110 protein-coding genes and 3 pseudogenes are annotated in these 110,618 nt (G+C 61.4%); 52 read left to right on the top strand and 61 right to left on the bottom strand.

The features are described 5' to 3' along the window. Positions 1 to 23: 23 nt before the first annotated feature. The 12 genes from TU80_RS11705 to arcD (TU80_RS11650) all read right to left on the bottom strand — a co-directional run bounded on the left by TU80_RS11705 (position 24) and on the right by arcD (TU80_RS11650) (position 14,489). The gene (locus TU80_RS11705; RefSeq protein WP_017847138.1) at positions 24 to 512 is read right to left on the bottom strand and encodes an RDD family protein; all 489 of its coding nucleotides are present in this window, start codon (positions 510 to 512) and stop codon (positions 24 to 26) included. Between the two features lie 105 nt (positions 513 to 617). Continuing rightward, on the bottom strand, positions 618 to 833 hold the full coding sequence (locus TU80_RS11700) for a cold-shock protein (protein ID WP_017847139.1): 216 nt from the start codon (positions 831 to 833) through the stop codon (positions 618 to 620). Between the two features lie 389 nt (positions 834 to 1,222). After that, a complete protein-coding gene (gcvT, locus tag TU80_RS11695; protein ID WP_017847140.1) occupies positions 1,223 to 2,347 on the bottom strand; it encodes a glycine cleavage system aminomethyltransferase GcvT in 1,125 nt (374 codons plus the stop codon). 39 nt (positions 2,348 to 2,386) lie between these two features. Continuing rightward, on the bottom strand, positions 2,387 to 3,763 hold the full coding sequence (locus tag TU80_RS11690; protein ID WP_057004524.1) for an L-serine ammonia-lyase: 1,377 nt from the start codon (positions 3,761 to 3,763) through the stop codon (positions 2,387 to 2,389). 165 nt (positions 3,764 to 3,928) lie between these two features. Next, positions 3,929 to 6,769 (bottom strand): aminomethyl-transferring glycine dehydrogenase, encoded by a 2,841-nt coding sequence (gene gcvP, locus TU80_RS11685; protein ID WP_057004523.1) that lies wholly within the window; start codon positions 6,767 to 6,769, stop codon positions 3,929 to 3,931. A 10-nt stretch (positions 6,770 to 6,779) separates the two neighbouring features. Continuing rightward, positions 6,780 to 7,163: a glycine cleavage system protein GcvH gene (gene gcvH, locus TU80_RS11680; RefSeq protein ID WP_046490087.1), complete on the bottom strand. Its 384-nt coding sequence runs from the start codon at positions 7,161 to 7,163 to the stop codon at positions 6,780 to 6,782. A 413-nt stretch (positions 7,164 to 7,576) separates the two neighbouring features. Continuing rightward, on the bottom strand, positions 7,577 to 9,085 hold the full coding sequence (locus TU80_RS11675) for a sigma-54-dependent transcriptional regulator (RefSeq protein ID WP_017847144.1): 1,509 nt from the start codon (positions 9,083 to 9,085) through the stop codon (positions 7,577 to 7,579). Between the two features lie 119 nt (positions 9,086 to 9,204). Further along, complete coding sequence (locus tag TU80_RS11670) at positions 9,205 to 9,567, bottom strand: DUF5064 family protein (RefSeq protein WP_046382264.1); 363 nt, start codon at positions 9,565 to 9,567, stop codon at positions 9,205 to 9,207. An 18-nt stretch (positions 9,568 to 9,585) separates the two neighbouring features. Further along, the gene (gene arcC, locus TU80_RS11665) at positions 9,586 to 10,515 is read right to left on the bottom strand and encodes a carbamate kinase (RefSeq protein ID WP_017847146.1); all 930 of its coding nucleotides are present in this window, start codon (positions 10,513 to 10,515) and stop codon (positions 9,586 to 9,588) included. A gap of 185 nt (positions 10,516 to 10,700) precedes the next feature. Next, positions 10,701 to 11,711 (bottom strand): ornithine carbamoyltransferase, encoded by a 1,011-nt coding sequence (locus tag TU80_RS11660; protein WP_017847147.1) that lies wholly within the window; start codon positions 11,709 to 11,711, stop codon positions 10,701 to 10,703. A gap of 69 nt (positions 11,712 to 11,780) precedes the next feature. Next, positions 11,781 to 13,037, bottom strand: coding sequence for an arginine deiminase (gene arcA / locus TU80_RS11655; RefSeq protein ID WP_017847148.1), 1,257 nt, complete (start codon positions 13,035 to 13,037; stop codon positions 11,781 to 11,783). 24 nt (positions 13,038 to 13,061) lie between these two features. Then, positions 13,062 to 14,489, bottom strand: a complete 1,428-nt coding sequence (arcD, locus tag TU80_RS11650) for an arginine-ornithine antiporter (RefSeq protein ID WP_026140052.1) — start codon at positions 14,487 to 14,489, stop codon at positions 13,062 to 13,064. Positions 14,490 to 14,929: 440 nt separating this feature from the next. Here arcD (TU80_RS11650) and arcD (TU80_RS11645) point away from each other — a divergent pair, with 440 nt between their 5' ends. Continuing rightward, a complete protein-coding gene (arcD, locus tag TU80_RS11645) occupies positions 14,930 to 16,357 on the top strand; it encodes an arginine-ornithine antiporter (RefSeq protein WP_046382266.1) in 1,428 nt (475 codons plus the stop codon). 59 nt (positions 16,358 to 16,416) lie between these two features. On the opposite strand, the gene TU80_RS11640 is transcribed toward arcD (TU80_RS11645), so the two are convergent. The 7 genes from TU80_RS11640 to TU80_RS11610 form a co-directional block, all read right to left on the bottom strand. After that, a complete protein-coding gene (locus TU80_RS11640; protein ID WP_057004522.1) occupies positions 16,417 to 17,766 on the bottom strand; it encodes a CoA transferase in 1,350 nt (449 codons plus the stop codon). Positions 17,767 to 17,806: 40 nt separating this feature from the next. Beyond that, complete coding sequence (locus TU80_RS11635; protein WP_057004521.1) at positions 17,807 to 19,150, bottom strand: sensor histidine kinase; 1,344 nt, start codon at positions 19,148 to 19,150, stop codon at positions 17,807 to 17,809. Positions 19,151 to 19,217: 67 nt separating this feature from the next. Continuing rightward, on the bottom strand, positions 19,218 to 19,685 hold the full coding sequence (locus TU80_RS11630; RefSeq protein ID WP_046382269.1) for an LTXXQ domain protein: 468 nt from the start codon (positions 19,683 to 19,685) through the stop codon (positions 19,218 to 19,220). A gap of 169 nt (positions 19,686 to 19,854) precedes the next feature. After that, the gene (locus TU80_RS11625) at positions 19,855 to 20,532 is read right to left on the bottom strand and encodes a response regulator transcription factor (protein WP_046382270.1); all 678 of its coding nucleotides are present in this window, start codon (positions 20,530 to 20,532) and stop codon (positions 19,855 to 19,857) included. Between the two features lie 7 nt (positions 20,533 to 20,539). Further along, positions 20,540 to 20,947: an SH3 domain-containing protein gene (locus TU80_RS11620; protein WP_057004520.1), complete on the bottom strand. Its 408-nt coding sequence runs from the start codon at positions 20,945 to 20,947 to the stop codon at positions 20,540 to 20,542. Positions 20,948 to 21,053: 106 nt separating this feature from the next. After that, positions 21,054 to 21,353, bottom strand: coding sequence for a YciI family protein (locus TU80_RS11615; RefSeq protein ID WP_046382272.1), 300 nt, complete (start codon positions 21,351 to 21,353; stop codon positions 21,054 to 21,056). A gap of 1 nt (position 21,354) precedes the next feature. Next, on the bottom strand, positions 21,355 to 21,951 hold the full coding sequence (locus TU80_RS11610) for a septation protein A (RefSeq protein ID WP_046382273.1): 597 nt from the start codon (positions 21,949 to 21,951) through the stop codon (positions 21,355 to 21,357). Between the two features lie 87 nt (positions 21,952 to 22,038). Here TU80_RS11610 and TU80_RS11605 point away from each other — a divergent pair, with 87 nt between their 5' ends. From TU80_RS11605 to rluB, 5 genes are all read left to right on the top strand, one after another. Then, the gene (locus tag TU80_RS11605; RefSeq protein WP_046382274.1) at positions 22,039 to 22,902 is read left to right on the top strand and encodes a PHP domain-containing protein; all 864 of its coding nucleotides are present in this window, start codon (positions 22,039 to 22,041) and stop codon (positions 22,900 to 22,902) included. Between the two features lie 13 nt (positions 22,903 to 22,915). Next, entirely contained in the window at positions 22,916 to 23,545 is a 630-nt protein-coding gene (locus tag TU80_RS11600; RefSeq protein ID WP_017847159.1) for an L-threonylcarbamoyladenylate synthase, read from the top strand. After that, positions 23,546 to 24,364 (top strand): segregation and condensation protein A, encoded by an 819-nt coding sequence (locus TU80_RS11595; protein ID WP_017847160.1) that lies wholly within the window; start codon positions 23,546 to 23,548, stop codon positions 24,362 to 24,364. It begins immediately after the preceding gene. 12 nt (positions 24,365 to 24,376) lie between these two features. Next, a complete protein-coding gene (gene scpB / locus TU80_RS11590; protein WP_046382275.1) occupies positions 24,377 to 25,303 on the top strand; it encodes an SMC-Scp complex subunit ScpB in 927 nt (308 codons plus the stop codon). A 290-nt stretch (positions 25,304 to 25,593) separates the two neighbouring features. After that, on the top strand, positions 25,594 to 26,838 hold the full coding sequence (gene rluB, locus TU80_RS11585; RefSeq protein ID WP_057004519.1) for a 23S rRNA pseudouridine(2605) synthase RluB: 1,245 nt from the start codon (positions 25,594 to 25,596) through the stop codon (positions 26,836 to 26,838). A 111-nt stretch (positions 26,839 to 26,949) separates the two neighbouring features. Here rluB and TU80_RS11580 read toward each other — a convergent pair whose 3' ends face one another. Next, the gene (locus TU80_RS11580; RefSeq protein WP_017847163.1) at positions 26,950 to 27,909 is read right to left on the bottom strand and encodes a CgnE/CgnB domain-containing protein; all 960 of its coding nucleotides are present in this window, start codon (positions 27,907 to 27,909) and stop codon (positions 26,950 to 26,952) included. A gap of 73 nt (positions 27,910 to 27,982) precedes the next feature. Further along, positions 27,983 to 28,120, bottom strand: coding sequence for a hypothetical protein (locus tag TU80_RS33035; protein WP_003175756.1), 138 nt, complete (start codon positions 28,118 to 28,120; stop codon positions 27,983 to 27,985). A gap of 648 nt (positions 28,121 to 28,768) precedes the next feature. Here TU80_RS33035 and TU80_RS11570 point away from each other — a divergent pair. Together TU80_RS11570 and arfB are read left to right on the top strand one after the other, a co-directional pair. Then, on the top strand, positions 28,769 to 30,184 hold the full coding sequence (locus TU80_RS11570) for an amino acid permease (protein WP_057004518.1): 1,416 nt from the start codon (positions 28,769 to 28,771) through the stop codon (positions 30,182 to 30,184). A 110-nt stretch (positions 30,185 to 30,294) separates the two neighbouring features. Continuing rightward, the gene (gene arfB, locus TU80_RS11565) at positions 30,295 to 30,708 is read left to right on the top strand and encodes an alternative ribosome rescue aminoacyl-tRNA hydrolase ArfB (RefSeq protein WP_017847165.1); all 414 of its coding nucleotides are present in this window, start codon (positions 30,295 to 30,297) and stop codon (positions 30,706 to 30,708) included. Here the strand turns inward: arfB and TU80_RS11560 are convergent. From TU80_RS11560 to TU80_RS11550, 4 genes are all read right to left on the bottom strand, one after another. Next, complete coding sequence (locus TU80_RS11560; RefSeq protein WP_017847166.1) at positions 30,705 to 31,901, bottom strand: MFS transporter; 1,197 nt, start codon at positions 31,899 to 31,901, stop codon at positions 30,705 to 30,707. The two genes, arfB and TU80_RS11560, sit on opposite strands and share 4 nt — an antisense overlap. A gap of 103 nt (positions 31,902 to 32,004) precedes the next feature. After that, entirely contained in the window at positions 32,005 to 32,187 is a 183-nt protein-coding gene (locus TU80_RS11555; protein WP_046382277.1) for a hypothetical protein, read from the bottom strand. 74 nt (positions 32,188 to 32,261) lie between these two features. Further along, on the bottom strand, positions 32,262 to 32,390 hold the full coding sequence (locus TU80_RS33690) for a hypothetical protein (RefSeq protein WP_017847168.1): 129 nt from the start codon (positions 32,388 to 32,390) through the stop codon (positions 32,262 to 32,264). A 160-nt stretch (positions 32,391 to 32,550) separates the two neighbouring features. Next, positions 32,551 to 32,862 (bottom strand): Mpo1-like protein, encoded by a 312-nt coding sequence (locus tag TU80_RS11550; protein ID WP_017847169.1) that lies wholly within the window; start codon positions 32,860 to 32,862, stop codon positions 32,551 to 32,553. Between the two features lie 160 nt (positions 32,863 to 33,022). On the opposite strand from TU80_RS11550, the gene TU80_RS11545 reads away from it, so the two are divergent. Continuing rightward, positions 33,023 to 34,081 carry an AraC family transcriptional regulator gene (locus tag TU80_RS11545; RefSeq protein ID WP_046382278.1) on the top strand — a complete coding sequence of 353 codons (1,059 nt, stop codon included), beginning with the start codon at positions 33,023 to 33,025 and terminating at the stop codon, positions 34,079 to 34,081. Here the strand turns inward: TU80_RS11545 and TU80_RS11540 are convergent. Beyond that, positions 34,038 to 35,492, bottom strand: coding sequence for a TrkH family potassium uptake protein (locus TU80_RS11540; protein WP_057004517.1), 1,455 nt, complete (start codon positions 35,490 to 35,492; stop codon positions 34,038 to 34,040). The genes TU80_RS11545 and TU80_RS11540 overlap by 44 nt on opposite strands. Before the next feature lie 157 nt (positions 35,493 to 35,649). Between TU80_RS11540 and TU80_RS33400 the strand changes: the two genes are divergently transcribed. Together TU80_RS33400 and TU80_RS33395 are read left to right on the top strand one after the other, a co-directional pair. Next, entirely contained in the window at positions 35,650 to 37,374 is a 1,725-nt protein-coding gene (locus TU80_RS33400) for a dermonecrotic toxin domain-containing protein (protein ID WP_234427182.1), read from the top strand. Continuing rightward, positions 37,328 to 39,886: a dermonecrotic toxin domain-containing protein gene (locus TU80_RS33395; protein ID WP_234427183.1), complete on the top strand. Its 2,559-nt coding sequence runs from the start codon at positions 37,328 to 37,330 to the stop codon at positions 39,884 to 39,886. The genes TU80_RS33400 and TU80_RS33395 overlap by 47 nt, the downstream gene beginning before the upstream one ends. Positions 39,887 to 39,964: 78 nt before the next feature. Here the strand turns inward: TU80_RS33395 and TU80_RS11530 are convergent, their stop codons facing one another. The 5 genes from TU80_RS11530 to TU80_RS11510 all read right to left on the bottom strand — a co-directional run bounded on the left by TU80_RS11530 (position 39,965) and on the right by TU80_RS11510 (position 45,404). Further along, positions 39,965 to 41,308 carry an imelysin family protein gene (locus TU80_RS11530; RefSeq protein ID WP_057004516.1) on the bottom strand — a complete coding sequence of 448 codons (1,344 nt, stop codon included), beginning with the start codon at positions 41,306 to 41,308 and terminating at the stop codon, positions 39,965 to 39,967. A 127-nt stretch (positions 41,309 to 41,435) separates the two neighbouring features. Continuing rightward, positions 41,436 to 43,487, bottom strand: coding sequence for a putative bifunctional diguanylate cyclase/phosphodiesterase (locus TU80_RS11525; protein ID WP_017847174.1), 2,052 nt, complete (start codon positions 43,485 to 43,487; stop codon positions 41,436 to 41,438). Between the two features lie 203 nt (positions 43,488 to 43,690). Next, positions 43,691 to 43,873 (bottom strand): hypothetical protein, encoded by a 183-nt coding sequence (locus tag TU80_RS11520; RefSeq protein ID WP_017847175.1) that lies wholly within the window; start codon positions 43,871 to 43,873, stop codon positions 43,691 to 43,693. 156 nt (positions 43,874 to 44,029) lie between these two features. Next, positions 44,030 to 44,626 carry a superoxide dismutase gene (locus tag TU80_RS11515; RefSeq protein WP_017847176.1) on the bottom strand — a complete coding sequence of 199 codons (597 nt, stop codon included), beginning with the start codon at positions 44,624 to 44,626 and terminating at the stop codon, positions 44,030 to 44,032. Positions 44,627 to 44,804: 178 nt separating this feature from the next. Then, positions 44,805 to 45,404, bottom strand: a complete 600-nt coding sequence (locus TU80_RS11510; protein ID WP_057004515.1) for a LysE/ArgO family amino acid transporter — start codon at positions 45,402 to 45,404, stop codon at positions 44,805 to 44,807. A 100-nt stretch (positions 45,405 to 45,504) separates the two neighbouring features. On the opposite strand from TU80_RS11510, the gene TU80_RS11505 reads away from it, so the two are divergent. From TU80_RS11505 to TU80_RS11460, 10 genes are all read left to right on the top strand, one after another. Further along, entirely contained in the window at positions 45,505 to 46,398 is an 894-nt protein-coding gene (locus TU80_RS11505) for a LysR family transcriptional regulator ArgP (protein WP_017847178.1), read from the top strand. Positions 46,399 to 46,450: 52 nt separating this feature from the next. Continuing rightward, complete coding sequence (locus TU80_RS11500; RefSeq protein WP_046382282.1) at positions 46,451 to 47,449, top strand: NAD-dependent epimerase/dehydratase family protein; 999 nt, start codon at positions 46,451 to 46,453, stop codon at positions 47,447 to 47,449. A gap of 127 nt (positions 47,450 to 47,576) precedes the next feature. Beyond that, on the top strand, positions 47,577 to 48,422 hold the full coding sequence (locus TU80_RS11495) for a hypothetical protein (RefSeq protein ID WP_057004514.1): 846 nt from the start codon (positions 47,577 to 47,579) through the stop codon (positions 48,420 to 48,422). Between the two features lie 115 nt (positions 48,423 to 48,537). Then, a complete protein-coding gene (locus TU80_RS11490; protein WP_057004513.1) occupies positions 48,538 to 49,797 on the top strand; it encodes a D-mannose isomerase in 1,260 nt (419 codons plus the stop codon). A 104-nt stretch (positions 49,798 to 49,901) separates the two neighbouring features. Beyond that, a complete protein-coding gene (locus TU80_RS11485; protein WP_057004512.1) occupies positions 49,902 to 51,188 on the top strand; it encodes an ABC transporter substrate-binding protein in 1,287 nt (428 codons plus the stop codon). Positions 51,189 to 51,264: 76 nt separating this feature from the next. Continuing rightward, on the top strand, positions 51,265 to 52,173 hold the full coding sequence (locus TU80_RS11480; RefSeq protein WP_003175732.1) for a carbohydrate ABC transporter permease: 909 nt from the start codon (positions 51,265 to 51,267) through the stop codon (positions 52,171 to 52,173). After that, entirely contained in the window at positions 52,166 to 53,011 is an 846-nt protein-coding gene (locus TU80_RS11475; RefSeq protein WP_046382285.1) for a carbohydrate ABC transporter permease, read from the top strand. Before TU80_RS11480 ends, TU80_RS11475 begins: the two co-directional genes overlap by 8 nt. 2 nt (positions 53,012 to 53,013) lie before the next feature. After that, positions 53,014 to 54,174, top strand: coding sequence for an ABC transporter ATP-binding protein (locus TU80_RS11470; RefSeq protein ID WP_017847185.1), 1,161 nt, complete (start codon positions 53,014 to 53,016; stop codon positions 54,172 to 54,174). 86 nt (positions 54,175 to 54,260) lie between these two features. Next, positions 54,261 to 55,607, top strand: coding sequence for a carbohydrate porin (locus TU80_RS11465; RefSeq protein WP_017847186.1), 1,347 nt, complete (start codon positions 54,261 to 54,263; stop codon positions 55,605 to 55,607). Positions 55,608 to 55,709: 102 nt separating this feature from the next. Then, a complete protein-coding gene (locus TU80_RS11460) occupies positions 55,710 to 56,555 on the top strand; it encodes a D-hexose-6-phosphate mutarotase (RefSeq protein WP_057004511.1) in 846 nt (281 codons plus the stop codon). Between the two features lie 132 nt (positions 56,556 to 56,687). Here TU80_RS11460 and TU80_RS11455 read toward each other — a convergent pair whose 3' ends face one another. Then, a complete protein-coding gene (locus TU80_RS11455) occupies positions 56,688 to 57,548 on the bottom strand; it encodes a MurR/RpiR family transcriptional regulator (RefSeq protein ID WP_169850571.1) in 861 nt (286 codons plus the stop codon). A gap of 219 nt (positions 57,549 to 57,767) precedes the next feature. Between TU80_RS11455 and zwf the strand changes: the two genes are divergently transcribed. Genes zwf through TU80_RS11440 form a run of 3 tightly spaced genes read left to right on the top strand, consistent with a single transcriptional unit; the run spans position 57,768 to position 60,617 of the window. After that, positions 57,768 to 59,234 (top strand): glucose-6-phosphate dehydrogenase, encoded by a 1,467-nt coding sequence (gene zwf, locus TU80_RS11450; RefSeq protein WP_017847189.1) that lies wholly within the window; start codon positions 57,768 to 57,770, stop codon positions 59,232 to 59,234. Beyond that, entirely contained in the window at positions 59,221 to 59,934 is a 714-nt protein-coding gene (pgl, locus tag TU80_RS11445; protein WP_046382287.1) for a 6-phosphogluconolactonase, read from the top strand. Before zwf ends, pgl begins: the two co-directional genes overlap by 14 nt. Positions 59,935 to 59,951: 17 nt before the next feature. Continuing rightward, positions 59,952 to 60,617: a bifunctional 4-hydroxy-2-oxoglutarate aldolase/2-dehydro-3-deoxy-phosphogluconate aldolase gene (locus tag TU80_RS11440; RefSeq protein WP_057004510.1), complete on the top strand. Its 666-nt coding sequence runs from the start codon at positions 59,952 to 59,954 to the stop codon at positions 60,615 to 60,617. Positions 60,618 to 60,762: 145 nt separating this feature from the next. Here the strand turns inward: TU80_RS11440 and TU80_RS11435 are convergent, their stop codons facing one another. Next, a complete protein-coding gene (locus TU80_RS11435) occupies positions 60,763 to 61,938 on the bottom strand; it encodes an aminotransferase class V-fold PLP-dependent enzyme (RefSeq protein ID WP_046382288.1) in 1,176 nt (391 codons plus the stop codon). An 11-nt stretch (positions 61,939 to 61,949) separates the two neighbouring features. Further along, positions 61,950 to 62,186: a DUF3820 family protein gene (locus tag TU80_RS11430; protein WP_003213031.1), complete on the bottom strand. Its 237-nt coding sequence runs from the start codon at positions 62,184 to 62,186 to the stop codon at positions 61,950 to 61,952. A gap of 207 nt (positions 62,187 to 62,393) precedes the next feature. Here TU80_RS11430 and TU80_RS11425 point away from each other — a divergent pair, with 207 nt between their 5' ends. Beyond that, positions 62,394 to 62,861 carry a ferritin-like domain-containing protein gene (locus tag TU80_RS11425; RefSeq protein WP_017847193.1) on the top strand — a complete coding sequence of 156 codons (468 nt, stop codon included), beginning with the start codon at positions 62,394 to 62,396 and terminating at the stop codon, positions 62,859 to 62,861. Positions 62,862 to 62,915: 54 nt separating this feature from the next. Here the strand turns inward: TU80_RS11425 and TU80_RS11420 are convergent, their stop codons facing one another. Both TU80_RS11420 and TU80_RS11415 read right to left on the bottom strand, forming a co-directional pair. After that, positions 62,916 to 63,386, bottom strand: coding sequence for a MaoC family dehydratase (locus tag TU80_RS11420; RefSeq protein WP_017847194.1), 471 nt, complete (start codon positions 63,384 to 63,386; stop codon positions 62,916 to 62,918). A gap of 57 nt (positions 63,387 to 63,443) precedes the next feature. After that, on the bottom strand, positions 63,444 to 64,388 hold the full coding sequence (locus tag TU80_RS11415; protein ID WP_057004509.1) for an alpha/beta hydrolase: 945 nt from the start codon (positions 64,386 to 64,388) through the stop codon (positions 63,444 to 63,446). Positions 64,389 to 64,598: 210 nt separating this feature from the next. On the opposite strand from TU80_RS11415, the gene fadD2 reads away from it, so the two are divergent. Next, positions 64,599 to 66,287 carry a long-chain-fatty-acid--CoA ligase FadD2 gene (gene fadD2, locus TU80_RS11410; protein ID WP_057004508.1) on the top strand — a complete coding sequence of 563 codons (1,689 nt, stop codon included), beginning with the start codon at positions 64,599 to 64,601 and terminating at the stop codon, positions 66,285 to 66,287. A 383-nt stretch (positions 66,288 to 66,670) separates the two neighbouring features. Beyond that, complete coding sequence (gene fadD1 / locus TU80_RS11405; RefSeq protein WP_057004507.1) at positions 66,671 to 68,362, top strand: long-chain-fatty-acid--CoA ligase FadD1; 1,692 nt, start codon at positions 66,671 to 66,673, stop codon at positions 68,360 to 68,362. 116 nt (positions 68,363 to 68,478) lie between these two features. On the opposite strand, the gene TU80_RS11400 is transcribed toward fadD1, so the two are convergent. Then, on the bottom strand, positions 68,479 to 68,856 hold the full coding sequence (locus TU80_RS11400; protein WP_017847198.1) for a hypothetical protein: 378 nt from the start codon (positions 68,854 to 68,856) through the stop codon (positions 68,479 to 68,481). A 199-nt stretch (positions 68,857 to 69,055) separates the two neighbouring features. Between TU80_RS11400 and TU80_RS11395 the strand changes: the two genes are divergently transcribed. From TU80_RS11395 to def, 3 genes are all read left to right on the top strand, one after another. After that, on the top strand, positions 69,056 to 69,241 hold the full coding sequence (locus TU80_RS11395; RefSeq protein ID WP_046382290.1) for a CsbD family protein: 186 nt from the start codon (positions 69,056 to 69,058) through the stop codon (positions 69,239 to 69,241). 179 nt (positions 69,242 to 69,420) lie between these two features. Next, entirely contained in the window at positions 69,421 to 70,371 is a 951-nt protein-coding gene (locus TU80_RS11390) for a YihY/virulence factor BrkB family protein (RefSeq protein ID WP_046382291.1), read from the top strand. Between the two features lie 3 nt (positions 70,372 to 70,374). Further along, positions 70,375 to 70,914, top strand: a complete 540-nt coding sequence (gene def, locus TU80_RS11385) for a peptide deformylase (RefSeq protein WP_026140057.1) — start codon at positions 70,375 to 70,377, stop codon at positions 70,912 to 70,914. A 43-nt stretch (positions 70,915 to 70,957) separates the two neighbouring features. Here the strand turns inward: def and TU80_RS11380 are convergent, their stop codons facing one another. The 5 genes from TU80_RS11380 to gntR form a co-directional block, all read right to left on the bottom strand. Beyond that, a complete protein-coding gene (locus TU80_RS11380; RefSeq protein ID WP_057004506.1) occupies positions 70,958 to 71,374 on the bottom strand; it encodes a GNAT family N-acetyltransferase in 417 nt (138 codons plus the stop codon). Positions 71,375 to 71,771: 397 nt separating this feature from the next. Next, entirely contained in the window at positions 71,772 to 72,284 is a 513-nt protein-coding gene (locus tag TU80_RS11375; protein WP_057004505.1) for a hypothetical protein, read from the bottom strand. A gap of 223 nt (positions 72,285 to 72,507) precedes the next feature. Then, positions 72,508 to 72,936: a hypothetical protein gene (locus tag TU80_RS11370; RefSeq protein ID WP_057004504.1), complete on the bottom strand. Its 429-nt coding sequence runs from the start codon at positions 72,934 to 72,936 to the stop codon at positions 72,508 to 72,510. A gap of 204 nt (positions 72,937 to 73,140) precedes the next feature. Beyond that, positions 73,141 to 73,773, bottom strand: coding sequence for a glutathione S-transferase family protein (locus TU80_RS11365; RefSeq protein WP_017847205.1), 633 nt, complete (start codon positions 73,771 to 73,773; stop codon positions 73,141 to 73,143). Between the two features lie 175 nt (positions 73,774 to 73,948). Then, entirely contained in the window at positions 73,949 to 74,980 is a 1,032-nt protein-coding gene (gene gntR / locus TU80_RS11360) for an HTH-type transcriptional regulator GntR (RefSeq protein ID WP_162231529.1), read from the bottom strand. Between the two features lie 213 nt (positions 74,981 to 75,193). On the opposite strand from gntR, the gene TU80_RS11355 reads away from it, so the two are divergent. The 3 genes from TU80_RS11355 (at position 75,194) to TU80_RS11345 (ending at position 77,554) form a co-directional block, all read left to right on the top strand. Continuing rightward, positions 75,194 to 75,727 carry a gluconokinase gene (locus tag TU80_RS11355; RefSeq protein WP_046382296.1) on the top strand — a complete coding sequence of 178 codons (534 nt, stop codon included), beginning with the start codon at positions 75,194 to 75,196 and terminating at the stop codon, positions 75,725 to 75,727. 84 nt (positions 75,728 to 75,811) lie between these two features. Further along, a complete protein-coding gene (locus tag TU80_RS11350) occupies positions 75,812 to 77,164 on the top strand; it encodes a GntP family permease (RefSeq protein ID WP_057004503.1) in 1,353 nt (450 codons plus the stop codon). Between the two features lie 108 nt (positions 77,165 to 77,272). Next, on the top strand, positions 77,273 to 77,554 hold the full coding sequence (locus tag TU80_RS11345; RefSeq protein ID WP_046382298.1) for a hypothetical protein: 282 nt from the start codon (positions 77,273 to 77,275) through the stop codon (positions 77,552 to 77,554). Positions 77,555 to 77,598: 44 nt separating this feature from the next. On the opposite strand, the gene alaC is transcribed toward TU80_RS11345, so the two are convergent. Continuing rightward, positions 77,599 to 78,816 carry an alanine transaminase gene (alaC, locus tag TU80_RS11340; protein WP_057004502.1) on the bottom strand — a complete coding sequence of 406 codons (1,218 nt, stop codon included), beginning with the start codon at positions 78,814 to 78,816 and terminating at the stop codon, positions 77,599 to 77,601. 196 nt (positions 78,817 to 79,012) lie between these two features. Here alaC and TU80_RS11335 point away from each other — a divergent pair, with 196 nt between their 5' ends. After that, on the top strand, positions 79,013 to 79,495 hold the full coding sequence (locus TU80_RS11335) for a GyrI-like domain-containing protein (RefSeq protein WP_017847210.1): 483 nt from the start codon (positions 79,013 to 79,015) through the stop codon (positions 79,493 to 79,495). Positions 79,496 to 79,602: 107 nt separating this feature from the next. On the opposite strand, the gene TU80_RS11330 is transcribed toward TU80_RS11335, so the two are convergent. Then, complete coding sequence (locus tag TU80_RS11330; protein ID WP_017847211.1) at positions 79,603 to 80,097, bottom strand: GNAT family N-acetyltransferase; 495 nt, start codon at positions 80,095 to 80,097, stop codon at positions 79,603 to 79,605. Between the two features lie 144 nt (positions 80,098 to 80,241). Here TU80_RS11330 and TU80_RS11325 point away from each other — a divergent pair, with 144 nt between their 5' ends. From TU80_RS11325 to TU80_RS11315, 3 genes are all read left to right on the top strand, one after another. Beyond that, positions 80,242 to 80,661, top strand: a complete 420-nt coding sequence (locus TU80_RS11325) for a YybH family protein (protein ID WP_046382301.1) — start codon at positions 80,242 to 80,244, stop codon at positions 80,659 to 80,661. A gap of 42 nt (positions 80,662 to 80,703) precedes the next feature. Beyond that, positions 80,704 to 81,048 carry a YciI family protein gene (locus TU80_RS11320; protein ID WP_017847213.1) on the top strand — a complete coding sequence of 115 codons (345 nt, stop codon included), beginning with the start codon at positions 80,704 to 80,706 and terminating at the stop codon, positions 81,046 to 81,048. Positions 81,049 to 81,166: 118 nt separating this feature from the next. After that, on the top strand, positions 81,167 to 82,384 hold the full coding sequence (locus TU80_RS11315; protein WP_057004501.1) for an RNA polymerase sigma factor: 1,218 nt from the start codon (positions 81,167 to 81,169) through the stop codon (positions 82,382 to 82,384). A 54-nt stretch (positions 82,385 to 82,438) separates the two neighbouring features. Here the strand turns inward: TU80_RS11315 and TU80_RS11310 are convergent, their stop codons facing one another. Then, entirely contained in the window at positions 82,439 to 83,293 is an 855-nt protein-coding gene (locus TU80_RS11310) for a LysR family transcriptional regulator (protein WP_017847215.1), read from the bottom strand. 87 nt (positions 83,294 to 83,380) lie between these two features. On the opposite strand from TU80_RS11310, the gene TU80_RS11305 reads away from it, so the two are divergent. Continuing rightward, positions 83,381 to 83,893 carry a multidrug/biocide efflux PACE transporter gene (locus TU80_RS11305; RefSeq protein WP_046382304.1) on the top strand — a complete coding sequence of 171 codons (513 nt, stop codon included), beginning with the start codon at positions 83,381 to 83,383 and terminating at the stop codon, positions 83,891 to 83,893. Here TU80_RS11305 and TU80_RS11300 read toward each other — a convergent pair. After that, on the bottom strand, positions 83,792 to 84,550 hold the full coding sequence (locus tag TU80_RS11300) for an SDR family NAD(P)-dependent oxidoreductase (protein ID WP_046382305.1): 759 nt from the start codon (positions 84,548 to 84,550) through the stop codon (positions 83,792 to 83,794). The two genes, TU80_RS11305 and TU80_RS11300, sit on opposite strands and share 102 nt — an antisense overlap. Positions 84,551 to 84,655: 105 nt before the next feature. Between TU80_RS11300 and TU80_RS11295 the strand changes: the two genes are divergently transcribed. Next, the gene (locus tag TU80_RS11295) at positions 84,656 to 85,552 is read left to right on the top strand and encodes a LysR family transcriptional regulator (RefSeq protein ID WP_017847218.1); all 897 of its coding nucleotides are present in this window, start codon (positions 84,656 to 84,658) and stop codon (positions 85,550 to 85,552) included. Here TU80_RS11295 and TU80_RS11290 read toward each other — a convergent pair. Further along, positions 85,549 to 86,466, bottom strand: a complete 918-nt coding sequence (locus tag TU80_RS11290; RefSeq protein WP_017847219.1) for a LysR family transcriptional regulator — start codon at positions 86,464 to 86,466, stop codon at positions 85,549 to 85,551. The two genes, TU80_RS11295 and TU80_RS11290, sit on opposite strands and share 4 nt — an antisense overlap. Positions 86,467 to 86,570: 104 nt before the next feature. Between TU80_RS11290 and TU80_RS11285 the strand changes: the two genes are divergently transcribed. The 3 genes from TU80_RS11285 to TU80_RS11275 are packed head-to-tail and all read left to right on the top strand — an operon-like array spanning position 86,571 to position 89,235. Then, positions 86,571 to 87,329 (top strand): 5-oxoprolinase subunit PxpA, encoded by a 759-nt coding sequence (locus TU80_RS11285; RefSeq protein WP_057004500.1) that lies wholly within the window; start codon positions 86,571 to 86,573, stop codon positions 87,327 to 87,329. Between the two features lie 56 nt (positions 87,330 to 87,385). Then, positions 87,386 to 88,264, top strand: a complete 879-nt coding sequence (locus TU80_RS11280; RefSeq protein ID WP_017847221.1) for a 5-oxoprolinase subunit B family protein — start codon at positions 87,386 to 87,388, stop codon at positions 88,262 to 88,264. Next, complete coding sequence (locus TU80_RS11275; protein WP_057004499.1) at positions 88,261 to 89,235, top strand: 5-oxoprolinase subunit C family protein; 975 nt, start codon at positions 88,261 to 88,263, stop codon at positions 89,233 to 89,235. The genes TU80_RS11280 and TU80_RS11275 overlap by 4 nt, the downstream gene beginning before the upstream one ends. Before the next feature lie 141 nt (positions 89,236 to 89,376). Here TU80_RS11275 and TU80_RS11270 read toward each other — a convergent pair whose 3' ends face one another. Both TU80_RS11270 and TU80_RS11265 read right to left on the bottom strand, forming a co-directional pair. After that, positions 89,377 to 90,993 (bottom strand): inorganic phosphate transporter, encoded by a 1,617-nt coding sequence (locus TU80_RS11270; protein ID WP_046382307.1) that lies wholly within the window; start codon positions 90,991 to 90,993, stop codon positions 89,377 to 89,379. A gap of 140 nt (positions 90,994 to 91,133) precedes the next feature. Next, complete coding sequence (locus TU80_RS11265) at positions 91,134 to 92,156, bottom strand: transporter (protein WP_017847224.1); 1,023 nt, start codon at positions 92,154 to 92,156, stop codon at positions 91,134 to 91,136. Between the two features lie 65 nt (positions 92,157 to 92,221). Between TU80_RS11265 and TU80_RS33930 the strand changes: the two are divergent. Continuing rightward, positions 92,222 to 93,112: pseudogene (locus TU80_RS33930) on the top strand (hypothetical protein); the annotation flags it as partial. A 165-nt stretch (positions 93,113 to 93,277) separates the two neighbouring features. Next, a complete protein-coding gene (locus TU80_RS33925; RefSeq protein ID WP_370737557.1) occupies positions 93,278 to 94,045 on the top strand; it encodes a methyl-accepting chemotaxis protein in 768 nt (255 codons plus the stop codon). A gap of 59 nt (positions 94,046 to 94,104) precedes the next feature. On the opposite strand, the gene TU80_RS11255 is transcribed toward TU80_RS33925, so the two are convergent. Together TU80_RS11255 and TU80_RS11250 are read right to left on the bottom strand one after the other, a co-directional pair. Next, a complete protein-coding gene (locus TU80_RS11255; protein ID WP_017847226.1) occupies positions 94,105 to 94,413 on the bottom strand; it encodes a PepSY domain-containing protein in 309 nt (102 codons plus the stop codon). An 87-nt stretch (positions 94,414 to 94,500) separates the two neighbouring features. After that, positions 94,501 to 95,628, bottom strand: coding sequence for a glycerophosphodiester phosphodiesterase family protein (locus TU80_RS11250; RefSeq protein ID WP_017847227.1), 1,128 nt, complete (start codon positions 95,626 to 95,628; stop codon positions 94,501 to 94,503). A gap of 233 nt (positions 95,629 to 95,861) precedes the next feature. Between TU80_RS11250 and TU80_RS11245 the strand changes: the two genes are divergently transcribed. Beyond that, positions 95,862 to 96,185, top strand: a complete 324-nt coding sequence (locus TU80_RS11245; RefSeq protein ID WP_017847228.1) for a DUF2025 family protein — start codon at positions 95,862 to 95,864, stop codon at positions 96,183 to 96,185. A 58-nt stretch (positions 96,186 to 96,243) separates the two neighbouring features. Here the strand turns inward: TU80_RS11245 and TU80_RS11240 are convergent, their stop codons facing one another. Together TU80_RS11240 and TU80_RS11235 are read right to left on the bottom strand one after the other, a co-directional pair. Then, the gene (locus TU80_RS11240) at positions 96,244 to 96,564 is read right to left on the bottom strand and encodes an antibiotic biosynthesis monooxygenase family protein (RefSeq protein WP_017847229.1); all 321 of its coding nucleotides are present in this window, start codon (positions 96,562 to 96,564) and stop codon (positions 96,244 to 96,246) included. Next, a complete protein-coding gene (locus tag TU80_RS11235; RefSeq protein WP_057004497.1) occupies positions 96,561 to 97,268 on the bottom strand; it encodes a CTP synthase C-terminal region-related (seleno)protein in 708 nt (235 codons plus the stop codon). The genes TU80_RS11240 and TU80_RS11235 overlap by 4 nt, the downstream gene beginning before the upstream one ends. Before the next feature lie 80 nt (positions 97,269 to 97,348). Between TU80_RS11235 and TU80_RS11230 the strand changes: the two genes are divergently transcribed. After that, the gene (locus TU80_RS11230) at positions 97,349 to 98,230 is read left to right on the top strand and encodes a LysR family transcriptional regulator (protein WP_057004496.1); all 882 of its coding nucleotides are present in this window, start codon (positions 97,349 to 97,351) and stop codon (positions 98,228 to 98,230) included. 20 nt (positions 98,231 to 98,250) lie between these two features. Here TU80_RS11230 and TU80_RS11225 read toward each other — a convergent pair whose 3' ends face one another. From TU80_RS11225 to TU80_RS11215, 3 genes are all read right to left on the bottom strand, one after another. Next, on the bottom strand, positions 98,251 to 98,775 hold the full coding sequence (locus tag TU80_RS11225) for a DUF1003 domain-containing protein (protein ID WP_046382313.1): 525 nt from the start codon (positions 98,773 to 98,775) through the stop codon (positions 98,251 to 98,253). Positions 98,776 to 98,892: 117 nt separating this feature from the next. Next, positions 98,893 to 99,951, bottom strand: coding sequence for a diguanylate cyclase (locus TU80_RS11220; RefSeq protein WP_046382314.1), 1,059 nt, complete (start codon positions 99,949 to 99,951; stop codon positions 98,893 to 98,895). Positions 99,952 to 100,142: 191 nt separating this feature from the next. Next, the gene (locus tag TU80_RS11215) at positions 100,143 to 100,769 is read right to left on the bottom strand and encodes a TetR/AcrR family transcriptional regulator (protein WP_046382315.1); all 627 of its coding nucleotides are present in this window, start codon (positions 100,767 to 100,769) and stop codon (positions 100,143 to 100,145) included. A 124-nt stretch (positions 100,770 to 100,893) separates the two neighbouring features. Here TU80_RS11215 and TU80_RS11210 point away from each other — a divergent pair, with 124 nt between their 5' ends. The 3 genes from TU80_RS11210 to TU80_RS11200 all read left to right on the top strand — a co-directional run bounded on the left by TU80_RS11210 (position 100,894) and on the right by TU80_RS11200 (position 104,450). Beyond that, on the top strand, positions 100,894 to 101,952 hold the full coding sequence (locus tag TU80_RS11210) for an MBL fold metallo-hydrolase (protein ID WP_046382316.1): 1,059 nt from the start codon (positions 100,894 to 100,896) through the stop codon (positions 101,950 to 101,952). Between the two features lie 198 nt (positions 101,953 to 102,150). Further along, on the top strand, positions 102,151 to 102,804 hold the full coding sequence (locus tag TU80_RS11205) for a hypothetical protein (RefSeq protein WP_057004495.1): 654 nt from the start codon (positions 102,151 to 102,153) through the stop codon (positions 102,802 to 102,804). A 140-nt stretch (positions 102,805 to 102,944) separates the two neighbouring features. Continuing rightward, positions 102,945 to 104,450 (top strand): amidase family protein, encoded by a 1,506-nt coding sequence (locus TU80_RS11200; protein WP_052735760.1) that lies wholly within the window; start codon positions 102,945 to 102,947, stop codon positions 104,448 to 104,450. A gap of 58 nt (positions 104,451 to 104,508) precedes the next feature. Here TU80_RS11200 and TU80_RS11195 read toward each other — a convergent pair whose 3' ends face one another. From TU80_RS11195 to TU80_RS11180, 4 genes are all read right to left on the bottom strand, one after another. Next, on the bottom strand, positions 104,509 to 104,883 hold the full coding sequence (locus TU80_RS11195; RefSeq protein WP_057004494.1) for a helix-turn-helix domain-containing protein: 375 nt from the start codon (positions 104,881 to 104,883) through the stop codon (positions 104,509 to 104,511). A gap of 157 nt (positions 104,884 to 105,040) precedes the next feature. Then, a complete protein-coding gene (locus TU80_RS11190) occupies positions 105,041 to 105,994 on the bottom strand; it encodes a hypothetical protein (protein ID WP_046382318.1) in 954 nt (317 codons plus the stop codon). Positions 105,995 to 106,111: 117 nt separating this feature from the next. Beyond that, positions 106,112 to 106,756, bottom strand: a complete 645-nt coding sequence (locus TU80_RS11185; protein ID WP_017847240.1) for an HAD-IB family hydrolase — start codon at positions 106,754 to 106,756, stop codon at positions 106,112 to 106,114. 364 nt (positions 106,757 to 107,120) lie between these two features. Further along, complete coding sequence (locus TU80_RS11180; RefSeq protein WP_046382319.1) at positions 107,121 to 108,047, bottom strand: LysR family transcriptional regulator; 927 nt, start codon at positions 108,045 to 108,047, stop codon at positions 107,121 to 107,123. A 305-nt stretch (positions 108,048 to 108,352) separates the two neighbouring features. On the opposite strand from TU80_RS11180, the gene TU80_RS11175 reads away from it, so the two are divergent. The 3 genes and pseudogenes from TU80_RS11175 to TU80_RS31500 all read left to right on the top strand — a co-directional run. Further along, a complete protein-coding gene (locus TU80_RS11175; protein WP_057004493.1) occupies positions 108,353 to 109,789 on the top strand; it encodes an NAD-dependent succinate-semialdehyde dehydrogenase in 1,437 nt (478 codons plus the stop codon). 12 nt (positions 109,790 to 109,801) lie between these two features. Next, positions 109,802 to 110,134 carry a carboxymuconolactone decarboxylase family protein gene (locus tag TU80_RS11170; RefSeq protein WP_017847243.1) on the top strand — a complete coding sequence of 111 codons (333 nt, stop codon included), beginning with the start codon at positions 109,802 to 109,804 and terminating at the stop codon, positions 110,132 to 110,134. A gap of 29 nt (positions 110,135 to 110,163) precedes the next feature. Next, positions 110,164 to 110,304, top strand: a pseudogene (locus TU80_RS31500) (zinc-binding dehydrogenase); the annotation flags it as partial. Between the two features lie 189 nt (positions 110,305 to 110,493). On the opposite strand, the pseudogene TU80_RS33205 reads toward TU80_RS31500, so the two are convergent. Continuing rightward, positions 110,494 to 110,618, bottom strand: a pseudogene (locus tag TU80_RS33205) (ribonucleotide-diphosphate reductase subunit beta); the annotation flags it as partial.

Below are 110,618 nucleotides of genomic sequence, written 5' to 3'. Positions count from 1 at the left end.
TGTTGATCCGCACCAGCAGGGCGTTATTTTTTCCGCTTCGGAACCTGCACCAACTGCGTGTCAGAATAAATGTCGTGCCAGCTGCGTTTCTGCTTGTCGAACAGTGACCAGATAAACCCCAGCCCCACGCACAACCACGATGCAATCGACACCACAAAGCGCAACAGCGCCTGCCACAGGCTGATCCGCGAGCCGTCGGCGTTCTGTACGCGCACGCCCCACACCTGCATGCCCAGGGTCTGCCCGGAATGGGTCCAGAACTTGGCGAAGAAGCCAAACAGCACGAAGAACAGAATCGTCGACAGCAGCGGGTCGCCGTCCAGCGCGCCGGATTCGGTGAGAGTACGCATTTTGGCTTCGCCCACGAATGCGATCCACACCAGCTTGTAGAGAAAGGCCGTGACAATCAGTAGCGCCGTGCAGAGGAGGAAGTCATAGAACATCGCTGCCAGACGACGGCCCAGGCCAACGGCGGGGAAGTCGCCTTGGGGGCTCAGCAGGGGTTTGGACATGGCCGGCTCTCTGAAGAAAAAAAGCATTTTACGGCGCAATGCCCTTACCGCGCCCATAAAAAAGCCCCTGATGTCACCATCAGGGGCTTTTTGTCGCAGGAGGGATCAGCCTTCGGCGATCACTTCGTCAGCCTGCATGCCTTTCTGGCCTTGCACGGCGACGAAAGACACTTTCTGGCCTTCTTTCAGGCTCTTGAAGCCGTTGCCCTGAATAGCGCGGAAATGCACGAACAGATCCGGACCGCTTTCTGGAGTGATAAAACCAAACCCTTTCTCGTCGTTAAACCACTTGACGGTACCGCTCTGACGTTTATCCGACATTTTCTTATTTCCTTGACGCTAAAAATGAATGACAGCCCCTTTCGCATGAAAGAGTACTGGGCTGGGTTGCAGGAAAGTAAGAGACGTCGAACGGGTTGTAGCAAACTTTGGCTACTGCCCAGGTCCAGGTTCCAAGCGACCCATGCAAACACAGTGAGCAAACTCTACGTCAACTAATGGAGAAAAAACAAGCCCTGCGCAAAGCCCAGCTTTTGCTCGGCTTTGTGGCACTTGGGGGAACAATGGGCGGACGACTTATTCGATAGAAATGGTCACTTGTTATAGGTTGACCCCTATAACAATGACTATCGTCAATGCACTGTTTTATGGCGGTTGCGTTACAGATTAGTGCGCGTTAACGCAACCGCGTTACTTATAGAAACAATCAATCAGCCACGGTAGTACCGTTGCGGCACAAATGGCATTTTACTTACACGAAGTGGCACCTTTTTCCCACGCACCAGTGCAGAAACTTCGGTATCCAACGCAGTGAACGCGCTGTCCAGGTAGGCCATCGCCAACGGGCCGCCGAGGCTCGGGCCAAAGCCGCCGCTGCAGACGCTGCCGACCACGGTGCCGTGTTCGTCGACGATTTCCGCACCTTCACGCACGGGTGTGCGCTCCTGAGTCAGCAGGCCGACACGTTTGCGGCTCACACCGGCTTGCTGCTGGGTAAAGATCCGGTCGGCGCCGGGAAAGCCACCGGCACGAGCGCCGTCGGCGCGACGGGCCTTGGAGATCGCCCAGAGCAGGCTGGCTTCGATCGGGGTGGTGTCGGTGTTCATGTCGTGGCCATACAGGCACAGGCCGGCTTCCAGGCGTAGCGAGTCGCGGGCGCCCAGGCCGATGGCCTGGACTTCGGTCTCGGCCAGCAGGCTGCGGGCCAGGCTTTCGGCGTGGGCGGCGGGCACCGAGATTTCAAAGCCGTCTTCACCGGTGTAGCCGGAGCGGCTGACGTAGCAGTCCACGCCCAGCAGGCGCAGGGACGTGAATTGCATGAAGGTCATCTTGGTCACTTCAGGGGCCAGGCGTGCCAGCACTTTTACCGCTGCCGGGCCTTGCAGGGCGAGCAGGGCGCGTTCTTCGAACAGCGGCTCGATGCTGCACTGGTCGCCAATCCTGGCGCGCAGGTGCGCCAGGTCCTGGTCCTTGCAGGCCGCGTTGACCACCAGGAACAGCTCGTCGTTCCCCAGGTTGGCCACCATCAGGTCGTCGAGAATACCGCCTTGTTCGTTGGTGAACATGGCATAGCGCTGCATGCCTACGGGCAGGTCGATGATATCCACCGGCACCAGGGTTTCCAGGGCCTTGGCGGCATTGGCGCCGGTCAGGCGGATCTGGCCCATGTGAGACACGTCGAACAGCCCGGCCTGATCACGGGTGTGCAGGTGTTCTTTCATCACGCCCAATGGGTATTGCACCGGCATGTCGTAGCCGGCGAAGGGCACCATGCGCGCGCCGAGTTCGATGTGCAGCGCGTGCAACGGGGTTTTCAACAGGGTTTCGGTGGACATATTCAGCTCCTGAAAAACGTGCGGACGCGCTTCTAAGCGTCAGCACTCGATAATGTTGACCGCCAAACCGCCACGGGCGGTTTCCTTGTATTTGCTTTTCATGTCGGCGCCGGTCTGGCGCATGGTGCGGATGACCTTGTCGAGGGACACAAAATGCTGCCCATCGCCGCGCAAGGCCATACGCACTGCGTTGATGGCTTTGACCGAGCCCATGGCATTGCGCTCGATGCAGGGCACTTGCACCAGGCCGCCGATCGGGTCGCACGTCAGGCCGAGGTTGTGTTCCATGCCGATCTCGGCGGCGTTTTCGACCTGGGACACGCTGCCGCCCAACACTTCGCACAGCGCACCGGCGGCCATCGAGCAGGCCACGCCGACTTCACCCTGGCAGCCAACCTCGGCACCGGAGATCGACGCGTTTTCCTTGTACAGAATCCCGATCGCGGCGGCGGTGAGCAGAAAGCGCACTACGCCGTCTTCACTCGCGCCGGGGATAAAGCGCATGTAGTAATGCAGCACCGCCGGCACAATCCCGGCCGCACCGTTGGTGGGCGCGGTGACCACACGCCCGCCGTTGGCGTTTTCTTCGTTGACCGCCAGCGCGTACAGGTTGACCCAATCGAGTACCGACAACGGGTCGCGCAGGGCCGACTCCGGGTTCTTGCACAGCTGGCGATGCAGGGCGGCGGCACGACGCTTGACCTTCAAGCCTCCCGGCAAGATCCCTTCATTGCGACAGCCAGCGTCCACACAGTCCTGCATCACCTGCCAGATCTTCAGCAGGCCGTTGCGGGTTTCGGCTTCGGGGCGCCAGGCACTTTCATTGGTCAGCATCACCTGGCTGATGGACAGCCCGTAGGTGGCGCAATGACCGAGCAAGTCCTTGGCGCTCTTGAACGGGAAGGTCAGCGGCGTGGCGTCTTCGACGATCCGGTCGGCGCCGGCAGCGTCTTCATCTACCACAAAGCCACCGCCCACCGAGTAGTACTCGCGGCTGCGGATCTGGATGCCGGCGGCGTCGAAGGCACGGAAGATCATGCCGTTGGGGTGATAGGCGAGGGGTTTGCGAATCATCGCCAGGTGTTCTTTCTCGTTGAACGCAATGCTGTGTTCGCCGAGCAGGTTCAAACGGCCGGCGCTGCGCATCTGTGCCAGGCGCGTGGCGACGGTTTCTGTGTTCACGGTGTCCGGGTGTTCGCCTTCCAGGCCGAGCAACACGGCCTTGTCGCTGCCGTGGCCTTTGCCGGTGGCGCCGAGTGAGCCGTAGAGTTCCACCTTGACGCAGGTGGTGGCGCTCAGCAGGTCGTCACGGCGCAAGCCCTCGACAAAGCGCGCGGCGGCGCGCATCGGGCCGACGGTGTGGGAGCTGGAGGGGCCGATGCCAATCTTGAACAGGTCGAACACGCTTAACGACATGAGTTGTTCTCCAGGTTCTTATTATTCTTGAGGTCATACGCGGTCAAGTGCGGGAGGGGCGGTGCGACGATTCGACTTGCCCCCGATGAGGGGGTGTCAGTCACCAGATCTATCAACTGACACTCTGCCATCGGGAGCAAGCCCCCTCCCACATTCTTGACCAGGTTATGCGTAGCTCTCGATCGAAGGGCAGGCGCACACGAGGTTGCGATCGCCGAACACGTTGTCGACCCGGCCGACCGGCGGCCAGTACTTGCCGTCGATCAACGACGCCAGCGGGTACACCGCTTGTTCACGGCTGTAAGGGTGGCTCCATTCGCCCACCAGTTCCGCCGCGGTGTGCGGGGCGTTTTTCAGCGGGTTGTCGTCCTTGTCCAAGGTGCCGTTTTCCACCGTGCGGATTTCTTCGCGGATGGCGATCATCGCGTCGCAGAAGCGGTCCAGTTCTTCCCTGGATTCGCTTTCGGTCGGCTCGATCATCAAGGTGCCGGCCACCGGGAACGACATGGTCGGCGCGTGGAAGCCGAAGTCGATCAGGCGCTTGGCCACGTCATCCACGCTGATGCCGCTGCTGTCTTTCAACGGGCGCAAGTCCAGGATGCATTCATGCGCCACCAGGCCGTTGCTGCCGGTGTAGAGCACTGGGTAGTGCTCTTCCAGGCGACGGGAAATGTAGTTGGCGTTCAGGATCGCCAGCTGCGAAGCGCGCTTGAGGCCCGCGCCGCCCATCATGCTGATGTACATCCAGGTGATCGGCAGGATGCTCGCGCTGCCGAACGGCGCCGCGCACACCGCGCCTTCCTTGCGTGCCATGGCCGCGTGGCCGGGCAGGAATGGGGCCAGGTGGGATTTGACGCCGATCGGGCCAACGCCCGGGCCGCCGCCGCCGTGGGGGATGCAGAAGGTCTTGTGCAGGTTCAGGTGCGAGACGTCGCCGCCGAACTTGCCCGGCGCGCACAGGCCGACCATGGCGTTCATGTTGGCGCCGTCGATGTACACCTGGCCGCCGTTGTCGTGAATGATCCCGCAGATTTCGCGGATACCTTCTTCGAACACGCCGTGGGTCGACGGGTAGGTGATCATCAGCGCGGCGAGGTGGTCGCGGTGCTCGATGGCTTTGGCGCGCAGGTCTTCGATGTCGACGTTGCCGCGCGCGTCGCAAGCGGTCACCACCACGCGCATGCCGGCCATGTGGGCGGTGGCGGGGTTGGTGCCGTGGGCCGACGACGGGATCAGGCAGATATCGCGGTGCTGATCGCCACGGCTCTGGTGATAGGCGCGAATCGCCAACAGGCCCGCGTATTCGCCCTGGGAACCGGCGTTCGGTTGCAGCGAGATGGCGTCGTAGCCGGTGGCCGCGCAGAGCATGGCTTCCAGGTCGGAGGTCAATTGCAGGTAGCCGGCGCTTTGTTCGGCCGGGGCGAATGGGTGCAGGGCACCGAATTCGGCCCAGGTCACCGGGATCATTTCGCTGGCGGCGTTGAGCTTCATGGTGCAGGAGCCCAGCGGGATCATGGTGCGGTCCAGCGCCAGGTCCTTGTCGGCCAGCTTGCGCAGGTAGCGCATCAGCTCGGTTTCCGAGTGATAACGGTTGAACACCGGATGGGTCAGGATCGGCGACTGACGCAGCAGCGCGGCCGGCAGGCTGCCTTCGACCTTGGCGGCGAAGTCCGGCAGAGCTTTACCGTCGGCAAACAGTGCCCACAAGGTTTCGATATCGGCCTGGGTGGTGGTTTCGTCGACCGACAGGCCCAGACGTTCGGCGTCGACCACACGCAGGTTGATGCGCTGGGCGCGGGCCTGGTCGTGCAGGGCGGCGGTGCGGGCGCCGGTGTTGAGGGTCAGCGTGTCGAAGAAGTGTTCTTGCTCGACTTTCAGGCCCAGGGCGCGCAGGCCGTTGGCCAGGATCGCGGTCAACTGGTGAATGCGCTGGGCGATCTGGGTCAGGCCTTTGGGGCCGTGGTACACGGCGTACATGCTGGCGATGTTGGCGAGCAGGACCTGGGCGGTGCAGATGTTGCTGGTGGCTTTCTCGCGGCGGATATGTTGCTCGCGGGTCTGCATGGCCAGGCGCAAGGCCGGCTTGCCGAAGCGGTCGACCGAAACACCGACCAGGCGGCCCGGCATGTCGCGCTTGAACGCATCCCTGGTGGAGAAGTACGCCGCGTGCGGGCCGCCGAAGCCCAGCGGGACGCCGAAGCGTTGCGCGCTGCCGATGGCCACGTCGGCGCCGAACTCACCCGGCGGGGTCAGCACGGTCAGGGCCAGCAGGTCGGCGGCCACGGCCACCAGGGCGTTGGCGGCGTGGAAGCGTTCGGTCAGCTCGCGATAGTCGAACACGTCGCCGTTGCTGGCCGGGTATTGCAGCAGGGCGCCGAAGAACGGGCTGACATCGCTCAGTTCGCGTTCATCGCCCACCACCACGTCGATGCCCAGCGGCTCGGCACGGGTGCGCAGCACGTCGAGGGTTTGCGGGTGGCTGTGGATCGAGGCGAAGAAGGCATTACTGGCCTTGTTCTTGCTCAGGCGCTTGCAGAAGGTCATGGCTTCGGCGGCAGCGGTGGCTTCGTCGAGCAGCGAGGCGTTGGCGATCGGCAGGCCGGTGAGGTCGCTGATCAGGGTCTGGAAATTCAGCAGCGCTTCCAGGCGGCCCTGGGAAATTTCCGGTTGGTACGGGGTGTAGGCGGTGTACCAGGCCGGGTTTTCGAGGAGGTTGCGCAGGATCGGCGACGGCGTGTGGCAGTTGTAGTAGCCCTGGCCGATGTAGGTCTTGAACAGTTGGTTCTGGCTGGCGATGGCTTTGATCCTGGCCAGGGCCTCGGCTTCGCTCAAGCCATCTTCCAGGCCGAGCACGCTAGTGCCCTTGATGCTTTCCGGGATCACACTGGCGCTCAGGGCTTCCAGGGAGTCGAAGCCCAGGCTGGCGAGCATCTGCTGCTCATCTTCCTGGCGCGGGCCGATGTGGCGGGCGATGAATTCGTTGGCGGTGCTCAAGTTGATCGTCATGGCGCGCTCCTCAGGCTTCGGCGGTGGCTTTGATCAGGCGGTCATACGCATCCTGATCCAACAGCGTAGTCACTGCGTCGGCATCGGCGGGTTTAAAGCGGAAGAACCAGCCTTCGCCCATCGGGTCTTCGTTGACCAGTTCCGGGCGGCCCTCCAGCTCGGCGTTCACTTCGAGCACTTCACCGTCCAGGGGCATGTACACGCCGCTGGCGGCTTTGACTGACTCGACGGTGGACGCCTCGGCGCCTTTTTCGTAAGCCTGCAACTCTGGCAGTTGCACGAAAACCACATCACCCAGCGCATTTTGCGCGAATGCGGTGATACCCACGGTGACGCTGCCGTCAGCTTCGGCGCGCAGCCATTCGTGATCTTCAGTGAAACGCAACTCGCTCATGGAAACTCCTCGGGGCCAGATTCGTCTGGTGGACGGGATTGGAATAATGGGGAGTTGCTTAGCAATATCGCGGCCAATGTCATTAAGTGTTTATAAATCAATGACTTGATAAAAATGACGAATGCGTTGCCGGCTGAGGCTGTAGCGATTTCGCTACAGTTCGGCGCTGGAAAAAAAGCCTATGTGGATCAAAGCCTTGCATGGCGCGCAAAAAGCAGGGTTGTAGCGATATCGTTACGCTGTAGCGCTTTCAGTACAGTTGATGTCGTTCTCAGACCCAATTTGGAATGCGAGCCCTGTAGGCGCGAGCTTGCTCGCGAAGATCGTCAACGATGATGTGGGAAGCCTGGATGAACGCGGTGCGCTCGGGTTTTTCGCGAGCAAGCTCGCTCCTACAGTGGACAGCGCGCTGCTCAGGGTTTGTTGGGGATGCCGTATTTGCGCAGGCGATGGGCGATAGCGGTGTGGGAGGTTTGCAGGCGGCTTGCCAACTGGCGGGTCGAGGGGTAGCTGGCGTAGAGCTTCTCCAGCAGGCTGCGTTCGAAGTCTTCCACGGCCTGTTCCAGGCTGGTGATTTCGCTGTCGCTCTGACGTGCGACCGAGGTGCCGGCGATGTCCAGGTCGCCGATGTCCACCAGGCTGCTTTCGCAGATGGCGGCGGCGCGGAAGATCACGTTCTGCAACTGCCGCACGTTGCCCGGCCAGCGGTTGCCGAGCAAGGCCGGGTAAGTGCCGGGGGCCAGGCGGCAGACCGGGCGCTGGATCTGCGCGCAGGCCTGCTGCATGAAGTAGCGCGCCAGCAGCAAGATGTCCTGGCCGCGCTCGCGCAGGGGCGGCACTTCGACATTGAGGACGTTGAGGCGATAGAACAGGTCTTCGCGAAAGGTGCCCTCGGCGACCATCTTCTCCAGGTCGCGGTGGGTGGCGCTGAGGATACGCACGTTCACCTTCACTTCGCGGTCGCCGCCTACCCGGCGAAAGCTGCCGTCGTTGAGAAAGCGCAGCAGCTTGGCCTGCAGGTACGGCGACATTTCGCCGATCTCATCGAGGAACACCGTGCCCTGGTTGGCCAGTTCCATCAGCCCCGGCTTACCGCCGCGCTGGGCCCCGGTAAAGGCGCCGGGGGCGTAGCCGAACAGTTCGCTTTCGGCGAGGTTTTCCGGCAGCGCCGCGCAGTTCAGCGCCAGGAACGGCGCACTGCAGCGTGCGCTGATGGCGTGGCAAGCCCGCGCCACCAGCTCTTTGCCGGTGCCTGTCTCGCCCTGGATCAACAGCGGCGCATCGAGTACCGCGACACGCTGCGCGCGCGCCTTGAGGGTGCGGATCGCCGGCGACTCGCCGAGCAGCGCATCGAAACCTTCGGCATGGTCGTGGTGCAGCGCCGATAATTGTTCGCCGATGCGGTTGGGCTGGTAGAGGCTGAGCAGGGCACCGGCATCGGTGATCGGCGTCGCCTCCAGCAGCAGGGTCTGGCCGTTGACGCTGATCTCGCGCAGAGGCAAGCGAAAGCCTTGCTCCAGCAAGGTGTCGAGCAAGGCCGGATCGTTGAACAGTTCGCTGATGCTTTCGCCGGCCGGTTCGCGACCGTACAAGGCAATCAACGCCGGGTTGGCCAGCAGGATCTTGCCCGCGCTGTCCAGGGCGAGCACCGGGTCGGTCATGGCCGCCAGCAGGGCGTCGAGTTGCAGGTGGCGGCGTTGGCCGGGGAGGATGTCCACCACGGTCACTGCCTGCACGCCGTTGACGCTGAACAGCGCGTCCCGCAGCTCTTCGAGGACTTCGGCGCTCAGGGTCGGCGCGTCGATGTAGACGTTGGGCGGCACCATCTCGACCGCGTCCAGGTTGAGATTGCGCCCACCGAGCAAGGCCAGGACTTCCTGGGTAATGCCGACGCGGTCGATGAAGCTGACGTGGATACGCATGGGGCGGCTGACAATTCTGGGGAGCGAGAGGCGGCAAGTATGCCAGACAGGGGGGGAGATCAAAAATGGGGGAGGGGCGGTGCGACGATTCGACTTGCCCCTCCCACATTTGGACCGAGTTATGCGAGGTGTTCGGGTTTGACGGGGTCGCCGGGCTTCACATTCAACTGATGCCGCACATCTTCGAACATCGAGTCGTACTGCTTGTGCATCTCGCCATTGAGTGTCGCGATCTTCGGCATCCCGTACTTCTGCGCGATATTCATCGCGTGCCGGGCAAAGTCGAAGGCCTGGTCCTTGGGCAGGAAGAATTCTTCCTTGAGGTCCTTGCCCTGCACCGACCCATGCAGCGTGAACAGCATCCCCTGGCCTTCCTTGGGATGCTGGCTGATTTCATAGTCGATGCACAGGTTGTAGCTGTAGTCGTCTTTGTTCAGCGCGTGACGTTCGATGTGCAAGTGCCCGGGTTCAAAGGTAGCCATAGGCATTTCTCCTCAACTTCACAGATAACGGATGCCAGGGGTCGCTGTGCTGACACGGGTGCCGGCGGTGCCCTGGACGATGGCTTCGATGTCCGAGAGTGAACCGATCACCGCGGTTTTGCCAGTCTGGCGGGCGAACTCGCAGGCCGCTTGGACTTTGGGCCCCATGGAGCCGGCGGCGAAACCGAGTTTTTCCATGTCGTCCGGGTGGGCCTGGCTGATAGCCTTCTGGGTGGGTTTGCCGTAGTCGATGAACGCCGCGTTGACGTCGGTGGCGATCACCAGCAAATCGGCTTCCAGTTGCGAAGCCAGCAGCGATGAGCACAGGTCTTTGTCGATGACCGCTTCAATGCCGCGCAGTTTGCCGTCTTCGCCATACATCGTCGGGATACCGCCACCGCCGGCGCAGATCACGATGCTGCCTTTCTCCAGCAGCCATTGGATCGGGCGAATTTCAAAGATGCGTTTCGGCCGCGGGCTGGCCACCACGCGGCGGTATTTATCGCCATCCGGGGCAATGGTCCAGCCTTTCTCCGCGGCGAGTTTCTCGGCTTCGGCCTGGGAGTACACCGGGCCGATCGGTTTGCTGGGTTTTTTGAAGGCCGGGTCGTTGGCGTCCACTTCAACCTGGGTGAGCAGGGTGGCAAACGGGACTTCGAAGTCCAGCAGGTTGCCCAGTTCCTGTTCGATGATGTAACCGATCATGCCTTCGGTTTCGGCACCGAGCACGTCCAGCGGGTACGGCGAGACGCTGGTGTAGGCCGCTGCCTGCAACGACAGCAGGCCGACTTGCGGGCCATTGCCGTGGGCGATCACCAGCTCGTTGCCGGAATGGATCTTGGCAATCTGTTCGGTAGCGATTCGGATATTGGCGCGTTGGTTGTCCGCTGTCATGGGTTCACCACGGCGGAGCAGGGCGTTACCGCCCAGTGCAACGACGATACGCATAATGCAATCCTTCTAGAGTTCAGCGTGTGAACACAGGACTAAGTGTGGGAGGGAGCGTGCTCCCGATGGCGGGCTAACATTCAATACTTGTGTCGACTGATACACCGCTATCGGGGGCAAGTCGAATCGTCGCACCGCCCCTCCCACATTTTGACCGTGTTCCTACAGTAGACGTTGTGTCGAAATCAGATATCCGCCAACGCCGACACCAGGATCGCCTTGATGGTATGCATGCGGTTTTCCGCCTGTTCAAAGGCAATGTTGGCCGGGGATTCAAACACCTCTTCGGTCACTTCCACGCCATTGGCCAGGTTCGGATAACGCGTGGCGATGTCCTTGCCGACCTTGGTTTCGCTGTTATGGAACGCCGGCAGGCAGTGCATGAACTTCACCCGGGGGTTGCCCGAGGCTTTCATCATCTTGGCGTTGACCTGGTACGGCAGCAGTTGCTCGATACGCTCGTCCCACGCTTCCACCGGCTCACCCATGGACACCCAAATATCGGTGTGGATGAAGTCCACGCCCTTCACCGCTTCAAGAGGGTCTTCGGTGATGGTGATGCGCGCGCCGCTTTCTTCGGCAAAGGCCTGGCACTGTTTGATGAAGTCTTCGTGGGGCCACAGGGCTTTCGGCGCGCCGATACGCACGTCCATGCCCAGCTTGGCGCCGATCATCAGCAGCGAGTTGCCCATGTTGTAGCGTGCGTCGCCCAGGTAGGCGTAGCTGATGTCATGCAGCGGCTTGTCGCTGTGTTCGCGCATGGTCAGGGTGTCGGCGATCATTTGGGTCGGGTGGAATTCGGCGGTCAGGCCGTTGAACACCGGCACACCGGCGAACTTGGCCAGTTCTTCGACGATTTCCTGCTCGAAGCCACGGTATTCAATGGCATCGAACATCCGACCGAGGACGCGGGCGGTGTCTTTCATGCTTTCTTTGTGGCCGATCTGCGACGACACCGGGTCGATGTAGGTGACGTGGGCACCCTGGTCGTGGGCCGCGACTTCGAAGGCGCAGCGGGTGCGGGTCGAGGTTTTTTCGAAGATCAGCGCGATGTTCTTGCCCTTGAGGTGCGCGCGCTCGGTGCCGGTGTATTTGGCGCGTTTGAGGTCGCGGGACAGGTCCAGCAGGTAGTGCAGCTCGCGATTGGTGTGGTGCATCAGCGACAGCAGGCTGCGGTTGCGCATGTTGAAAGCCATGGTGGATCTCCTTGTGTTCAGGTTATCCCCTTGGCCGACGCCTTGTGGGCGGCGGCCAAGGCCTGGAAATTAATAGTCGATAGGGTCGCGGATGATCGGACAGGTCATGCAGTGGCCGCCGCCACGGCCACGACCGAGTTCACCGGCACTGATGGTGATGACTTCCACGCCGGACTTGCGCAGCAGGGTGTTGGTGTAGGTGTTGCGGTCGTAGCCGATCACCACGCCAGGCTCCAGGGCCACGACGTTGTTGCCGTCGTCCCACTGCTCGCGCTCGGCGGCGAAGCTGTTGCCGCCGGTTTCGACCACGCGCAGGGTTTTGAGCTTGAGGGCGGTGGCGACCACGTCGAGGAAGCTTGCGTCTTCACGGCGCACATCGATGCCACCGGGCTTGCTGTCGTCCGGGCGCAGGCTGAAGGCGACGATCTGGCTGACCACTTCGGGGAAGATGGTGACCAGGTCGCGGTCGCAGAAGCTGAACACGGTATCCAAGTGCATCGCCGCGCGGGATTTCGGCAGGCCGGCGACGATGACGCGCTCGACGGCTTTGTGCTTGAACAGGTTCAGCGCCAGTTGGCCGATGGCCTGGCGCGACGAACGCTCGCCCATGCCGATCAACACCACGCCGTTGCCGAGCGGCATGACGTCGCCGCCTTCGAGGGTGGCGTTGCCATGGTCCTGGTCCGGGTCGCCGTACCAGATCTGGAAGTCGGCGTTGGTGAACTCGGGGTGGAATTTGTAGATGGCGCTGGCCAGCAGGGTTTCCTGGCGTCGCGCCGGCCAGTACATCGGGTTCAGCGTCACGCCGCCAAAGATCCAGCAGGTGGTGTCGCGGGTGAACTGGGTGTTCGGCAGCGGCGGCAGGATGAAGCTGGAGTGGCCGAGGAAATCGCGGAACATCTCGATGGTCTTGCCACCGAAGCTGTCCGGCAGGTCATCGGCCGACACGCCACCGATCAGGAACTCGGCGATTTTGCGCGGCTCCAGGCTGCGCAGCCACGAGCCGACTTCATTGATCAGGCCGAGGCCGACCTGGTTGGCGGTGATCTTGCGTTCCAGAATCCAGTCCAGGGCTTCGGGGATGGCGACGATATCGGTCAACAGGTTGTGCATTTCCAGCACATCGATGTCCCGTTCGCGCATCTTGGTGACAAAGTCGAAATGGTCGCGCTTGGCCTGGGCCACCCACAGCACATCATCGAACAGCAGTTCGTCGCAGTTGTTGGGGGTCAGCCGCTGGTGGGCCAAACCTGGGGAGCACACCATGACTTTACGCAGTTTGCCGGCTTCGGAATGTACGCCGTACTTCACTTTTTCCGTGGTCATTACAGATCCTCCAGTGAGCAACAATTACATAGTCAGGAAGCCGGCGTAGAGGCCATAGGCAGCCACCAGGGCGCCAACGACCACCGCAGCGAAAATCAGCTTCTCGACGTTGGTGAAAATCGGTTTGCCCAGTTCATGCTTGGCCTTGGCGAACAGGATCGCGCCAGGGGCATAGAGCAGGGCGGAGAGCAGCAGGTATTTGGTACCGCCGGCGTAGAGCAGCCAGACCGCGTAGATCAGCGCGATCGCGCCGATGATCAGGTCCTTTCTGCGCTCGGCCGGGGCGTTTTCGTAGGTCTCGCCACGTACCGCCAGCAGCAGCGCATAAGCTGCCGACCACAGGTAAGGCACCAGGATCATCGAGGTGGCGAGGTAGATCAGCGACAGGTACGTGCTGGCGGAAAACAGGGTAATCACCAGGAACACCTGGACCAGTGCGTTGGTCAGCCACAGGGCATTGGCCGGCACGTGGTTGGCGTTCTCGCGGCGCAGGAACTCCGGCATGGTGTGGTCCTTGGCGGCGGCGAACATGATCTCCGCACACAGCAACACCCACGACAGCAGCGCGCCGAGCAGCGAGATGACCAGGCCGACGCTGATCAACACGGCGCCCCAGTGGCCTACGACGTGCTCCAGCACGGCCGCCATCGACGGGTTCTGCAGCTTGGCCAGTTCCGGTTGGGTCATGATGCCCAGGGACAGCACGTTGACCAGCATCAGGAACAGCAGCACGGTGATAAAGCCGATCACAGTGGCCTTGCCCACGTCGCTGCGTTTTTCGGCCCGCGCCGAGAAGATGCTTGCGCCTTCGATGCCGATGAACACCCACACGGTGACCAGCATCATGTTGCGCACTTGGTTCATCACGCTGCCCAGGTCCGGGTTTTTCAGGCCCCAGATGTCAGCGGTGAAGATGTCCAGCTTGAACGCGAATACAGCGATCAGCACGAACAGCACCAGCGGCACGACCTTGGCGACGGTGGTCACCAGGTTGATGAACGCCGCTTCCTTGATCCCGCGCAATACCAGGAAATGCACGGCCCACAGCAGCACCGAAGCGCCAATCACCGCGGCCGGGGTGTTGCCCTCGCCAAAGATCGGGAAGAAGTAGCCGAGGGTGCTGAACAAGAGCACGAAGTAGCCGACGTTGCCCAGCCAGGCGCTGATCCAGTAACCCCAGGCGGACGAGAAGCCCATGTAGTCGCCGAAGCCGGCCTTGGCGTAGGCATATACGCCGCCGTCGAGATCGGGTTTGCGGTTGGCCAGGGTCTGGAACACAAACGCCAGGGTCAACATGCCTACAGCCGTAATCACCCAGCCAATCAGGACGGCGCCGACATCGGCGCTGGCCGCCATGTTTTGCGGCAGAGAGAAGATCCCGCCGCCAATCATTGAACCCACGACAAGTGCAACCAGTGCGCCAAGTCGAAGTTTTCCGGCAGATTCAGACATTGTATGACTCCAATGCAGGAGAAGAGAGACCACAGAATAATTCCGTGCGCTAATCAAACAGCTGACTCAGATCACATCATTGGCACATTCCATTGTGAATTAATGACTTAGAGTGAAAATGCCGTGCGCGCGATAGTGCCGCCAAGACGCTCGTCGTAGAGCCTCTATGCGCTTTTTTATTATTAAGGTTTCCTGATTGCAGGGACGTTTCAAGCTAGCCCCTTTTGGTGAATGTGCAAACTTTTTCCGGGCCGGCTTGGCAAGACACTCAAATCCTTAAAGTTCAATACTTATTTAATTTATAAATTTGACTAAACTCTGTTTTTTGACATGCCTTTGGGTTATTAGAGCCTGCGTTTTATTCGCGATATCTGATAAACGCTAACGCGCCTGCGTAAATTAGTTGAGTACACGGTGGTTCTTTTAATTCTGGAGAATTCATGTCGCAATCGTCTGAAAAGCTTCGACTCAGCGCCTTGATCGCCCTGGTGGTGGGCTCCATGATCGGCGGCGGGATTTTTTCCCTGCCACAAAACATGGCCGCGCGCGCGGAAGTCGGCGCGGTATTGATCGGCTGGGCGATCACCGCCGTGGGCATGCTGACCCTGGCATTTGTGTTCCAGACCCTGGCCAACCGCAAACCCGAGCTGGATTCCGGGGTGTATGCCTACGCCAAGGCCGGTTTCGGCGACTACATGGGCTTCTCGTCCGCCTGGGGTTACTGGATCAGTGCGTGGATGGGCAACGTCGGTTACTTCGTGTTGCTGTTCAGCACCCTCGGCTATTTTTTTCCGGTATTCGGTGAGGGCAATACGCCTGTGGCCATCGGCTGCGCCTCGGTGTTGCTGTGGGCCGTGCATTTTCTGGTGATGCGCGGGATCAAGGAGGCGGCGTTCATCAACCAGATCACCACCGTGGCCAAGCTCGTGCCGCTGCTGATGTTCGTGGTCATCGCCGGCGTGGCGTTCAAGGCCGATGTCTTCACCGCCGACATATGGGGCCTGGGCAAGCCGCATTTCGGCAGTGTGATGAATCAGGTGCGCAACATGATGCTGGTCACGGTGTTCGTGTTCATCGGCATCGAGGGCGCCAGCGTGTACTCGGCGCGGGCGCAGAAACGCTCGGACGTGGGCCGGGCCACGGTGATCGGGTTTCTCGGTGTGCTGGCGTTGCTGGTGCTGGTGAACCTGCTGTCCCTGGGGATCATGAGCCAGGCGGAACTGGCGCAATTGCAGAACCCGTCCCTGGCCGGCGTGCTGGAGCACATCGTCGGTCCCTGGGGCGCGCTGCTGATCAGCATCGGTTTGGCGGTATCGCTGCTGGGCGCGTTGTTGTCGTGGGCGCTGCTCTGCGCGGAAATTCTCTACGCCACGGCCCATGACAAGACCATGCCGGCCTTCCTGAAAAAGGAAAACGCCAATCAGGTGCCGGTCAATGCGCTGTGGCTGACCAATGTGATGATCCAGATATTCCTGGTGATCACGCTGTTTTCCGAAAGCACCTACACCACCCTGATTTACCTGGCTTCATCCATGATCCTGGTGCCTTACCTGTGGTCGGCGGCCTACGCGGTGTTGTTGAGCGGGCGCGGGGAAACCTACGAAGGCGCCCAGCGCCAGCGTCTGAAAGATCTGCTGGTGGGCTTGATTGCATTGGGCTACGCGGTGTGGCTGCTGTACGCCGGGGGCCTGAAGTACTTGCTGCTGTCGGCGTTGCTGTATGCGCCGGGCGTGGTGCTGTTTGCCCTGGCCAAGCGCGAGCAGGGCCTGCCGTTGTTTACCCATGTGGAAAAAGGCATTTTCGCCTGTGTGATTGCGGGCGCGGGGTTGGCGGCGTATGGGCTGTATAGCGGAGTGTTGTCGTTATGAGCAGGGTGGCTTGATCGTGTGGGCCTCATCGCGGGCACGCCCGCGATGGCGGTCTCAGGTCACCAGCGAGGCCGGTGCGACCCCAATTCCCCTGCCGGCAAATCCCACTGCAACGGTGTGCCGCTGATGGTCAGCGGCGCGAGCAATCGGTGCGCCGGTCCCCAGGCGGTTTGCTCCACCACCAGCCCCTGGTCTTCGAGGGCTTCGGCCCGCAATGCCGGTTGCTCCGGAACCGGCCCGGCCTCCATCAAGCATTTTGCCGTGCGCGCCAACGACAACCGCGCCGAGCCGCCACGGCCGGACGCCAAGCGCTCGCGCAGGGCCTGGATCGCGCTGGCCGCCATCAAGTAGCCGGTGGCGTGATCCAGCGCCTGCAACGGCAGCGGCACAGGTTTATCCGTGTGTTTCCAGGCCATGCCCGCGTCGGCGATGCCGCAGCTCATCTGCACCAGGCTGTCGAAGCCCCGGCGATTGCGCCACGGGCCGCTCCAGCCATAGGCGTTGAGGCTCACGTCGATCAGGCCGGGGGCGAGCTGTTGCAATGCGTGGGCGGTGTAGCCCAATTGCTCGAGGGCATCGGCGCGGTAACCGTGGAACAGGATATCGGTGTCTTTGAGCAACCCTTCGAAAACCTGGCGGTCTGCGGCGGTTTTCAGGTCCAGGCGCGCACAGCGTTTGCCCAGGGTCATTTCCGGCACCACGCCCGGCTCGTTCCAGGTCGGCGAGTCGATGCGCAGCACGTCCGCGCCCAGCCCGGCGAGAAAACGACTGGCCACGGGGCCGGCCAGCACGCGGGTCAGGTCCAGCACTTTGAGGCCGGCCAGCGGGCGGGCCGCCGAGCCGCGCCAGGGCCTGTTGGCGGCGGGTTCAAAAGTTTGGCGCTGAACCAGGTGCTCGGCATTCACCGCCAAGCCTTGGGGATGTTGCTGCCAGGCCTGCCACGACCGCATCTGCGCGGCACAACCGCCGGCATCGACAATCGCCTGCTCCAGCTCGGCAGCGTTCCACGCGACGACCTTGCTCGCCATCCCGGCACGGTCAGCGACGTGGCCCAGCACCCGCTCGGCAGCCGCACGGTGATGCGGCGCGTTGGTGTGCAAGCGAATCCAGCCGTCGGCGCTGGCATAGTCGCCGGCTACCGGGTCCCACAGTGGCGGTACTTGCCAGCCTGTGGGGCGGATCGAAGAAGAGAACCAGAAAGACGCGAGGCGTCGGTCCACGCTCACGCTGGGCAAGCGCCCGGTCTGTTGCAGGATGAGTTGGGCAACCGCCTGGCCGGCGGCGCCGATGCTGGCGCAGGCCAGGTCGCTCACGGCGAAGATCGACGGCAAGGCGCCGGCCCCGGTCGAGGTCAGCGGGGTGCGCGGTAGATCGAGTGCGGCTTGGATGGGAGTCAGCAGGTCAGTCATCGAAGGCCCTCCATAAGAGAAGGGCCACTATAGAAGATCATCACACCGGTGTGACAACCCCCGGCGTCAATGGCAGGTCGATGCTGGCGCTGAAACCGCCGTCGGGATGATTGGCCAGGATCAGGTTGCCGCCATGCCGTTCCGCTGCGCGCCGTGCAATCGCCAGGCCCAGGCCGTGGCCCTGCGCCGTTTGGCCGGGGGCGCGGTAGAACGGCTCGCCCAGTTGGCTCAGGTGCTCGGCTTCGACGCCGGGGCCGTGGTCGCGCACGCTGATCAGAATGCGTTCGCCCAGGCGGCGCGCCTGCAACTCGATCGGTTGGCCGGGCGGGTTGAAGCGCTGGGCATTGCGCAACAGGTTATCCACGGCGCGTTCGATCATGGTCGGCCAGCCTTTGAGGCGCAGGTCGGGATCGGCGCTCAGTTGCACCACTTGGTCTGGCGCGCTGAGTTGGGCGTCCTTTTGCAGGGTCTTGAGCAGCGGGATGAGGTCGACGTCTTCGGCACTGGCGTTGTCGGCATCGACCCGGGCCAGCACCAGGATTTCGCTGATCAGTGCTTCCAGGCGGTCGCACTCGCGGGTCAGGCGCGGCCAGAGTCTTTCCCGTTCCTCGGGGCCGGCCCGCTCGGCCAGGGCCAGGGCGATACGCAGGCGGGCCAGGGGCGAGCGCAGTTCGTGGGACACGTCTCGCAGCAGCTGGCGCTGGCTGCCGATCAGGCTCTGCAAGCGTGCGCCCATGCGGTTGAAGTCGGTGGCGAGTACGCCGAACTCATCGCGGCGGTTGGCCAGTTGCGCCAGGCTGTTCTGCTGGTAGGTGGCCTGGCCGAGGTCGTGTACCGCGCCACGCAGGCGGCTTAAGGGGCGGGTGATGGACAGCGTCACCAGCAGGCTGAACAGGGTCAGCACCACCAGGGCAATCGCCAATGCGCTCAACGGCCACATCAGGCTGCTGCGGTGCCAGGCGTCCAGCTCCGGGTGGGGGATGCGATAGATCAGCAGGTAGGTGTCGCCGGTCTTTTCGCTGGTGTACTCGGCGGTCAGGCGCCGCCAGGGCAGGTGGCCGTCCTTGCTGTCGTTCTGCCGGGCTTCGAAGGCGGCGGCGCGGCGCGGAAAGGTGCCGCGGACCACGGGCTCGCCGCTTTCGTTGAGTACTTGCACGTCAATGTGATACTGACGCTTGCGCTGTTGCAGCAAGTCTTGGGCGGCGTCCTCGCCCTGGGCTTCGTAGAGTTGGGTCCACTCTTCGGCCAGGTTATTGAGGCCGGGGTGGCGGCTGAGAATCCAGGCGTCCTGGTTGAGCATATGCCCAAGCAGGATCGACAGCCCGGCAACCAAGGCGATAGCCAGCCAGAAACTGGCCAGGATGCGCCAGAACAATGAACGCACAGGAAACCCTCAAACAGGAAAAGCCCAGCGGCGCGAACCGCTGGGCTGGGGCAGTGAAGCTAACGCATTATTGCGCTTTTTGCGGCTGCTGCGCTTTCCAGGCCTGGAATTCCTTCCATTCGGCGCGGCGTTGTTCCTGTTTCTTGACGATCTCGTCGAATTTCTTCTGCTGGTCAGGCTTGAGTACGGCACGGATATCGGCCTGGGTTTTCTGCTTGCCGGCGGCGATTTCATCTTGCATGGCTTTCTGCTCAGCAGCCGGGAGTTTGTCCAGGTACTTTTTGACCAGGTCTTTGCGAGCCTGCCATTGGTCACCCATCAGCTTGCCAATTTGCTCGCGCTGTTCCTTGCTCAAGTCCAGCTGGCTGAGCGGGCCACCTTTGCCACGCGGACCGTGTTCACCGCCGTGGCCCGGGCCACCCATCATCATGTGGCCTTCTGGGCCGCCCATCGGGCCTGGGCCTTCGGGCATTGCCGCCATGGCAACGGTGGGCAGGGCAGCGGCGAACATCAGAGCGATTAGGGTCTTGCGCATGGTGATTCTCCTGTCTCTATTCCGGTGAGTCCGGATGTGAGTAGATTACGGAGATCAAGGTCAGCGGCGGTCAGGTGTGGGTAAAGCTTGGGTAAAGAGGGTTTTGGCGGCGGCTGACAAAACCCTTGGGAACGAGCAGATCAACGGTGGGATCAGTGTGGCGCGGGGTTCAGAGGCTGTAGTAGTAGCCGCGGCTGCGCAGCGCCACGATCCGTGGCCGGCCATCCGGGTGCGGGCCGATCTTCTTGCGCAGGTTGCTGACGTGCATGTCGAGGCTGCGATCATAGAGGGTCAGCTTGCGACCGAGGGCGATCTGCGCCAGTTCCTGTTTATCCAGCGGTTCGCCGGGCTGGCGCAGCAAGGCTTCGAGCAGGCGGCTTTCGGAGACGGTGAGGGTGAATTCCTGATTGTCGATGCTGACCACGCCGCGCACCGGGCTGAAGCACAGGTCGCCCAGTTCCAGCTGGGTCGACACGGCAGCCGGGTGGCTGCGGCGCAGCACCGCGCGCAGGCGGGCAGTCAGTTCCCGCGGGTCACAGGGCTTGGCCAGGTAATCGTCGGCGCCCAGTTCCAGGCCGAGGATGCGGTCCAGCGGCTCGCCCCGGGCCGACAGCATCAGCACCGGCAACTCCGGATGGTCGTTGCGCAATTGCTTGAGCAACTCCAGGCCGCTGCCGTCGGGCAACATCACGTCGAGCACCACGGCCGCCGGGGCGCTGTCGGCCAAGGCTTTGCGGGCGCTCAAGCCGTCGTGGCAGGCGCGCACCTGGAAGCCTTCCTGGCCCAACCAACTGGTCAGCAGCTCACAGAGCTCCTGGTCATCATCTATCAGTAACAGCTCGCTCATGACTCACTCAATTTAGCCATTGTCGACGGCGACGGTGCCCACCGCTGGCGAAGATCCCGCACAGCAAGGCGATCAGCGCGACGGCCGCGCCGGTGACAAACCACTGCTGCTGCTCGGTCAGCCATCGGGTCAAGCCGCCGCCCTGTACCTCTTTGAGTTGCTGGGCCAGGCGTTGGTTCTCTTGGCGCAAGCGACTCAACTGGGCACTGTCACGCGCAGCATCCGTGGTTTGCAGTTGCTTGCTCAGTTCTTCACGCAGCCGTTCGCTTTCTTTCAAGCGTTGCTGCAATTCGGTGATCTGGCTGCCGGCGCTCAAGGACAGGGGCGTAGAACTGCCGGTGCTTGAGGTTTCTTCAGCGTGGGCCGTAGCCCCGATCATTAACACTGCCAACAGACACAACTGACGTAAGCGCATCGGAACTCCTGATTCCACACGAATATTCAGAACGTTGTCGGCAGGTTACCCAGAATAATGAGCAATTAGGAGTGCGCCGAACCGAATTGGTTCGGCGCGACCGGGGTCAAGGCAGGACTTGCTTGAACGGTTTGATCACCACGTCCGCGTAGACGCCGGCCGCTACATACGGATCGGCCTTGGCCCAGGCCTGGGCATCGGCCAGGGACGCGAACTCGGCAACGATCAGGCTACCGGTGAAACCAGCGTCGCCCGGGTCGTTGCTGTCGATCGCCGGGAGCGGGCCGGCCAACACGATGCGGCCTTCGGCCTGCAGTACTTTCAGGCGCTCGACGTGGGCCGGGCGCGCGGAGAGGCGTTTTTCCAGCGAGTTGGCAACGTCGGTGGCAATGATGGCGTAGAGCATGTCAGTCCTCGGTTTTCGGCGAAGTGGGGTCGGTGTCATGCAGGTGGCGCGACAGGTAGATGCCTTGGCCGACCAGGAACAATACGGTCATGCCCAGGCTGCCGAACACCTTGAAGTCGACCCAGTAGTCCTGGAAGGTGAAGGCCACGAACAGGTTGGCGGCGCCGCAGAACAGGAAAAACACGATCCAGGCCATGTTCAGGCGCGTCCATACCGGCTCCGGCAGGGTCAGGGCGTGGCCCATGATCCGCTTGATCAACAGGCGGTCGCCAACGAAGTGGCTGCCGATAAACGCCAGGGCGAACAGCCAGTTCACCACCGGGGCTTTCCATTTAAGGAAGGTTTCGCTGTGGAAGGCCAGGGTCAGGCTGCCGAAGACCAGGCAGGCGACCAGGGTCAGCCATTGGCTTTTTTCGAGTTTGCGCTGGGAGATGAAGATGGCGCCGTAGACCACGATGGAGCTGATGATCAGCACGGCGGTGGCGCTGTAGATGCCTCCGAAGGTCAGTTCATGGCCGGCGAGATCGATGACCCTGGGGTCGAGTTTGTAAACGATGAAAAACAGCAACAGCGGGATGAAGTCGATGAATTGTTTCACAGTAAGAGCCAGAAGCTGGATGTGGCGGCATAATAACAAACATCCTTGGTAGCGAAAGCGCCACCTGACTTGAGGTTACACACTTCCGTGAATGTTGATTTGCACTGCCACAGCACGGCCTCCGATGGCGCCCTGGCGCCCGCGGTGCTGGTTGCGCGTGCGTTTGAAAAAGGCGTGCGAGTCCTGTCGTTGACCGACCACGATACCCTCGAAGGCCTCGACGAAGCCCGCGAAGCCGCCCAGGCCCTGGGCATGCAACTGGTCAACGGCGTGGAATTGTCCTGCACCTGGGGTGGCGCCACCATTCATGTGCTTGGCTACGGTTTCGACCAGAAAGCCCCGCCGCTGGTGGAGGCCATCGCCCAATTGCGCGATGGCCGCTGGCTGCGCTCCGAAGAAATAAGCCGCAAGCTCGGCCTCAAAGGCATGTCCAACGCCCTCGACGGCGCCCGGGCCATCCAGCAGGAGCTGGGCGACAGCGGCAACGCACCGGCCCGGCCGCATTTCGCCGATTGGATGGTGCGCGAAGGGTTTGTCCGGGACCGCGCCGAAGCCTTTCGCAAATGGCTGGGCGCCGGCAAGCTGGGCGACGTCAAGCAGCACTGGCCGACCTTGGACGACACCGTCGAGACCCTGCGGGCCTCCGGGGCCTGGGTCAGCCTGGCACATCCCTGGCATTACGATTTCACCCGCAGCAAGCGTCGCAAGCTGATTGGCGACTATATTGGTGCGGGCGGCCACGCAATTGAAGTGGTCAACGGGCATCAACCCGCCGAACAGGTTGGCAGCCTGGCGATTCTTGCCCGCGAATTTGGTCTGCTGGTCAGCGCCGGCAGTGACTTTCATGGCCCAGGCGGCTGGTCCGAGATCGGCGAATATCGCCCGGTCCCGGAAGACTTGCCGCTTTTGTGGGGGCGATTCAAGCATGACCCCATTATTGCCACCGTCTGAACAGGTAGAGCACGTGAGTCAATTCTTCCAGATTCATCCGGAAAACCCTCAGCCACGCCTGATCAAGCAGGCTGTGGAGATCATTCGCGCCGGTGGCGTGGTGATCTATCCAACGGATTCGTCCTACGCCATCGGTTGTCAGATCGGCGACAAAAACGCGGTCGAGCGTGTCAGACGCCTGCGTCAGTTGGACGACAAGCACAACTTCGCGCTGATCTGCAGCGACCTGTCCCAACTGGGCCTGTTCGCCAAGGTCGACACCGGCACCTTCCGCCTGCTCAAGGCCCACACGCCGGGGCCGTACACCTTTATTCTCAACGCCACCCGCGAAGTGCCGCGCCTGCTGCTGCATCCGAAGAAGCGCACCATCGGCCTGCGCGTGCCGGAACACCCGATTGCCCTGGCGCTGCTGGCCGAGTTGGGCGAGCCGCTGATGAGCGTGTCGCTGATCATGCCCGGCGCCACTGAACCGCTGGAAGACCCCTACGAAATGCGCCAACTGCTGGAAAAACACGTCGACCTGATCATCGACGGTGGTTTCGGCGGCGGCAAGGCATCCACCGTGATCAACCTGGCCGACGGCGACCCTGAAGTGATCCGCGTCGGCTGCGGCGACCCCGCGCCGTTTATGGCCGAGGCCTGAATGTCGGCCGTGGAAACCGTCGACAGCCAGGCCGGCGCCCAGCAGGAACTGCCGTTTGCCATGGTGTATGGCCAGGCGGTCATGGAAATGCCGCTGGACCTGTACATCCCGCCGGATGCCCTGGAAGTGTTCCTCGAGGCCTTCGAAGGCCCGCTGGACTTGCTGCTGTACCTGATTCGCAAGCAGAACATCAACATCCTCGACATCCCGGTGGCGGAAATCACCCGCCAGTACATGGGCTATGTCGAGCTGATGCAGTCGGTGCGCCTGGAACTGGCCGCCGAGTACCTGGTGATGGCCGCGATGCTCGCCGAGATCAAGTCGCGCATGCTGTTGCCGCGCTCGGAGACGATCGAGGCCGAAGAGGACGACCCGCGCGCCGAACTGATCCGACGCCTGCAGGAGTACGAACGCTTCAAGGCCGCCGCCGAAGGCATCGACGGCCTCAGCCGCGTGGGCCGCGATGTGGTGGTGCCCAAGCTCGATGCGCCGGAAGCCCGGGCGCGCAAGCTGTTGCCGGACGTGAGCCTGGAAGAGTTGCTGATGTCGATGGCCGAGGTACTGCGCCGTGGCGACATGTTTGAACACCACCAGGTCAGCCGCGAGGCGTTGTCGACCCGCGAGCGCATGAGCGATGTGCTCGAACGCCTCAAAGGCGGCGGTTTTGTGCCGTTTGTCGAGCTGTTCACCGCCGAAGAGGGGCGCCTGGGGGTGGTGGTGACCTTTATGGCGATCCTTGAGCTGGTCAAGGAATCCTTGGTCGAGCTGGTCCAGAATGAGCCTTTTGCGGCTATCCACGTGCGGGCGCGAGCCGAATAACGAGCTGAATCGATGAATCTGACTGAACCCCGCGAACTGGCCCCGCTGCTGGAGGCCTTTCTTCTGGCCTCGGGTAAGCCGCAATCCCTGGAGCGCCTGTTCGAACTCTTTGAAGAGGCCGAACGTCCTGAACCGCCGGTCTTCAAGAAAGCCCTGGAGATCCTGCGCAAGTCCTGCGACGGCCGCGCCTTTGAACTGCGCGAAGTGGCGTCGGGTTATCGCCTGCAGATACGTGAGAAGTTTTCCCCATGGGTCGGCCGCTTGTGGGAAGAACGCCCGCAACGTTATTCCCGGGCGATGCTGGAAACCATGGCGCTGATCGCCTATCGCCAGCCGATCACTCGCGGTGAAATCGAGGACGTGCGCGGTGTGGCGGTCAACAGCCATATCGTCAAGACGTTGCTGGAGCGCGAGTGGATTCGCATCGTCGGTTACCGCGACGTGCCCGGCAAACCGGCGATGTTCGCCACCACCAAGGTGTTCCTCGACCACTTCAACCTGAAAAACCTCGACGACCTGCCGCCCTTGGCCGAATTGCGCGAGATGGAAACCGAGCCGGAACTCGACTTCGACGACGCCCCGGTCCCGGCGAGCCTGCAGGAACTGGCCGATGCCACGGCCGAGCCGGAAGAACCGAAGGACGAAACCAGTTTCCATACCTTGTTGCTGGAACTGGACGACATGGAGCAGGGGATCAAGACCGACTTCGATGACTTGCTGCGTGATGGCGCGGCCGAGCCCGAAAGTCAGGTGAATGTTGAAGTCGAGCCAGAGCCCGAAGCGGAACCTGAGGAAGACATTCTCGGCGTCGCCCAAGCCCGCGAAAAACTCCTGGCTGCCGTCGCCGCCCTCGAACAGCCGCCGCTGAGCGACGAAGAGGACGAAGCCCGTGCCCTGGCCGAAGCCATCGAGGCCGAGCGCCGCCAGCTCGACGACTGACGCCCACCTTGTAGGAGCGAGCTTGCTCGCGAAAAACCCAAGAGCACCGCAGACAACCAGATTCCCCGCGTTATCGTTGACGATATTCGCGAGCAAGCTCGCTCCTACAGCCGGTGGGCACCACCGGTCGGCGGAAAAACCACCGACTCGGCACTTATCGACTAGCCTCTGATGCGCAACGCGCGCCATGCGCGTATGATTCGCGACCCTTTGCCGATGTATTCGGCCAAAGCCCCGCTTTCAACACTCTTCAGGCCACGCCTGAATCGACCCACCGGGAGGTGCTTAAGATGAACGACAAAGACCAGAACGACAGCCAGGAAATCGGCCCAGCAGGCGAAAAACTGCAAAAGGTGCTGGCGCGTATCGGCGTGGGCTCGCGCCGCGACGTCGAAGCCTGGATCACCCAGAAGCGCATCAAGGTCAACGGCGTCGAGGCCACCCTCGGCCAGCGCGTCGACCTGCACGATGCAATCACCATTGATGGCAAGGTCATCAAGCGTGAAGAGGCCGCCGAATCGGTGCGCCGCGTGATCATGTACAACAAGCCCGATGGCGAGATCTGCACCCGTGACGACCCGGAAGGCCGTCCGACCGTGTTCGACAAGATGCCAAAGCCCAAAGAAGGCCGTTGGATCAACATCGGCCGTCTCGACATCAACACCACCGGCTTGCTGATGTTCACCACCGACGGTGAGCTGGCCAACCGCTTGATGCACCCGTCCTACGAGATGGACCGCGAATACGCCGTGCGTGTGCGTGGTGAAGTCGATGACGAGATGATCGAACGCTTGAAAGCGGGCGTCGTCCTCGAAGACGGCCCGGCCAAGTTCACCGACATCAAGCAAGCACCCGGCGGCGAAGGTTTCAACCACTGGTACCACTGCGTGGTGATGGAAGGTCGTAACCGTGAAGTGCGTCGCCTGTGGGAATCCCAGGGCCTGGTGGTCAGCCGCCTGAAGCGCGTGCGCTTCGGTCCGGTGTTTCTCAACTCCGACCTGCCGATGGGCCGCTGGCGCGAAATGAGCCAGTACGAAGTCGACATCCTCAGCGCCGAAGTCGGCCTGACGCCGGTCGCGATGCCGCAGATGAACGCCAAGAGCAAAGACAAGCTCGAACGCATGCAGCGTAAATCGTCGCGCCCGGTGGCTCGCACCGAACGCGTTGCCCGCACCCTGCGCCCGGCGCTGGATGCACCGGCTACCGGCGGGCGGATTTCCCGTGAGCCGCACATTGAAGGCGAACGTCGTCCAACCGCGCCATCGCGTCAGGAAGGCGAACGTGCGCCACGCACGCCGCGTCCTGCCGGCCGTGGCGAAGCGCCAAGCGGTGGTCGCGGTAATCGCGGTGAAGCCGGTCGCGGTGCGCCCGCAGGTCGCCCGGCCGACAACGCCAGCACCAAGCGCCCAGCCAAGCCCGCGCCGAACAAGCGCCCAAGCCTGAAACTGGTGGCGGACGAGCCGTCGGGCAAGCGCCGTGGCGCGCCGGCCGGTTCCGGTCAGCGCCCGGGTTTTGGTCGCAAGAAACCGCAGTGATGTAAGCGCTGCATAAAAACGCCAACCCTCGGGTTGGCGTTTTTTTTGGATCTGCATTTGCAATGCCATCAACTGTGGGAGGGAGCAAGCCCCTCCCACAGTTGGATCTGATCAGAACGCAAAGGTGCCATCGAACACCGGCTTGTCATCCAGCGCCAACACCCCGCTGGCGAAGATCAAATCCAGGTGATGACTGCCTTTCTGCCCGCCACCCAACCCAAGGTGCAGGCCGCAGTGACGCTCCTCGAACCCGGCGTTGCGCGCATACAGATCCTTGACCCCTTCATTGGTACCGATCCCCAGTTCCTCCACGCGGCGGTTCGATGGGTTGGCGTTCAGGTACTTGTTGAAATCGTCCGCCAGCCCCGGAACGTCGCTGGCCACACTGCAGATGGTCGAGTTTTCGATCCACAGCTCCAGCGGTGATTGCAGCACGCCATATTTGCGTGCGAAGGGGATGGTGCTGAGGAAGGTGCCGACAAACCGCACCTGGCCGTTGATGGCTTCGCTGTGGGTGGCGATCTCGCCGGGGGCCAGGTCGTGGTTGCCGATGCCGTTGATATTGGTCCACTTCTTGATGCTGCTCAGCGGTGCTCGCAGGCGTGAGCCGTGCCGATCGCTGAAGCTCAGCACCGAGGCCTGGGACATGCGCCGGATCAGCGTGGCGTTGAGGTCGGCGATGCGTTGCGGCTCGACGCTGAAGGTGTCGTAGAAGTAGTCGCCGTAGTCCTTGAACAGCAGGGATTTTTTCCAGTGCTCGGCCATTACGCCATGCAACGCGCGGATAAAGTCCGGGCCTTCGGCGCGGGGGTTGGGCAGGGTCGAGGCGTCGTAGAAAAACAGGTACAGGTCGCAGGTTTCGATGGCTTCGGCCAGGGTGTCGCTGGCGGCCAGGTCCAGGCGCTGCACCTGGAAGTTGAAGCGGGCGGCGCTGCCGAGGCTGATCGCCTGGGCAATCGCCTCGTAGCGTTCGGTATGGCCCAGCAGCACAGTCGGCCGGCTCAAGCCGCTGAGGGCCGGATGGTGGGCGAGGTAGTAGAGAAAGTGTTCGACGGCGCGGGCCTTGTCCATGACGGGTGTCCTTGTGTGCCTTGGGTAAGGGGGCAGGCGCAGCGCACTGCGCCTGCCGGATGCCTGCCGGGGGTTAGAACGGCCACATCGCGGTGCCAAAAGGCACCACGGCATCGGCTTGCATCATTTCAACGGCGGCCTCATGGGTCGGCGCTTCAAACCAATCGTCAAGTTGCAGTTCGGTTTCCAGGTCGTTTTCCAGTGCTTGCATGGTGTATCTCCTAGAGGACGTTGTTTGAGAACGGCTTACCCGCGGGCTTCGCAGGGCAAGTGAAAGAACCTAGGTGAGAGTGTTTCGGAATGCAAAAATTTTATTGACACGGTCTCATTTGGATTTTTTGTTCTGTTTTTGGCGCGCCATTTTTTCCCCATGCAAAACAGCGCACTGGGGCAGGCGAGTGTTCGGATATGTCCTACCGCCAATTTTTTGTGAACTGACAGATACTGGCTGGGTGTAACGCCGATTTTCCGCGTTGTAACGATTGATTTACGCAAAAGGCCTGCGGTACCGGGCCGGCACCGCGCTGTAAGGAATACCTGACAGATTGTCGCGGATGCTCGCCAGGGCCGTCCGCAAGCGGTCGAGCGGTGTACAATGCGCCGCGTTTTACTGTGACCCCCTTGCGTAACCGCGCAAAAGGCCAAGACCTCAGGGTTAATCCACCCTGATCACTCCGCCTGGCCACGAGCCAGACGGGTTCGATTTCGTCACAGATAAAAACAAACAGGTGACGCATGACCGATAGAACGACGCTGTATTCCTGGTGCCTGCGCTGGGGTTTGAGCGGCGCTGCTTGAGTCGCACATCAAGGCAGCAACCTGCATTCAACATCATCAAACCTTGCGTGAGAGCCTTTTCATGAGTGGACCCGATTCCTCTTCAGGCGAACTGAAACGTGGCCTGAAAAACCGTCATATCCAGTTGATCGCCCTCGGTGGTGCCATCGGCACCGGCCTGTTCCTGGGCTCGGCCGGGGTGCTCAAATCCGCCGGCCCGTCGATGATCCTGGGCTATGCCATCTGCGGCTTCATTGCCTTCATGATCATGCGCCAACTCGGCGAAATGATCGTCGAAGAGCCGGTAGCCGGTTCCTTCAGCCACTTTGCCCACAAATACTGGGGCGGTTTCGCCGGCTTCCTGTCGGGCTGGAACTGCTGGATTCTGTACATCCTGGTGGGCATGTCGGAGCTGACGGCTGTCGGCAAATACGTGCATTACTGGTGGCCGGAGATTCCGACCTGGGTGTCGGCGGCGGCGTTTTTCGTGTTGATCAACCTGATCAACCTGGCCAACGTCAAAGTCTTCGGCGAGGCTGAGTTCTGGTTCGCCATCATCAAGGTGGTGGCCATCGTCGGCATGATCGCCCTGGGCAGCTACCTGCTGGTCAGCGGCAGCGGCGGCCCGCAAGCCTCGGTGAGTAACCTGTGGGAACACGGCGGCTTCTTCCCCCACGGTGTCGGTGGGTTGGTGATGGCCATGGCGCTCATCATGTTCTCGTTCGGCGGCCTGGAAATGCTCGGCTTTACCGCGGCCGAAGCCGACCAGCCACGCACCGTGATCCCCAAGGCGATCAATCAGGTGATCTACCGCATTCTGATCTTCTACATCGGCGCCCTGGTGGTGCTGTTGTCGCTGACGCCGTGGGACAGCCTGCTGGCGACCCTCAATGCGTCCGGCGATGCTTATAGCGGCAGCCCGTTCGTGCAGGTGTTCTCGATGCTCGGCAGCAACACTGCCGCGCATATCCTCAACTTTGTGGTGCTGACCGCCGCGCTGTCGGTGTACAACAGCGGCACCTACTGCAACAGCCGCATGCTGCTGGGCATGGCCGAGCAGGGCGACGCGCCGCGGGTGTTGGCGAAGATCGACAAGCGCGGCGTGCCGGTGCGCTCGATCCTCGCCTCGGCGGCGATCACCCTGGTGGCGGTGCTGATGAATTACCTGGTCCCGCAACACGCGCTGGAACTGCTGATGTCGCTGGTGGTGGCCACGCTGGTGATCAACTGGGCGATGATCAGCTTCTCCCATTTCAAGTTCCGCCAGCACATGAACCGCACCGGCCAGGTACCGTTGTTCAAGGCGCTGTGGTATCCGTATGGCAATTACCTGTGCCTGGCGTTCGTGGTGTTTATCCTGGTGATCATGTTGATGAGTCCGGGGATTCAGGTCTCGGTGTATGCGATCCCGGTGTGGGTGGCGTTCATGGGGCTGTGTTACTGGATCAAGAACAAGCGCCGCGCGGATCAGCGTCTGGCGATGGCCGCGCTGGAGTAACCCTTCGATGCTGTTGAGCAAACCCGGCCGCGTGCCGGGTTTGTCGTTTGAAGGGATGGGCGGGGCGCATTCGCGTATCCTTGGGCTCCCCTTAGAGGAACCCGTTGCTCATGCTGGTGATTTCCAACAACGTCCACTTGCCCGACGCCGAGATCGAGCTGACCGCCATTCGCGCCCAGGGCGCCGGCGGGCAGAACGTCAACAAGGTGTCGAGCGCGGTGCATCTGCGCTTTGATATTCCGGCCTCGTCGTTGCCGGAATTCTATAAGGAGCGCTTGCTGGCACTGCGCGACAGTCGGATTACCAGCGACGGCGTGCTGGTGCTCAAGGCCCAGCAATACCGCACCCAGGAACAGAACCGCGCCGATGCACTGGAGCGCCTGGTGGAGTTGATCCTCAGCGCCACCAAGGTGGAGAAGAAACGCCGCCCGACCAAACCGACCCTGGGCTCGAAGAAACGCCGCCTCGAATCCAAGACCAAGCGCGGCAGCATCAAGGCCGGGCGCGGCAAGGTCGACTTCTAGGCGTCGCGCGCCTCGCGGGCCTTGGGGGCTTGCCGGTACAGGTAGACACTCAGCAGCAACCCGACCAGGGCGGCGAGGGCGGCGAACAGGAAGATCGACGCAAAGCCAAAGCCGGCCGCCACGGCCCCGGCCAGCGGGCCGGTGATCCCCAGCGACAGGTCGATGAACAGCGAGTACGCGCCCACCGCCGAACCCCGGCTGGACGCAGGCACCAGATTGACCGCCTCCACTCCCAGCGCCGGAAACACCAAAGAAAAACCGAAGCCGCTCAACGCCGCGCCCGCCAGTGCCCACGGCGCATCCGGCGCCAGCCACAGCAGCAGCAAGCCCAGCACCTCCACCGACAGGCAGGCGATCGCCACGCGAAAGCCGCCGATGCGGTTGATCAAATTGCCGAACAACAGGCGCGCGCCGATAAAACTGGCGCCGAACAGGCTCAGTGCCCACACCGCGTTATCCCAATGCTGGGTGGTGTAATACAAGGTGATGAAGGTGGCGATGGTGCCAAAGCCGATGGAGCCCAGCGCCAGTGCGCAACCGTGAGGCAATACCCGGCCCAGCACATTCATGAAAGGCAGGCGCACCCCGGCGACAATCGGTGCCGGCTCTTTGCGCCACGCCAGCAGCAGACCCACCGCCGCCAGCAGCAGGATACTCACGCCCATGCTCCACAAGCCGAGGTGACGCACCAGCAGCACCCCCAACGGCGCGCCGACCGCCAGGGCGCCATAGCTGGCGATGCCGTTCCACGAGATGACCTTCGCCGTGTTCGCCGCCCCCACCCGGCCAATGCCCCAGCCGATGGCGCCCGAACCTACCAGGCTTTCGGCACTGCCCAGCACCAGGCGGCCGATGAGCAGGCTACCCAGGCTCAGCGCCGGCAGGCTGGAAAACCACGCCGCGAGCAACATGAACACGCCGCTCAGGCCGCAGCCCGCCAGGCCGATCAGCACGGCGCGCTTGCTGCCCAGGTTATCGATGATGCGCCCGGCATACGGCCGGCTCAGCAGGGTGGCGAGGTATTGCACACTGATCACCAGCCCGGCGATCACCGCGCCAAAGCCCAGCTCACTGTGGACATAGCCCGGCAACACGGCCAGGGGAATGCCGATATTCAGGTAGCCGATAAAGGTGAACAACACGATGGAAACAACTTGCAGCGTGACCGCCATGGGGCGCTGGGTATCTGGCATGGGAAGGGTCCACTGTCGCAGCAGGTAAAGATAGGCTGCTAATGATACCGATGCTTTGGCCCGCGCAGGGCAGTAAAAAGCCAATACGTCGGTCTAAACCGCGTCAGGACCGGGCAGGAGCGAGCAATTGCGTGGTGACCAGGGCGGCCAAGGCGTTTTCCTGGGTGCCGAAGCGCTTGAGCAGCAGGGCCTGTTTGTCCGCGTTGAGGCGGTTCCATACGTCGACCATCTGCAGGGCAGTGTCGAGTATGGCGGCGTTGGGGCTATCGGAGTGGTTGTCGGTCATGGCGGGTATCTCGGGAATTTCAGGCAGTGTGGAAAGCGCTCAAAGGTGCGCTTTCCACACGGTCTGGTACGGCGTCAGTCCTGGCTTTCGCGGTCGACTGGTTTTGCTTCTTTGGCCTCAGGCTGCTTGTCGCCGGCCTGCTGCGGTGTTGGCTGCTCTGTTGGGTGCAGGCTTGGGAAGGGGAGATTAGGTATCTCGTGCATCGTCGTCGCTCCTCGCAAAGTCTGTTTTTTCAATCGCAGGTGATTCCGCGCTCTCAAAAAGCCTTGGCAGGATACAGCACTGTAAATGACAAAAAGACTTTTATATCGACGGATGGACAAAGCGTCATCGTTAAAGCACAAGTGACCAGACGTCGCACCACTAGAACGGCACTTTGCCCAGGATCATGTCGCGGTACATCACGAAATCCCCGAGCAGGCTGTAGAACGGATGCTGGAAGGTCGCCGGGCGGTTCTTTTCGAAGAAGAAGTGGCCCACCCAGGCGAAGCCGTAGCCGGCGATGGGCACCGCAATCAGCAGGCCGAGGGCGCCTTTGCCCAGCACATACGCCAGAAGCCCAATCACCAGCGTGGTGCCGATAAAGTGCAGGCGCCGGCAGGTGCTGTTGCCGTGTTCTTTCAGGTAATACGGGTAAAACTCGGCGAAGCTATTGAATTGCTTGGTATTTCCCACGGCGGTCGGCCCTCTGATTGTTATACCGTCGAACAGTTGTTCGGCGGGGAGCTTATTTGAGTCTAGAGTGATCAGTGGTAACAGCCAGTGACATTAGATGCCACTTTAGTATCCTTGCCTTCCTGGCTGCGGTTTCAGCCTGCTTTATTAAGAAGACGCCATGAGCGAACGAACAACTTCTGCAAGCTGGGCGATGGGGATAGTCAAGGCACTGGAAATGGACGGCCTGGATTGCCAGGTGTTGTTCAAACAATTGGGCCTGGACTATGCCGCCCTCAACGACCCCGATGCGCGCTTTCCGCAAGACTCCATGACGCGGCTGTGGCAGCGTGCCGTGGAATTGTCGGGCAACCCCGCGATTGGCCTGAACATGGGCAAAGTGGTGCGCCCGGCGTCGTTTCACGTGACCGGTTACGCGCTGATGTCCAGCAACACATTGGCGGAAGGCTTTATGCGCCTGGTGCGCTACCAGCGGATCATCGCCGAAAGCGCTGACCTGAGTTTCCGATTATTACCCGAAGGCTATGCGCTGATTCTGACAGTACATGGCGATCACCTGCCGCCCACCCGGCAAAGCGCCGAAGCCTCGCTGGCCTGTGCGCTGGCGCTGTGCGGTTGGTTGACCGGGCGTACCCTGCAACCGCGCAAGGTGCTGCTGCAAGGTGAACAACCCGCCGACCTCGCGCCCTACAAACAGGCGTTCCATGCGCCCCTGGAATTCAACGCAGCCTATGACGCGCTGATTTTCGAGCGCGCCGACATGGAAGCGCCGCTGCCCACCGCCAATGAGGCAATGGCGCTGCTGCACGACCGGTTTGCCGGTGAATACCTGGCGCGCTTCTCCGAAAGCCGTGTGACCCACAAGGCGCGGCAGGTGCTGTGCCGCCTGTTGCCCCAGGGCGAACCCAAGCGCGAAGTGGTGGCCCAGACCCTGCACCTGTCCCAACGCACGTTGCAGCGACGTCTGCAGGAAGAGGGCACCAGTTTCCAGACCCTGCTGGACGACACCCGCCGCGAACTCGCCGAGCAATACCTGGCGCAGCCGAGCATGACCCTGCTGGAGATCGCCTATCTGCTGGGCTTTGCCGACCCGAGCAACTTCTTCCGCGCCTTCCGCCGCTGGTTCGACGCCACGCCCGGCGAGTACCGCGCGCGCTTGCTGGATGCGTCGACGGTCAGTGACGCCAGAACGCCGGGATGCACAGAACAAAGACTGTAATGATTTCCAGCCGGCCGAGCAGCATGCCCAGCGCCAGGATCCACTTGGCCGCGTCCGGCAGGCTGGCGAAGTTGCCGGCCGGGCCGATGGTTTCGCCCAGGCCCGGGCCGACCCCGGATACCGTGCTGGCGGCGCCGGTCAGCGCGGTCATCCAGTCCAGGCCGAGCAGCGACAAGGCCAGGGCGATCATGCAAATGGTGATGGCGAAGAAAAACGAGAAGGTCAGGATCGAACGCACGATCTCTTCGTCGAGGCGGTGGCCGTTGTACTTCTGCTTGATCACCGCGCGCGGGTGAATCAACTGGTTCAAGTTGGCCTTGAGCAGGATATAGGCGACCTGGAAGCGGAAGATCTTGATCCCGCCCGCCGTTGACCCCGAGCAACCGCCGATAAAACCCAGGTAGAAAAACAGCATCAGTGAGAAATTGCCCCACAGGCTGTAGTCCCCCAGTGCAAAACCGGTCGTCGTCACCACCGACGTCACGTTCAGGGCCACATGGCGCAGCGCATCCAGCCAGTGCAGGTTGGTGGTCCACCAGTACCAGGTGCCGAGCACCAGCCAGGTCACCAACAGCAAGGCGAGCAAACCCTGCACCTGCTGATCCTTGATCAACGCCCGACGGTTGCCGCGCAACGTGGCGACGTACAGGGTGAACGGCAGGCTGCCGAGGATCATCACCACCACCGCCACCCAATGCACCGCCGGTTGTTTCCAGTGCGCCAGGGACTCATCGGAGGTGGAAAACCCGCCGGTGGAAATCGCCGACATCGCATGGTTGATCGCATCGAACAAGCCCATCCCGGCCCACCAGAACGCCAGGCTGCCGAGGATGGTGATGCCCACATACGCCGCCACGATCAGCCGCGCCACCATGTGCGAACGCGGCATGACCTTTTCCGAGCGGTCCGAGGACTCGGTCTGGAACAGGCGCATGCCACCAATGCGCAGCAGCGGCAGGATCGCCACCGCCATGCCGATAAAGCCGATCCCGCCGAGCCAGTGCAGCAGCGAACGCCACATCAAAATGCCGGGCGACATGGTGTCCAGCCCGCTCAACACCGTGGAACCGGTGGCGGTGATGCCGGACATGCTTTCAAAAAACGAGTCGGTGTAGCTGATGTTCTGCGTCAGGAAAAACGGCAGCGCGGCGAAGATGCACACCACCACCCAACTGCTCACCGTCAGCAGGTACATGTCCCGGGGACGCAGGTGGATATGTTCCGGGCGACCGGGAATCACCAGGGCCAGGCCGGCGATAAAGGTAATCAGGCTGGCCCACAGGAACGACGGCAGGTCGCTGGTGCGTTCGAAGATCACCAGGATGGCCATCGGAACGACCATGGCGATCGCGAGGGTGATCAGGAAGATGCCGATGATGAAGCCAATGATGCGAAGGGTCGGCAACGCCATGAAGTCTGCTCGGGTGACAGGGGAAGGGCGCCATTCTACCTGGGGTGCAGGGCATGTAAACCTTGGCCGCCGATCGGCGGCGCGTAGCTATGTAGCGCATGGTTCAGAGGGGGCTTAGGCACGATGGGCTGGTATGTTTCCTATTCGAGAGGCCACCATGCCGTCTGATTTATTGTTATCTGCACCGCCAACTGTCAAGGACGCACCGCAACAGGTCGCGTTGCGCGAACAGTTAATGGCGCTCGACCGCCAGATCGCCGAGCAGTTTCAGTCGCCACCGACGTTCCATTCATTTGTGCAGCATGCGTTCGAGCAAGCATTCCCGACCTTGACGCCCAGCCTCGATGTGCGCCACGCCTTCATCCGACTGCCGGAGACGCCCATCCCGCCAGCGACGTCAGAGGCGCAACCGCCCACCGAGGCCGAGTTGCTGCCCACGCTGTTCGATGCGGTGGTGCAACGTATCACCGCTGACCAGCCAGCGAGTTATGCGGGGCGCATGGCGACCCTGCATCGGCTGCCGGCGACGGGCGAAGCGCTGCTGCCCTTGAGCGGTATCACCCCCGCCGGGCTGGATAAATTCCTCGACCGCCTGGCCGCCGGGCTGAGCGCTTCTTACAGCGCTTTCGTGCAAGCCTTCTGGACGCGCGCGCGCAGCCTGACCGATGCGCGCACGCAGAAACAATGGTTGGTGCAAACCCGTATCGAACTGCTGAAAACCGAAGTGGCGCTACTGGCTGCCGACCGCCTGCTCAGCCCCGCCGACCAGGACCTGTTCGCCCTGGTACTGCGTCACCCGCACGCCCAGGCACGACAGGCGCTGCGCGCTGACCGGCCGTGTGTCTACGCGGTTGCCCTCAAGGGAGCTCCCGGCGCTGCGGACCTGACCTTGCGCGGCGCCTTTGTGCTGACCTCCAGAGACCCAGAACAAGCCGTGGTGAGGGCGCAGGAGGCGGTCGAGCCGGCCCGGGTGCGCCCCGTGGACCCAAGCATGAACGTCGGCACGCTGCTGCTGTTTCTGCCGGACTCCGGGCTTGAAGCGTTTGACTCCCTGGCCAGCCTGGATCGGGAGCTGCATCGGCGTTTGAACCACCCCGTCGAATTCGCCGCGGTGCTCGCTGGCCTGGCGGTGGCGGACCAGGCGCAAGGCTTGGCCCTGCATCGTCAGCTCAAGGCCACGGGGCAGGTGGTCTACCATGAACAGCTCGAGTCGCCGTTCGTTGAGAGTGTCGAGGCGCAATGCCGGTTGATGCTCGACAACTTCACCTCAACCCTGTCGCGCTACCCGTCACCGGTCGACCCCATCGAAGTGGCCGAGCTGCCGCAGGTGCTGGACCGGGTCACGGACCCCGCTCGCCTCTTCAGTGCCGGCGGGGTGTTGTGGGGCCGCGAAATCAAGCGCGGGCAGGCGCAGCTCCGGACCTTTCTGCACGACGCATCCCCCGCCGATAAACAGGCGTGGCGCGCCGCGATGGCCGATTATTACGAGCTGCTGTCGCGCCTGCCGGACGCCGAGGGCTTGCCGTCGCTGGCGCAATTCAGTGATAAACCGACGCTGCTGGCATACGCCAACCAACAGCTGCGCATTCGCCTCAAGGCTGACTATGCACTGGACATCGACCCCGACACTGTCCGCGTACACACCAAAGAACCGTTCGTGCCGGCGACTGTCGTGGTTCCGGGCGCGCCTGCTCCGGCGCCGCGCGAGCCCGGTACAGCGTTGTTCCGGCAGCGAAGCCGCACGCTGACCGAGCTGGCCCTGGAGAATCTCGGCGGGCTGGATTTCAACTTCACGCACTTTTCCAGGCTCAGTGAAAACACGCGCAAAAAGCCTGATGAAGCACTGCTCCCCGAAGATCTGGAGGCGGCCCCGGCCCTATGACGGGCTGACCCTGCAACAGGTCAAGGATCTGGTGCGCGCGGTCAATGTCGGACAAGGTTACGACACCTTTCTGAAGGACCGCCTTATCACCTCGCCCGCTGCGCTCGCGCAAAAACACACCTATGGCCAAGTCATGCGGCGGCAACTGCGTCTCGACGCCATCGAGGCCAAGATCCACGGCGACTTCCTCCCGGACCGCCTGGACCGTGGCTTCAATTGGGTGCGGGCGGTGCTCGATGCCCCCGTCGACAGTGATCGGCGCGAGCGCGTCGACGGGCATCGGATTCTCGTGCAGCACTTGAAACTGCGCGGTCAGCGCGTGCGCGGGGTACTGCTGTTCGGCACGGCCGCCGCCGGGGTCGGCTCGATCGTTGTGTACACCCCGCAGGCGCCCGACGGTCGCGTGTTCCACGAGTACGCCAAAGACCGCCTGATGAGCGACTTCATCATCAACAGCAGCTGGCGCGCCTACCTGCTGGGGCGCGTGGAACGGGCCTTCGAGCCTCACGTCCGCGCCGTGCTCAGGGGCCGCGGCGACGTGTCGATGGTGAGCCTGAGCCGGATTGCCGACGACTTCTTCGAGGAGGCTTATGAGGCTGAAGCGAACTGCGTGATCAACGACGCCGCCGCGCAAGCGAAGAGCACCCGGCAAGTCGACATCGAAACCGGCCTGAACGTCGCCACCGTGGCCTTCGACGTGCTGTCCATGGTGCTGCCGGTCAGGATCATGTTGCCGATCGGTTTGGCGCGCAGCCTGTTTTCGGTGTTCAACGCCGTCGAGGCGCTGGACCTGGGCGACCGCGCCGGTGCCGCACAGTCTTTCGTGCGCTCGCTGGGCGAGCTGGTCGGTGCGCTGGTGGACGGCGCGGTCGGCGCCCGCGCACCGGTGGCGGGCTCCCGGCCAAGGGCGTTGCCGGCGGAGATGGCGCTGGGGAAAAAGCCCGAGGGTGTGGCGCCGTTGGCCGGATGGGAAGGCCAGGGCGTGTATCACGCGCCCTCGAACGCCGCGGGTGCCCAGCACTACTTCCTCAATGACGGTGGGCGTTGGTACTCGATCCTCGATGACGGCGACAAAGCCGCCTGGCGGCTCAGGGACGCACGCAAGCTGACGCAATATCACTACGCGCCGATTCGGCGGAATGCGTCGGGGCAGTGGGAAATAGGTTCCCATCCGCTAGCCGGACTCAAGGGCGGCAACGCGCCGGAGCGTGCCCTCAGGGACCTTTACCCTCGGCTGGATGAGGTGCAGGCCAGACGCGTGTTTGAGTCGTTCAACTTCCCGGCGGGGCGCGAAATCGAATATCGGCTGGCCCTGGTCGAAAACCTGCGTCTGAGGCTCTCCACGGCGGCCTTCGAGACTTATCTGAACGTACCGCTTCTGCGGTTTCAGTGGCGTCTGGACGGGATTGATCTGCCAGACCTGCCGGTGGTGGCGACCCGCCATCCGCCGCCCGCCGAGCTGCCACCGAGCCTACCGACGCCACCACGCGCCAGTACCCGTGTCGCGGCGCCCGAGGCCACGGCGGTGCGTCCTGCAAACGAACAATTCATCGAGTGGGGCAGAACCCTCGACGTGGCCGAACTCGAGGTGGTGGATGCGACGCGGGGCATCTATCGGCGGGTTGCCGGTGATCCGCAGTGGCTGGGGCAGGAATACATCAAGATGGACCAGCGCTATTTCGCGATTTTGCCCCGCGACCCCAGCGCGCCCAACGACGTATTGATTCGTGACCCGAGGCGGCCGGCCATGCATTTCCTGGATCTGGAAAACCTGCTGCTCTCCGGCATTTACAATCAGCCCCGACAGGTGAAGTTTGCCACCGGTGACGGGCTGTGGGTCGTCGCCAGTGGCGTGGCCTTGAAAAAACTGGTCACCGCCTATGTGCGCGAGGCGTTTGCGCTGTTGACCACCCGCAGCCAAGTCGAACTCGCCCAGATCCTGTTCAATCGGGCCAACCCGGGGGGCTTGACCCAACTGGGCCTGCGCTCGCTGATACGCACCCTGCGGGACTGGCAGTTCTGGCTGCCCACGGCGCAGGGGCGGTTGGCCGATCCGTTTTCGTTGCTGCCGCCCATCCACACGCTCAGCGACGGCAGTTGGCTGTTACCGACCGCGCCCGGGCATTACCGCCGCCTGGACTTTCGTCCGGAGCCCGTCGCGGTGCCGCTGTTCAACGCGCTCCCGCCCGGCTCGGCCGGCTGGTTGCGGAGCTTGATGAGCGAGGTGGTGAGCCGCTGTCGCTACGGCGTGCTTGGCGGCTATGACGTTGCCGGCGAGCTGCTGTTCCGGCGTGCGGGGGATGTCAGGCTGTATTGGTTGAGAACGCGGCGTGTGGTCGGTGAGCGGATTGCCGCCGACGCGCAGGTTGCGCCCTACCGCAGCTTGATGGATGAGCCGACGCGAACCCTGGTCGCCCAGGCTGAGGCCAGTCATAACCTGGTGCCGCTGATCGGCGGCATCCAACTGACGACGCCCATCGCGTCGCCGCAGATTTTTATCATTCGGGTGTAATGCCTTCGACTGCGGGCGTAAAAAAAATGCCCCGAGCGAGTCGGGGCATTCTTTATGGCACTTAGGCGTCGGCAGTGATCAGAACTCGTGATCAGCGCTATCCGGGTTCAGGTCGCTGATCCCCAGCTTGCCGGCAGCCGCTTCGATCGAGCCGGTCTGCTTGACCAGTGCGGCGATGGCGTCCCGCACGATCTGGTTGCCCGCGTCGTTACCCGCAGCGATCAACTGGTCGTAGTGCTCACCCTTGTTGGCGTGGTCAACCATGACCTGGATCTTCGCTTCGGTCGCCGCCAGGTCCGCTTTCAACGCGGCGTCGGCGGCAGGGTCGGCCTTGGCCACCAGGGATGACAGGCTGGCGCCGGTCATTTTGCTGCCGTCAGTGCGGGTGTACTCGCCCAGGTAGACGTTGCGGATGCCCTTGGCGTCGTAGAAGTGCGAGTTGTGGGTGTTGTCGCTGAAACAGTCCTGCTCGTCTTCCGGCGAGTTGGCTTCCAGGGACACCTTCATGCGCTCACCGGCCAGTTCGCCGAGCGACAGGCTGCCCATGCCGAACAGCATTTTGCGCAGGCCGTCGGTGGCCGGTTCGGCCTCAAGCGTGGCGCGGTAGTTGTCTTCGACGTTGGGTTTCCAGTTGCCGACCATTTCTTCCAGGTCGCTGACCAGCAACTGCGTCACGGCGCGCAGGTACGTGCGGCGGCGCTCGTTGTGGCCACCGGTTGCACCGTCGCCGGTCATGTAGTCCGACGCAGGACGGTTGCCGGCGCCCGGGCCGGTGCCGTTCAGGTCCTGGCCCCACAGCAGGAATTCGATGGCGTGGTAGCCGGTGGCGACGTTGGCTTCGGAACCGCCCAGCTCATTGAGGCTGGCGAGTTTTTCCGGGGTGATGTCCTTGACGTCGACCTTGTCTTCGCCGACCTGGATCTCGGTGTTGGCGATGATGTTGGCCGTGGCGCCAGGGTTGCCCAGCGCGTGCTCGTAGGATTTGTCGGTGTAGTCGATCAGGCCTTCGTCCAGGGGCCAGGCGTTCACTTGGCCTTCCCAGTCGTCGATGATGGTGTTGCCGAAGCGGAACACTTCGCTCTGCAGGTACGGCACGCGCGCGGCGACCCAGGCGGTACGGGCGGCTTTGAGGGTCTCGTCGTTCGGGTTGGCGAGGAAGGTGTCGATCGCGGTTTGCAGGGTTTTTGCGGTGGATTCGGCATCGCTGTACACCGCGAACACCATGTCAGCGTAATGCGCGACCACGGCCTTGGCGGCGGTTTCGTCGACCTGGCCGGCAGAGGTGGCAGCCGCCGGAGCGGCAGTGCTGGCGGCCGGGGTCGGCGCCTGGGGCGCGGCGGCCTTGTCTTTACCTTCGCCGCAACCGGCGAGCGAAATGGCAATGGCCAACAGACTGGCGGTGGCCAGGGGCATACGAATCATGGCGAACATCCTGCATCGGTCGTTGATAGGGCGCGCGGGGGCCGCGCAAAACTGCAACATAATGCGAAAGATTTGCATTTTCTGTAAAGGGTTATACGAGGGAAATCTCAACTATCGTTTGGTCGTGTCAGAGAATGGCTGCGTTATTGCGCTCGGCCTGCTTCAAATACGCCGCCAACTCCCGTGCCGGCAACGGTTTGCTGTAGTGGTAGCCCTGACCTTCATGGCAGCCCTCGGAGATGATGTAAGCCTCCTGTTCCGCGGTTTCCACGCCTTCGGCGATCACCTGCATGCCCAGGCTTTTACCCAATTGGATAATCGCGCGCACGATGGTGGCGTCGTCGTCATCGTCGAGCAGGTCCTGCACGAAGCTCTTGTCGATCTTGATCTTGTCCAGCGGCAGGCTTTTCAGATAGCTCAAGGATGAATAGCCGGTGCCGAAGTCATCGATGGCGATCAGCGCGCCGGAGCGGCGCAGGCTCAGCAGGTGTTGCGCGGCGGTGCTGATGTCTTCCATCAGGCCGGTCTCGGTCACTTCCAGTTCCAGGCTGCGCGGCGGCAAGCGATAGATCTGCATCAGGTTATTCACCACCCGTGGCAATTCGGTGTGGTGCAGTTGCACGGTGGACAGGTTGACCGCCATGCGCAGCTCGGTGAAGCCTTGGTCGTGCCATTCGCGCAATTGTCGACAGGCCTGGTCGAGCACCCATTCACCGATCGCGATAATCGTGCCGTTCTGTTCCGCCAGGGGGATGAACAAGTCTGGCGGCACCAGGCCGTGTTCCGGGTGCTGCCAACGGATCAACGCTTCGACGCCGACCACGCGGTGGTCGCGGTAGCTGATCTGCGGTTGGTACACCAGGTAAAACTGATTGCGGCTCAAGGCGTCGCGCAGGTCTTTCTCCAGTTCGCGGCGTCGGCGCATTTCACTGTCGACACTGGCGATATAGAACTGATAGCGGTTGCGCGAGCGGCTCTTGGCCAGGGTCATGGTCTGTTCGGCTTTTTGCAGCAGTTTCTCGGTGCTGTCGCCGTCTTCCGGGAACAAGGTGATGCCGATGGTGGCGCGTAGGCGAATCTGCTCGCTGTCGAGGGCAAACTCCGCTTCCAGGTCATCGAGGATGCTTTGCGCCAGCTCGGCGGCTTCGTAGGGCTGATCGATATCGGCCTGCACCAGGGCGAACTGGTCGCCGCCGAGGCGGGCGAGGGCGCCGAGGCGGCCGCTGTGGGCGCGCAGGCGATCGGCCAGGGCCAGCAGCAGCTTGTCGCCGGCCTGGTAGGTGAACTGCTCGTTGACGCTTTTGAAGTCATCCAGGCCCACGCACAACACGGCGACGCGGCGCTGCCGACGGCCGGCGTCGATCAGGATCTTGTCCAGTTGCTCCTGCAGTTTCTGGCGGTTCGGCAGGCCGGTGAGAAAGTCGTACTGGGCCATGCGCAGCAGGCTGGATTCCGCTTCATGGCGCAGGTGGGTGTTGCGTTCGATGGATTCGAGCAACTGGTTGGCCGTATTGATCCACAGCCCCAGTTCATTGCGTTCGTGGCCCTTGAGCTGGGGGATCTTGTGTTCGCTGGGGCGGTCGGGGTTGATCGAGGTCAGGTGTTCGATAATCCGCGACAGCGGCTTGGTCAGCAGCCAGTGATACACCAGGTACAGCACCAGGCCCATGGCCAGTGCGCGCAGCACCCCGGAAATAAAAATGATCACCGAGCTGACAATGAAACCCTTGCCGTAGGTGGCCGTGTCGAGCGTGATGCTCAGGTCGCCGTAATACTCGCTATAGGGGCCTTTGCCGACCAGGGCGGTGGTGAACGTGCGCTCCTGGCCGAGAATCAGGTCGGTCAACCAGCGGCTGGAGGATTGCTGCAAGGCGCGGTTTTTTTCCGCGAGCATGGTTTCGTTGGGATGGCCGATGGAGGCCATGCGGACCGCGTCGTCCTGAAACAGACCTTCGATCACCTGCATGCCCATCTCGCGGTCCAGGCTGTAGACGGCCTGGGTCGAGGGGTCGCGAAACATGTCGAGGATGCGCTGGGCATCATCGGCCACGGCCTGGCGCGTCTTGTAGGCATCGAAAACGATCTGCGCCACGCTCAGCGCCACGCCCACGATCAATGCCGACAGCAGCACAACCCGTAGCAACTTCACCGACAAGCTGTTTTTGAGTTCCAGCTTCAAAGGGGCATTCCTTGTCTCATGCGGGTGGCCTTCAATATGCCATGAGTATTGGCAATCTGGTGATGGCAGTCAAAGGAACATTGCGGCGCGATGCTCCATGACGCCATGGTGGGCCGGTCTGTTGCAGGCGGGGTCGTCAGGCGAGGGGGGAATTCAAGTGATGGCGGACTGATTTTGCTCCGCCACCGTTCACGCTTTCCCAATCAGAATTTGATTTGCTGCTGTTGATTCGTTGCGCTGCCGGCAGCACTCGTTGCGTTTTTCAGAAGGTCTTTTGCGACATTCATGGCCATACCGGCGGCTTGTTCAGCCAACGGCATTAGCACGGGGGCGAGTGCTGCGGCTGCGGAGGCTGCTGCTCCTAATCCTGCTGCGCCTGCGATCATAAGTTAATTCTCCGACATTGAATGAAAGGGACATTCCTCTCACTGCCTGGGTGGCAATTTCCGCGCAGTTGGTTCCGTCATGCCCGGCTGGCGCCGCCGTCGAACGCACAAAAAAAAGCCCGGCAATCGCCGGGCTCTTTTTACTGCAAGGGGTGCTTAGGCAGTGAAGGCCTTGCCTTCGAACTGCTCAGCCACGAACTTCCAGTTGACCAGGTTCCAGAACGCTTCCACATACTTTGGACGGGCGTTGCGGTAGTCGATGTAGTAAGCGTGTTCCCAGACGTCGCAGGTCAGCAGCGGGGTGTCGCCGCTGGTCAGCGGGTTGCCGGCGCCGATGGTGCTGGCCAGAGCCAGGGAACCGTCAGCCTTTTTCACCAGCCAGCCCCAACCGGAACCGAAGGTGCCGACGGACGTCTTGGTGAATTCTTCTTTGAACTTGTCGAACGAACCGAACGCAGCGTTGATGGCTTCAGCCAGTGCGCCGGTCGGTTGACCGCCGGCGTTTGGCGCCAGGCAGTTCCAGTAGAAGGTGTGGTTCCAGACCTGAGCGGCGTTGTTGAAGATGCCGCCCGAAGAAGACTTGACGATTTCTTCCAGGGTCTTGCCTTCGAACTCGGTGCCAGGCACCAGGTTGTTCAGGTTCACGACATAGGTGTTGTGGTGCTTGTCGTGGTGGTATTCCAAGGTTTCCTTGGAAATGTGCGGCTGCAGGGCATCGTGTGCGTAGGGCAGCGGCGGCAATTCGAAAGCCATGATGATTCTCCTAATCAGGTCAGTTGCGGTGAGCGCAAGGCCGATCACGGGCGGCCAAACAAGCGCCGGGGAGTTTGTACTCTTTGCGGCGCAGGGTCCGGATCATAGCACCCGGGGTGTGGCAAAACCACGCAACAACTGTGTGGGATAGAGGTTCCAGAGCGTTTTGGAATATTCATCATGCGCTGATCAATTGATAGGCCACGCTGAACATCATCCCCGCCACCAGAAGGTCGAGCAGGCGCCACGTCGTCGGACGTGCCAGCCACGGGGCCAACCAGGCGGCGCCGAGCGCCAGCGTGGCGAACCACAGGAACGAAGCGCTGGCCGCGCCGGCCACATAGGCGCCGGGTTCGGTCTGTTGGGCGCCCAGCGAGCCAATCAGCAGCACGGTGTCCAAGTAAACGTGGGGGTTGAGCAACGTCACCGCCAACGCGCTGAGCAACACGGCGCGCAATGAGCGCACCTTGAGGGCGTCGCCTTGGTCGAGGCTCTGTTTCGAACAGGCCCGCCGCAGCGCGCAGGCGCCGTACCACAGCAGGAACGCGGCACCGCCCCAGCGGGCAATCCCCAGCAGGATCGGGCTTTGCGCCAGTATCGTCGCCAGGCCGAATACCCCGGCGGCCACCAGCAGCGCATCGCAGACCACACACAGGGCCGCCACCGGCAGGTGGTGTTCACGACGCAGGCTTTGCGCGAGCACAAAGGCGTTCTGGCTGCCGATGGCCATGATCAGCCCCAACGCGACCAGCAGGCCGTTCATATAGCTTTGCCACATAGTTGAAGATCCTTGCTCAAGCCGAAACGATGCTGGCTATCTTCCCTGGCATGGCTGTATAAGAAAAACCAATATTGCTGATCGCTCATTAGAGAAACTGATGTTCGACTATAAATTGCTCTCCGCCCTGGCGGCGGTGGTGGAACAAGCCGGCTTCGAGCGCGGTGCCCAGGTGCTGGGGTTGTCGCAATCGGCGATCTCCCAGCGTATCAAGCTGCTGGAGGCACGGATCGGCCAGCCGGTGCTGGTGCGGGCCACACCGCCGACGCCGACCGATATCGGCCGGCGCCTGCTCAACCATGTGCAACAGGTACGGCTGCTGGAGCGCGACTTGCAAAGCCAGGTGCCGGCGCTGGATGAAGAAGGCATGCCCGAACGCCTGCGCATCGCGTTGAATGCCGACAGCCTCGCCACCTGGTGGGCCGAGGCCGTCAGCGACTTTTGCGCCGAGCAGCATTTGCTGCTGGACCTGGTGGTGGAAGACCAGACCGTCGGCCTCAAGCGCATGCGCGCCGGTGAAGTGGCGGCCTGTATCTGCGCCAGTGAACGCCCGGTGGCCGGGGCGCGCAGCCTGTTGCTGGGCGCCATGCGCTATCGGGCGCTGGCGAGTCCGGCGTTTATCGCACGGCACTTCCCCAACGGTGTGCGCGCCGATCAACTGGCGCGCACGCCGGCCTTGGTATTCGGCCCGGACGATTTCCTGCAACACCGCTACCTGGCCGCGCTCGGGGTGGACGGCGGTTTCGAGCACCATTTGTGCCCGTCGTCCGAAGGGTTTATCCGCTTGGCGGAAGCCGGGCTCGGTTGGGGCCTGGTGCCTGAACTGCAGGTCGGCGACCAGCTGCAAAGGGGCGTATTGGTCGAGTTATTGCCAGATAAGCCCATCGATGTGCCGCTGTACTGGCATCATTGGCGCAGTGGCGGGCAACTGCTGGGTTTGTTGACCGACCATCTGGCCCAGGCCTGTGGTCAATGGTTGGTGCCGTTGGACTGATGGCGGGCGTCAAGGCAACAGCGATGAAAAACGAAAGAACACGGAGTAATACATGAAGATTCTGGTCACCGGCGCAAGCGGCTTCATCGGCGGGCGCTTTGCGCGTTTCGCCCTGGAGCAGGGCCTGGACGTGCGGGTCAACGGGCGGCGCGCCGAAGGTGTGGAACACCTGGTACGGCGCGGTGCCGAGTTTATCCAGGGTGATTTGAATGATGCCGACCTGGTGCGTGAACTGTGCCGCGATGTCGAAGCCGTGGTGCATTGCGCCGGCGCTGTCGGGCTGTGGGGGCGCTATCAGGATTTCCATCAGGGCAATGTGCTGGTGACCGAGAACGTTGTCGAAGCCTGCCTCAAGCAACGGGTCGGGCGCCTGGTTCACTTGTCGTCGCCATCGATCTATTTCGACGGCCGCGACCACCTGGGGCTGACCGAAGACCAAGTGCCCAAGCGCTTCAAGCATCCTTATGCCGCCACCAAGTACCTGGCCGAGCAAAAGGTGTTCGGTGCCCAGGAATTCGGCCTCGAAGTCCTGGCCCTGCGCCCGCGTTTTGTCACCGGCGCCGGCGACATGAGCATCTTCCCGCGTCTGTTGAAAATGCAGCGCAAGAACCGCCTGGCCATCGTCGGCGACGGCCTGAACAAGGTCGACTTCACCAGCGTCCACAACCTCAACGAAGCGCTGCTCAGCAGTCTGCTCGCCACCGGCTCGGCGCTGGGCAAAGCCTACAACATCAGCAACGGCACCCCGGTGCCGGTGTGGGATGTGGTGAACTACGTGATGCGCCAGATGGACTTGCCCCAGGTGACGCGGTATCGGTCCTACGGTTTGTCCTACAGTATCGCCGCGTTGAACGAGGCATTCTGCGCGCTGTGGCCCGGGCGCCCGGAGCCGGCGTTGTCGCGCCTGGGCATGCAGGTGATGAACAAAGATTTCACCCTCGACATCAGCCGCGCAAGGCATTATCTCGACTATGACCCCAAGGTCAGCCTGTGGACCGCGCTCGACGAGTTCTGCAGCTGGTGGAAGGCCCAGGAACCGGGGCTGAAGTAAGCTCACAAGCAGCAACACATCGGGAACCGAATTCAGGGTTCCAGGTCGATCAGTGCGGTAGGACAGCGGTTTATACTGCCGCCGCTCGGCTTTTCAGATAGCTATCTCACCGATTCAGGGTTGATTCATGCGTAACGATGCCAACGACGATTTCGACAATGTTCCCAGCCTGCGGGCCGACTCCTTGGACGATGATGATTTCGTGCCGACCGCCGCCACCTCCGTGCGTTCGCGCAATACCCCTGTGGTCAAGGTCAAGAGTGCCAGTACCGGGCCGCTGTGGGCCTTGGTCGGCGCGCTGCTGATCGCCTTTGCCGGCCTGGCCTGGTGGAGCTTCCAGCAGATCTCCCTGATGGGCCAGCAACTGGTTGCCACCCAGGAAAGTTTTGCACGCATCAGCGAAGAAGCGGCGGGGCGCCTGCAGGATATTTCCGGCAAGTTCGTGGCCAATGAGGCCAGCGTGAACAACGGCAGCGAAGCGCTGAAACTGCAGATCAAGCAGCTGGAAACCCAGTTGCTGGAGCAGGGCAAGCAGCAAGTCGGCGTGGCCGGCCAGGCCACCGAACTGGACAAGCGCCTGGCCCAGATGACCGCCAGCACCACCGACCTGTCGAACGCCAACGCCAAGCTGCAAGGCCAGGTGCAGGCGTTGACCGACGCCGTGGCCAGCCTCAAGGCGGCACAAGGTGAGGCCGCCAAGCGCGATGCCGAGATCAGGGAACTGGTCGCCGACGTGGCGGCCCTGAAGAAACAGGGCAACCCGAGTGCAGCCATCGCCCGCCTTGAACAAGACCTGGTGGTGCTAAAGAGCGCGCAGGACAACCAGCCGGGCAATAGCGATGCGCCGACCAATAAAGAGTTCGATGTGTTCCGCATCCAGACCACCCGCAATATCACCACCTTGCAGAGCCAGGTGCAGAACCTGAACCAGCGCCTCAATGCGCCGGCCGCAGTCACGCCGATCGGTCAGTAAAGGGCTTGGGGGAAATGTCACCATCTGGTGACATTTCCCTGGTCCTTCGTTACATGTGCTCACCTCGCCCTTGTTTAGACTCCGGTCATCCCACAAACAATAATAAGGGCTCCCCATGACCACCCAACCACTGCCTGCCAGCAGTTGGCTGAACGCACCTGCCCACCACGCCTGGCTCGCCAGCGAAGGCCAGCGCCTGCTGTCATTCGCCAAGGCTTCGCGCTTGCCCGACGGGTTCGGCAACCTGGACGATAAAGGCCAGTTGCCGGCCGATGCCGTTGCCGAGACCATGAACACCGCGCGCATGACCCATAGCTTCGCCATGGCTCACGCGATGGGGTTGCCCGGTTATGCCGGGCTGGTCGAGCATGGGGTGGCCGCCCTCAGCGGCGCGCTGCGCGATAACGCGCACGGTGGCTGGTTCGCCACGCCCCGTGCGGTGGATGGCAACCGCACCAAAGCTGCCTACCTGCACGCCTTTGTCGCCTTGGCCGCCAGTTCTGCGGTGGTCGCGGGCGCACCCGGCGCACAAGCCCTGTTGAACGACGCGATCCAGATCATCGAGCAGTTTTTCTGGAGCGAGGAAGAGGGCGTCATGCTCGAATCCTTTGCCCAGGACTGGAGCGGCGTCGAAGCCTATCGCGGCGCCAACAGCAACATGCACGCGACGGAAGCGTTCCTCGCCCTGGCCGACGTCACCGCCGACACACGCTGGCTGGACCGCGCGCTGCGCATCGTCGAGCGCGTGATCCACACCCACGCCGCCGGCAACCAGTTCATGGTGATCGAGCACTTCGACGCCCAGTGGACACCCTTGCGCGGTTACAACGAAGACAACCCCGCCGACGGCTTCCGCCCCTATGGCGTGACCCCCGGCCACGGCTTCGAGTGGGCGCGGTTGCTATTGCACCTGGAGGCTGCGCGCCTGCGGGCCGGGCTGGCCACGCCGGACTGGCTGGTGACCGACGCCAAAGGCCTGTTCGCCAGCGCCTGCGACAGCGCCTGGGCCGTGGATGGCGCCCCCGGCATCGTCTACACCCTGGACTGGAACCAGCGCCCGGTAGTGCGCGAACGCCTGCACTGGACCCACGCCGAAGCCAGCGCCGCCGCGCAGGCCTTGCTCAAACGCACCTTCGAGCCGCATTACGAAACCTGGTACCGGCGCTTCTGGGAGTTTTGCGACAGCCATTTCATCGACCGTACCCACGGCAGCTGGCACCACGAACTCAGCCCGCACAACCAGCCCAGCAGCAAGATCTGGGGCGGCAAACCGGACCTGTACCATGCCTGGCAAGCGGTCCTGCTGCCGGCGCTGCCGTTGGCGCCGAGCATGGCCAGTGCGTTGGGTTCCGGGTGCTATGTCACCAAGTGGTGACATTTGTGCATCCCTTTGTTACCTGCGCTTAAAAATTCCCTGTTTAAACTCCGTGCAGCGCAAGCTCCAGACTTGCATGCATAACAACAAGAAAAGGTACTCAGATGAACGCGATTAATCGCCTCGCCGTCGCTATTTCCATTGCCTCGTTGTTTCCCCTCAGTGCATTTGCCGCCGACTCGAAAGGGACGGTTGAAGTTGTGCATTGGTGGACCTCGGGCGGTGAAAAAGCGGCTGTAGATGTCCTGAAGGCCCAAGTTGAAAAAGACGGCTTCACCTGGAAAGACGGTGCTGTCGCAGGTGGCGGTGGCGCCACGGCCATGACCGTGCTGAAAAGCCGCGCGGTCGCCGGCAACCCACCCGGCGTAGCCCAGATCAAAGGCCCGGACATCCAGGAATGGGCATCCACCGGCTTGCTCGACACCGACGTCCTCAAAGACGTGGCCAAAGAAGAAAAATGGGACTCCCTGCTCGACAAGAAAGTCTCCGACACCGTGAAGTACGACGGTGACTACGTTGCCGTTCCGGTGAATATCCACCGCGTGAACTGGCTGTGGATCAACCCGGAAGTCTTCAAGAAAGCCGGTATCACCAAGAACCCGACCACCCTCGAAGAATTCTACGCCGCTGGCGACAAGCTCAAGGCCGCTGGCTTCATCGCGCTCGCCCATGGTGGCCAGCCTTGGCAGGACAGCACCGTGTTCGAAGCGGTCGTTCTGTCGGTGATGGGCGCCGATGGCTACAAGAAAGCCCTGGTTGACCTGGACAACGGCGCGCTGACTGGCCCGCAAATGGTCAAGGCGCTGACCGAGCTGAAGAAAGTCGCGACCTACATGGACGTCGACGGCAAAGGCCAGGACTGGAACCTCGAAGCCGGCAAAGTCATCAACGGCAAGGCCGGCATGCAGATCATGGGTGACTGGGCCAAGTCCGAGTGGACTGCCGCGAAGAAAGTCGCCGGCAAAGACTACGAGTGCGTAGCCTTCCCGGGCACCGAAAAAGCCTTTACCTACAACATCGACTCCCTGGCGGTGTTCAAGCAGAAAGACAAAGGCACTGCAGCCGGTCAGCAGGACATCGCCAGAGTCGTGCTGGGTGAAAACTTCCAGAAAGTGTTCAGCATCAACAAGGGTTCGATCCCTGTGCGCAACGACATGCTGAACAAAATGGAATCCTACGGTTTCGACTCCTGCGCTCAGACCGCGGCCAAAGACTTCCTGGCTGACGCCAAGAGCGGCGGCCTGCAGCCAAGCATGGCGCACAACATGGCCACCACGCTGGCCGTGCAAGGTGCGTTCTTTGACGTCGTGACCAACTACATCAACGACCCGAAAGCCGATCCGGCCGACACCGCCAAGAAACTCGGCGCTGCGATCAAGTCGGCCAAGTAACGGTTGACCGGATGGGGGAGCCCTGGCCCCATCCGGTACGTTCCTGTAGTCCTTTTCCTCTGTATTGGATTTTCCCATGAGTTCTGTTGCTGTGTTCAGCAAAGCCTCGCCGTTCGATGCCCTGCAGCGCTGGCTACCCAAACTGGTGCTGGCGCCAAGCATGTTCATCGTGTTGGTGGGCTTCTACGGTTACATCCTGTGGACGTTTGTGCTGTCGTTCACCACGTCGACGTTCCTGCCGAGCTACAAATGGGCGGGCCTTGCGCAGTACGAGCGGTTGTTCGACAACGATCGCTGGTGGGTCGCGAGCAAGAACCTGGCGCTGTTCGGCGGGATGTTCATCGGCATCACCTTGGTGATCGGTGTGACGCTGGCGATTTTCCTCGACCAGAAAATCCGTCGTGAAGGCTTTATCCGCACCATTTACCTGTACCCGATGGCGCTCTCGATGATCGTCACCGGTACGGCCTGGAAATGGCTGCTCAACCCGGGCATGGGCCTGGACAAACTTCTGCGGGACTGGGGCTGGGAAGGCTTCCGTCTCGACTGGCTGATCGACCCGGACCGCGTGGTCTACTGCCTGGTGATCGCTGCCGTGTGGCAAGCCTCCGGTTTCATCATGGCGATGTTCCTGGCCGGCCTGCGTGGCGTCGATCAATCGATCATCCGTGCCGCGCAGATCGACGGTGCAAGCCTGCCGCGCATCTACTGGAGCGTGGTGCTGCCGAGCCTGCGTCCGGTGTTCTTCAGTGCGGTGATGATCCTGGCGCACATCGCGATCAAGAGTTTCGACCTGGTGGCGGCGATGACCGCAGGCGGACCGGGCTACTCGTCCGACCTGCCGGCGATGTTCATGTACTCGTTCACCTTCAGTCGCGGCCAGATGGGCATGGGTTCGGCCAGTGCAATCCTGATGCTCGGTGCGATCCTCGCGATCATCGTGCCGTACCTGTACTCCGAGCTGAGGACCAAGCGTAATGACTAGTCTTGCCGCAAAACCTGCCATCAGCCTGAGCCGCATCGCGATCTACGCGGTGCTGATCTTAGCGGTGCTGCTGTACCTGGTGCCGCTGGTGGTGATGTTGCTCACCAGCTTCAAGACCCCGGAAGACATCAGCACCGGCAACCTGTTGAGCTGGCCGACCGTGGTCACCGGCATCGGCTGGGTCAAGGCCTGGGCCACGGTGGATGGCTACTTCTGGAACTCGATCAAGATCACTGTGCCGGCCGTGCTGATTTCCACCGCCATCGGTGCGTTGAACGGCTATGTGCTGTCGTTCTGGCGCTTCCGTGGTTCGCAGTTGTTCTTCGGCCTGTTGCTGTTCGGCTGCTTCCTGCCGTTCCAGACCGTGCTGCTGCCCGCGTCGTTCACCCTCGGCAAGATGGGCCTGGCCAGCACCACCACCGGCCTGGTGTTTATCCATGTGGTCTACGGCCTGGCGTTCACTACGCTGTTTTTCCGTAACTACTACGTGAGCATTCCGGATGCGTTGATCAAGGCGGCGCGCCTGGACGGTGCAGGTTTCTTCACCATCTTCCGTCTGATCATCCTGCCGATGTCGACCCCGATCATCATGGTCTGCCTGATCTGGCAGTTCACTCAGATCTGGAACGACTTCCTGTTCGGCGTGGTGTTCTCCAGCGGCGACTCGCAGCCCATCACGGTGGCGCTGAACAACCTGGTCAACACCAGCACCGGGGCCAAGGAATATAACGTGGATATGGCGGCGGCGATGATCGCCGGGCTGCCGACCCTGCTGGTCTATGTGATCGCAGGCAAGTATTTCGTGCGCGGCCTCACGGCCGGCGCGGTCAAGGGGTAATCATGGCTACGCTTGAACTTCGCAATGTAAACAAGACCTATGGCGCCGGCCTGCCCGACACCTTGAAGAACATCGAACTGTCGATCAAGGAAGGCGAGTTCCTGATCCTGGTCGGCCCGTCGGGGTGCGGCAAGTCCACGCTGATGAACTGCATCGCGGGCCTTGAGACCATCACCGGCGGCGCGATCATGATCGGCGACCAGGACGTCAGCGGCATGAGCCCCAAGGATCGCGACATCGCCATGGTGTTCCAGTCCTACGCGCTGTACCCGACCATGAGCGTGCGTGAAAACATCGAGTTCGGCCTGAAGATTCGCAAGATGCCCCAGGCCGATATCGACGCCGAAGTGGCGCGGGTGGCCAAGCTGCTGCAGATCGAACACCTGCTCAACCGCAAGCCGGGCCAACTCTCCGGCGGCCAGCAACAGCGCGTGGCCATGGGCCGGGCCCTGGCGCGTCGGCCGAAGATCTACCTGTTCGACGAACCGCTGTCCAACCTCGACGCCAAGCTGCGCGTCGAGATGCGTACCGAAATGAAGCTGATGCACCAGCGTCTGAAAACCACCACCGTCTACGTCACCCACGACCAGATCGAGGCGATGACCCTGGGCGACAAAGTGGCGGTGATGAAGGACGGCATCATCCAGCAGTTCGGCACGCCGAAAGAGATCTACAACGATCCGGCCAACCTGTTCGTGGCGAGCTTTATCGGTTCGCCGCCGATGAACTTCATTCCCCTGCGCCTGCAGCGCAAGGACGGCGGCCTGGTAGCGCTGCTCGACAGCGGCCAGGCGCGTTGCGAGCTGCCGCTGAGCATGAGCAACGCCGGCCTGGAAGACCGTGACGTGATCCTCGGCCTGCGCCCGGAGCAAATCGTGCTGGCGACGGGGGAGGGCAACGGTTCGTCGAGTATTCGTGCCGAAGTCCAGGTCACCGAGCCGACCGGCCCGGACACCCTGGTGTTCGTGCAGCTCAATGACACCAAGGTCTGCTGCCGCCTGGCGCCCGATGTGGCACCGCAGGTGGGCGAGACCCTGACCCTGCAATTCGATCCGGCCAAAGTGTTGCTGTTCGACGCCAAGACCGGCGAGCGCCTGGGCACCGCTGCGTCGCTGCCGGCACAGGATCGTGCCGACAACGTGGCCCAGTTCAAGGGGCGCTGAATTAGGTAAGTTGTTGTTTTTATTAAAAAAATGTAACCCGCGTTAGATAAAAACAGTTTAATAACAATAAAGACGAGGATGTAGGGATGAAAAAGCAACACAACAACACCCGGCTGATCTGCCAATTGTCAGCAGTGGCAGCCCTGGTCCTGTCCGCCAATGCGATGGCGGACGACGCGTTCAGCGCCGATTCCAAATGGATGACCGGCGATTGGGGCGGCGAGCGGACCAAGCTGATCGAGCAAGGTATCGATATCAAGGCTGACTACGTCGGCGAAGTCGGTGGCAACCTGAGCGGTGGCTACAACAACGACAAAACGGCGCGTTACGCTGACCAGTTCGGTCTGGGCGTGGCACTGGATCTGCAAAAGTTGTGGGGCTGGGATAACACCCAGGCCAAGATCCAGCTGACCAACCGTAACGGCCAGAACATCTCCAACGACCGTATCGGTGATCCGCGTGCCGGCACCTTGAGCTCGTCTCAAGAAGTGTACGGCCGTGGCCACATGGTGCGTCTGACCCAGTTCTGGATTCAGCACCAGATGTTCGACAACAAGCTGGACGTGAAGCTCGGTTACTTCGGTGAAGGCGAAGACTTCAACACCTTCCCGTGCGACTTCCAGAACCTGTCGTTCTGCGGCTCTCAGGTCGGTAACTACGTCAGCACCTGGTACAACTGGCCGGTCGCCCAGGCCGCGATCCGCGTGAAGTACCACATCACGCCTGAGCTGTATGCGCAGATCGGTGCGTACAACCAGAACCCGTCGCAGTTGGAGCACGGCAACGGCTTCAAACTCAGCGGCAGTGGCACCAAGGGCACCGTGATCCCGGTGGAATTGGTCTGGTCGCCGAAGGTCAATAACCTGCCGGGCGAATACCGTGTGGGTTACTACAAGAGCGCCGCCGATGCCAGCGACGTCCGTGAAGACGTCAACGGCAACGATGCTGCCACCACCGGCGCGGCCTACCGTACCCACAGCAGCAAAAAAGGCTATTGGTTCGTTGCGCAACAGCAACTCACTACCCATAACGGCGACGCGTCCCGTGGTCTGAACATCGCGGCCAACGCCACGTTCCACGACAAGGACACCAACACCGTCGATAACTACCAGTCGATCATGTTGGTGTACAAAGGGCCTTTCGATGCGCGTCCAAAAGACGATGTGGGGATTGGTGCCGCTCGTCTGCACGTTAACGACGACGTGAAGAAAAACGCCGAACTGCTCAACGTCGCCAATGGCGTGAGCGACTACGACAACCCACTGTACGCGCCGCTGCGCAGCACCGAGTACAACTACGAAATCAACTACGGTTTCCACGTCACCAACTGGCTGACCGTGCGTCCCAACCTGCAATACGTCGTCCACCCGGGCGGCGTGGATAAAGTCGACAATGCGCTGGTGGCCGGTCTGAAAATTCAGTCGGTGTTCTAACGCTGTTGCGATAAGCTCCTTCTCTCTGTGCGCATTTGCGGGTAGCCATGGCTATCCGCTTTTTTTTGGATTGCACTGTGAAGATATTCAGGACCGTGGCACATGCATGAGCATCCGCTGCAACGCTTTTTCAAATCCCTGCGCGAGCGTCCGGTGTTCGCCTGGGAGCGCTTCCAGACGCGCGATGTGTTGGTGATCGACCATCCGTTGTGCCAGGCGGTATTCAGCCGCCAGGGCGCGCAATTGCTGCATTTTCAGCCCCGTGGGCAGAAACCCTGGTTGTGGTGCGCAGCCAAGTGGCCACAAGTCGGTGCCATTCGCGGCGGCGTGCCGGTGTGCTGGCCGTGGTATGGCCGGCATCCCAGCGAAAATGCGTGGCCGTCCCATGGCTGGGCGCGGCTGATCGATTGGAAACTGCTCGACAGCAACACCGACGACGACGGCGTGCGCCTGCACTGGCAGTTGCAGTTGTGCGACTGGCAGGTGGACTTGCACGCGCACCTGGGCGAAACCCTGGAGTTGCGCTTGTGTACCGAGCATCAGGATGAGCTGCCGTGCCAACTGAGCCATGCGTTGCACGCTTACTGGCGGATTGGCAATGTCGGTGAGATAGCGCTGTCTGGGCTCGACGGGGCGCTAGGTTATGACCAGCTCAATCGCCAGGCTTGCCAGCAGGAAGGCGAGTTGCGCGTGGAAGGCGGGTGTCAGCGCGTGTTCCAGCATGAGGGCGAGCTACACCTCAAGGACCACGCCTGGCAGCGCGAATTGTGCATCGACACCGGCGACAGCGCCGACACCGTGGTGTGGCACCCAGGCAGCCGGCCGTTGCTGGGGGTGAGCTTCAACGAGGCGTCGGGGTTTGTATGCGTCGAGTCGGCGATGGCCGGGGCCAGCCTGGCGCCGGGGGAGCGGGCGCATCTGAGTTTGCAGGCCAGGGCTGGGGTTTAGCGCTGTTGCTGATACCGTCTTCGCGAGCAAGCCCGTTCCCACATTTGAAGCGTATTCCAAAGTAGGACTCGTCAAAATGTGGGAGCGGGCTGGCTCGCGAAGAGGTCGGGACTGCTGGAGGCATTGTCTGCTTCAGTTGAACTCATCGCCAACCGGATACCGGCTGTCATTCAAGCTCTCTTTGATCTTGCGCAGGTGCGGCTGGAAGTCCACGCCACGGCGCAAGGTCATGCCGGTTGCCAGTACATCCAGCACCGTCAGTTGGATGATCCGCGAGGTCATCGGCATATAGATGTCGGTGTCTTCCGGCAGCGGAATGTTCAGGCTCACGGTGCTGACCTTGGCCAGCGGCGAGTTCTCGGCGGTCACACCCAGCACCGATGCGCCGTTTTCCCGGGCAATACGCGCCACTTCCACCAGCTCGCGGGTACGCCCGGTGTAGGAGATGATCACGAACAGCTCGCCGGTGTGCGCCACCGAAGCAATCATGCGCTGCATCAGCACGTCGGCATGGGCGGTCACCGACAGGTTGAAGCGGAAAAACTTGTGCAACGCATCCATGGCCACCGGGGCCGACGCGCCGAGGCCGAAGAAGTGGATCTGGCGCGCCTGGATCAACAGGTCCACGGCCTTGCTGATCAGGTTCGGGTCGAGGGCCTGGCAGGCGCTGTCCAGAGAGGCAATGGCGCTGCCGAAGATCTTTTGGGTGTAGGCCTCGGGGTCATCATCGGCCTCCACCGCACGGCTGACATACGCCGCGCCGCTGGCCAGGCTTTGCGCCAGTTGCAATTTGAGTTCAGGGTAACCGCTGACGCCGAACGAACGGCAGAAACGGTTGACCGTCGGTTCACTGACCGAGGCGGCTTGGGCGAGGGCTGCGATCGAGAAGCGGGTCGCCTGCTGTGGGTTGAGCAGGATGACCTCGGCGACTTTTTTCTCGGCCTTGTTCAATTCTTCGAGGCGGTTCCGGATCTGTTCCAGAAGATTTCGCACGCGGTCCATACAGTGTTTCCTTGGGGCGACGATGCAAATAAAGGGTGGTCACCAATCGACGAGTGGCCCTTTGCGGTGGCCTATCCTACTTAGGGTAGCTGAACACCACCACTCGGAATGCGTATTTCGGGAAAATGTTGTGGTTATTACTACATTTTTCCTTGAGTGATGCCTTGAAAAAAGGTATTTGTAGCTTAACTTGATAAAAGAACAAACATCATGCCTTCGATAACGGTAGAACCCTGCACCTTTGCCCTGTTTGGCGCGTTGGGTGATCTGGCGCTGCGCAAGTTATTTCCTGCCCTCTATCAACTCGATGGTGCCGGGCTCTTGCACGACGACACGCGCATCCTGGCCCTGGCCCGCGAAGCCGGTTCCGAGCAACAGCACCTGGCGCATATTGAAACAGAACTGCGCAAATACGTCGGCAAGGAACTGGACGAAGCCATCGCCCAGCGTTTCCTGGCGCGCCTGACGTATGTTCACGTCGATTTCATGAACGCCGACGACTACGTGGTCCTGGCTGAAAAAGCCGGCACCGGGCAGCGCCTGATCGCCTACTTCGCCACGCCTGCGGCGGTGTACGGGGCGATCTGCGAAAACCTGTCCAAGGTCGGCCTGGCGGACAATACCCGCGTGGTGCTGGAAAAACCCATCGGCTCGGACCTGGAATCTTCGCGCAAGGTCAACGACGCTGTCGCACAGTTTTTCCCGGAAAACCGCACGTACCGCATCGACCATTACCTGGGCAAAGAAACCGTTCAGAACCTGATCGCCCTGCGTTTCGCCAACAGCCTGTTCGAGACCCAGTGGAACCAGAACTACATTTCCCACGTGGAAATCACCGTGGCCGAGCAGGTCGGCATCGAAGGCCGCTGGGGTTACTTCGACAAGGCCGGGCAGCTGCGGGACATGATCCAGAATCACCTGCTGCAGCTGCTGTGCCTGATTGCCATGGACCCGCCGGCCGACCTGTCCGCCGACAGCATCCGTGACGAGAAGGTCAAGGTGCTCAAGGCCCTGGCGCCGATCAGCCCGGACGGCCTGACCACCCAGGTGGTACGCGGCCAGTACATCGCCGGCTACAGCGCCGGCAAGCCGGTGCCGGGTTACCTGGAAGAAGAGAATTCCAACACCCAGAGCGATACCGAAACCTTCGTTGCCCTGCGCGCAGATATCCGCAACTGGCGCTGGGCCGGGGTGCCGTTCTACCTGCGCACCGGCAAGCGCATGCCGCAAAAGCTGTCGCAGATCGTCATCCACTTCAAGGAACCGTCCCACTACATCTTCGCCCCCGAGCAGCGCTTGCAGATCAGCAACAAACTGATCATCCGCCTGCAACCGGACGAGGGTATTTCCTTGCGCGTGATGACCAAGGAGCAGGGCCTGGACAAGGGCATGCAACTGCGCAGCGGTCCGCTGCAACTGAATTTTTCCGACACCTATCGCAGCGCGCGGATTCCCGATGCCTACGAGCGGTTGTTGCTGGAAGTAATGCGCGGCAATCAGAATCTGTTTGTTCGCAAAGATGAAATCGAAGCCGCGTGGAAGTGGTGTGACCAGTTGATCGCCGGGTGGAAAAAATCCGGTGATGCGCCCAAGCCGTATGCGGCGGGTTCCTGGGGGCCGATGAGCTCGATTGCACTGATCACGCGGGATGGGAGGTCGTGGTATGGCGATATCTGAATTGAAACTGCCTCAGGGCGTCACTGCCCATGAGTACCGTTCGCCGGCGTTGCTGGCCGATGGCCTGGCCAACGACGTGGCCGAACAACTGCGCGCCGCCATCAGTGCCCGTGGCGAAGCGACCCTGGTGGTGTCCGGCGGCCGCAGCCCCGTGGCGTTTTTCCAGAACCTGGCCAAGCAGGGTCTGGACTGGTCCAAGGTCACCGTCAGCCTGGCCGATGAGCGCTGGGTGCCGGTGGAGCACGTCGACAGCAATGCCGGCCTGTTGAAGAAGTACCTGTTGCAAGGCCCGGCAGCCAAGGCCAAGTTCCTCAGCCTGTACAGCGCCGCCGCCAATCTTGAAGACGCCGCCGAGCAGGCCGATCGCCTGCTGGCCGAACTGCCAGCCATTGATGTGCTGGTACTGGGCATGGGCGACGACGGCCACACCGCGTCGTTGTTCCCCAACAGTCCGAACCTGAGCGAAGCCCTGCAGGCCGACGGTACCCGCCGTTGCTGGCCGATGCTCGCGCCGACCGTACCACGCCAGCGCCTGACCATGAGTCGCGCGCTGCTGGCTACGGCGAACTACACCGTACTGTCGATTTCCGGCAGTTCGAAATTGACCACGTTGAGCGCCGCGCTGGCCAGCAACGACGTTGCTGCCATGCCGATTCGCGCATTTTTGCAACCTACATTAGAGATTTACTGGTGCCCATGAGCCAAGGATCAGCCGCTATGAAAAGCTCTCAATCGACCGTGTCCATGGCGGATAAAGTTGCCCTGATCGACAGCCTCTGCGCCAAGGCGCGGATCCTGCCGGTGATCACCATCGCCCGTGAACAAGACATCCTGCCACTGGCCGACGCCCTGGCAGCCGGTGGTTTGACCGCATTGGAAGTGACCCTGCGTTCCGAGTTCGGCCTCAAGGCCATTCAGGTCCTGCGCGAGCAACGCCCGGAGTTGTGTACCGGCGCCGGTACCGTGCTCGATCGGCATATGCTCGAAGCCGCGGAGGTTGCCGGCTCGCAATTTATCGTCACCCCCGGCATTACCCGCGACCTGCTTGAAGCTTCGGTCCACAGCCCGATCCCATTGCTGCCGGGCATCAGCAATGCCTCCGGAATCATGGAAGGCTATAGCCTGGGTTATCGCCGCTTCAAACTGTTCCCGGCCGAAGTCAGCGGCGGCGTCGCAGCCATCAAAGCCCTGGGCGGCCCGTTTGGCGAAGTGAAATTCTGCCCGACCGGCGGCGTCGGCCCGGCCAATATCAAGAGCTACATGGCGTTGAAAAACGTGATGTGCGTGGGCGGTAGCTGGATGCTCGACCCGGAATGGGTCAAGAACGGCGACTGGGCGCGTATCCAGGAAGTCACCGCCGAGGCACTGGCGCTGCTCGACTGAGCTGATTCATCGAATCGTTGTTGCTGTGCTTAACGGCATTTTTGCGGTGCGCTTGGTCGGCGGACCGCTTTTTTTTTGCCTGCGCAAAACCTTGAGACCCACACATCTTCAAATGTGGAAGGGAGCAAGCCCCCTCCCACATTTTTCAGTCCGCGCTGAGTGCGGTGATGGCGTTGATCAGTGCATGGATGTCTGCGGTTGATGTCGCCAACCCCGGCGTCACCCGGATACAGGTGCCGAACGCCGCTCCACTGCGGGTAGTGGTAAACAGGTTGTAGTCCCTGAGTAGGCGGTCCGCCATCACCGGCTGATCCCGCCCGATGAACTTGAACGCCGTGATCCCGCAATACAGTCGCGGGTCATCCGAGGTCAGCACTTCAATCCCCGGTAATGGCCGCACCTGGCGTACCCACAGATCCCGCAGGTAATTCATCCGTGCGCCTTTGGCCGCGGCGCCCCCCAATGCGCGGTGTTCTTCGAACACCAACGGCAAGGTCATCAGCGCCGGGAAGTTCGGCGTGCTGTAGGGCGTGCGGGCGCGCACGTCGGTGATGGGGTAATGGAACTCACCCATGTCCGGGTCGATGTCGGCCAGGCGCTCGGTGGCTATATACAGAAAACCCAGGGTCAGCGGTGCGCCAATCCATTTGTGCAGGTTGAAACCGGCGAACGCGATACCCAGTTCAGCGAGGTTGAACTCGATCTGGCCAAGGGCATGGGCGCCGTCGAGGATCACGTCGACAGCGTGTTCGCGAGCCGCTCTGGCAATGGCTTCGACCGGCATGACCAGGCCGGTGCGATGGGTCACGTAGGTCAACGCCATCAGTTTCAGGCGAGGGTATTGGACGAAGGCATCGCGATAGCTCTGCAGCAAGCTATCGAAACTGGACGGGTGGGCGTGGGAAATTTCGATCACTTCCACCCCTCGGTAGCCGGCCAACCAGCGCATGGCGGCCTTGACCGTGTCGTATTCCAAGTCGCTGATCAGCACTTGGTCGCCCGGTTGCAGGCGGTTGTAGTTGCGGATCAGCGACTGCAAGGCTTCGGTGGCGTTGCGGGTGAAGGCGACCGATTCGGGGTCGGCGTCGATCAGTTCGGCCAGTTGGCGGCGGATCTCGACGTTTTCGCCCTGCTCGAAACGCTGGCGCACATGCACCGCGTTACTGCGGTTGATAAACGCGACGTGCTCGAGGTACTGCGCTTGCACCACGCGGCTCATGCGCCCGAAGTAGCCGTTTTCCAGGTTGATCGGGCCTGGCTCCAGTGCATAGCGGTCGGCGATGGCCCGCCAGTGCGCTTCGTTGGCTGCATTGCATGGCATGGTGCGGGTTCCTAGTGACGAGGCGCGGGTTTGCCGTGTTTGGCGCGCAGTGGCTCCAGCAGTTCGGACAGGCCGTTGTGGTCGATTTCCTGCATCAAGGCCAGCAACCCGCCCAGCTCGCCGTGGGGGAAACCTTCGCGGGCGAACCAGTTCAGGTAGGGGCCGGGCAGGTCGGCGATGATCCGTCCCTTGTACTTGCCGAAGGGCATTTCGCGGGTGATCAGCAGTTCGAGTTTTTCGGGGTTCATGACGGCTCAGGCGTTTGCATCGAGGTCTTGGAAAATACAGGCATTCTGCATGAAGGCCAAATGACAGATCATGCAAATAACGCATGTACAGATCGTTCAATTATTTTTAACTTATTGAAATCTAAAGAAAAAGTTGTTTTTTAAAACCTGGCACGGGCGCTGCAATCATTAATGCAACCTTTCTCAACCCACATAAGGAATTGAAAAATGACTGATATCAATAAAGAGTCCATCTCCGTATTGAACGACCTGATCGAAACCAGCATCGACGGTCAAAAAGGTTTTAAAGAGTGCGCTGACGACATCAAGCATCCCGAACTCAAGGCGCTGTTTGCCAAGCGCTCCGCAGACTGCGCCACTGCCGCCGCCGAGCTGAAAACCGCCGTGCGTGCCCTGGGTGGCGACCCGGAACAGTCCGGTAGCGTGGCCGGCGCCCTGCACCGTGGCTGGGTCGATGTGAAGTCGATGGTCACCGGCAAAGACGAAGAGGCTGTGTTGAACGAAGCCGAGCGCGGTGAAGACCACGCCCTCAAGGCTTACAAAGCAGCGATCGAGAAGATCACCCAGCACAACCTGGTGGGCATTCGTGACTTGGTTGAGCGCCAGTACCACGGCGTACAACGCAACCACGATCAGGTGAAAGCCTTGCGTAACCAGGCTCGCGCTCAGTCGTGAGCCGTCGCTGAATAAAAAATCCCCGCCGATGCGGGGATTTTTTATGGGGACTGATCAGCCGATGGTGATGGCTGGCAGTTCGGTCAATGTCACGACCTGTTGCTTGCGTGGCGCGAGGATTTCCGCTTCGCCATCCACCACCAGCTCATCGCGCTGGTTGAATACGCGGGTGGCGATACGCACGCGGAACTTCGGCAGTTTTTCGAGGATTTCCAGACGCACGGTCAGGGTATCGCCGATTTTCACCGGTTTCTGGAAGCTCATCTGTTGGCCGATATAGATCGTGCCCGGCCCAGGCAGCTCACAGGCAACCGCCGCGCTGATCAGGGCGCCGCTGAACATGCCGTGGGCGATTCGCTCCTTGAACATGGTCGCCTTGGCAAATTCCGCATCCAGGTGTACCGGGTTGTGGTCGCCGGACATCGCGGCGAACAGTTGGATGTCACGCTCTTCGACGGTCTTGCTGTAGCTGGCGGTCTGGCCGACTTCGAGGGCTTCGTATGGGGTGTTGGTTACCTGGGTCATCTAAAGGTGCATCCTGTGGCTAATCGATAATTTAATTGGCTGATTTTAAACGAAAAATTATTCGCAGCGAGTCGGCCTGCGCGAGGTCAGGGCCTGGTCGAGCCACGTCAGCACATCCGCGGTGACTTCGTCGCGGTTGGTTTCGTTGAACAGTTCGTGACGCGCCTGCGGGTAGATATTCAGTTGCAGGTTCTGGCAGCCGGCCTCACGCAGGGCATGGGCCAGTCTTTTCAGACGCTTGCCTTCACTCACCGGATCACATTCGCCGCCGATCACCAGGATCGGCAAGCCCGGATCGATCTGCGCGAGATTGGACGCTTTGCTGATTTGCTGCAAGCCGCCCAGCAGGTCGATCCACAGTTGGTTGGTGCAGCGGAACCCGCAAAGCGGGTCGTGGCGGTAGCGGTCGACTTCGTCCGGGTCACGGCTGAGCCAGTCGAAAGCCGTGCGGTTGGGCTTGAACGCTTTGTTGAACGAGCCGAACGACAGGAACTCGATCAGCGCACTGCGGCCGCGCAAGCCCTGGCGCAGGCGTTCGGCACGGGCGATCAGCCGCGCGGCGCGGTACAGCGCCACCGGCTGGAAATTCGAACCGCTGAGAATCGCCCCATGCAGGCTGGCGCTGTGGTGCAGCAGGTAAGCCTGGGCGATATAGCTGCCCATGCTGTGGCCCAGCAAAATGATCGGCACTCCCGGCAACTGCTGGCCGATGTGCTGGTTGAGGCTGGCCAGGTCGCCCACCACCTTGTTCCAGCCGTCCCGCTCGGCGAACAGGCCCAGCGTGCCCTCGTCGGCGGTGCGACCATGGCCGCGCTGGTCCAGGGCAACCACCCCGTAGCCCGCCCCACATAACGCTTGGGCCAGGCGCGCATAGCGACCGCCATGCTCGGCCATGCCGTGGGACACCATGATCAACGCCTTCGGCGGCGCGTCCGGCAGCCATTGATTGACGTACAGGCGGCTGTGGTCATTCGCGGTCAGCCAGAAGGTGGTGTGGTTCATGGCGCTTCCTTTGCTCGGGGTCATTGCAGTGTATAGCCCATCCTCGGCCAAGCGGCTGATCAGTACAGACCCTTGTAGGAAGATTCACGCTATCAATGACGCTATTGCCCGTATTTGCCTGTTTGGCCATAGCTGCTAACGTCCCCGAAGCTCCGCTTTTTATAGCAGCAGAAAAGCGGCCAGGCACATTCAGGTAAGAGGACAAGAATAATGCAACCTGATTTCTGGAATGACAAACGCGCGGCGGGCGTTCCCAACGAGATCGATCTGACCGCCTACAAGTCGGTGATTGAAGTCTTCGAGCGTTCCTGCAAGGCCTTTGCCGACCGCCCGGCGTTCAGCAACATGGGCGTCACCCTGACCTACGCCGAGCTTGAGCGCCAGAGTGCGGCGTTCGCCGGCTACCTGCAGCAACACACCGACCTCAAGCCGGGCGATCGCATCGCGGTGCAGATGCCCAACGTGCTGCATTACCCGGTGGCGGTGTTCGGTGCGCTGCGCGCCGGGCTGATCGTGGTCAACACCAACCCGCTGTACACCCCGCGCGAGATGCGTCATCAGTTCAAGGACGCCGGCGTGCGCGGCCTGATCTACCTCAACCTGTTTGGTTCGCGGGTGCAGGACGTCTGCACCGACACCGAGATCGACTACCTGATCGAAGCCAGGATGGGCGACTTCATGCCAGCGGCCAAGGGCTGGCTGGTCAACACCCTCGTCGACAAAGTGAAGAAAATGGTCCCGGCCTATCACTTGCCGCGCGCGGTGTCGTTCAAGCGCGCCTTGCGCATGGGCGCAGGGCAGGGCGTGACGCGCCACCCGGTGAGCCTCGATGACGTCGCGGTGCTGCAATACACCGGCGGCACCACCGGCCTGGCCAAGGGCGCAATGCTCACCCATGGCAACCTGGTGGCGAACATGCAGCAGGTGCGCGCCTGCATGTCGCAGACCGGCGAGGATGGCCACCCGCTGATCAAGGAAGGCCAGGAGGTGATGATCGCGCCGCTGCCGCTGTACCACATCTATGCGTTCACCGCGAACTGCATGTGCATGATGGTTTCCGGCAACCACAACGTGTTGATCACCAACCCGCGTGACATCGCGGGCTTTATCAAGGAGCTGAAAAACTGGCGCTTCACCGGCTTGCTCGGGCTCAACACGTTGTTTGTGGCGTTGATGGACCATCCCGACTTCAAGAGCCTGGACTTCTCCAGCCTTAAACTCACCAACTCCGGTGGCACGGCGCTGATCAAGGCCACCGCCGAACGTTGGGAGCAACTCACCGGTTGTGCGATCGGCGAAGGGTATGGCCTGACGGAAACGTCGCCGGTGGCCAGCACCAACCCGTATGGCAATCAGTCACGCCTGGGCACCGTAGGCATCCCGGTGCCGGGGACGGCGATGAAGGTGATCGATGATGAAGGCGCCGAGCAGCCCCTGGGCGAACGCGGCGAGCTGTGCATCAAGGGCCCGCAGGTGATGAAGGGCTACTGGCAGCAGCCGGCCGCCACCGCCGAGGCGCTGGACGCCGAGGGGTGGCTCAAGACCGGCGATATTGCCGTGATCGACGAGGATGGATTTGTACGCATCGTGGATCGCAAGAAGGATTTGATCATCGTCTCGGGTTTCAACGTTTACCCCAACGAGATCGAAGACGTAGTGATGGCTCACCCGGCGGTGGCCAACTGCGCGGTGATCGGCGTACCGGACGAGCGCACGGGGGAGGCGGTGAAGCTGTTTGTGGTGGCGCGTGCTGAAGGTGTGAGCCTTGAGGAGTTGAAGAACTACTGCAAGACCAACTTCACGGGGTACAAGGTGCCCAAGCACATCGTGTTGCGTGAGTCGTTGCCGATGACGCCGGTGGGCAAGATCCTGCGGCGCGAGTTGCGCGACATCGCCTGATGTGAAATGCAGTCGACAATGGGGGAGGGGGCTTGCCCCGATGGCAGTGAATCAGTCACCAGATGTGTTGGCTGATCCACTGCTATCGGGGGCAAGCCCCCTCCCACATTTGTCTGTGTTTATCCCGTTAAGCCCTGTTCTAGAGCCATTTTCAAGCGTATAGAATTTTTGCTCTAAAAATGACTATTAGTTATTCATGAGTCATGTTTATGACTGTAGGGCCCTCTTTTGGCTCTAGTCGGCCCTTGGCAAAGCTGCTACTCTCGGCGCGCTTTGTGACCTCTCGGCCTGCTTAAACGCGCCAGACTCACCTAAAAAACATACACCAATAATAATCGCATCAAATGCGATGATGAATTCGCGTCGCTGAGGAGTGGGCTTCCATGAACGTAGACTTTTGGAAGGATAAGTACCCCGCCGGGATTGCTGCAGACATCAATCCAGACGAGTATCCAAATATTCAGGCGGTACTGAAACAGTCCTGCCAGCGCTTCGCCAACAAACCGGCTTTCAGCAACCTGGGCAAGACAATCACCTATGGTGAGTTGTACGAATTGTCCGGCGCTTTCGCCGCGTACCTGCAACAGCATACCGATTTGAAGCCTGGCGATCGAATCGCCGTGCAACTGCCCAACGTCCTGCAATACCCGGTCGCCGTGTTCGGTGCCATCCGTGCCGGCCTGATCGTGGTCAACACCAACCCGCTGTACACCGCGCGGGAAATGGAACACCAATTCAACGACTCCGGGGCCAAGGCCCTGGTCTGTCTGGCCAACATGGCGCACCTGGCTGAAAAAGTCGTGCCCAAGACTGCCGTCAAACACGTGATCGTCACCGAAGTCGCCGACCTGCTGCCGCCGCTCAAGCGCCTGCTGATCAACAGCGTCATCAAGTACGTGAAGAAAATGGTCCCGGCCTATCACTTGCCCAAGGCGATCAAGTTCAACGACGTGCTGGCCAAGGGGCACGGCCAACCGGTCAACGATGTCAGCCCGGCCAGCGGCGACGTGGCGGTGCTGCAATACACCGGCGGCACCACCGGCGTGGCCAAGGGCGCGATGCTGACCCACCGCAACCTGGTGGCGAACATGCTGCAGTGCAAGGCGCTGATGGGCTCCAACCTCAATGAAGGCTGCGAGATCCTGATTACTCCGCTGCCGCTGTACCACATTTATGCGTTCACCTTTCATTGCATGGCGATGATGTTGATCGGCAACCACAACATCCTGATCAGCAACCCGCGCGACCTGCCGGCGATGGTCAAGGAGCTGTCGAAGTGGAAGTTCAGCGGCTTTGTCGGCCTGAACACGCTGTTCGTGGCGCTGTGCAACAACGAAGGCTTCCGCAAGCTGGACTTCTCTGCGCTGAAAGTCACCCTGTCTGGCGGCATGGCCCTGCAACTGGCCGCAGCTGAGCGCTGGAAGGCCGTGACCGGCTGCGACATCTGCGAAGGCTACGGCATGACCGAGACGAGCCCGGTGGCGACGGTCAACCCGATCCAGAAGATCCAGATCGGCACCATCGGCATTCCGGTGCCGTCGACCTTGTGCAAAGTCATCACCGATGACGGCGTCGAGCTGGGCCTGGGCGAGGTCGGCGAGTTGTGCGTCAAAGGCCCGCAAGTCATGAAGGGCTACTGGCAGCGCGAAGACGCCACCGCCGAGATACTCGACAGCGAAGGTTGGTTGAAGACCGGTGACATCGCGATCATCCAGCCGGACGGCTACATGCGGATTGTCGACCGTAAAAAAGACATGATTCTGGTCTCCGGTTTCAACGTCTACCCCAACGAACTCGAAGACGTGCTGGCGACCCTGCCGGGCGTGCTGCAGTGCGCGGCCATTGGTGTGCCGGACGAGAAGTCCGGGGAACACATCAAGATCTTCATCGTGGTCAAGCCGGGCGCCACCCTGACCAAGGACCAGGTGATGGAGCATATGCGTGCCAACGTCACCGGCTACAAGGTGCCCAAGGCCGTGGAATTTCGCGATGCCTTGCCGACCACCAACGTGGGCAAGATCCTGCGTCGCGAATTGCGTGATGAAGAACTGAAGAAACTGGGCCTGAAAAAGTAAACCAGGCCTAAATGTGGGAGGGGGCTTGCTCCCGATGGCAGAGTGTCAGCCACTGCATCGAGTGACTGAACCACCGCTATCGGGAGCAAGCCCCCTCTCACATTCTGACCGCATTCCTACAGGGTGAATGGCGCGAAGCTGACGCCAGCACCGGCTGGGCGCACATCCTTGAGGAACGAGTCCTTGTCCGCGCTCAGCTCCAGGGTAATCTCTGGCTTGCGCTTGCCCGCATTGCGCACCACCAAGCCTTCGAGCTTTTCACGCAGGAACACCGTCGGCACCTTCAGGTGCAGCAACTGGTCAGTCTCGGCGTTGTGCAGCAACAAGTGAATCCACTCGTACTGGCCCACCGCGATCCGCGCCACCGGCAGGTCGAACCACCAGATGTTGCGTTTGCGGTCCAGGTCGGTGAAGTGGCAGTTGTTGACGCCGAGTACGGCACCGCCCAGTTCCTGGTTTCTGCGGGCGATGGCCTGTGCTTTATTGAGTTTCATAACCTTCCTACGGGATCTGTTATTCAGCGTTGTAGCCTGAATGTGCCGGGCATTCTCGTGGGTTGGCCGCAAAACATAAAGCCAAACCTGCTGCCGGCGATGAAATGCCCGCGTAAAAATAATTGAAACTCTGCCGAACAGCCTTGGGTCAATCTCTAGGTAATGACCAAAACCCCTCGATTGTTCCAGGAGAAATACCATGAGCAGCACATCGGATAAGGTAAAAGGCGTCGCCAACGAAGCAGTCGGCAACATCAAGCAAGGTGTCGGCAAAGTGACCGGCAACGACAAGCTGCGCGCTGAAGGGGTGGTCCAGGAAAAGAAAGGTGAAGTGCAGAAAGCCGTGGGTGATATCAAGGATGCGGTGAAGAAAGCGATCAAGTGACCCTGATTCGCCGCTTGTATTACCCAGCCCGACGGCCATCCACGGATGGCCGTTTTTGTGTCACCTGAAGTGGTTAATCTTTCGAAATTGTTTCAAGGTCGCCAAATAGGCTACCTTGATGTAGAAAACGGCCCCTGAGTCGCCCACGAACCTGACTTTTTGCGGCGAAAGGAGACGCTATGATTTTCCCGGTACTCGATGGTCTCAAGCTGCACCAAGTGCTGGTACGCACGGTCAAGGAATTCGTCAACGACGAGATGTCCACCTACGCCTCGGCACTGGCCTACCAGATGCTGTTCTCGTTGTTTCCGTTCCTGCTGTTTCTCATTGCATTGATCGGTTTCCTGCATTTGCCGGACTTCTTCACCTGGCTGCGCCTGCAGTCGGAACTGGTGTTGCCGCCCCAGGCCCTCGAGCAGGTCAACCCGGTGATCGACCAGTTGCAGCAGTCCAAGGGCGGCCTGCTTTCGGTGGGTATCGTGATTGCCCTGTGGACCGCGTCGGCCGGCGTGCGCCTGATGATGAGCGCGATGAACGCCGCCTACGACGTGATCGAAGGCCGGCCGATCTGGAAGCGTTTCCCGCTGTCGGTTTTCTACACCGTCGGCATCGCTGGCATGTTGCTCGCCGCCGCCGCGCTGATGGTGCTCGGCCCGCAGGTCATGGAATGGCTGGCAGGGCAGATCGGCATGCAGGAATTCGTGGTCACGCTGTGGACCATCTTGCGCTGGCCGCTGATTGTGATCCTGCTGATGTTCGCCGTGGCCCTCATGTATTACGTGATGCCTGACGTGCAGCAGAAATTCCGCTTCATCACCCCTGGCTCGGTGCTGGCGGTGGTGGTGTGGATCGTCGCGTCCCTGGGCTTTGGCTACTACGTCAAAACCTTCGCCGACTACAACGCCATGTATGGCAGCATCGGCGCGATCATTGTCCTGCTCCTGTACTTCTATATTTCCGCCGCCGTGTTGTTGCTGGGGGCGGAGATGAATGCCGTGATCGAGCACATGTCGGCCGAAGGCAAGGACCCGGGAGAAAAGACATTCGATGAAAACACCCATGCCGGTGAAAAAAAGCACGTCTCCGGTCTTGGCCGAGACCATTCCAAGCCCACTCCCGATGAAGTCTGATTGATGATCCGTGAAATCCTGAAAATGGGCGATGAGCGCCTGCTGCGTATCGCTCCGCCGGTCCCGCCGGAAATGTTCGACAGCCCCGAACTGTGGCAACTGATCGATGACATGTTCCAGACCATGGAGCACGTCGGCGGTGTCGGCCTGGCCGCGCCGCAGATCGGTGTTGACCTGCAATTGGTGATCTTTGGTTTCGAGAGCAGCGAACGCTACCCGGAGGCGCCGGCCGTACCGCAGACGATTTTGATCAATCCACTGATCACGCCGCTCAGTCCGATCATGGAAGAGGGCTTCGAAGGCTGCCTGTCCGTGCCCGGCCTGCGCGGCGCGGTGGACCGTTACCAGCAGATCCGCTACGAAGGTTTCGACCCCAAGGGCGAACCGATCATCCGCATTGCCGATGGCTTCCATGCGCGGGTGGTGCAGCACGAGTGCGATCACCTGATCGGCCGCTTGTACCCGTCGCGGATTACCGATTTCAGCAAGTTCGGGTTCATCGAGGTGATGTTCCCCGACATGGACCCGACGGCCGACGAGTAGCCTCCTGACACAACGCAACGTCAACCTCAGCTCCCACGGGAGGTTACAAGGCGCGTTCCAAGCCCATCGCGATCATCGGCTTGTTGCGCTTGTAGCGCACCAACCGTTCGCTGAGGGACTGCGGCAGCACGGTATCCTGGGTGAAACCCATGCGTTGATACCAGCCTTCCAGGTCCGGATGACACATCAGCCAGACCGTACCCTCCGCATCGGCCACCGCTTGACGAATCAAGCGCGCCGCCAGCCCCTGACCGCGATAGGCCGGGTCGACAAACACCCCGGTCAGCCATTGCCCGCCCACCACCGGCGTCAGGCATAAGCCGGCGACGATCTCGCGGTCCCGCGCCACCCACAGACGTCCGCCCTTGAGTGCCTTCATCGGCGAATCGTGGTGACGATAAAACTTGTTCAGCAGCGGCCACAGGGGCTCTGCCAGCGGTTCGATGTGCAATTCGGGCATGGTGTTCAGGCAGGCGTTATCCAGGGCCGGGGATTATAAGCGCCTAATGTGCGGCAATAGGTGGTATACCCATTGTTACATCCCCTGTAAGTGGAGCATGCATCATGGCCAAAGGTATGGATTCAAAGAAAGCCGCGAAGAAGAAACCGGCAAAGACCGCCGATGAAAAACGCGCTGACAAGAAAGCCAAGAAATCCGAGACAGGGCTGTTCGGTCACTGAGTTGAACGTGTAGAAGCCTACGATCTGCAAGATGTTCCCGCCTTACCGCACAGAGCAGGACACACCTGCTCTGAGCTGTCGATGCCCAACTAGCGTGATGGCACCCAGTGCCGGGAAATCAACGTCCTGGCACACGGCGTTACTGCGCGACCGAATGGCCCCATTGGCCGGGTCGCTTAGATCGCGGCCAAGGTCTCTTTCACCGATTGCGCTTGTGGCTCTGCCGTTTTCACGGCTACCTGCTGCTCTTGCTGTTGCTTCAGACGATCAGCCACTTGCTTGGCGATTGCATCCTGTTTTTCCTGCGGCATTGTCTGCACCTCCGCCTCGGTCAACCCCTGCTCCTTGAGCAACTGTTCGCGAATGCGTTCGGCCGGGGTTTTGCTCATGTAATCGGTGAAGTCTGCGCGCGCCGCACTCGTGGTAGAACCGGCTGCGGGCACATCCGTGGTCGCCGGGGTGGCGGCCGTTGAGGCCTGCAACTGCACGCGGGTCTTGGCGAAGGCTTCGTCGATGCGGTCGGCGGCCTTGTCCAGTTGGGTCTGCGCGGCGGGTACGCTCACACTTTGCTGCGCCGTTTGCAGGGCACCGCTGTACAGCGTGCTGGCGGCCGCGTTGGCGGGGTCCATGTCGGGGCGCTTGAGCTTTTCGACGGTCGACAAGGCTTGAGTGTTGTTGTTAATCAGCATGATCGGTCACCTATGCAAATGTTCGATGCGTCAGCTGGAGCAAATAGCGTGCCGGGTGCTAATCCCAAGGTTTTATGGGCGCTGGCGCGGCCATCGCGGCAAACATTGTCCCGTCGACGGCCAAGCGTTGCCGTCAATGGGCGATGTTTTCCAACGCCTGGTGGCATATGGCACCCCTGGACATTCGCTGATTAATCGCACAAGGGCTCAGTCGATGATGGGGTTAAGCGCCCGTAAGATTCAACTCACCCTGGGTGACCTTCAGTGGTTCTTCGCCCTTGGGCACCTTATGAGAGGTGAAAGAGAATGTCGCAGCGAGGTGCCGAAGTTCCAGATCGATCTTCGTGAGGTGGAATTTCCCGCTGCTGGGCTGGTAAGTCCATGGGTTCGGTCCAAGCGCATGGTAGTAATAGACCTGAACCTTGCCTTTTTCTTGGGCAACATCATATGAGCCAGGCTGGATATCTTTAGCTAATTGAAAGCTCATCAGCCGCTGGCCTTGATTGCTCTTGGCGTCTATAAAATTAGCTTCAGGAAACTCGTGAAATTGGATGTCTTCGGATGTGAAGTTTCCAATGGGATCGTTGATGTTCGCTGTTACCAAGCCATCTGCAGGCTGCGATTTCAGGGCCCGTGACCGATCGTTATCCATGAGCGGATGCCTCCGAGAGGTTATAGGAATTGGGAGCGCCCAATCACTTCGCTGTCAGTCAAACGTCGGTAACGGGTAGCGTCTACTGTCAATGTTGACAGGTAGGCCGCAGTATCCGATGGGTGGTACGAAGCGAGCGTTTTGCTGTCGCAGGCCCCGGTGCGGCGCAGTACGTTGAGTTCTTTTACGTTGTTGTCCTTGGGCTTAGTCATGGCCGTCGAGGGCGAAGGTCTTAAAGCCGGCATGCTGGCCAAGGCGCTGGTAATACGCGGCAACTGCCGGGTAGGACGGGCGCTCCATCGGCGTCATCTGCCAGCGGTGAACCGAGAGGCCGATGAGGATGTCAGCCAGGGTGAATTCGTCGCCAGCCACGTAGGCACCGGTCTTTGCCAATTGTTGTTCCAGCAGGCCCATCTTGTCGTGCCAGGCTTGCACGCCCGCCTTGATGCGCTGCGGGTCCTGATGGTCGGGGCTGTTGCGCACCAGGGCCTGGAAGGCATAACCCCAGGACGGGTTGAGTTCGGTGGCTTGCCAGTCCATCCACTGCTCGACCCGGGCGCGGGGGGCGGGCTCGAGAGGCAGCAGGTCGTGGCGTTGGTAGAGGTTCACCAGGTAGCGACAGATGGTGTTGGACTCCCACAGCACACCGTGGTCGTCGATCAGCACCGGCACTTGGGCGTTGGGGTTCAGGGCAAGGAATTCGGCGGATTGGGTCGGCTTGAAGCCGATGCCCCAGTCTTCGCGCACATAGTCGATGCCCAGTTCCTGGCAGGTCCAGAGCACTTTGCGCACGTTGATGGATGAAGCGCGACCCAAGATTTTCAGTGAGTGTCCCATGGTGCTTCCCTGACAGTGGAGAACGCTCAATCTAGCAGGGGGCGGACATTACGGCGATGCCTTCAAGCGGGCACGGTTAAAAATGTGTGTGTGGCCATGGCTTTGCCCACTGGCAATACGCTCAGCTCCCTCAACTGACGAATTGCCAAGGCCACATCGCAATGTCAGCCGCGTCCTACGTGCTTTCCCGCACCTGCAACTCAAACCCCATGTCCACCACCGGCTTGGCGATCTTGTTCCCCGCCATGACCGTCAGCAGATGCTCCGCCGCGCGCCGACCGATGGCCTCGCGCGGCGTGCTGATGCTGCTCAGGCGCGGCACCATGAAGGAGGAGGCGGGCAGGTCGTTGAAACCCAGCACGGCCACGCGCCCCGGGACGTTGATGCCGTGACGCAGGGCTTCGAGCAGCGCGCCCTGGGCCAGGTCGTCGTTGCCGAAGAAGATCGCATCCACATCCGGATGGGCCGCCAGCAACTGCAAGAACAACTCGCCGCCCAGGCCCACGGAGGAGGGGCGTGGCGTCAACAGTTCCAGCGCCGGGTCGTACAGCCCGGCCTGTTGCAACGCACGGCGGAAGCCTTCGCCGCGCAGCAAGGTGCGTTGGTCCAGTTGCGCGCCGATATACGCCAGGCGCTTGCGCCCACGGGACAGCAAATGCGCCGCCGCCGTCTCACCCGCCGCCAACTGCGAAAAGCCCACGCAGTTCACGCCAGCGTTGGGGTCCAGATCCATCATGTACACGCACGGCACATTGCTGGCCTCGACCATCCGTCGCGCGCTTTCGGTCCGATCGAACCCGGTCAGCAGCAAACCCCGCGGCTGGTAGGCCATGTAGTTGCGCAGCAAAGTCTCTTCTTCGTCGCGGGAATAGTGGGAGTTGCCGATCAGCACTTCAAAGCCCTTGGGCCGCAGCACCTGGTGGATCGCTTCGAGGGTTTCGATAAACAGCAGGTTGGACAGCGAGGGCACCAGCACCACCACCGAATGGCTCTGGGCCGAGGCCAGGGCGCGGGCGGCGGGGTTGACCACGTAGTTCAACTCGGCGGCGGCCCGTTGCACTTTTTCCACCAGTTCGGTGGCCACGGTGCTGATGCCACGCAAGGCGCGGGAAGCGGTAATCGGGCTGACGCCGGCCAGGCGGGCGACTTCATTGAGGGTCGGGCGACCCGTGGTGCGCGTATTTTTATCGTTCTTGGAGGTCATCAGGCGGCTTGCCAAACAAAAATCGAGGCACTAAGGTAGCGCTGTCTCCAAACGGCTGCAAATGCTTGAATGCTGGGTTGCCTGATCCAGTTCAAATGCTTGGAGCGGATGCACGCGTCACTCCATAAAAAAAGACAAGACGGCGCGGGAAAAGCCTGTTTTTGCACTAGCCTTACAGCGTGCAAAGGTAGCGCTATCTGCGTCCTGAGGTGTTTCATGAGTCAACCTGTTACCGCCCTGGTCATCATGGGTGTCGCCGGCTGCGGCAAGACCAGCGTCAGCGAGGCCGTGTGCCGCCTGAACGGTGCCACCGCCATTGAAGGCGACAGCTTTCACCCCGCCGCGAACATCGAAAAAATGAGCGCCGGCCACCCCCTCGACGACAACGACCGCGCCGGCTGGCTCGACATCCTGTGCGATGAGTTACGCCGTTCGCTCAAGGCCGGCGAACACCCGGTCCTCACCTGTTCCGCACTGAAAAAGAAATACCGCGACCACCTGCGCGAAGCCGCGCCGGGCCTGGGCTTTGTGTTTCTGGAACTGAACCGCGAAGTCGCCGCCGACCGCGTGTCCCATCGGCCCGGGCATTTCATGCCGGCAAGCCTGATCGACAGCCAGTTCGCCACCCTTGAGTCGCCCATCGGCGAGCCGCTGACCCTGGCCCTCAACGCCAGCGAAGACAGCGTCGAGGCGTTGGCCGAGCAAACCCATGCGTGGTGGTGCAAACACGGTTTTGAACCGGCTCATTAATTTTTGTGTCGGAAAAGATAGCGCTATCTCCGACAACAAATTCAACACCCGCTTTAATAACAACAACAAACAGGAGAGACCCCCATGTTTGGCATGTCCCACGAGTCCTACCTGCTGCTTGATGCAGTGGTCACTATCATTGGTCTGATCTTCTTGATCACCAAGTTCAAGGTTCACCCGTTTATCGCGTTGATCATCGCCGCCGGCTTCCTTGGCCTGACCTCGGGCATGCCCGTGGACAAGATCATCAAGGCCTTCCAGGACGGCTTCGGCGGGGTGCTCGGCTTTGTCGGCATTATCCTCGCGCTGGGTACGATGCTCGGCAAGATGATGGCCGAATCTGGCGGTGCCGATCAGATCGCCCAGACCCTGATCCGCGCCTTCGGCAAGGAAAAGGTCCAGTGGGCGATGATGTTCGCCGCGTTCCTGGTGGGTATCCCGCTGTTCTTCGAGATCGGCTTTGTGTTGCTGATCCCGCTGGTGTTTATCGTCGCGCGCCGTACCGGCGTGTCGCTGATCAAGATCGGCATCCCGCTGCTCGCCGGCCTGTCGGCGGTCCATGGCCTGGTGCCACCGCACCCGGGCCCGCTGCTGGCCATCGGCGTGTTTGGCGCGGACATCGGCAAGACCATTCTGTACGGCCTGATCGTCGCACTGCCGACCGCCATCATCGCCGGCCCGATCTTCGGTACGTTTATCGCCAAGTACATCCCGGGCAACCCGTCCCAGGAACTGATCGACCAACTGGCCCGCGAGTCGGAGCACAAGACGCTGCCGAGCTTCAGCATCACCCTGATCACCGTGTTGCTGCCGGTGTTCCTGATGCTGCTGAAAACCTTCGCCGACATCGCCTTGGCCGACGGTCATGTGGTGCGCAACTGGATGGACATGATCGGTCACCCGATCAGTGCCTTGCTGCTGGCGTTGCTGCTGTCGCTGTACACCTTCGGTCATCGCCAGGGCATCCACTCCAAGCAGATCCTCAAGTTGCTCGACGCCAGCCTGGCGCCGACCGCCGCGATCATCCTGATCATCGGTGCCGGTGGTGGTTTCAAACAGATGCTGGTGACCAGCGGCGTGGGCGACGTGATCGGCCATATGGCGGTGAACGCGCAGATCAACCCGATCCTGCTGGCGTGGCTGGTGGCGGCGGTGATTCGGGTGGCGACCGGTTCGGCGACAGTCGCGACCATCACTGGCGCAGGCATCGTGGTGCCGGTGGTAGGCATGATTCCGGGGGTTAACCGCGAGCTACTGGTGTTGGCGACGGGGGCGGGTTCGTTGATCCTGTCTCACGTCAACGATGCGGGGTTCTGGCTGGTGAAGCAGTACTTCAACATGACCGTGGCCGAGACGTTCAAGACCTGGACGGCGATGGAGACCATCTTGTCGGTGGTGGCACTGATTTTCATCATGTTGCTGTCGTTGGTGGTGTGACAGCGACCGCGAATACCGCTTGTCGTAACTGGTACTTTTCACAGGTCCGGGTTTTTTCTGAATATGAGGGAATGAAACCCCAAATGTAATTCAGAAAAGGAAATGGCCATGACCAAGGAAAATGAACCCACGCAGGCACTGCCGCCTCAAATCCAGGCGCCGGCAGCCAATACGACTGTCCCTAGCCCTGTCACCATCTCCGGGTTAGTACCCCTGGAAGGTGCCACGGTAACAGTGGAGGACTCGACTGGTAAGTTGGGAGTTGCCGTTGCTATCGGACATAATTGGTCGCTCACCGTCGTTATGACTCCGGGCGCCCACCACATCTCGGCTTATGTTTCTTTTCCGGTGGTTTCAGGTAGTACCGAGCGAAAATTTGTCGTGAAGTAGTCTTTCAAGATAATGGGGCATGAATGCCCCATTACAGTTCGCAGTCAGACTCCAGTCCTGGGCACCAAGCCATCCGCCCTGAACATCCCGCGAATCCCGCGTACCGCCTGGCGAATCCGGTCCTGGTTCTCGATCAGCGCAAAGCGCACATGGTCGTCGCCATATTCACCAAAGCCAATCCCCGGCGACACGCACACCTTGGCTTCCAGCAGCAGCTTCTTGGCAAATTCCAGCGAGCCCATGGCGGCATACGCTTCGGGGATCTTGGCCCAGACGTACATCGACGCCTTGGGATTCTCCACCATCCAGCCCAACTCATGCAGGCCTTTGACCAGTACATTGCGGCGCTGGCGGTACTGCTCGGCGATGTCTTTCACGCACTGTTGGTCGCCTTCCAGCGCGGCAATCGCCGCCACTTGCAGCGGGGTGAAGGTGCCGTAGTCGTGGTAGCTCTTGATCCGCGCCAGGGCGTTGACCAGTTCTGCGTTGCCCACCATGAAACCAATGCGCCAGCCGGCCATGTTGTAGCTCTTGGACAGGGTGAAAAACTCCACCGCAATGTCCTTGGCGCCCGGCACCTGCATGATCGACGGGGCTTTCCAGCCGTCGTAGACGATGTCGGCGTAGGCCAGGTCATGCACCACCAGCACGTCGTACTGCTTGGCCAGGGCGATCACCCGCTCGAAGAAATCCAGCTCCACGCACTGCGCGGTCGGGTTGGACGGGAACCCCAGGATCATCATCTTCGGCTTGGGAATCGAACCGCGAATCGCCCGTTCCAGCTCGGCGAAAAAGTCCACGCCCGGAATCAACGGCACCGAACGCACCTGGGCGCCGGCAATCACGGCACCGTAGATATGAATCGGGTAGCTCGGGTTGGGCACCAGTACGGTGTCGCCCTGGTCCAGGGTGGCCAGCATCAAGTGCGCCAGGCCTTCCTTGGAACCGATGGTGACGATGGCTTCCGACTCGGGGTCGATATCCACTTCATAACGGTCCTTGTACCAGCGCGAAATCGCCCGGCGCAGGCGCGGAATGCCTTTGGAGGTGGAGTAGCCGTGGGTGTCTTCACGCTGGGCGACGGTGACCATTTTTTCCACGATATGTGGTGGGGTCGGGCCGTCAGGGTTGCCCATGCTCAAGTCGATGATGTCTTCGCCGCGCCGACGCGCAGCCATCTTCAGCTCGGCAGTGATATTGAAAACGTAGGGGGGGAGTCGATCTATGCGCGCAAAGCGGCGCGGCAAACCTTGGTCGGCCATTGTTGCCTCGAGAGTACGTAAGCGCCCGGAACCGTCCGAGCGACGTCGGCCACTGCGGTGGCCTGCGGGGCAGACAATACGGTTGATGATGGCCAGTTGTCCAGATGCGTAGGAAAAATTTCTACATGCAGTGCAATCCGGATATACCCCTATACTCAATACGGGTTTGTTCTCTCATAAGAAGGAGACTGTTCAGATGGATCAGCAGACGCAACAACCGTTAGAGCCGCGCATGGAAGAGGGCAAGGCCTTGGTGATCGCCGGGGTGCAAGGGCATTATTCGAAGGCCACCACCGGGGATATTCCCAAGTTGTGGGGCGTGTTTGACGAGAGCGTCAAGTACATCAAAAAGCGTTTGGGCGGCTTTACCTACGGGGTTTGTCATAACCCCAGACACGATGAGTTCGACTACATCGCAGGGGTTGAAGTCCCCGCCAAGGGTGATGTGCCGAGCAATTTCGAGTTCATCGAAATCCCGCCGCATCACTATGCCGTGTTCGCGCACTACGGTGAGGTACACGCGTTGCCGCAGACCTACGAGCGGATCATGTTCGAATGGTTGCCGCATTCCGGGTACAAGGTTGCCGGCGTGGATTTCGAGCGGTACAGCGCGGATTTTGATGTGAGAAAGGGCCTCGGCACCGTGGAGGTCTGGCTGCCTGTGGAAGCAAAGGCCTGAAACGCCGGCCGAAGATGATGGCGACTCTTCGGCCGTTTTTCCTGCGCGGGAATGCTCATGATCCAGCGTCCCCTCAAGCGTTGGTCGCTGTCATCTCAACGTGACATCTACTGCGGCTCCAAGCCCCGACTCAAACGGCGCTCATACCCGACCCGCCCTTTGTACGCCTCCCCGCGATCCACCCAGCCCAGCCCCAGGTACAAGCCCATCGCCGCGACATTGTGCGTGTCCACCGACAACTCCAGCGCCTTGATCTGCGGCCAGGCCTGAAGCGCCGCCGCGGGTAGCGCCTGCAGGCAGGCTTTGCCAAATCCCCGGCCCTGTTGGCTGCGATCCACCTGCAACGCGTGCAGCGTGGCGCTGTGGGCATCGGCCCAATGGGGCAGGCATGGCGGGCATTTGAGCAGGAGGAAGGCCACGGGCACATCGTCGGCCAGCAGCGCAAAGCCTTTGATGCCGGGGCTGGGGTTGACCAGCAGGGTGTTGAGTGCGCAATACATGTCGCCGCAAAACGGCAACTGCTCAGGGTGAACTTCGATCGCGCCGACTTGCTGTGTTTGCACAGCGTTCAGCGCCTCGTAGGCGACAAGGCGGGTTTGCATCGGGGCGTCCGAACGGCTGCAAAGAAGGGCGCAGTCTATCGGGTTTGCACGCTGCGAGATTTTTTTTCAGCGCGCTGTCGATCGGGCGGCGGGCCATTCGACTAAGGGTGTCTCTGAAGATTTTCACCCCCCAGGAGTATCGCCATGAACACTGCAATCCACACCCTGATCAAACAATGGAAACAAGCCGTCGTCGCCAAGGACATCGATAAGATTGTCAGCTTTTACGCCGACGATATCATCGCGTTCGACGCGGTTAGCGCCCTGCAGTTCAAGGGCAAGGCGGCCTACCGCGCGCACTGGCAGGCGTGCATGGAAGTCTGCCCCGGCCCCGGTGTGTTCGACTTCCATGAGTTGCATATCGTCGCCGCCGACAACAGCGCCTTTGCCCATTGGCTGGCTCACTGCGGTGGCACCGGCCCGGACGGCGTGCTCAAGACCTGCTGGATGCGCGTCACCGTCGGTTACCAGCGTGTCGACGGCCAATGGAAGGTGGTGCATGAGCATTGGTCGGCCCCCTTCGACATGGCCACAGGCGTCGCGCTGTTCGACCTGAAACCTTGAGCCCCGCGAACTATAGTCAGTAGTCCGAAAACGGAGAACGCCATGAAATACCTGTGCCTGATCTACAGCAACGAACAGGTGCTGCACACCGCGCCGGACAGCCCGGCCGACCCGGAGTGCTTCGCCTACGCGCAGTCCGTCCAAAAGAGCGGGCGCATGCTCGCCGCCGAGCCGCTGGAGTCGGTGAGCACCGCCACCACTGTGCGTATGCGCAATGGCAAGCTGTCGATCACCGACGGGCCGTTTGCCGAAACCAAGGAGCAGCTGGCCGGGTTTTACCTGATCGAAGCCCGGGACTTGAACGAAGCGCTCCAGGTCGCCGGCGGCATTCCGGCGGCCCGGGTCGGCAGTGTGGAAGTACGCCCCGTGCGCCAATTGAATCTCTGAACACAAAACACCCATAAACAGGAGGTTTACCCATGAACACTCAACCTGCCGAATGTGAAAGGTCCATCAAACCTGGGGGCGACGCGCCCAATCGCCCGGTGACCCAGGATCTGCCCGATTGACCCCTCCGATCGAGACGATTTACCGCCGCGAATCACGGCGCGTGCTGGCGACGCTGATTCGCTTGCTCGGCGATTTCGACCTGGCCGAGGAAGCGCTGCACGAGGCGTTCCTGGTCGCCATGCAGCGCTGGGAGCACGACGGCGTGCCGAGCAATCCACGGGCGTGGCTGGTCTCGACCGGGCGCTTCAAGGCCATCGATCGCCTGCGCCGCCAGGCCCGTTTCACCCCGTTATTGCAGGCGCAGGCCGATGCGCTGGCAGCGGCCGATTGGGACGACGAAGACGTGGAAGACGACCGCCTGCGCCTGATCTTCACCTGCTGCCACCCGGCGCTGGCGGCTGACGCCCAAGTGCCGTTGACCTTGCGTGAAATCTGCGACCTGACCACCGAAGAAATCGCCCGCGCCTTTCTGGTCCCGCCGGCCACCATCGCCCAGCGGATCGTGCGGGCCAAGGGCAAGATCCGCGAGGCGAAGATTCCCTATCAGGTGCCGTCGCTGGCCGAATTGCCCGAGCGCCTCGACAGCGTGCTGCGTGTGATTTACCTGGTGTTCAACGAAGGCTACTCGGCGTCGATGGGCGCGGATCTCACGCGCGACGACCTGACCCGTGAAGCCATCCGCCTCGGCCGTTTGTTGCTGGAGTTGCTGCCGGAGCCGGAAGTCATGGGCTTGCTGGCATTGATGCTGCTGCACGAGTCGCGCCGCCCGGCGCGGACCTCGGCCGGCGGCGAATTGGTGCTCTTGGACGAACAGGACCGAGCATTGTGGGATGCGTCCCTGATTGCCGAAGGCTGTGCGCTGGTGGAGCAAGCGCTGACGACCCGGCGCTTTGGGCCCTATGGCTTACAGGCGGCGATTGCGGCGGTACATGCCGAAGCGCCGAGTGCCGAGCACACCGACTGGCCGCAGATTGTCGGGCTATACGATGTGTTGCTCCGCACCGTGCCGTCGCCCGTGATCGAACTGAACCGCGCAGTGGCGCTGGCCATGCGCGATGGGCCGTTGGCCGGGTTGCAACAGGTGGAGGCGATTCTGGCGCGGGGCGAATTGCTGGACTATCACCTGGCGCATTCGGCGCGTGGCGAATTCTGCCGACAATTGGGGCGGCTGGACGAGGCGCGGCTGGCGTATGAAAAAGCCCTGTCTCTGACCCGGCAAACCCCGGAAAAGCACTTCCTCGCACGCCGCCTGGCCAGCCTGACCCCGATCTAGCGTCCAACGCATTTCCACTGTGGGACCACCAAGCGCTGCCTGCTCTGGACGAACTCAATCGAGCATCTGCCCCAACAACCAACTCCCCGCAGGCCCCGGCGGATATTGCCGCGACCACAGCGCATCCACCGCCACCGAGCGCGGCCAACTGCGCACGCTCAGTTCAATCAGCCCGGCATTGCCAAAGCGTTCCACCAACCAGCGCGGCAGTGCGGCCCAGCCAAAACCGAGCTGGGCCATTTCCATCAGCATCAGAAAACTCGGCGCCGACCAGACGCGGCCCATGGGGCGGGTTTCATTCGGGTTGATGATGCTCGCCAGGCGCAGCTCACGGTGTTGCTGCAACACCTGTTGGTTGACGCTTTCCAGGCTGGCCAAGGGGTGCGTGGGCGCGACGAACAGGGCAATTTCGGTGCGCTCTTCCACCGGCGAACGGCTCAGGTCGGGTGGGTAAACCTCCTGGGCCTCCACCAGGGCAATCTGGGCCCGGCCACTTTGCACCAGGGCTATCAGGTCTTCGCACTCGGCGATCAGCCATTCCAGTTCCAGGTCGGGGTAGCGTTGCTCAAAGGCCTTGAGCGCAAGCTCGAAGCGCTCCGACTGGTAGGTGTCGGACATCGCAATCGTCACTTTCGCCTCCAACCCCTGGGATAGCTGACTTGCCGCCAACGCCAGCCGACTGCTCGCCTCCAGCACCTGCTCGGCGCGTTGCAGCAGCACGTGGCCAGCGGCGGTCAGCGTCGGCTTGCGGCTGCTGCGGTCGAACAGCAGCACATCGAGGTCAATCTCCAGGCTCGCCACCGCCGCGCTGACGGTGGACTGGCTCTTGCCCAGCTTGCGTGCCGCCGCAGAAAACGAGCCTTGGGTCGCGGCCTGAACAAAGGCCTGGAGCACTTCATGGGAGGCCATGACTATCGCCTTTATCGATGGTTATTGGTTATGAAGTATCGATACAAAGCGCAATGATGGCAACACAGTCACTCACGGAGCCGGGGCATGAACCCTACCAAGTCGATTACTGAACGTGTGTGCCAGGCCATCGGTTTCGAGGCCCTGGCGTTGTTGATCTGCACGCCGTTGCTGGCGTGGATCATGGACAAGCCCGCCGTGGAAATGGGCATGGTCACCCTGGCAATCAGCCTGATGGCGCTGACCTGGAACGTGATTTTCAACGGCCTGTTCGACCGCCTCAAGGCACGCCTGCAACTGGCCAACAACGGCTGGACCCGGGTGCTGCACGCCTTGCTGTTTGAAGGCGGGCTGGTCCTGATGTGCGTGCCGTTGATTGCCGCGTGGCTGAACATCAGCCTGCTGCAGGCGTTTATTCTCGATATCGGCGTGTTGCTGTTTTTCCTGCCGTACACCTACGTGTACCACTGGGGCTACGACGTGATGCGCGAAAAGCTCTTACAGAAACATGCCGCCCGAAGCCTCGATCCGCTGGCCGGTGATCCAGTGGCTACCGTCCGCCAGCAGGCTGGCAATGGCCCCGCCGATATCATCCGGTAACCCGGCGCGGCCCAGGGCGGTGTTATTGGCGACCATCGCGTTGAGGTTGGCGTTGTCGCGCACGGCACCGCCGCCGAAGTCGGTTTCGATGGCGCCAGGCGCGAGGATGTTGACGCTGATACCGCGCGCGCCGAGTTCTTTGGCCTGGTAGCGGGTCAGCACTTCCATGGCGCCTTTCATCGCCGCATACGCGGCATAGCCGGGCAGGCTGAAACGGGCGAGGCCGCTGGAGATATTGAGGATGCGGCCACCGTCACGGATCAGCGGCAGCAGTTTCTGGGTCAGGAAAAACGGGCCTTTGAATTGAATCGCGACCAGTTGGTCGAACTGCGCTTCGCTGGTCTCGGCAAAGCTGGCGTGGATGCCGATACCGGCGTTGTTGATCAGAAAGTCGAAATCATCCCGTGCGAAAACACGCTTGAGCACGCCGCCGACGGCTTCGACGAACGCGTCGAAGGTGGCGCTCTGGCTCACATCCAGTTTCAGCATGGCGGCGCGGCCACCCCATTGTTCGATCTGCTCGACCACTGCCTGGGCTTCATCCGCCTGGCTGTGGTAAGTGCCGATGATATCCACGCCTTGTGCGGCCAGGCGCAACGCGGCGCTTCTACCCAAGCCGCGGCTGGCGCCGGTGATCAGTGCGATTTTGCGGGTCATGGTGCAGTCCTCTGAGGTGATCGTGGGAATGAGTGTATTTGTCCGCCTGTAACGTGATAAACAGCGGTAAAGCGAAATCACTGGCCGGAAAAGGCGAACAATCCCATGAACAAACTGGAGTTGCTGCGCACCTTCGTGCGCGTCACCGAACTGTCGAGTTTCACCGGCGCCGGCGAGAGCCTGGGCCTGCCGCGCTCCACGGTGTCCGAGCATGTGCAGGCACTGGAAGAACTGCTCGGCGCGCGCCTGCTGCAGCGCACCACGCGCAAGGTGCAGGCGACCCAGGACGGCCGCGTGCTGTATGAACGCAGCAAGGACTTGCTTGCGCACATGGAGGAACTGGAGGGCTTGTTTCGCCAGGACGAAACACAACTGACCGGACGCATTCGGGTGGACCTGCCGACCATGATGGCGCGGGATTTGATCCTGCCGCGCCTGCCGCATTTCATGGACGCGCACCCGTTGATCGAGCTGGAAATCAGCGCCACCGACCGTCAGGTCGACCTGCTGGCCGAGGGGTTCGATTGCGTGCTGCGCGTCGGTGCGCAGCCGGACCAGTCGGTGGTCGCCCGGTTGTTGTGCAGCATGCCGATGATCAACTGCGTGAGCGCAGGCTACCTGCAACGCTATGGCGTGCCGCGGACGCTGGCCGACCTGGCCGACCACCACTTGGTGCATTACGTGCGCCCGCTGGGTTCGCGCTCGGCGGGGTTCGAATACCTGCAGGGCAACAAGGTACAGCGCTTGCCCATGGCCGGGCGGGTCACGGTCAACAGCACCGATGCCTACAAATCCGCCTGCCTGGGCGGCTTCGGGATTATCCAAGTGCCGGCCCTGGGCATTGGCGATCAGTTGGCCAGTGGCGAACTGGTGGCGGTTTTGCCGGAATACCCGGCGCCGCCGTTGGACGTGTCCCTGCTCTATGCCGGGCAGCGGCATTTACCGCTGCGGGTGCGGGTGTTCATGGACTGGTTGGCCGCGACGCTGCAAGCCCAACTCTAACGCCGCGCCGACAACTGCTGCGGGGCCAGGAAGGCGTCGTGGAAGTAGTCCCGGAACGCCTGCATCGCCGGGGTAAATGCGCGCTCGCGGTGCCAGGCCAGGCCGACGCTCATGGGCGTCACCGGGTCGGTCACGGTCAGGGTTTCGATGCGCTTGCCTTCCAGGGACCAGGGCCGATGCACCAGGTCCGACAGGATCGCCACGCCGCTGCCATTGGCGACCATGCTGCGCACTGCTTCCACCGAACTGGTGCGCAGCCGCACCTTGGGCGTTTGCCCGGCCTGTTCCCAGTAGCGCATGGCGCTGTGTTCGGCTTCGTCGACGGTCAGCAGGATGTAGGGCTCGCGGGCCACGTCCGCCAAGCTGACGGCGCCGCGTTCGCACAACGGGTGATGGCTGGGCAGCCACAGGCGGCGTTCGGAGTTGAAGAGGATTTCCGACACGATATCCGCGTGGGTGAGGTTGGCGGTGAGCACCACCGCCATGTCGAACTGGCCGTCGAGCAGGCCGTGTTCGATGGCCTGGCGCTCCTGCTCGAACACCTCGATGGTCACGTCCGGGTGCCAGTGTTCCATGCGCTGCAGATGGTGCGGCAGGAAGTAACCGAGCACCGTGTAACTGGCGGCGACCCTTAGCACGCCGCTGGCGCGGTAGTCGGGCAATGGGCTGTTCAGCGCGTCGTCGACACTGCGCACGATCACATAGGCGCGGTTGAGAAAGTGCCGCCCGGCGTCGGTCAGGTTCATGCCCTGGGCCGAACGCACAAACAATTGCACGCCGAGCATCGCCTCCAGTTCCTTGATCGCCGTGGTCACGGCCGATTGGGAGATGTTCAGGTGAATCGCCGCCTGGGAAATCTGGCCGATCTCGGCGGTGGCGACGAAGTAGCGGATTTGGCGCAAGGTCAGCGACATGGCGATATCTGTTTTTCAGAAGATAGGCCATCTGATAATAGATCTTCCCAAGGGGTCAAGCCGCAGCCTACTTTTCAGCATCACCTTTGGCGGAGCGACTTTTCATGCAGGCAGTGGATTTCAATTCAGACATGGGCGAAGGCTTCGGCCCCTGGACGATCGGCGATGGCGTCGATGCCGAGCTGATGGCCTACATCAGCTCGGCCAATATCGCCACCGGCTTCCACGCCGGCGACCCCGGCACCATGCGCCGCACCGTCGCACGCGCCAAGCAACTGGGGGTCGCCATCGGTGCCCATCCGGGCTTTCGCGACCTGGTGGGCTTCGGTCGCCGCCATATCAACGCGCCGGCCCAGGAGTTGGTGGACGACATGCTCTACCAGCTTGGCGCCCTGCGTGAAATCGCCCGCGCCCAGGGTGTGCCCCTGCAACACATCAAGCCCCACGGCGCGCTCTACATGCACCTGGCCCGCGATGAAGACGCCGCGCGGTTGTTGGTGCAAAACCTGCAACTGATTGAGCCGACACTGTTGCTGTACTGCATGCCGAATTCAGTGATCTGGCGCATAGCCAAGGAACTGGGGCAGCCGGTGGTGCGTGAGTTCTACGCCGACCGCGAGTACGACCTGAGCGGCTCTATCGTGTTCACCCGCACGGTGCGCGCCCTCGACCCTGCCACCGTCGCGGCGCGGGTCCTACGGGCTTGTCAGACGGGTCTTGTACGCACCGTAGAAGGCGAAGACCTGTTTATCGAATTCGATTCCATCTGCCTGCACAGCGACACCCCCGGCGCCCTGGAATTGGTCGAAGCCACCCGTGAAGCCCTGGACCAAGCAGGCATTGCGGTCAGAACACCCGAATAAGATCGACCCCATACTTTTTTGCCTGCCTTTCTATAACGATTCCAAGAGGAACAGACATGGCTGAAACGTCCCCCATCCGCTACAGCTTCGGCGCCGACGAACACCTGTTCGCCGAGGTCAGCGACAGCATGTCCCTGGAGGCTTTCTTCAAAGGCATGGCCGTGACCCGCGCCGTGGAACGCCTGGCGTTGGACGGTGTGCTGGATGTGTGCCTGGCCAACGCCTCCTTCCAGATCCGCTTCGACCCGGACCGCATTGCGCCCCATGTGCTGCTCGACGCGGTGCAAAGCGCCGAAGCCCAGGCCGTGGCCGAACGCACCTTGCACACGCGCATCATCGAAATCCCGGTGCTCTACAACGACCCCTGGACCCACGAAACCCTGATGCGCTTTCGCGATCGCCATCAAGACCCCAGCGGCACCGACCTGGAATATGCGGCGCGGATCAACGGCCTGGCCGATGTCGACGCTTTCATCGCGGCCCACAGTGGCGCGCCGTGGTTTGTGTCGATGGTCGGCTTTGTCGCGGGCTTGCCGTTCATGTTCCAGATGGTCGAGCGCGAGCGGCAGTTGCAGGTGCCCAAGTACCTGCGCCCGCGCACCGACACGCCGAAACTGACCCTCGGCCATGGCGGCTGCTTTGGCTGCATCTACTCGGTGCGCGGCGCTGGCGGCTACCAGATGTTCGGCGTCACTCCGGCACCGATCTACGACCCGGCGCAGCAGTTGGCCTACCTCAAGGACCACATGGTGTTCTTCCGGCCGGGCGACATCGTGCAGTTCAAACCGATCGACCGTGAGGCCTACGACCTGGCCGTCGCCGAGGTGGACGCAGGACGTTTCGACCTGCGCATCCGCCCCCTGGAATTTTCCCTGGATGCGTTTCTCGCCGACCCCATCGGTTATCCGAAAACCCTGCAGGAGGCGCTGGCATGATCAAGGTGCTCAAACCCGGCCTGGCGACCTCGGTACAGGACCTGGGCCGCGAAGGTTATTACCACCTGGGTATTCCGCCGTCGGGCGCGCTGGACCAGTACGCGCTGAGCGCGGCCAACCATTTGGTGGGCAACCCGCCGGGCGCGGCCGGCCTGGAATGCACGCTGATCGGTCCCGAGCTGGAGTTTCGCCGGGACGCCTTGGTCGCCCTCAGCGGCGCCTTGATGGCGCCGCGCCTGGACGGTGAAGTGGTCCACCAGGACACCGCGTTCCAGGTCCGCGCCGGGCAGGTGTTGCGCTTCGAATTTCCCCTGGCCGGTGCGCGTACCTATCTGGCGGTCGCCGGCGGCATCGACGTGCCGTTGGTGCTCGGCAGTCGCTCGACCTACACCCTCGGCGCACTCGGTGGCTTTCACGGGCGGCGGTTGCAGGCGGGGGATGAGCTGCCCATCGGCGAGCCCAGTGGGCAGGGGCGGGCGGGCAACAGCTTGCCGATGGCCTTGCGCCGGGCAGTCGGTGGCGATGTGACCTTGCGCGTGGTGCCCGGCCTGTATTACGAACGCCTGACGGCGGCGGCGAAAAGCAGCTTTTTTGCCGAGCCGTGGACGGTGGGGTCCGAGGCGGATCGTATCGGCTATCGCTTCAAGGGCGGCAGTGCGTTGAGCTTTCAGCCACGGGAGCAGCCGTTTGGCGCGGGGTCCGATCCGTCGAACATCGTCGACAGTTGCTACCCGATCGGCTCGATCCAGGTGCCGGCCGGGCTGGAGCCGATCGTGCTGCATCGGGACGCGGTGTCGGGCGGCGGCTACGCGATGATCGGCACGGTGATCAGTGCCGACCTGGACTTGATCGGGCAGATGCAGCCGAACCAGCGGGCGGGGTTTGTGGCGGTCAGCCTGGAGCAGGCGTTGGAGGCGCGGCGGGTGTACAAGAAGCGTCTGAAGGCAATGACCGGGCTCTTCAATACCTGAAACACCACCCAGCAAAATGTAGTGGGTCAGCAGAGTTTGGTGAACAGCCAGTAGAGCAGCATCGCCACCCTGGTCACTGCCACACCGGCCAACAATGTGGGAGCGAGCAAGCCCCCTCCCACATTGTTGACCGGCGCTGGGTCAGAAGAGTTTGGTGAATAACCAGTACAGGCTACCCGACAGTAGAATCGCTGCCGGCAAGGTCAGCACCCAGGCCATCAGCAAATTGCGGATGGTCTTCATCTGCAAGCCGCCGCCGTTCGCCACCATGGTCCCCGCCACGCCGGACGACAACACATGGGTGGTCGACACCGGCAAGCCGAACATATCCGCAGCGCCGATGGTCAGCATCGCCACGGTCTCGGCCGAGGCGCCTTGGGCGTAAGTCATGTGCGTCTTGCCGATTTTCTCGCCCACGGTCACCACAATGCGCTTCCAGCCGACCATGGTCCCGAGCCCCAGGGCGATGGCCACGGCGATCTTCACCCACAGCGGAATGAAGCGCGTGGAGTTGTCGATCTGTTGCTTGAACAGTTGCAGCTTGCCTTGGGTGTCGGCGTCGAAGTTGCCGATCTTGGCCTTGTCCATCAACCGAATGGTTTCGCTGGTCAGGTACATGTCGTTACGCACGTTGCCTACGGCTTCGGCGGGGACTTTAGCCAAAGAGCCGTAGCCTTTGACTTCATCGCCGATCTGGCCGGCGAGGGCGGCGAGGGCCGGGATCAGTTCGGGTGTGGCGTCCTTGGTCCGCACGTAGGTCGAGAGGATGGGGCGCGGGTCGCCCGGCAGCGCTTGCGGCGCGCTTTTCATCAGCGCGACCTGGGTCACTTCGGCCACCGCGGCAAACTGCAGCGATTGTTCGGCGGGCATGGCGCGGTTCAGCGCATACGCCATCGGCAGGGTGCCGACCAGGATCAGCATGATCAGGCCCATGCCTTTTTGCCCGTCGTTGGAGCCGTGGGCGAACGATACACCGGTGCAGGTGAGGATCAGCATGCCGCGAATCCACCATGGCGGCGGGGTGTCGCCTTTGGGCGCCTTGTACAGCGCGCGGTTTTTCACGAAGGCGCGCAGGGCCAGCAACAGCAGGGCGGCGAAAGCGAAACCGATCAGCGGCGAGAGCAGCAGGGCGTAACCGATCTTGATCGCCTGGCTCCAGTCCACGCCGCTGGTGCCATCACGTCCGTGCATCAGGGCATTGGCCACGCCGACGCCGATGATCGAACCGATCAGAGTATGGGAGGACGAGGCCGGCAGGCCCAACCACCAGGTGCCGAGGTTCCATAGGATCGCCGCGATCAGCAGGGCGAAGATCATCGCGAAACCGGCCGAGGAACCCACCTGCAAAATCAGCTCGACCGGCAGCAGGGCAATGATGCCGAACGCCACTGCGCCGCTGGAGAGCAGCACCCCGAGGAAGTTGAAAAAACCCGACCACACCACCGCGAACTGCGGCGGCAGCGAGTTGGTGTAGATCACCGTCGCCACGGCGTTGGCGGTGTCGTGGAAACCGTTGACGAATTCGAAACCCAGGGCGATCAGCAGCGCCACGCCCAGCAGCAGGAACGGCGTCCAGGTGGTGACCAGCGTGCCCAGTTCGTGCATGTCGCGCATCAGGCTGTAGGCGGTGAACAACAGGCCCATCGCGAGCACGGCAAAGAACATGATCACCGTCAGCAGGCCGGGTTTTTTGTCCAGCCTGGGTCGGGTATCAACGGATGACGTATGCGTTGAAGCTGTCAGGGAAGGGGTGGCCATGCAGTAACATCCAGTGTTGGAAAGGATGTCGCCCATGATCATTGCAGAATATTACAGAGATGCTGCGATAGATCAGTGTTTAGCGGATTGGATCGGCCGTTGGTCTACAAACGCACAGATTTTTTGAGCGCATGTGAGGGTCAGTAGTCGTTGCGTTTCCTGAAGGCCCAGCGCCCGGCAATCAAGGTAAAGGTCGCGACCAACGCCACCAGAATCCAGAAGCCTTCCGGGTCTTGGGAAAGCGGCACGCCGCCTACGTTCATGCCGAAAAAGCCGGCAATGATATTGATCGGCAACGCCAGCACCGTGACCACCGTCAGCGTAAACAGCGTGCGGTTGCTTTGTTCGTTGAGGTTGGCGGCGATTTCTTCCTGCAACAACTTGATGCGTTCGCCCAGGGCCGTCAGGTCGTTGATGATCAGCGCAAACTCCTCGGTGGATTTGCGCAGCTCCTTGACGTCTTCCTTTTGCAGCCACTGCGGCGGGCGGTTGAGCAGCCGCAGCAACGAGCCGGGCTCCAGCGCCAGCAGGCGTTGCAGGCGCACCAGCACCCGGCGCATGGCGCCCAGCTCGGCGCGGTTGGTGGACAGGTGCGAGGAGAGCAATTGGTCTTCGATGTGGTCGACGCTGATGCTGGTCTTGCGCACGATCTGCGTCAGCACCTCGCCCTGGTCGCGCAGCAGGTGGACCAGCAACTCCAGCGGCGAGCGGAAGTGCTCACCGGCCTTGACCGACGAACGCAACTTGTCCACCGAGTGCAGCGGTTGCAGGCGCGCGCTGATCAGCAAGTGACTGCGGGCGCAGACCCACAATGTGGAAATATCCGACGAGACCATGCTGCTGAAGTTGAACACCACGTCGTTGACCACCGCGAGCAAGGCTGAGTCGACGTGTTCGATACGGGTGGAGCGCGAGCCTTCGTGCAAGGCTTCGAAGAATTCTTCCGGCAATTGCAGGTGCGCCAGCATCCAGCGCTCGCATCCGGCATGCGCCAGGTTCAGGTGCAGCCATAGAAACTCCTGCGGGTCTTGCGGTTGCTGCAAGGCCTGGAGAGCGGTGGCTGAATCAATCTGCTCACCCTTTTCGCCTGGGCGGAAACGGAAACCGTAAAGCAAGCCAAACAGATCGGAGTCCTGGTGGCTGTGGTCGATGCTGTGGTTCATGGAGTCTCGCAGAGAAAGGACCTGTAGGACGTTTCACAGGTTCGCGTGAGCGAATCATTGCAAGGATGCTTGACAGTTTTGTGACAGTTTTCGACTTATTTCGCCTTGATGACATTTTATTGACCGGCTATCGAAATGAGCTCAAGAAGTGTCTAGATCGGCCGATTCAGGGCGCAAGAACCGCTGCGGATGACGGCGCCTTCGACGACAGGGATGTCATGACGTATTTGCACCTTTTCCTTGTTTCGAGGCTTTTCCCGATGACTTTTTTGCGAACATCCCTGCGGGCACAGATTTTGTCGCTGCTCGGCGGCAGCCTGCTGGCGATGCTGTTGATAGCCCTGGCCTGTTTCAACTTCCTTTCCAACGGGGTGCAGAGTTACCGCAGTTTGCTCGACGGGCCGTTGCTCACTTCACAGTTGATCGATGAGGCCAACCTGCAATTCAAGGTGCAGGTGCAAGAATGGAAAAACGTGTTGTTGCGCGGCAAGCAGCCGCAGGACCTGGAGAAATATTGGGGCCAGTTCCAGGATCGGCAGCGCGATGTACAAGGCATTCTCTCGCGGCTGGTCACCCAGACCGCCGGTGACCCGGCGCTGAGCCAGCGTATCCAGAACCTGCGTCAGGAACACCAGCAGCTCGGCGTTGCCTACCAGAAGGGCCGTGATGCCTACTTGGCCGCCGGCGCCGACCCGAGCGCCGGAGACACCGCGGTCAAGGGCGTGGACCGCGCCGCCAGTGAACAGATGAGCGCGCTGGTCAGCGACCTGCGTGCCCAAAGCACCCAGCAATCCCAGGTCATCAGCGCCCATGCCGAGCGCACGGTGATGGTGGGGCTGGCGATCATGTTGCTGTCCGGCGTATTGATCGGCCTGTTCAGCCTGTGGTTGATCAACCGCAACCTGATCCTGCCGATCCGTGGCTTGATCGACTATGTGAGCCAACTGAGTCACGGCCGTTTTGCCGAGCGTGTCGCCAGTCGTCGCCAGGACGAACTGGGGCATCTGGCGGAGGCCGCGAACACCTTGCGCGACTTTTTGGCCGAAACCTTCAGCCGCCTGCAGCGCAGTGCCACCGATCTGGTCCACGCCAGCGGTGAGTTGAATTCGATCGCCGGGCAAATGGCGACTGGTACCCACGAACAATTCAACCGTACCGACCAGGTGGCCACGGCCATGACCGAAATGTCGGCCACCGCCCAGGAAGTGGCGCACCACGCCGCCAGTGCGTCCCGCGCGGCCGATGACGCAGACCAATCGGCCCGCGAGGGCGGCGAAGTGATGAAAGTCACCATTGCCACCATCGGCCAGATGCGTACTGAAATCCTCAACACCGGCACCATCATCCGCCGCCTGGAAACCGACAGCGTGCGGATCGGCAAGGTGCTCGAAGTGATTCGCGGGATCGCCGAGCAGACCAACCTGCTGGCGCTCAACGCCGCGATCGAGGCGGCACGGGCGGGCGAGGCGGGGCGCGGGTTTGCGGTGGTGGCCGATGAAGTGCGCAGCCTGGCGCAACGCACGGCGGCGTCGATCATCGAGATCAATCAGATTATCCAGGCGGTGCAAACCGGCGCGGTCGACGCGGCCGAGGCGATTGTCACTGGCCAGTCGTGCAGCGATGACAGCGTGGAAAAAGTCACTCAGGCCGGCGCGATGCTGGCTCACATCACCCAGGCCGTCGAAGCGATTCGCGACATGAACCGCCAGATCGCCACGGCGGCCGAGGAGCAGACGTCGGTGGCCGAGGATATTTCGCGCAATATCACCCAGATCACCACCGTGGCCACCGCCAACCTCGACAACGTGAAGCGCACCGAAGCGGCGAGCCAGAATCTGCGTGGTTTGTCCGGCGAATTGAACGAGGTGACGGCGCGACTGAGCGCTTGATCAAGCGCCCATAAAAAACCGCGCCACCCGAAGGTGGCGCGGTTTTTTCAGGGTTTGACTCAGGTGTCTTGCTTGTCTTCGAGCACGGTGCCGGTCTTGGCGTCGAGTTTCACTTCAAAGCGCTTGCCGGCGGTGTCGGTCAGTTCAACTTCGTAGACCAGGACGCCGCTGTTGTTGTGGTCCAGCTCGGTGTCGGTAATCTGGGCGCCGGCGTGTTTGGCCACGGCGGCGGCGTTGAGCTTGTCGAAAGGCATCACGGCACCGGATTTGAGCAGACCTTCGATATGATCCGGGCGGACATCGGCCTGGGCCAGGCCGGCGGCCAGGGTCAGGGCGGTCGCGGCAAACAGAGCAGTCAAGGTTTTCATGGTGTGTATCCTTTTTCGGTGAGCTGTTTAAGTGGCGCCAGATTAACCGGCGCAACTTAATTCATCCTTAATGGCACACTGACTCGCTCAGTATTTGTGGTCGTTCAGCAGGTCCTGCACGCTGGACGACGGCCAGCGCTTGTAGAACTTCAGCAGTTCGGCGGCGCGGTTGGTGAAGATACCGTCGACGCCGGCGTTCATCACTTTCTCGAAGTCCACAGGTTCATCCACGGTGTAGACGTGTACCAGCAGGCCCTTGTCGTGGGTCAGCTTGTTCATTCCAGGCTTCACCAGGTCGGTGTAGCTCTGGTCGCCAAGGGCGGTCAGCTCCGCCGACGGGCCCGTGCCGATGGCGCCGAGGCTCTTGGCTTCGTCGACCCACTTTTCGAACTCGGCGGCGTCCTTGGGCTCTTGCTTGGCGTAGTAAGCGGCCTTGGTCGCTTCGCCGGATTCGGCGAAGGTTTGCTTGGATTTCGGCTCGATGCTGCCTTCACCCACCCACAGCAGCAGGATTTTCGGGGTGTTGGGCATTTCTTTCTGCAGCTCTTTCAGGCTGGCCGTCTCGAAGGTCTGCAGCACCACGCGCCCTTTGCCCTGGCCGACACCGGTGTTGCTCTTGCCCAGCTTGGAGCCGGCGGAGCTCAACCAGCCTTTGTCCAGCAGCTTGTTTTTCAGGTCGGCTTCGATGCCCGGGAATTGCTTGGGTTCTTTGGTTTCGATGTACAGGCCCGGTTTGTGCTGCGGGTTGCCTTCGGCGATCTTGATGATGTCGTCCAGGCTGAGGATTTTCAGGCCGACGAAGCCCGGGCGGGCGCGGTCCGGGTAGGCGGCGTTGAACCAACTGCCGGCGTCGAGGGTTTGCAGTTCTTTCCAGGTGAACTCGTTGGCCGGGGCGTCTTTGCGCTCGGGGAACTTGGTGGCCACGTCGGTGGTGCGTTGCAGGTTGTTGTCGTGCAGGGCGAACAGCACGCCGTCCTTGCTGCGCTGCAGGTCCAACTCCAGGTAGTCGGCGCCCAGGTCGCGCGCGACCTTGTAGGCTGCGGCAGTGGACTCGGGGGCGTCGTAGGACGCACCGCGGTGGGCGATCACCGCAGGGTAGGGAATGCCTTCGTTAGTTGCCAATTCAGCCGGGCTGATCGGGTCGGCAGCCTGCGCCTGGCCAAGGCCAAGCATCAGGGCGAGCAGCAAGGCACTCTTGGTGAACGTGACAGGCATATGTGGAGTCCTTTCGTGGAGGGAGCTTTGAGAAGGCTTCCTTTTTAACAATTGATAACGAAAGGCGCTATCACCAAACCGACATTAACGTGTGTGCGCGCCAATTTTCTGGGTTTTTTTTGCGTGGCTTTGCAGTACTCTTGCCGCGAACCGCCCCGTAAGAGGGCAGTACTTTCCGCCACGCGTGTAAACCATCTTTCCAGTCCCTGTGGGACTTTTCAGTGAGGTTTACCATGCGAATCACCTCCGAGCTTATCTGTCAGGCCGCCGACCAGCTTCACGGTTTTGTCGGCCTCAACCGCAAGACCGGCCAGTACATCGTGCGTTTCAGCGAGGACTCCTTCGGTATGGATGTCGCCGATGACGGCATCATCCCCACTGCCGAATTTGTCTGGCTGCCGGCCCCCGAGCACGTCATGACGTTGTCCCGTGAACGTCTGCAGCTGCTGCTCGATCAGAACATCGACGACCGCATCAACATCACGGAGCCGCTGCGCGTGTACATGCGGCGTGTGGAGATCCCGCAGATCAGTGCGTTGCGCAGTCTCGTCAGCTAGCCTGAGCGGCGTTTTGGCATCGATGAAGATCAACGGCGGGAGGGCTTCTGGCTGCCGTTCAGTTCTGGAATGTGTAGGCCCGCTCCACCTTGCATACGCGGGTGTGAAACGCCGAGTACCAAGTGGAACGCCCCTGCTCGCGCACCGCCCGATGCTCGGCCTGTTGTTTCCAGGCGAGGATGTCGGCTTCGCTGCGCCAGTACGATACGGTGATCCCCAGGCCATCCTCCCGCGCCGACTCAACCCCGAGAAAGCCCGGCTGCTCGCGCGCCAGTTCCAGCATGCGCGTGGCAGCCTCAGCGTAACCGTGGTCACCGGCGGTGCGCAGTGAGCTGAAAATCACTGCGTAGTAAGGCGGAGCGGGGGTGTGGGCAATCATACCGAGGTCTCCTGGCAGGCTTTGAGCAGAGCGATCACCAGCGGCGGCGTGACGCCCTTGAGGGCGGCGCGTTCGGGTTGGAACAGCGTGGCGACAAAGAACGGATGGTCCAGCAACTCCACCGCGCGCAGGTCGCCGGCCGAGTCGTGGCCGCAGGGGATCAGAGCACCGTCCAGCAGCGCGCTGGCGAAGTCGGGGTTGATGCCGTAGCGGCAGCGATAACCTTCGTGGATATCGCGTGTGCCGTAGGCGTCGGCGATGCGCGTGTAGGCGGCCAGGCGCACGGTGTCGGTGGCTTCCACCAGAGAACAGCTCAGTGGCGCGATCACCGCACGTGGGGCGTTGGGGGCCAGTTCGCCATGTTCGGCATCGGCCCAGCCCAACACATTGCGGGCATATTCCAACACCGCGTGTTGAAAACCGCCGCAGGTGCCGAGGAAAGGGCGCCGCTGCTCGCGGGCAAAACGGATCGCACGCAGTGCGCCGTCGATGTCGCGGTACGGGCTGGCGGGCACGCACCAAAAGCCATCGAAACCCTGCAGCGCGGAGGTGGTGTTGAGGGTGTCGGTCTCCAGCCATTGCGTGCGAACCGTCAGGCCCAAGGCGTCGGCGGCCTGTTGCAGCGCCACGGGAATGGCCTGGTGTGCAATGACATCGGGGTTGTAATCGCCGATCAGGGCGAGGTGCAGCGTGCTGGCGTTCATCTTAGGCATCCCCTGGCTTGTTGTGTCCTGGCGCGCACTATAGATTGGCGTTCACGCAATCAATATTGGCGTTTACCCACATGCTCAATGCACTCACGCACTATCGAATCGATTACCCCGACCTGTCGCTGATCCTCGCCCTAGTGCGCGGTGGCACCCTGGCGCGGGCGGCCGCGTTGTTGCGGGTGGATGTGTCGACGGTGTTCCGCGCCGTGCGGCGCCTGGAGGCCGCGCTGGGCCAGACGTTGTTTGAAAAAAGCCGCGCCGGTTACCTGCCCACCGGCCTGGCCAGTCATCTGGCGCAACAGGCCGAACGCGCCGAACAAGCCCTGGAAGCGGCGCGGGTCGGCGTCGAGCAAGGCGGTGAAGTGATCAGCGGCACCGTGCGCCTGACCTGCACCGACTCGGTACTGCAAGGCTTATTGTTGCCGGCGCTGGCGCAGTTCATGCCGGATTACCCGGCGCTGACCCTGGAGCTGAGCACCTCCAATGACTTCGCCAACCTCAGCCGCCGCGATGCCGACATCGCCTTGCGCCTGACCCGGACACCGCCGCAGCATCTGGTCGGACGTTGCCTCGGCACCGTGAGGTATCAGGTGTGCGCGAGCACAGATTTTGCGCGGCAGCACGCAGGACGCGAGCTGGCGGAGCTGGCCTGGATCGCACCGGATGATTTCCTGCCCGATCATCCCACCGTCGTCTGGCGCCGCGCGCAGCTGCCGGGTGTGCGTCCCGGCTATCGCTGCAACAGCATGTTGTCGGTCACCGAACTGGTGCGGGCAGGGCTGGGCGTGGCGGCGCTGCCGGATTTCCTGTTGGATGAACACCTGCAACCGCTGGGCCCCGCGTTGGCGGGGCATGACACGGCGCTATGGCTGCTGACGCGCCCCGATTGCCGGGCATTGCGCTCGGTGGTGACGCTGTTTGATCAACTGGGGCGGCATGTCCGACTGAGCCCCTGAGACCGGCGGGCATGGGGTGCTTAAGGTTTTCGCACAAACTGCGCATGCATTTCACACGTCAGGGTCTCGATACGCTCGGTCAGTTGCTTGGTCATTTCCGTCAGCCGAGTGTTCTGCTCCAGCAGTTCCAGCAGCTGTTTGCTGGTGTTCTGCGCCTCGGCCTGGCGCTCGGCATTGGCGACGGCCAGCGCTTCACGGTGCTGCGCGTCGGCGTCGGACTGGGCTTTGTCGCGCGCGGCCTGGCGTGTCTGGGCCAGCAGAATCAGCGGCGCCGCGTAGGCCGCTTGCAGGCTGAAGGCCAGGTTGAGCAGGATGAACGGGTAGACGTCGAAGTGCGTGATGCCGCTGACGTTGAGCGCAATCCACACGGCCACGATCAAGGTTTGCGCACCGAGGAACATCGGCGTGCCGAAGAAGCGTGCGAAAGCCTCGGCCTTGAGGGCGAAGGTGTCGTTGCCAAAGGTCGGCGCCAGGTGCGCGTGGCGTCGATGGAAACGTAGATGATCGACGGGGACGGCTTTAGGGTTGTCGGGGGTTGGGCTCATGGCAAACTCGGGTCATCAATGTTTAAGACAGGCGGCCACTATAGCCTTGGCGACCTGTCTTACGCATGAATAACCCGAGGACGACCTGGGGTGCCTACGAGATGCCGTATGACCGCCTCAGGCGGAATGGGCGACCGCGTAGTTACTCGCATTGACCCGGTTGCGCCCGGTGTCCTTGGCGGCGTACAGCGCGCGATCCGCCGCGTTCAGCCAGGTGGCGGCATCGGTGAAGATCCGTTGGAAATCGGCGAGGCCGATGCTCAGGCTCACGCGCAACTCGGGGATCTGCGGGTTGCGATAATTACTGAAGTTTTCGCGGATACGCTCCATCACCCGTGCTGCTTCTTCCAAGGGCATTTGCGGAAGAATCACACAGAACTCATCGCCCCCGTAGCGTCCGGCCAGATCGTTTTCGCGCAGGTTGCGCCGTATCTCCAGGCTCAGTTGGCGCAGTACGGCATCGCCGACGATATGGCCGTGAGTGTCATTGATTTGTTTGAAGTGATCGATATCGATCAGCGCGATGGTGGCGTGGCTTTGCTGTTGCCGGCACTTGTGGAACTTGAGGTGCAGCAGATCTTTCCAGGAACCGTGGTTGAGCAGGCCGGTGAGGCTGTCGGTGCGGCTCAGGGCGCTGAGGGCGCGTTTGTGTTCCGACAGTTTGATCGCCAACTCGTAGCAGACCATGCCGATGGCCATGGGGTACAACGTCAACATCGGCAGGCAGGTGTAGACCTGCAGCAGGCTGACGTCGGGGTTGAACCGCACGCCGAACAGCGCCCATGCCACCCCGATCCCCACCCCTTGCGCGAGCAAACCGCGCAGGAACAGGCGCTTGCCGCCGGCGGCGAAGTTGTTCATGGTCATCATCGAGAGGATGGTCACGGCCGTCAGCGGCGTGAACTGGGCAGCGGCGGCCCAGAAACCACCGCACAACGAGTCATACAAAATGTTGCGCTGTTCGGCGTGGTAGGGGAAGGGTGAGCGGATTGACAGTTGGTACGCCACATGTGCCCACGCCAACCCATTGAACAGCAGGAACGCCCACACCCAGCCCGGCATCGCGAGCGGGTACAAGCCGCCGATGACACTGATGCAGCCGATACCCAGGCCGATGATCCTTGGCTTGTAAATACGCCTGGCAAATGAAAGCCCTTTGCCTCGTCTGTTTTCCATAGATTCCCAGGTCAGCTCTTTTTCACAGATTCAGCCGCGCGCGTGTGCAGGGATAACCGTTGATCGGATAATGTGTGTGAATATTGTCGATTATTCATGTAGGAATAATCAGTGTCCTTCCAGGCCATTCGCGCAAAACAGAGGGCAAATAGGCCAAAAACGACCAGGTATGTCGCGTCTGCAACGGTCGTTTACTGCGGGCGGCGAGTGTCGGCGTCGTAGCAGGACAGAAACATATCGATTGCCGACTCGATCACGCGGGCTTGGTCGGCGGCGTCGAGGGTGGGTTGGCCGAGGGTGATCTGCGGCCAGAAGGCGAATGCCTTGAGCAGGCTTTGAATCTGGTGCGCGGCGAAGGCCGGGTCGGCACACGTGAGCCGGCCGTCTTCCTGGGCGGCGCGCACCCATTGAGTGAAACCTTCTTCGCGCATGCTCAAGCGGTTGACCATGTCCTGGGCGCGTTCCGGCGAGTGAATGGTGGCGGCGATGGCGACCCGGGCCAGGTCGAGGAAGTTAACGTCCGACATCATCTTCATCTTCGCTTCCAGCAACCCGCGCAGTTGTTCACGCAACGGGCGGTCGCCGGCGTAGCTCACGTCGAGTTGCGCGACGCTGCTGGCCCAGAGTTGGTTGAGAATTTCGGCGAACAACTCTTCTTTGCTGGGGAAGTGGTTGTACACCGTGCGCTTGGAAACGCCAGCGGTGGCGGCGATCCTGTCCATGCTGGTGACCTCGAACCCATTGACCCGAAACTCTGCGATGGCGGCGGCCAGGATGGCTTCGCGTTTGCGTTGGGTGAGGCGTTGAGGCGCAGTCATGAACAGTGATCGACTCTAAAAGGAAAATTACACTCGGTAGTTTACTTGCTCCGGGTTTTGTTGCAATCTTGAAACTACACTGTGCAGTGTAATTCCATGAGCGGTCCGTAGGAGTCACCTTGCAATGGCCACGATTTCAACCCGTCTCGATCCCTCGCCTGTGGTACGCAAAGCTGCCGAACAGGAGCAAGGCACCTTCAGTAACCATGCTGCCGTACAGCGCGCCGGCTTCGGCAGAACCTTGCGCATTTTCTGGAAGATGCTGTTTCACAAGCCGCGCAGCACGCGGCCGGTGGGGGAGATTCCGGTACATTCGCTGACCCGCGAACAGCTGTCGGCCGCCCCCGACCACAGTGTGTTCCGCCTGGGGCATTCCACCGTGCTGCTGAAAATGCGCGGCAAATTCTGGCTGACCGACCCGGTATTCGCCGAGCGCGCTTCGCCGTTCAGTTGGGCCGGCCCCAAGCGATTCCATGCCCCGCCGATCAGTCTCGAAGACCTGCCGCCGTTGGAAGCGGTGATTCTTTCCCACAACCATTACGACCATCTCGACCGCAAGGCCGTCATCCAACTGGCCGACAAGACCCGCTACTTCCTTGCGCCGCTGGGCGTCGGCGACATCCTGGTGAAGTGGGGTGTGGACGCCGGCCAAGTGCGGCAGTTGGATTGGTGGCAGGGCAGCGAAGTCGATGGCATTCATTTTGTCGCCACTCCCGCGCAGCATTTTTCCGGGCGTGGTTTGTTTGATAGCAACCAGACGCTGTGGTGTTCCTGGGTGATGATCGATGGTGCGCGTCGCGTATTTTTCAGCGGCGACACCGGTTATTTCGACGGTTTCAAACGCATCGGCGAACAGTACGGGCCGTTTGATCTGACGCTGATGGAAACCGGTGCTTACAACGTCGACTGGCCCCATGTACACATGCAACCGGAGCAAACCCTGCAGGCGCACATCGACCTCAAAGGTCGCTGGCTGCTGCCGATTCACAATGGCACCTTCGACCTGGCCTTCCATGCCTGGCACGAGCCTTTCGACCGTATCATGGCGTTGGCGTGGGAGCGTAACGTGTCGATTACCACACCGGCCATGGGGCAGGCGTTCAGTTTGAGCCAGCCCGCGCGAGGTGTCGCGTGGTGGTTGGAGGTGGAGGTTCAGAGCGGTAAGGAAGCGCTTGTGAACTGACGGTTGGGAAAAACGGAAAAAAAGGAATTTTCAAGGTGTTGCAGGCCTACGACAAACGCCAGATGAGAGTGCGATGATCTCGGGAAGGTCAATTTCCGGGAGTCGGCTCTGATGGACAATAAATGTGGGAAGTCTTTGCTATCGCCTATGTCTTGTCGGCGGGAAGCGTTTTTACCCCCCTCTGCGGAACCGGTTTGTTTGGCGCAGGCGCCCTCCAACGCTCACATCGAAACGGGGACCACGACGGCACTGGGTATCGGCTACGTCCCCGATGCACATCTTGGTGCCGGCGTTGTAATCCCTGGCTATAACGTGCCGGCCCTGCCTCTGAAACCTGTGCGCGACCCCGCGCTGTCATTGATCGCCTTGAGTGGTGTCGAGCCCACTGAATCGGGCAAGGTGGAAGCTGCCTTGGTGCAACACTCCAGCAATTGCGCCGTCCCCTACACGTTGGCGGGCACTCGCGTGGGGTTCGCCGACCGCCTTGTGCGTGGCAATGATCAGGAGCCGATTGAACACAGCACATCCTTCCTGGAAGCGTTGGGCTTCCTGCGTCAGGCCGGTGCCCAACTGGTGGCGGTGCCGGCAGAGCGGGCTGATGACGGCCTGCGCTTCACCCTGCATTCGCGCAATGAAATCGATGAGCGTGTGAGTGAGTATCGGCTGGATGCGCTGGTGTCCGAGAGCCATAGCGCTGCATTCCATGCCGCGTGCTGGAGTGGCTACCCGAGCCTTGGTGAGCCGCTGGGGGACGGGGCGACGCTGTGGTTCTATGGCGCACAGTGGTCGAAAGACTCGCTGAAGGTGCTGGTGCAGGGCTATCGCAACGCCCGTGGCCTGACTAATGGGTAGGCAAAGCTACCAACTGCGCTGAACAATCCCACGGTTTGAACAACCTGCGTCGCGCAGCCTGGAAGGAGGGGGGTTTTTAGACTGGTGTACGGATCAATGTGGGTCCTTCATCACTTCTTACGCCTTCCGGGAGGTGCTTCATGTTGGGTATTGGTTATGGCATGGGTGTGTTTGTTCACCAGGTGCAGCGAGTGCTGCCTGCGCAGTCTTCATCGGGGGCTTCAGCGCCGGTTCCCCCGGGAACGGAATACGCCAGTGTGCGTGAGCTCGGCGAGCAAATGGCCCGACCGGGTGGGCTCACTTCGGCGAATCTGGTCAGTTACCTGCAGGAGCGCATTCATAAGCTGGACCCCAAATTGAGTTCGATCATTGAACTGAACCCCGAGGCCTTGCAGATCGCCCGCGAGCTCGATCTGGAGCGCGCCAATGGCAAGGTGCGTGGCCCGCTGCATGGCATTCCCGTGTTACTCAAGGACACTATCGAGACGGGAGATACCCAGCAAACCAGCGCTGGCGCCTTTGGCTTGGTGGGCAGTGCGGCGCCCAAGGATGCCTTCATCGTCGAGCGCTTGCGCGAGCAGGGGGCCGTGATCCTGGGTAAAACCAACTTGACTGAACTGGCGGGCTTTCGCGGTGGCCCCGATGGTTCGAGTGGGCGGGGCGGGCAGACGCGTAACCCGCATCAAGCGGGCGCAGAGGTGGGTGGTTCGAGTTCGGGGTCGGCCGCCGCGGTCGCCGCAGGCTTCGCCCCCTTGGCGGTGGGCACCGAGACCAATGGTTCGATCATCGTGCCGGCGGCGTTCAACGGGGTGGTCGGTTTCAAGCCCGGCGTGGGTTTGTTGAGCCGTAGCGGCATCATTCCAGCCAGCCATCGGCAGGACACGCCGGGCCCGATGACGCGTTCGGTGTTTGATGCTGCGTTGATGCTTAACGCGATGTCGGGCAGGGACCCTCATGATGCCGCCAGTGTGGATGCGCCCCAAGGGATTGATTACACCGCGTTGCTCAAGCCCGGTGCGTTGCAGGACAAACGTATCGGCTATCCCGTGACCTTTTCCGCGAATGGCGAAAGCTTACCGGTGGACAACAGTCCGCAATTTCGCAAGACGCTTGAAGTGCTTCGCGCGCAAGGCGCGGTTCTGGTGCCGGTCGATATGCGCTTGGCCGACGCATCACGCTATGGCGAACTCTTGTACGCCGATGTGAAGGATGAGTTGAACGACTACCTGGCCAAGCGCGAGGGGTTGCCGGTCAAGTCGGTGTCCGAGTTGATCGCGTTCAATGAAAAGCGCGATGGCACCGACACCGATCACCAACCGACACTCAAGGAGATCAACGCGTCCACCCTCACAGCCGATGAGCGCCAGCCGTTATGGGACGCAATGATCGAGGATTTTCGTGGCACGGTGGATGAACTGATCACGCAGGAAAACCTCGACGCCATGGTGTCGGACTTTGATACGAACAGCTACTTCGCGGTTGCGGTGGCCGGCTACCCAGGGATCAGCGTGCCATCCGGGAAGAATGAGGACGGCGTGCCGACCAGTGCGTACTTCTTTGGTGCCCGTGGGTCTGAACCCACACTGCTTGCTGTGGGCCATGGCTATGAGCAGGCGGCACAGAAGGTCGCCAAGCCCAGCCTCTAAGCCGTCAGGCAATGTTCACACCCTGGCGTGGCCAACGTTGGGGTTCGCACTCAGCGCCTTACTGCGCCTGCGGGGTTGGTGAATCAATTGACGTCGCTGTTGAACCCATCAATCGAGACAGGATGTTTTGTGCAGCGGGTTCCGTTGCGGCGGCTCCCAACTTGCGCGCACGCATCCCCCAGCCAGGCGCAAACCCTGGGAAAAACGCCAACCCCTCGGCTTCCAGGCGAAACGCCAGGGTCAGGCGCACGTCGTCCTCCACGGTGCCCTGGGTTTCAAACCGTTGAATCGCATCCACCGTCACACCGGCCTGGCGCGACAGCTCTTCGCGGCTCCAGCCGAGCATGACGCGGGCCTGCACGCTGTGCTTGGCGGTGAATTGATGCAGGACGATCTGCTGTTCTACGAAAGAGCTCATTGCCAGAGAGGACATGGGGTGTCTCCAGGGTTCGACGGGGAGGACAAACTATACTGTTTTTTTGTACAGTTGTTTTGACCGCTCATCAACTGGAATGTTCTCCGGCGCCGACACCGTTCTATTTTGAGGCTTGCACGAGGGTATTCGTGTGCGAGGTCGGGCACGGTCTCGGCTAACCCGCCTCAGCCGCCGGCACTTCGCGAATAATCAAATGATCCAGATTCTCGATGTCGGCGCTGAACACCCCAAACGTCTGCTCGGGGTTTTTCTTGCTGGGCACCTGTCTAAGTGCCGGCGTCACCCCGTAAAAGAAGCAATATAACGGCCGTGCGCTGCTGGCCGCGGCCTTGATCTGCTCGAGGAACGCTGTGCGCTTGCGGTAATTCTCGATGAGTTTCTTGCTCAGGTAGACGTTGACCGAGTAGGGCTTCTTGTCGAGCCAAACCTTCTTTTCGAAGTCGATGCGAAAGCTGCTGGTGTAGTCCTTGATCGCTTTGATCCGGCCCCAGTAGATCAGGCCCTGATTGTCCTGCAGGTACTCGATCTTCTTGAAAAACGTCCAGTACGTCGCGGTATGGTCGCCGATCTTCAAGGGCATCGCCTTGAGCTTGTCCTTGTCGTCGAGGTTCGACACATAACATTCCACCGGGTGTGCGAACACGCTGGTTTTATCCGGGGTGGTGTCGTTGGCGCCGACAGACGCGCTGGTGCGGGTTGAAGGGGGCTTCGCCGGGGCTTGTGGGACTTGCCCGTCAGTGCCGGCCTGCGGGGTTTTACGCGGGTAGGTGCGCCGGGTCAGGACGAATTCCGATGGGAAGTGTTCCTCGCGCTCGTCCTCACTTTCGCCCGTGGCAGGCTTGTGGCTGCTGGCGTAACGGCAACCCTCGATGTGCCGGGTGCCTGGGGTGTTCTTGAAATGCGGGGTGCGTCGGTAGTTGACGTTTTTTGCGTTGAACGTGCTCAACACATTGCCTGCGTCAAAGGCCGCGCGGCATGTGTCGTTGGGGCAGAGGAAACGGTCCGTGTCGGAGTCGTAGGCGTCGGTTTCGTCGAAATTCAACTCTCGCACGTCGTAGATCGACAGCTTGTCGTCGAGACTCAGGCTGTAGGCCGTGTCGAATTTCATGGGCTCGGGTCCGTGAGAGGTTTGGCTATTGATAGCCGGATATTACGCAGATGTCGCTAGGAAACCGCAACCTCGCGTATCCCAGCGAGGCAGTGATGGCATCCCCCACCGCCCCTATCAGCGCTGCAACCTGGCCTGCTGCTTCTTCCCATGAAAATGCCGAAAATGCGCGTCCTGCGCCGCCGCCAACAACTCCCGGTCCCCACGCGTATCGCCCCAGGCCCTGAGCCGATACTCCCCCAGGTCGCCATACACCGCTTCAAGCCGCAGCACCTTGTTCTCGCACCGGCAGTTGTTCCCGGTGAGCTTGCCGGTCAACACGCCGTCGACGACCTCAAGTTCGGTCCCGATCAACTTGATCCCAAGCCGATCGGCAAACGGCTGCAACACCAACGCCGGCGACGCCGAACACAACGTCACCACCGCCCCCGAGCCCAGCTCCTGCTCCACCGACAACACCCCCGCCGGCCGCATCAACCGCGCCCAACTGCGCTGGCAGTACTCCTCGGCCTTCTGCTGCACCCACGCCTTCTCCACCCCGGTCATAAAGGTGCGGATCAACTGCGCCTTCAACTCGTCCCGGCTGATCTGCCGCACCAGAAACCGCAGCCCAGGCACCGCCAGCTTGACCATCCGGCCATAGAACTCGCCGGCGCCAAAGGCAAACTTGAGGAAGGGCACGAAACTGTCGTGATGGGTCAGGGTGCCGTCGAAGTCAAAGACGGAAAGTACTTTGGCATCCACGGGGCCGGCTTCGAGCATATCTGGGTTCACGGGGTGGCCTCGGTCCTGGCTAGTATTGATTGAGAATGCATCAGCTGTGACCGCAAGAGTTTACTCCTGTATCAATCGGCCGATTGTCGAGTAGAGCCCGGCGGTGAATTCATCCCGGTCGTTCGAGCGGTGACAGTGCTGATAGCAATTGGCGGACAAGGCTACAGCATTGGTGATGCGATCCGAACCCTTCGTGATGGACTGCAAAAAATGGCAAAACAAACACTTCAAGTGGTATGACCGAACCTTAGCCCGCCTGATGGTCTTTAGCGTCTTCTGTTTCGAAATGCCTCGAAATGAGGAAGACACCCATCCTGATACAGCCTCCCCGCAGGGCCTTAGTTGGCGTCCTTCAAGCGATGAGCTCCTGAGCGGTCATCATCAGCTCAGTACCGACCCGATTTTTTAACGTATCGATGAATCGAGTAACTTTTGCATCGATGAACTGACGTGATGTGTAGACGGCGTAAACATTACGCTCGTAGGTATGGTACTCGGGCAAAACACGCACGAGCCTGCCTGAACGCAAGTCCTCAATGGCTGAAAAACCGGCCAGCAAACCTATGCCTGCTCCCTCTCGAATGGCGACTGCCATTGCGTCCATATCATTGACGCTGAAACTCGGGCCCTTGGGGGTAAATAGCGCATCCCCGGTCTTGCTCTTTAATTGCCATTCATCCCGCACATAATCGACGGTGCCCAACAGCAAACACTGATGATCGCTGAGATCTTCTGGCGTTACAGGGGCAGCGTGTTGCTCCAGATATGCTGGAGACGCCACCAGCACACAATGGCTGATGCCGATCTTTTGGCTGACATACGCTGAATCTGGCAGCGTTCGGGCAATCAGAATCGAGACGTCCAGTTGGTCTTCCAGGAGGTTAGGCATTCGCTGAGAAAGCATTAAGTCCACGGTGACATCGGGGAATTCCCGGCGGTAATCCAGCACGGCCGAAGTAACCAACTGCCGTGCTAGCCCCGGCACACAATGCACACGCAACGTCCCCCTGGGTTTCAACGCGGCGTTGCTCGCTTCGGCTTCTGCATTTTCAAGGTCTGCCAGAATTTTGGTACAGCGCTCATAAAAGCGCCGGCCAGCGTCTGTCACCGAAAGGCGGCGGGTCGAGCGCTGTAACAGGCGGGCGTCGAGCACGTTTTCAAGCGCGGAAACCGCACGCGAGACATTGCCGACCGTAGAGTCCAGATGGTTAGCCACCGCAGTAAAACTGCCCATCTCAACAACTTTGACGTACACGGACATGTTCGTAAGCTTATCCATCCAACTCTACCTGTCGATCTGATTGCAAACGTTCTTCACTGCAGAAGTCCCCACCCCAAAAAACAATCAAGCCTGGAGCGACGAGCCAGGTTGTCATTGCCGCATGACGTGGGCGGTATTTGCAGATGCTACACACTCCTGGCGGTGCTCGATATTACCTCCAGGCACAACAATGATTCCCTTCTGGTCGGCTAAATCAAACGGTTCGTACTCCATAGACTTGGTTGCACAGGGCGCCTGAACACGGCAACCCAGGCGCTGAGTCTTGTACGAACTTGTTGATAAACCAACCGAAGGGCAACCTCATGAACACGTCTTACGACCCGCTTTATCTCTTTATCGGTGGTGAATGGATCAGTGCCGAAGGACGCGCGACCGCCGCTGTCGTCAACCCCGCAACCGCACGTGAGATCGGGCGTGTTCCACTCGCCACCGCAGGCGACCTCAATCACGCGCTCGAAGTGACTCAACAGAGCTTTGAACAATGGCGCCAGACCGTACCCGACAAGCGCGCAAAAATTCTCAAACGCGCTGCCGATCTCATCCTGGAACGGGCCCCACACATCGCCGAGCAAATGACGCTGGAAGAAGGCAAACCGCTTGCGGAAAGCCTGGATGAGGTCACGCGTGCGGCTGAGTACTTCGAGTGGTTTGCCGAAAGCGCGCGCCGTATCGATGGGCGTGTAGTTCCGGCCAATCGTCCCGGTGTGCTGCAAATGGTAAAACGCCAAGCCATCGGCCCTGTCGCTGCGTTCACGCCCTGGAATTTCCCGGCCATTACACCCGCCCGCAAGCTCTCGGCAGCCTTGGCCGCAGGTTGCAGTGTCATCCTCAAGCCAGGGGAAGAAAGCCCCTCCACCGCGCTGGCCCTGGCGCGTGCTCTCGACGATGCAGGATTGCCTAAAGGCGTGTTGCAAGTGGTCTTTGGTGTGCCGGACCAAGTTTCCAGCCACCTGATCGCTTCTCCCATCATTCGCAAGGTGACCTTTACCGGTTCGGTCCCCATCGGTCGGCTGCTATCCGCTCGTGCTGCCGAGGGCGTCAAGCCCATCACCCTTGAACTGGGAGGACACGGGCCGGTGCTGGTATTCGATGACGCAGAAATCGAAAAAGCAGCCGTCGAAGGCGTTGCCAATCGGTTCCGCGGGACTGGCCAAGTCTGCATCTCGTCAACGCGCTTTCTGATTCAGCGTGGCGTCTATGAAACGTTTGTTGAGCACTTTGTGACGGCCACCCTCGCGTTGAACATTGGCGATGGCCTGACGCCCGGCACCCAGGTTGGGCCGCTCGCCAATCCACGGCAGTTGGCCAAGATGGAAGAGCTGGTGGCAGATGCCGTTGCCAAAGGCGCACGCGTGTTGGCCGGTGGTAAACGCCTGGAATGCAGCGGCTACTTTTTTGAGCCCACCGTGTTGGCGGATGTGCCTATGCATGCCCGAGTCATGCATGAAGAACCGTTCGGGCCTATCGCCGTGCTGATGCCATTCGATCACTTGGCTGATGGTTTGAAGGAGGCCAATCGTCTGCCTTACGGGCTTTCAGCCTACGCGTTCACGTCGAGTGCTCGAACGGCCATTGACGTCGCTGACGGGTTAGAGGCCGGGATGATCGGGATCAACCAATACCGCATCGTCGCCACAGAGCTTCCCTTCGGCGGCATGAAAGAAAGCGGCCACGGTTCGGAAGGTGGCATTGAAGGCATCGAGCACTACCTCACCCACAAATTCATCAGCCAGGTTTAAGGAGACAGCATCATGTCCAATCTCAACTTCAGCAGTCCTCGTGAAGCGGCCCGGGCGTTTACCCCAAAGCTGTCGCAATTCGTTGATTCGACGCTGTATCCGCAGATCTGGAGCGATCCGGCATTGTCCCCACGCGACCGCAGTCTGATCACAGTGGCCGCATTGATTGCCGGTGGTCACTCTGAAGAGTTGCCCGCGCATCTGCGACGGGCGCTGAGTAACGGGGTGACCCATGACGAAATCGCCGCCGCGATCACTCACCTGGCGTTCTACGTAGGCTTTCCAGGCGCCATTACCGCCTCTGCTATCGCTAATGCCACGTTTACCGAACCGGAGAAAAACTGATCATGCATGCCGCGGCTATTCCCGAGGGCTTCGATGGCGCTGGAAGTTTGGAGCCGGTCGTCGACAGTACTTTCCCGCTGTCACACGCGGCCGATGCCCATCGCCGAATGGAGTCGTCTGAAAACGTTGGAAAAATCATCCTGACGATGCAGCCTGCGGACTTGGTTTAAGTGCGAGGGCCAAAGGGGGTGGCATAGAGGCTTCGTTGGCACAAATACGCGGGCACCGTCACCCTTGATGCTGGCGTTCTGATGGGGATTTGGCCGGATTACAGGTAATCCATCTGCTGTTCCAAATCACTGAGTTTTTTACAAAAAAAGAGCTGCCAATGGGCAGCTCCTTTGTACCGTCCGTTAAAATCAATCCCAGCTCAACGCACCGCCAGTCTGGTACTCGATCACACGGGTCTCAAAGAAATTCTTCTCTTTCTTCAAGTCCATGATCTCGCTCATCCATGGGAACGGGTTAGTCGTCCCTGGATACT

The sequence above is a fragment of the Pseudomonas veronii genome, from assembly GCF_001439695.1.
Lineage (GTDB): Bacteria > Pseudomonadota > Gammaproteobacteria > Pseudomonadales > Pseudomonadaceae > Aquipseudomonas > Aquipseudomonas veronii.
The sequence above is the reverse complement of the archived record's forward strand: the minus strand, read 5'-3'. Positions and strand labels throughout refer to the sequence as shown.

Excerpts from the sequence above, each read along its gene's own strand:
- TU80_RS11290 (WP_017847219.1), bottom strand. The coding sequence starts at position 86,466 with ATGTCGCTGACCTTGCGCCAAATCCGCTACTTCGTCGCCACCGCCGAG.
- TU80_RS11255 (WP_017847226.1), bottom strand. The coding sequence starts at position 94,413 with ATGAAAACCTTGACTGCTCTGTTTGCCGCGACCGCCCTGACCCTGGCC.
- TU80_RS11675 (WP_017847144.1), bottom strand. The coding sequence starts at position 9,085 with ATGCGTATCCACGTCAGCTTCATCGACCGCGTCGGCATTACCCAGGAA.
- TU80_RS11510 (WP_057004515.1), bottom strand. The coding sequence starts at position 45,404 with ATGTGGCAAAGCTATATGAACGGCCTGCTGGTCGCGTTGGGGCTGATC.
- TU80_RS11210 (WP_046382316.1), top strand. The coding sequence starts at position 100,894 with ATGGCCACGATTTCAACCCGTCTCGATCCCTCGCCTGTGGTACGCAAA.
- TU80_RS11570 (WP_057004518.1), top strand. The coding sequence starts at position 28,769 with ATGAGTGGACCCGATTCCTCTTCAGGCGAACTGAAACGTGGCCTGAAA.
- TU80_RS11390 (WP_046382291.1), top strand. The coding sequence starts at position 69,421 with ATGATTTTCCCGGTACTCGATGGTCTCAAGCTGCACCAAGTGCTGGTA.
- TU80_RS11540 (WP_057004517.1), bottom strand. The coding sequence starts at position 35,492 with ATGGCGTTGCCGACCCTTCGCATCATTGGCTTCATCATCGGCATCTTC.
- TU80_RS11175 (WP_057004493.1), top strand. The coding sequence starts at position 108,353 with ATGAACACGTCTTACGACCCGCTTTATCTCTTTATCGGTGGTGAATGG.
- TU80_RS11435 (WP_046382288.1), bottom strand. The coding sequence starts at position 61,938 with ATGCCATGCAATGCAGCCAACGAAGCGCACTGGCGGGCCATCGCCGAC.
- arcA (WP_017847148.1), bottom strand. The coding sequence starts at position 13,037 with ATGACCACGGAAAAAGTGAAGTACGGCGTACATTCCGAAGCCGGCAAA.
- TU80_RS11615 (WP_046382272.1), bottom strand. The coding sequence starts at position 21,353 with ATGCTCTACGCCATCATTGCCACCGACGTTGCCAACTCGCTGGAAAAA.
- TU80_RS11690 (WP_057004524.1), bottom strand. The coding sequence starts at position 3,763 with ATGTCGTTAAGCGTGTTCGACCTGTTCAAGATTGGCATCGGCCCCTCC.
- TU80_RS11375 (WP_057004505.1), bottom strand. The coding sequence starts at position 72,284 with ATGCTGATTAACAACAACACTCAAGCCTTGTCGACCGTCGAAAAGCTC.
- TU80_RS11700 (WP_017847139.1), bottom strand. The coding sequence starts at position 833 with ATGTCGGATAAACGTCAGAGCGGTACCGTCAAGTGGTTTAACGACGAG.
- scpB (WP_046382275.1), top strand. The coding sequence starts at position 24,377 with ATGAATCTGACTGAACCCCGCGAACTGGCCCCGCTGCTGGAGGCCTTT.
- TU80_RS11490 (WP_057004513.1), top strand. The coding sequence starts at position 48,538 with ATGACCACCCAACCACTGCCTGCCAGCAGTTGGCTGAACGCACCTGCC.
- TU80_RS11195 (WP_057004494.1), bottom strand. The coding sequence starts at position 104,883 with ATGTCCTCTCTGGCAATGAGCTCTTTCGTAGAACAGCAGATCGTCCTG.
- TU80_RS11285 (WP_057004500.1), top strand. The coding sequence starts at position 86,571 with ATGCAGGCAGTGGATTTCAATTCAGACATGGGCGAAGGCTTCGGCCCC.
- TU80_RS11430 (WP_003213031.1), bottom strand. The coding sequence starts at position 62,186 with ATGAACCCCGAAAAACTCGAACTGCTGATCACCCGCGAAATGCCCTTC.
- TU80_RS11275 (WP_057004499.1), top strand. The coding sequence starts at position 88,261 with ATGATCAAGGTGCTCAAACCCGGCCTGGCGACCTCGGTACAGGACCTG.
- TU80_RS11500 (WP_046382282.1), top strand. The coding sequence starts at position 46,451 with ATGAAGATTCTGGTCACCGGCGCAAGCGGCTTCATCGGCGGGCGCTTT.
- TU80_RS11705 (WP_017847138.1), bottom strand. The coding sequence starts at position 512 with ATGTCCAAACCCCTGCTGAGCCCCCAAGGCGACTTCCCCGCCGTTGGC.
- rluB (WP_057004519.1), top strand. The coding sequence starts at position 25,594 with ATGAACGACAAAGACCAGAACGACAGCCAGGAAATCGGCCCAGCAGGC.
- TU80_RS11580 (WP_017847163.1), bottom strand. The coding sequence starts at position 27,909 with ATGGACAAGGCCCGCGCCGTCGAACACTTTCTCTACTACCTCGCCCAC.
- TU80_RS11295 (WP_017847218.1), top strand. The coding sequence starts at position 84,656 with ATGAACAAACTGGAGTTGCTGCGCACCTTCGTGCGCGTCACCGAACTG.
- TU80_RS11250 (WP_017847227.1), bottom strand. The coding sequence starts at position 95,628 with ATGCCTGTCACGTTCACCAAGAGTGCCTTGCTGCTCGCCCTGATGCTT.
- TU80_RS11415 (WP_057004509.1), bottom strand. The coding sequence starts at position 64,388 with ATGAACCACACCACCTTCTGGCTGACCGCGAATGACCACAGCCGCCTG.
- TU80_RS11395 (WP_046382290.1), top strand. The coding sequence starts at position 69,056 with ATGAGCAGCACATCGGATAAGGTAAAAGGCGTCGCCAACGAAGCAGTC.
- TU80_RS11555 (WP_046382277.1), bottom strand. The coding sequence starts at position 32,187 with ATGACCGACAACCACTCCGATAGCCCCAACGCCGCCATACTCGACACT.
- TU80_RS11560 (WP_017847166.1), bottom strand. The coding sequence starts at position 31,901 with ATGCCAGATACCCAGCGCCCCATGGCGGTCACGCTGCAAGTTGTTTCC.
- TU80_RS11630 (WP_046382269.1), bottom strand. The coding sequence starts at position 19,685 with ATGCGCAAGACCCTAATCGCTCTGATGTTCGCCGCTGCCCTGCCCACC.
- TU80_RS33925 (WP_370737557.1), top strand. The coding sequence starts at position 93,278 with ATGGCGACTGGTACCCACGAACAATTCAACCGTACCGACCAGGTGGCC.
- TU80_RS11305 (WP_046382304.1), top strand. The coding sequence starts at position 83,381 with ATGAACCCTACCAAGTCGATTACTGAACGTGTGTGCCAGGCCATCGGT.
- TU80_RS11620 (WP_057004520.1), bottom strand. The coding sequence starts at position 20,947 with ATGCGCTTACGTCAGTTGTGTCTGTTGGCAGTGTTAATGATCGGGGCT.
- TU80_RS11485 (WP_057004512.1), top strand. The coding sequence starts at position 49,902 with ATGAACGCGATTAATCGCCTCGCCGTCGCTATTTCCATTGCCTCGTTG.
- TU80_RS11640 (WP_057004522.1), bottom strand. The coding sequence starts at position 17,766 with ATGACTGACCTGCTGACTCCCATCCAAGCCGCACTCGATCTACCGCGC.
- TU80_RS11505 (WP_017847178.1), top strand. The coding sequence starts at position 45,505 with ATGTTCGACTATAAATTGCTCTCCGCCCTGGCGGCGGTGGTGGAACAA.
- TU80_RS11495 (WP_057004514.1), top strand. The coding sequence starts at position 47,577 with ATGCGTAACGATGCCAACGACGATTTCGACAATGTTCCCAGCCTGCGG.
- TU80_RS11370 (WP_057004504.1), bottom strand. The coding sequence starts at position 72,936 with ATGGATAACGATCGGTCACGGGCCCTGAAATCGCAGCCTGCAGATGGC.
- TU80_RS11215 (WP_046382315.1), bottom strand. The coding sequence starts at position 100,769 with ATGACTGCGCCTCAACGCCTCACCCAACGCAAACGCGAAGCCATCCTG.
- TU80_RS11300 (WP_046382305.1), bottom strand. The coding sequence starts at position 84,550 with ATGACCCGCAAAATCGCACTGATCACCGGCGCCAGCCGCGGCTTGGGT.
- arcC (WP_017847146.1), bottom strand. The coding sequence starts at position 10,515 with ATGCGTATCGTCGTTGCACTGGGCGGTAACGCCCTGCTCCGCCGTGGT.
- alaC (WP_057004502.1), bottom strand. The coding sequence starts at position 78,816 with ATGGCCGACCAAGGTTTGCCGCGCCGCTTTGCGCGCATAGATCGACTC.
- TU80_RS11460 (WP_057004511.1), top strand. The coding sequence starts at position 55,710 with ATGCATGAGCATCCGCTGCAACGCTTTTTCAAATCCCTGCGCGAGCGT.
- TU80_RS11310 (WP_017847215.1), bottom strand. The coding sequence starts at position 83,293 with ATGGCCTCCCATGAAGTGCTCCAGGCCTTTGTTCAGGCCGCGACCCAA.
- TU80_RS11225 (WP_046382313.1), bottom strand. The coding sequence starts at position 98,775 with ATGAGCCCAACCCCCGACAACCCTAAAGCCGTCCCCGTCGATCATCTA.
- TU80_RS11545 (WP_046382278.1), top strand. The coding sequence starts at position 33,023 with ATGAGCGAACGAACAACTTCTGCAAGCTGGGCGATGGGGATAGTCAAG.
- TU80_RS11420 (WP_017847194.1), bottom strand. The coding sequence starts at position 63,386 with ATGACCCAGGTAACCAACACCCCATACGAAGCCCTCGAAGTCGGCCAG.
- TU80_RS11470 (WP_017847185.1), top strand. The coding sequence starts at position 53,014 with ATGGCTACGCTTGAACTTCGCAATGTAAACAAGACCTATGGCGCCGGC.
- TU80_RS11475 (WP_046382285.1), top strand. The coding sequence starts at position 52,166 with ATGACTAGTCTTGCCGCAAAACCTGCCATCAGCCTGAGCCGCATCGCG.
- TU80_RS11240 (WP_017847229.1), bottom strand. The coding sequence starts at position 96,564 with ATGATTGCCCACACCCCCGCTCCGCCTTACTACGCAGTGATTTTCAGC.
- gcvT (WP_017847140.1), bottom strand. The coding sequence starts at position 2,347 with ATGTCCACCGAAACCCTGTTGAAAACCCCGTTGCACGCGCTGCACATC.
- TU80_RS11200 (WP_052735760.1), top strand. The coding sequence starts at position 102,945 with ATGTTGGGTATTGGTTATGGCATGGGTGTGTTTGTTCACCAGGTGCAG.
- fadD2 (WP_057004508.1), top strand. The coding sequence starts at position 64,599 with ATGCAACCTGATTTCTGGAATGACAAACGCGCGGCGGGCGTTCCCAAC.
- arcD (WP_026140052.1), bottom strand. The coding sequence starts at position 14,489 with ATGTCTGAATCTGCCGGAAAACTTCGACTTGGCGCACTGGTTGCACTT.
- TU80_RS11280 (WP_017847221.1), top strand. The coding sequence starts at position 87,386 with ATGGCTGAAACGTCCCCCATCCGCTACAGCTTCGGCGCCGACGAACAC.
- TU80_RS11350 (WP_057004503.1), top strand. The coding sequence starts at position 75,812 with ATGTTTGGCATGTCCCACGAGTCCTACCTGCTGCTTGATGCAGTGGTC.
- TU80_RS11440 (WP_057004510.1), top strand. The coding sequence starts at position 59,952 with ATGAAAAGCTCTCAATCGACCGTGTCCATGGCGGATAAAGTTGCCCTG.
- zwf (WP_017847189.1), top strand. The coding sequence starts at position 57,768 with ATGCCTTCGATAACGGTAGAACCCTGCACCTTTGCCCTGTTTGGCGCG.
- TU80_RS33395 (WP_234427183.1), top strand. The coding sequence starts at position 37,328 with ATGAAGCACTGCTCCCCGAAGATCTGGAGGCGGCCCCGGCCCTATGAC.
- TU80_RS11230 (WP_057004496.1), top strand. The coding sequence starts at position 97,349 with ATGCTCAATGCACTCACGCACTATCGAATCGATTACCCCGACCTGTCG.
- TU80_RS11170 (WP_017847243.1), top strand. The coding sequence starts at position 109,802 with ATGTCCAATCTCAACTTCAGCAGTCCTCGTGAAGCGGCCCGGGCGTTT.
- TU80_RS11220 (WP_046382314.1), bottom strand. The coding sequence starts at position 99,951 with ATGGAAAACAGACGAGGCAAAGGGCTTTCATTTGCCAGGCGTATTTAC.
- def (WP_026140057.1), top strand. The coding sequence starts at position 70,375 with ATGATCCGTGAAATCCTGAAAATGGGCGATGAGCGCCTGCTGCGTATC.
- TU80_RS11335 (WP_017847210.1), top strand. The coding sequence starts at position 79,013 with ATGGATCAGCAGACGCAACAACCGTTAGAGCCGCGCATGGAAGAGGGC.
- TU80_RS11515 (WP_017847176.1), bottom strand. The coding sequence starts at position 44,626 with ATGGCTTTCGAATTGCCGCCGCTGCCCTACGCACACGATGCCCTGCAG.
- TU80_RS33400 (WP_234427182.1), top strand. The coding sequence starts at position 35,650 with ATGCCGTCTGATTTATTGTTATCTGCACCGCCAACTGTCAAGGACGCA.
- TU80_RS11595 (WP_017847160.1), top strand. The coding sequence starts at position 23,546 with ATGTCGGCCGTGGAAACCGTCGACAGCCAGGCCGGCGCCCAGCAGGAA.
- gcvP (WP_057004523.1), bottom strand. The coding sequence starts at position 6,769 with ATGACGATCAACTTGAGCACCGCCAACGAATTCATCGCCCGCCACATC.
- TU80_RS11185 (WP_017847240.1), bottom strand. The coding sequence starts at position 106,756 with ATGCTCGAAGCCGGCCCCGTGGATGCCAAAGTACTTTCCGTCTTTGAC.
- TU80_RS11660 (WP_017847147.1), bottom strand. The coding sequence starts at position 11,711 with ATGGCTTTCAACATGCGCAACCGCAGCCTGCTGTCGCTGATGCACCAC.
- TU80_RS33690 (WP_017847168.1), bottom strand. The coding sequence starts at position 32,390 with ATGCACGAGATACCTAATCTCCCCTTCCCAAGCCTGCACCCAACAGAG.
- TU80_RS11325 (WP_046382301.1), top strand. The coding sequence starts at position 80,242 with ATGAACACTGCAATCCACACCCTGATCAAACAATGGAAACAAGCCGTC.
- arfB (WP_017847165.1), top strand. The coding sequence starts at position 30,295 with ATGCTGGTGATTTCCAACAACGTCCACTTGCCCGACGCCGAGATCGAG.
- TU80_RS11190 (WP_046382318.1), bottom strand. The coding sequence starts at position 105,994 with ATGAAATTCGACACGGCCTACAGCCTGAGTCTCGACGACAAGCTGTCG.
- arcD (WP_046382266.1), top strand. The coding sequence starts at position 14,930 with ATGTCGCAATCGTCTGAAAAGCTTCGACTCAGCGCCTTGATCGCCCTG.
- TU80_RS33035 (WP_003175756.1), bottom strand. The coding sequence starts at position 28,120 with ATGCAAGCACTGGAAAACGACCTGGAAACCGAACTGCAACTTGACGAT.
- TU80_RS11625 (WP_046382270.1), bottom strand. The coding sequence starts at position 20,532 with ATGAGCGAGCTGTTACTGATAGATGATGACCAGGAGCTCTGTGAGCTG.
- TU80_RS11380 (WP_057004506.1), bottom strand. The coding sequence starts at position 71,374 with ATGCCCGAATTGCACATCGAACCGCTGGCAGAGCCCCTGTGGCCGCTG.
- TU80_RS11355 (WP_046382296.1), top strand. The coding sequence starts at position 75,194 with ATGAGTCAACCTGTTACCGCCCTGGTCATCATGGGTGTCGCCGGCTGC.
- TU80_RS11270 (WP_046382307.1), bottom strand. The coding sequence starts at position 90,993 with ATGGCCACCCCTTCCCTGACAGCTTCAACGCATACGTCATCCGTTGAT.
- TU80_RS11520 (WP_017847175.1), bottom strand. The coding sequence starts at position 43,873 with ATGATCGCAGGCGCAGCAGGATTAGGAGCAGCAGCCTCCGCAGCCGCA.
- TU80_RS11670 (WP_046382264.1), bottom strand. The coding sequence starts at position 9,567 with ATGGCTACCTTTGAACCCGGGCACTTGCACATCGAACGTCACGCGCTG.
- TU80_RS11265 (WP_017847224.1), bottom strand. The coding sequence starts at position 92,156 with ATGAACCACAGCATCGACCACAGCCACCAGGACTCCGATCTGTTTGGC.
- TU80_RS11345 (WP_046382298.1), top strand. The coding sequence starts at position 77,273 with ATGACCAAGGAAAATGAACCCACGCAGGCACTGCCGCCTCAAATCCAG.
- TU80_RS11235 (WP_057004497.1), bottom strand. The coding sequence starts at position 97,268 with ATGAACGCCAGCACGCTGCACCTCGCCCTGATCGGCGATTACAACCCC.
- TU80_RS11365 (WP_017847205.1), bottom strand. The coding sequence starts at position 73,773 with ATGGGACACTCACTGAAAATCTTGGGTCGCGCTTCATCCATCAACGTG.
- TU80_RS11480 (WP_003175732.1), top strand. The coding sequence starts at position 51,265 with ATGAGTTCTGTTGCTGTGTTCAGCAAAGCCTCGCCGTTCGATGCCCTG.
- TU80_RS11425 (WP_017847193.1), top strand. The coding sequence starts at position 62,394 with ATGACTGATATCAATAAAGAGTCCATCTCCGTATTGAACGACCTGATC.
- TU80_RS11245 (WP_017847228.1), top strand. The coding sequence starts at position 95,862 with ATGCGAATCACCTCCGAGCTTATCTGTCAGGCCGCCGACCAGCTTCAC.
- gcvH (WP_046490087.1), bottom strand. The coding sequence starts at position 7,163 with ATGAGCGAGTTGCGTTTCACTGAAGATCACGAATGGCTGCGCGCCGAA.
- TU80_RS11530 (WP_057004516.1), bottom strand. The coding sequence starts at position 41,308 with ATGATTCGTATGCCCCTGGCCACCGCCAGTCTGTTGGCCATTGCCATT.
- TU80_RS11400 (WP_017847198.1), bottom strand. The coding sequence starts at position 68,856 with ATGAAACTCAATAAAGCACAGGCCATCGCCCGCAGAAACCAGGAACTG.
- TU80_RS11180 (WP_046382319.1), bottom strand. The coding sequence starts at position 108,047 with ATGGATAAGCTTACGAACATGTCCGTGTACGTCAAAGTTGTTGAGATG.
- TU80_RS11320 (WP_017847213.1), top strand. The coding sequence starts at position 80,704 with ATGAAATACCTGTGCCTGATCTACAGCAACGAACAGGTGCTGCACACC.
- pgl (WP_046382287.1), top strand. The coding sequence starts at position 59,221 with ATGGCGATATCTGAATTGAAACTGCCTCAGGGCGTCACTGCCCATGAG.
- TU80_RS11465 (WP_017847186.1), top strand. The coding sequence starts at position 54,261 with ATGAAAAAGCAACACAACAACACCCGGCTGATCTGCCAATTGTCAGCA.
- fadD1 (WP_057004507.1), top strand. The coding sequence starts at position 66,671 with ATGAACGTAGACTTTTGGAAGGATAAGTACCCCGCCGGGATTGCTGCA.
- TU80_RS11330 (WP_017847211.1), bottom strand. The coding sequence starts at position 80,097 with ATGCAAACCCGCCTTGTCGCCTACGAGGCGCTGAACGCTGTGCAAACA.